Genomic DNA, 113,712 nt, shown 5'->3' with positions numbered 1-113,712 from the left:
GCCGGAGTTACCGGGGTTTATCGAGGCGTCGGTCTGCAGGGCGCTCATGTACGAGGCGCTGGTGCCGCCGCCGTCGCTGGAGGCCACCGGGCGGTCCTTGGCGCTGATGATGCCGGTGGTGACCGTGCCGGACAGACCGAAGGGGGCGCCGATGGCGATCGTGGCGTCGCCGACCTGCACATTGCCGGACTTGCCGAGCGGGAGCGGGTTGAGCGGGGCGCCGGAGGCGTTCTTCAGCTTGATCACGGCGACGTCGTAGCCCTGGGCGTTGCCGACGACCTCGGCGTCGTACTTCTTGCCGTTGGAGAACGTCGCGGTGAGCTTGCCGCCGCCGGCCGCGCTGGCGACCACGTGGTTGTTGGTGAGGATGTGGCCCTGCTTGTCGTAGACGAAGCCGGTGCCGGTGCCGCCCTCGCCGGTGGCACCCTGCGCCTCGATCGTCACGACGCTGGGCAGGGCCTTCTGCGCTATCCCGGAGACGGAGGTCGGCTTGCGGTTCAGCGCCCCGGGGTCGCCGGGCGCGGAGACCGTCGTCGAGGCGCTGTCGTTCTGGCCCGCGGCCCAGAAGCCGATGCCGCCGCCGATACCACCGGCCACCAGCGCGGCCACCAGGACGGCCGCGATCAGGCCGCCGTTGCGCCGCTTGGGCGCGGGGCTGCCGGCCACCGCCCAGGGGTCGCTGCCGTACGGGGGCTGCTGGCCCCAGCCGCCGCCCGCGCCGGGGGCGGCGTGGCCGGTGCCCGGGTACGGCGGGATCTGGGCGGTCTGCTCGGTCGTGGGGGCGTCGCCGGGGTGGCCGTAGCCGGGCTGCGGAGGGTGTCCGGCGGCCGGGGCGAAGCCCGGCGGCGGGGGCGGCGTCTGCGGGGCGTCGGGAGTCCGGTCACCGGAGGCGGACGCGGGGGCGCTGTCCGGCTGCGGCCCGGCCGGCGGCTTGGCCTCCGGCGGGACGGCGGCTCCCTCGTTCTCGGTGCTCACAGCTCTCTCCTCAGCTTCATGACTGTCGGCGCCCACGGTCTGGCAGGCTGCTTCCCTGCCGCCGCGGATCTCATCCATCCCGGGATCCGGGGCGGGCCGTTTCTTCCGGGACTTGCGGTTCGGCCGGACCCTGGGGGTGCGTCCGGGTGATGCGGTTCTTGTCGGGGCCGGCGGGCCTCGCGGTCCGTCGGGTGGTGCGGTCCTTCCGGTCCGGCGGGCGCAGGGCCCTCCGGGTCGTACAGCTCCTCGTGCCGGTGGACGGGGAGCCCGGTCCTCCAGGATCAAGGATCCCGGCGATACGGGCGAGTCCCGGTCCGCCGGTCCGGGGCCGCCGGCCATGGTCCGCAGGTCCTGTCCCGCACACCCCGGCCGCACGTGAGCCCCGTCCGCGGGCCCGTCCGGTGATCCGGGCCGGGCGGTGCGGGCGAGTCTCCCCTCCACCCTTTCCCACCGAGCGTCAGAGCACCGTAAGCCGAGGCTGTGACTGTCCCCTCATCCTTTATCCCGGACAAAAGCGACGCATCCCCTGTTCCTCTCCCCGGACAAACGCCCGGCGGCCCCTCCGTGGCGGATGGCACGATAACGCGGTGACCTATGCACGCCCCGCCCAGGACGCCCGTCCGGACCGTCCGGCCATTTCCGTCATCGCCCATCGCGGTGCCTCCGAGGACGCCCCGGAACACACCCTGGCGGCCTACCGCAAGGCCATCGAGGACGGGGCGGACGCCCTGGAGTGCGATGTCCGGCTGACCGCGGACGGGCATCTGGTCTGCGTGCACGACCGGCGGGTGAACCGCACGTCCAACGGGCGCGGCTCGGTCTCCGCTCTGGAGCTCGCCGACCTGGCCATGCTCGACTTCGGCTCCTGGAAGGAAGAAGGTTTCGGCAACGAGGCACCGGACCGGCAGCACGAGGACCCCGAGCGGACCTCCGTACTGACCCTGGAACGGCTGCTGGAGCTGGTCGCCGACGCGGACCGCCGGGTCGAGCTGGCCATCGAGACCAAGCACCCGACACGCTGGGCCGGACAGGTGGAGGAGCGGCTGGTCGAGCTGCTGACGCGGTTCGGGCACACGAATCCGGCCAGGCACCCCGACCGGCCCCCCGCGGTCCGGGTCATGAGCTTCTCGGCGCGCTCCCTGCATCGCGTACGGGCCGCGGCGCCCTGCATCCCCGGCGTCTACCTGATGCAATTCCTCACGCCACGGCACCGCGACGGCCGGCTCCCGCCCGGCGTCGGCATCGCGGGCCCCGGGATACGCATCCTCCGCTCACACCCCGACTACGTCGCCAAGGCACACCGCGCGGGCCACCGCGTCCACGTCTGGACGGTCAACGACACCGCCGATGTCGAGCTGTGCCAGGAATTGGGGGTGGATGCGGTGATTACGAATCGCCCCAAACAGGTGCGAATCCAACTCGGCCTTGGCTAAAGCCCATCACAGGGTGTGCACCGGCGCATTCGACCCGCATTCCGGAGTGCCCAATGCGTCACCATGTGCCGCTTGGCCGGTTTCCGGTCCAGTCCATTGGGGCATTCATCCCGTGGCGTGGGGCAAAGGAGGTCTCGGGGGTGGCGTTGGTGGTGGCACAAGAGGTGCCGACGTCGTCGATCATGGCCGTACCCCATGGTCCTGTGGGTGTGGGCATGGCCAGGCGGCGCATGCGCGAAGAGCTGTTGGCAAGTGGAGTTCAGGACACAGTCGTCGATGACGCGGTCCTCATCCTTTCGGAGCTGCTGAGTAATTCCTGTCGCCATGCGCGTCCGATATACGAACACCGGTCACCGGGTTCCGCTTCGGCCGCGGCGCAGGACGGCCCGTTGGCATCCGTCCGGGCTTCCTGGCAGATCGACGCACAGGGCCGGCTGACCGTCGCGGTCACGGACGGCGGCGGCCCGACCCGACCGCTTCCGGCCACTCCCTCGGTCACGGCGCGCGGCGGCCGCGGGCTGGCCATCATCCGCTCGCTCGCCAAGGACTGGGGCGTACGCGACTCCGTCGTCGGCGAAGTCACGGTCTGGGCGGCACTCTCGCTGCAGGGCGCGTTCGCTACGCGCGTGGACCTGACACCCGATCTGCCGCCCTCGCTCACCACGGGCCCGGGACCCATCCCGGGCCGGCCGCTCGCCCCGGATTTCCCGGACTTCGACGATCTGCCGTAGCGGCACGGCGGGACACGGCCGGCGCGCGGCCGGGCGCGACGGCGTACGCAATCCTCTAGGCTCGCGCCGAAACGCGTCCGTACGCCCCGGATCGACCAGGAGACACCGTCGTCATGGCCAAGAAGCGCCGTCCCCAGTCCCAGGCCGCAGCACCGCAGATCAAGGACGGCGAGGTGCCGGTCGTCGGCGCCCGTGAGCCCTGCCCGTGCGGCTCCGGCCGCCGGTACAAGGCCTGTCACGGGCGACAGGCGGCGCACGCCGCCACCGAGTTGGTGCAGCGCCCCTTCGAGGGCCTGACCGGTGAGTGCGACTGGGTGGCGCTGCGCGAGCTGGTGCCCGCCGCCACCGCCGAGTTGACGCTGAAGGGCGGACTGCCCGAGGGCGTCCCGTCCGTGACGCTGGCGACCGTGCTGCCGATGGCCTGGCCCGCGCTGCGCCGCGACAACGGCGCGGTCCTGCTCGGCGTGCAGAACGACACCGCCTCCGGTGACCTCAGCCGCGCCCTCGCCGACACCCTCCAGCGCGCGCTGGAGGCCGAGCCCGGCACCCCGGTCGCCGCCGGCCGCCCGTCCCCCGACGGTCCGCGGCTGCAGGATCTGCTCGACCCGGACGCGGCTTTTGAGCCGAACGTCCACACCGGCTTCGAGTTCTGGGTGGAGAACGCCGAGAACGCCACCGGCGAGGTCGCCGCCTCCCTGGAGCGGGCCAACGCGGCGGCCATTCCCACCGAGCGGATCCCCGGCCTGGAGGGCGCGTACTGGTGCGAGGCCCCGGAGAAGAACCACCTGCGCTGGGTCACCGCGCACCCCGAGGAGCAGCTGCTCGACGCGCTCGCCCGGCTGCACGCCGCGGGCGCCTCCTCGCTCGGCGAAGGCACCCGCCTGGTGGGCTCGTTCCGCGCGCACGGCCTGGTCGTGCCGGTCTGGGACCTGCCCTCGTCGATGAGCGCCGAGGACGTCGCCAAGCCTGCCGAGGCGTTCGCCGAGCGGCTGGCGGAGGCGCTCGCGTCGGACGCCCCGCTCACCCCCGAGGAGCGCCGGGCGCGCGGCGGGCTCACCAACCGCCAGGTGACCCTGAGCTGAGCGGACCGCCCGGTCGGGCGGACCGGACGCCCTCGGGGATCTCAGGCGTGACACCTGTCACAACTCCCCGTACCTGCCGGTAAATAGGCGTCCGGAATTCCACGATCGAATTTGCGAACCGCCAATCTCTTGTTACGGTTCTAGAAGCCCGGTCGCTGGTGCATCCCCCGTCGCCAGCGACCGGGCGCTTCCATGCCCGGAGCCCGGCACTCCGCCTGCCCGGCCCCGGCTCCCCGCGCCCCACGGCGTCAGCGGCCCGAACCACCGCTTCCCGCACCGGAATTGCTTCCGGCGCGCAGCAGCAGCCGCTCCCCCGCAGCATCGGAGAACTCCGCCACCGCCCCGTACGGCCCGCCCCGGCGCACGGTCGCCCCGGCCGGCGTCTCGCACAGGCCGGGCGGGCCGTCCGCCGACACCTCACAGTTCACCTGGACGGTCGTGCCGTCCGGCCGCAGCAGCGTGAGCGCGGCGCGCAGCGGGCCGCCGGTGAGATTGCGGTAGTACGTCCGCCCCCAGGTCAGACCGTCCTCGGCGAGCACACAGGTCTGGGCCTGGATCCGCCCGGGAGCGGTGAGTTGGGGGCCGCAGCGGGAGATACGGCCGGAGCGGGGCGGCAGGCCAGGGGCGGCGGACGAGCCGACGGCGGTCCGGGCGTCCGCGACGACGGAACCATTGCCCGCCTTGGTAACGCTTTCCTGGCTGATACCCCTTTTGCCCGTAGAGCGGTTTTCGGACGTGGCGGCCGCCCCGGACGCGACGAGGTCGGCCGGACCGGCCATTGCGGCGCCCAGCGGCACGACGGCGGCGAGCACCGCCGCGCCGGCGAGACCGGTCATGCGGACTTTCCGCGCACGCTGCATGGCCCCCACCTGCGATTGAGATGCCGCGACGGCGGCTTGACGGTGGGCCGAACCTATCGGGCGGCGGGGGTGCGCCCGGACGCCGGACGCCACTTCCCCGTAGCTGTCCGGGCCGGTCACACCCGAACGGGTGATCCGCCCGCGCGTTGATCCCGACCGCCCGACGGGTGGACGGGAGGGACTCCGGGGTGCGGCGCGGGCGTCAGTACGCGAGCCGGCTGCCGCCGTCGGGGGTGCTGGTGCTCGCCGTGACCAGGGCGTCCACGATCGTGGCCACCTTCGGCAGCCAGGGCGCGGACGAGGGTGGGGGTCCCCCCTGCTCGGACGAAGTTGCGAGTTTGGGGGAGGCCGGCGGCCGTTCCCAGCGGACCTGGCCGGTGCCGATCCGGGAGGGCGGGAGCACCACATAGCCGCCCTCGCCGTGGAACCGCAGCGAGCTGGGCACCCAGTCCTGGGAATGCAGCAGCTCGCCCAACTCGGCGAGGTCGTACGGCGCGACGAGCAGCGACCAGCGGGTGGGCGTGGCCACCACGGGGCCGAGGCGTACGCCGAAGTGGTCCAGGGCCGCCAGGGCGCGGGCACCCGCGACGGCGGGCAGGCTCAGCGCGCACGGCGCGCTGCCGCCGGTGGCCAGCACGACCGGGGCATCGGGGCGGTTCGTCCACCACCAACGCACCATCCGGGCATCGGTCGTGGCGGCCAGCAAACCGGGGTCGAAGGGGTGCGCGCCGGGCACCACGCACTCGGGGTCGGGGCAGCTGCACCGGCGGACGGGCCGCTCACCGAGGCCGAGCCGGGCACCGGCCGGCTGACGGCCGGCGGGCCTGATCCCCACACCGGGAAGGACGGGCCACTGCCACTCGGTGGCGCAGTGGAGCGCCGCACCGAGCAGCGCCGACCGTCCGCCGCGCCGGAACAGGAGCTTGCGTCGCCTTCCGAGGATCTCGCGCATGAGCGCTCGTTCCTTTCCGTAAACGCCGAGGGCTTTGTCCATCGCACTACATGGCACTTCTTGCCGGTTCGCCGTCGTTCGTGCCGTGCCGCTTCATGCCGTGGTGTGGCGTTTCCTGCGGCCCGGCGGTGCAACCCGGGGTCGATCGCATCTCGATCACGCCACGTGGATCACAGGTCACCGCGTGTACAAGGCAGCGCATCACGCCGTACGCCGAGCGTGGAACATGGCGGGGGGTGGCGCGCCCATGGCGATTGCGCCTCCGTGGTGCAGTCCCCGCCTCTTGGGGGTGCGTCGCGGTCGTCGCCGTATTAGACGCCGGCGTCCGCCGGAGAGTTCCGGTACGGCCCCAACTGGCCCCGCACCTTTCCGAGTACGTACCCGCCACTGTGGTGATGACGCGCTGCTGATCGCCGTCAGTCGACCTCAAATTGACGCTTGAGGGGCCTTTTTCAGGCCAATCTACAGACCTCGCAGACACCACAAACCCCAAGGGGAGAGTGCTGGACATCACATCGTTGATGCGTGTACATGTGGAGCATTGATAGCGGAGCAGCATGACATGGGGGTTTGCGATGCTATTGAGGAAATTGAGCGGCCAATCGTACCGCGCAACATCACTCAACAAAATGCCGCACTCCCTACCAAATGGCGGCCTGACCTGGGGTATTACCGGGCGCGACGATAGTCGCCGGCCATGACCACCCCTCACGTACCGAAAGTGGCTGGAATCGAACCAGCTCTTCCCGCCCCCACTCACACTGTCGACCCGCATCTGGGGAACACCCCCGCGGGCCCCACCGTCGGCACCCCGTCCGGCGACTCGCCGCACCCCCTTCCGGGCGCCTCTCGGGAGCCCGCACCCGACGCCACGTCAGACACCGCCCCCGGCGACACCCCCGAACTCTCCGTCGTCGATCAACTCACCGCCGCGCAGGACCGGCTGGCCGGGTGGATCTCCGACCTCAGCACCCTGCACGACCTGACCGAACGGCTCGCCCGCACCCGCACGCTGGAGGCCGCCTTCCACGAGCTGCTGCGCGCCGGCGCCTCCCTGGTCGGTGCGCGCCGCGGACTGGTCGTGCTCGCCCCGGCCGACGGCTTCGGCCCGGAGACCACCGTCGGACTCGGCCTCGGCCACGCCGAGATCGGCTCCATCGAGACCATCCCGCGCCGCGCCCTGTCGTACGCGCGGATACTGGACGGCCTCCCGGCGCCGGGCACCACCGACGACACCCGGAGCGGACCGCTCGACGGACTCCGGCACGAGAGCGACGCGGGCCGTCCCCCGGGCCCCCGCGGCGCGGCGGCGGCCGGGCCGTGCACCGAGATCTCCGAACCCGACATCCCCGGCGAGAAGGATCTCGACCCGCGGCTGCGCGAGGTCGCGGCCCGGCTCGGCTACGCCGCCAGTTACGCGGTCCCGCTCACCGCCGACCCCATCGGCCGGACCGGCGCCGCGGTCTGGCTCTACGACGAACCGGCCGAGCCCACCGAACGGCAGCGCCACCTCATCGGCCGCTACCGGGCGCACGCCGCCGAACACCTCGCCCGCCTCCTCGAACTCCACCGCACCCGGCAGGCCGTCCGCACCCTGCGCGAGGAGCTGCTGCCGCACCGGCTGCCGCGGGTCCCCGGCGTCCGCCTCGCGGTGCGGCACAGCAGCGGGCCGCTCGGCGGCGGCGACTGGTACGACGCGCTGCCGCTGCCCGACGGCGCGCTGGGGCTGGCCATCGGTTCGGTGACCGGCTCCGGCCCGAGCGCGGTGGCGGCCATGGGCCGGCTGCGGGCGTCGCTGCGCGCCTACGCCGTCATGGAGGGCGAGGATCCGGTCGCGGTCCTCTCCGACCTCGAACTGCTGCTGCGGCTGACCGAGCCGGCCCGCAGCGCCACCGCGCTGTTCGCTTTCACCGAGCCGCCGCCCGGCGCGCCCGGCGGACCGCCCGCACCCCCGATGCCGGGCGGGATCACCGACCCGTTCGCCCGCAAGATCGTGCTGGCCGGGGCCGGCCACTGCCCGCCGCTGATCCTCGGCGATCTGCGGACCGAGTACGTGGAGACCTCGCTGTCCGCGCCGCTGGGCATGCTGGCCTGCTGGGAGGCGCCGAGCGTGGAGATCGAACCGGCCGCCGGCGAGACCCTGCTCCTCTACAGCGACGGGCTGCTGCACCGCACCGGCGAGCCCATGGACCGCGCCTTCACCCGGCTGCACGCGGCCGCCGCGGGCGTTCCCCGGGCCGCCCGCCATGATCCGGAGGCGGTCTGCGACCACATCCTGCGCACGATGCTGCCGCAGGGCCTGGACGACCCCTCGTCCGAGGAGGACGTCGTGCTGCTCGCCGCGTACTTCGAGGAGTAGCCCCCGGTCCGGCGACTCGGGGCCGGTCCGGCGGCCCCCGGCCCTGGTCGCGGGGCCGGCCCCGAGCACGCCACCCAGGACGGGCGGACCCGCTGTCGCGGGCCTGCCCCGGCCGCCATGCCTCCTATGGCCGTACTGGCAAAGAGGTCACACCTTCGGCCCCCTGGACCGCTTTCGATCCGCACATACGATGGAATGCGGTTCAGTCTTTAAAGGAGGCATGGTGACCGACGAGCTCACTCCGGAGACCCCGGACGAGGACGAGCAGCCGATCAAGCAGCGCAAGAACGGCCTTTACCCGGGCGTCTCCGACGAGCTCGCGGCGAACATGAAGAGCGGCTGGGCCGACACCGAGCTGCGCGACCTCCAGCCGATCGCGCAGGCCCCGCACGCCGCCCGCCGCCGGGCCGCGCTGTCCGCGCAGTTCCCCGGGGAGCGCCTGGTGATCCCGGCGGGCAATCTGAAGACCCGCTCCAACGACACCGAGTACGCGTTCCGCGCCTCGACGGAGTACGTCTACCTCACCGGCGACCAGACCGACGACAGCGTCCTGGTCATGGAGCCGAACGGGGACGCGCACGAGGCGACGCTCTACCGGCTGCCCCGCTCCAACCGTGAGAACGGCGAGTTCTGGCTCAACGGCATGGGCGAGCTGTGGGTCGGCCGGCGCCACAGCCTCAGCGAGTCCGAGGCGCTGCTCGGCGTCCCCTGCAAGGACGTCCGCGAGCTGCCCGACGCGCTCAAGGAGGCCACCGGCCCGGTCCGCGTGGTGCGCGGCCACGACGCCGGTATCGAGGCCGCGCTGGCCGACAAGGTCACCGCCGAGCGCGACGAGGAGCTGCGTGTCCTGCTCTCCGAAGCCCGCGCGGTCAAGGACGCGTTCGAGATCGGCGAGCTGCAGAAGGCCGTCGACTCGACGGTGCGCGGCTTCGAGGACGTCGTGAAGGTCCTGGACAAGGCCGAGGCGACCAGCGAGCGCTACATCGAAGGAACGTTCTTCCTGCGCGCCCGCGTCGAGGGCAACGACATCGGCTACGGCTCGATCTGCGCCGCCGGACCGCACGCCACCACCCTGCACTGGGTCCGTAACGACGGCGACGTCCGCTCCGGCGACCTGCTCCTGCTGGACGCCGGCGTGGAGACCCACACCCTCTACACCGCGGACGTGACCCGCACCCTGCCGATCAACGGCCGCTACACCGACCTCCAGCGCACGATCTACGACGCGGTGTACGAGGCCCAGGAGGCGGGCATCGCCGCGGTCAAGCCGGGCGCCGCCTACCGCGACTTCCACGACGCGGCGCAGCGGGTGCTGGCCGAGAAGCTGGTCGAGTGGGGCCTGGTCGAGGGCCCGGTCGAGCGGGTCCTGGAACTGGGCCTGCAGCGCCGCTGGACCCTGCACGGCACCGGCCACATGCTCGGCCTCGACGTCCACGACTGCGCCGCGGCCCGCACCGAGCACTACGTCAACGGCACGCTGGAGCCCGGCATGGTGCTGACCGTCGAGCCCGGACTGTACTTCCAGGCGGACGACCTGACGGTCCCGGAGGAGTACCGGGGCATCGGCGTCCGCATCGAGGACGACATCCTCGTCACGGCCGACGGCAACCGGAACCTGTCCGCCGCACTGCCCCGGCGCTCGGAAGAGGTCGAGTCCTGGATGGCCGGGCTGCTCGGCGCGTAGCGGCGGGAGACCTCGCGCAGGCCCCCTGGTGGCGTCAACTGCCGCCGGGGGGCTTGTTGTTGACGGCGGGCGACTCGTCGGCGGGAAGGCCGCCCTCGCCCTTCCTCCGATAGGCGCCCGCGCAGGCCGCCGCCCAGACGGCGGTGGCGGCGGACTCGGCGAGGTCCCGGTCGACCGGTCGACGGGCGATCAGAATCCGGTAGCAGAAGGGCGCGCCGAGCGCCGACAGCACTCCCTCCGGGTCGGTGTCCACGGGCAGTTCGCCACGGTCGACGGCCCGCAGCACCATCCGGGTGGCCAGCGCCATCCGTTCGCTGAAGAAGGACCGCAGCACCGCCGCCGCCTGCGGGTCCCGCGCCGCGGCGGAGACCACCGCCTCGATCAGCGAGCTCATCCGTGCCTCGCCGTAGAAGTCGGCTATCGAACGGGCCAGCGTATGCAGGTCCGTGGGCAGACTGCCGGAGTCCGGCAACGGCACACCGGAACTCAGATCGGCCAGCAACTCGCACACCAGGCCCTCGATGGAGCGCCATCGGCGGTAGAGCGTCGCGACGTGGATTCCGGAGCGCTGCGCGACCTTTTCCATGGTCAGCCCGGCGAAGCCGCCCTCCCCCAACTCCTGGAAGACCGCGGTCAATACGGCCTGACGGGTGCGGGCCGTACGCCCGCCGGGCCGGGTCTCGCCCGGGGCATGGTGCGCTGTCGTCACGACGGCTCCGTATTGCAGTGCGGGTTCACGCCAAGTATTGTCCGAGACGAGTTAACGCGAGCAACTTCGCGTTAACCGTGGTGCGCGCTGGTCTCGCCGGGACAGGGGACGCCGCGGGGGAGGTCCTCCCACCGCGAGACCGCGCTGCCGACTCTCCCCAACGGGCGATTTCCGGTCAATTATCCATCTGCCGACGTTCGCCCGGATTGACACCTCCGCTTCCCGGTGTGCCACGGGTGGACTGCGGGACGGGGACGGGACGTTCGGAGCCCGGTCACCCGCAACCCGCACTCACGAAGCCATCGGAAGCGCCGCTCCCTCGCGCCACTTGAGGATCTTGTCGAAGCTGACCACTGCGCCGGGGCGGCCCGTGCGGTTGCGGTAGCGGACGTGGTCGGTGAGGGCCTCGATCAGAAAGAGCCCCCGGCCGTCCTCGGCAAACTCGGGGGCCTGCGCGGGGGTGGGCACGGGGGCCGGGGGGAGGGCGCGGTCCGTGGCCGTATGGGGCGGGGCGGGGGGTGCGGGGCTGTGGCGGAAGCCGGGGCCCGAGTCGGTGACCTCGATGCGGCAGGTGTCGCCGTCGATGAAGGCCGTGACGCGGTAGTCCTCGGTGGAGTCGCCCCCGTGCTCGACGGCGTTCGCGCAGGCTTCGGAGAGGGCCACCGACAGGTCGTAGCAGATGTCCGGGTCCACGCCCGCGGTCTCCATCGTGCCCAGCAGCAGGCGACGGGCGAGCGGCACGCTCGCAGCCTCGCGCCGCAAATGGAGTGACCACCAGATGCTCATCGCTCCAGCCTCCTGGCCGCGGCTCGACATATCGTTACCTATTGCCGCGCCCCAAGGTCCGTAAGCATGTCCGGGACGTGATACCGCTCATTCGGCGGATGCGGGGAGTGAGCGCACCGGTGTAGGTGCCGCGCCGCCCATGCGCCGTCGCGCGCCCCGCCTGCCTCCCCGGACGCCCCACCGGGCGCCCCTTGGCACCGACCTGCCGTAGGGGGGCTCCGGGACCAGTGGGATGATGGCGCGGCCATGACTCCACCGCCCGCCTCCACAGCGCGCGCAGCCGCCGATCTCCGGCTGTTGAGGGCCGCGGTCTTCACCGCGGTCTGCGTCGCGCTGTCCGCGGCCGGGCACATCCTCGGCTCCTGTGCCACCGTCCCGCTGTGGACGCTGGGCGTGGCCGCCGCCGCGCTGTTCGCGGTCGCGGTGCCGCTGGCCGGGCGGGAGCGCACGCTGCCGGGGATCGCCGTCGGGCTCGCCGTGGGACAGCTCGCGCTGCATGCGCTGTTCTCCTTCGGGCAGCAGCCGGCGCCCGCCGTGGCGCGGAGCGCGTCCGGTGCCGGCGGGCTCTCGGACCAGGCCGCGATCAGCGCGGCCCGGCATCTGACGTGCGGGCTCGGCAGCGGCCGGCTGGACGGCGCGCAGGCCCGCCGGGCGCTCGGCCCGGGTGGCCTCGACGCGGCCTCCGCCGCCGGGGTGGCCGCACCGGCGGGGCACGGTACGGCCGGTGGCCCGGCCGCCGCCGACCCGGTGGTGCACGGCCTGCTGCCGTCGCTGCCCATGCTGCTCGGGCACCTGCTGGCGGCCCTCGCCCTCGGCTGGCTGTTGCGGCGGGGCGAGGCGGCGCTGTGGCGGCTGGTCCGGCTGTCGGCTCCGGCGGCGTACGGGATGACCGTACGGACGCTGGCCGGTGCGCTGCGGGCGGCGCTCGTGCTGGTCCGCGCCCTGCTCACGGGCCTCGGGGCGGCGCACGACAAGGCGCTGCGCGCCCCCGTTTCGTACGGGGATGACAAACCCGGCCCGAAGGACCCGGCACTCCACCACAGTGTCGTGAGGCGAGGGCCACCCACCCTCGCCCTCGCGGCCTGACATCGCGCGAAGCACGCTCCCGCAGGACCGGGTACGGGCTCGCGCGCCGTCGCCGCACGCGCGCCAGCTACACCGTCACCAGCAGTTTTCTCCTTCCTGTGGAGTGTTTTCCCGATGTCGAAGATCTCGAAGATGACGCAGACACCGCAGCAGCAGTCGGACGCCTCGCGGCCGCGGCGGCTCGCGCGGCGGCTGCCGCTCGTGGGCGCCGCCGCCGTCGGCGGTGTGGTGTTGCTCGCCGCCCCGGCCTTCGCGCACGTCAGCGTGCAGCCGTCCGGCGACGCCCCCAAGGGCGGCTATGCGACCGTCAACTTCAAGGTGCCCAATGAGCGGGACGACGCCTCCACGGTGAAGCTCGAGGTCACGCTGCCGGCCGACCACCCGCTGGCGTCCGTCATGCCCCAGCCGGTGCCCGGCTGGAAGGTGGACGTGAAGAAGACCAAGCTGGCCAAGCCGCTCGACATGCACGGCGAGAAGATCAGCGAGGCTCCCTCGAAGATCACCTGGACCGCGGAGGACAAGGGCGTCGAGCCGGGGCAGTTCCAGCAGTTCCCGGTCTCCGTCGGCATGCTGCCCGAGGACGCCGACCAGGTCGTCTTCAAGGCCCTCCAGACGTACGACGACAAGGAGGTCGTGCGCTGGATCGAGCCGACGAAGGAGGGCGCCCCGGAGCCGGAGAACCCGGCGCCGGTCCTCAAGCTCACCGCGGCCGAGGAGGACGGCCACGGCGCCGCCGGTGCGGATGACAAGAGCGGCGGCAAGGGCCACGTCAAGAACGCGGCGGCCGCCGCGGACGCCTCCGGAAGCGACACCACGGCGCGCGTCCTGGGCGCCGTCGGCATCGTCGTCGGCATCACCGGAGTCGGCTTCGGCCTCTTCGCCGGCCGGCGCCGCAGCGCCTGATCACGGACGGGCCGGCGCCCGGCCGGCGCCGGTCCGACGCCCATCCCCGGACAAACGGGATTCAACTCACGGGATTCATCTGCAATGCGTAGAACAACCCTGCTCGCCTCCGCCCTCACGGCGGCCGCGGCCCTCAGCCTGACCGCCTGTGGCGGGGACGACAGCAAGCCCGCCGCGGAAGTGTCCGGCGGTAGCTCCAGCAAGCCGATCGTCACGCTCGACAGTCCGCTGGCGAAGCCGGACCTGGTCCTGACCGACACCAACGGCGACAAGTACGACCTGCTGGAGAAGACCAAGGGCCACCCGACGCTGATCTACTTCGGCTACACCAACTGCCCGGACGTCTGCCCGCTGACCATGGCCAACATCGCGGTCGCGGTGAAGCAGCTGCCCAAGGCCGAGCAGAAGGATCTGCGGGTCGTCTTCGTCACCTCCGACCCGGAGCGCGACACCTCCGCCGCCCTCAAGAAGTGGCTCGGCGGCATCAACAAGGACTTCACCGGCCTGACCGGCAAGTTCGACACCATTCAGGCCGGTGCGCGCAGCGTGAACATCGGCATCGAGAAGCCGGTCAAGAAGAAGAACGGCGATGTCGTCTCCACCCATGGAGCGCAGGTGCTGCTGACCTCCCCCAAGGACGACAAGATCCACTGGATGGGCATGCAGGAAGCCACCTCCGACCACTACACCAAGGCACTTCCGAAGATCGTCAAGGGGCAGAACCCGTGAACCGCCGCACCACCCTCGCCGCCGCCCTCACCCTCACCGCCGGTCTCGCGCTGACGGGCTGCGGCGGGGACAGCGCCCCGAAGATCGCGGTCTCCGACGCGTACCTGCCGCAGCCGGTCACCCAGCAGATGGCCGGTGCGTACTTCACCGTCAAGAACAACAGCGACACCGCCGTCAAGCTCACCTCGGTCACCAGCAACGTGGCCAAGGACATCTCGATCCACAAAACGGTGGGCACCAAGATGGAGCAGGTCACGTCCCTGACCGTCCCGGCCAACGGCACCCTTGAGCTCGGCCACGGCGGCAACCACCTGATGCTCATGGGGCTCAAGGACAAGCCGGCCAAGGGCGACGTCATCACCCTCCGGCTGCACTTCACCGGCGCCGACCCGGTCCGGGTGCAGGTCGAGGTCAAGGCGGCCGACTACCAGCCGAAGCAGCACTAGGGCGGACACGTCCCGGCGGGAGAAGGACGGGTCCCGAGGAGGCCGGCCGGAGGGCCGAAGAGGAACCAGCAGGGCCGGCAGCACCGCACCGGCCGGGAGAGACAACGGGAGTAAGGGGAGCGATCACTATGGTCACCACCGGGCTTCGGCCGCGACGGTCCGCCGTGCTGCGCCTGCTGGTCGTCGCGCTCGCGCTGGCCGGCACGCTGCTCGGCGGTGCCGCACCCGCCTCGGCGCATGCCGCGCTGACCGGCAGCTCCCCTGAGCTGGGTTCGGTGGTGGACCGCGCCCCCGGGCAGGTGACGCTCACCTTCTCCGAGGGCGTCGCGATGGGCGACAACTCGATCCGGGTGCTCGATCCGCAGGGCAAGCGGGTGGACGAGAAGAAGCTGCGCAATCTGAGCAGCGACACCGTCGTCAAATACGGCGCGGGGCTGCCGTCCGGGCTGCGCGACGGTACGTACACCGTGGCCTGGCAGGCGGTCTCCGCCGACAGCCACCCGGTGTCCGGCGCCTTCACCTTCTCGGTCGGCGCGCCTTCCAGGACCACCGCCCCCGTTCCCCAACAGGAGGCCGGCGGCGGCCTGGTGGGCGCGCTCTACGGGATCGCCCGCTATCTGGCCTACGCCGGGTTCGTGCTGCTGGCCGGCGGTGCGGCCTTCGTAGTGGCCTGCCGGCCGGCCGCGGCGCTCGTACGGTCCGTGCAGCGGCTGGTGGTGTACGGCTGGGCGCTGCTGACCGGCACCACCGTGGTGATGCTGCTGCTCCGCAACCCGTACACCGGGTCCGGGAATCTCGCCGATGCCTTCGACCTCGGCGGCCTCCAGCAGGTCCTGATCACCAAGCCGGGCGCGGCGCTGGTCTCCCGGCTGCTGCTGCTCGCCGCGGCGGCGCTGTTCGTGGCGGTGCTCTTCGGGGCGTATGCGCGCGCGTATGAAGCGGTGGGGGCGGAGGACGCTGCTGGGACGGGTGAAGCTGCGGAGGTGGACGGGCCGACGGGGGTGGCCGGTGGGTCGGATGAGGCGGGGGCATCTGAGGTAGCTGAGGCAGCAGCTGCGGCGGGTGCGTCCGGTCGTGGAGCGGCGGACGGTGTGGCGGATGGTGCGGAGCCGGTGGTGGACGCGGCCGAGCAGGCCAGGCGGCGCAAGGACCTCACCTTCGGGCTCTCCCTCGGCGGGGTGATCGTCGCCACCGGTCTCGCGGCGACCTGGGCGATGGCCGAACACGCCTCGACCGGGCTGCAGCCCGCCGTCGCGATGCCGGTCGACGTGCTGCATCTGCTGGCGGTCGCGGGCTGGCTCGGCGGGCTGGCGGCGCTGCTCGTGTCCCTGTATTGGGGCCCGCCCGTCGAGCGGACCGCCGTCCGCCGCTTCTCACGGCTCGCGTTCGGCTCCGTATTGGTGCTGGTGGCCACCGGCCTCTACCAGTCCTGGCGGCAGGTCGGCACCTGGCAAGCGCTGGTCGACACCACGTACGGGCGGCTGCTGCTGGTGAAGGTGGCGCTGGTCGTGGTGCTCGTCGGGATCGCCTGGATGTCGCGGCAGTGGACCGGGCGGCTGGCGGAGGTACCGGCGGCGGAGCTCCGGGCGGTGGAGGAGGACTCTGATTGCGCGGCGGACGCGGAGCAGGGAGCCGGGCAGGAAGCGGAGAAGGTTTCCGTCGGGGCCCCGGCCGCGGCTGTCGCGGCCGGTTCGGGCTCGGAGGGCGGTTCTTCTCGCGCGGCTGATGACGCTGCGGCTGTCGCGGCCGACCCGGGCTCGGGGGGCGGCTCTTCTCCCGCCGCCGATGACGCTGCTGCCGACGATGGCGACTCCGGTGCCGGTGACACCCCCACACCCGGCCCCGCCCGTGCCGCTCAACTCGCCCGGCAGCAGGCCGCGTTGCGTACGGCGCGGACCAAGCGGCGGCGGGACGCCGACCCGGAGCGGCTGGGGTTGCGCCGGTCCGTGCTGGCCGAGGCATCGGTCGCGGTCGTCCTGCTCGTGATCACCACTGCGCTGACCGCCACCGAGCCGGCCCGTACCGAAGCATCGGTCAAGGCCGCCTCGGGCGGGCCGTCCGCCCCCGCGCCCGGCCGTCCGCAGGCGCTGAGCATCCCGTTCGACACCGGCGGCCCGCGCGGCAAGGGCACCGCCCGGGTCGACCTCGCGCCCGGGAGCAGTGGCCGCGCCAACACGGTCCGGCTCCGGATCTCCGACCCCTCGGGCAAGCCCATGGACGTCCCCGAGGTGAAGGTGTCCTTCACGGAGAAGGCCAAGAAGCTCGGACCGCTGTCGGTCACCACCCGGCACACCGGCAAGGGACAGTGGCGGGCGAGCGGGGTCCAGTTGCCGGTCCCCGGAAAGTGGCAGCTGTCGCTGGTCGTACGGACCTCCGACATCGACCAGGTCACCGAGATCAAGAACGTGAAGATCGGCTCATGAGCAAGCAGACCCCCCGCAAGCAGAACGGCCGCAAGCCGACCGGCGCGAAGCAGGCCGACGCGCGGCAGACCGACGGGCAGTCGGCCACTACGGCGAAGCGGGCCAACGCCGGGAAGAACCCCGGCGCGGGCTCGGGCGCGGGCTCCGGCACGGTGACCGAGGGGCGAGCCGGGAAGGCCGCCACAGCGGACAGCACCCGCATCCCCTCCCCCGCCGCCGCCCCGGCCCCGGCCCCGGCCCCGGCCCCGGAGCAGGACGTTCCCCCCGTCGGGGAGTTCTCCCGCCGCCGGCTGCTCGGCACCGTCGGCGCGGCGGGCGCGGCCGGGCTGGTCGTCGGCGGAGCCGGTGGCGCCCTCGGGGTCTCGGCGGCGCGGGACGACGCTCCGGAGGCGCTGACCAGCATCGGTTCGGCACGGGTGCCGTTCCGGCCGACGGGCGGCGGGCACCAGGCGGGGATCACCACCCCGTTGCAGGCCAAGGGGCATCTCGTCGCCTTCGACCTGGCGCCGGGCACCGACCGCAAGGCCGCTGCCGCACTGCTGCGCCGCTGGTCGCGGACGGCCGGCGAGCTGACGGCCGGACGGGCCCCGGACGCCGACACGGGGGTCGCGCTCGACGCGGGCCCGTCCTCGCTGACCGTCACCTTCGGCTTCGGGCACAGCTTCTTCGGGCGTACGGGCCTGACGAAGCGGCGTCCGGTCGCACTCGACCCGCTGCCCGACTTCTCCGCCGACGCGCTGGACGCCGGCCGCAGCAACGGCGATCTGTGGATCCAGATCGGCGCCGATGACGCGCTGGTCGCCTTCCACGCACTGCGCGCGCTCCAGAAGGACGCGGCCGGCCGGGCCCGGCTGCGCTGGCAGATGAACGGCTTCAACCGCACCCCGGGCGCCACCGCACGCCCGATGACCGCCCGCAATCTGATGGGCCAGATCGACGGCACCAACAACCCCAAGCCGTCGGACAAGGACTTCGACGAACGGATCTTCGTCGGGCGGGACGCCGACCAGGCGTGGATGCGCGGCGGCTCGTACGCCGTCGTGCGCCGCATCCGGATGCTGCTGGACGACTGGGAGAAGCACTCCCGGCACGAGCAGGAACGGGTCATCGGGCGCCGCAAGGACAACGGGGCGCCGCTGACCGGCGGTTCCGAGACCACCCCGATGCGGCTGGATGCGAACGGCCCGGACGGGCTGCCGGTGATCCCGGCCAACGCGCACGCGCGGATCGCGGCGCCGGAGTCCAACCAGGGCGCGGCGATGCTGCGCCGCCCCTTCTCGTACCACGACGGGTTCCGGGAGGACGGCGCCCCGGACGCCGGGCTGCTGTTCGTCTGCTGGCAGGCCGATCCGCTGCGTGCCTTCACCCAGGTCCAGCGGAAGCTGGACCGCGGGGACGCGCTGTCGCCGTTCCTGCGGCACGAGGCGAGCGGACTGTTCGCGGTCCCGCCGGCCGCGGAGCCGGACGGCTACGTCGGGCAGGCGCTGCTGGAGGGGTAGCTGCCCTGAGGCCGGGCGGCTGGGCTCGGGGTCTGGGGAGACCCCAGGAGCGCGGGGAGCCGGGCGGGGAAGCGGGGCAGCGGGGTCTCGGGGAGGGGTCGAACGGATGCCGTAGGGGTGGGGAGCGCCCCCTGCGGGGCCACAACGGGGTGGGGGAACGCGGTATTCCCGTGTACCGGCCGGGCGCCGGAGCGGCTGGGTATCGTGGCAGGGCAGGGAGAAGATCGGCGGGGTGCCCCCGCAGTTACGCGAGGGAGTCCTTATCCATGTCGGCCAGCCGCTATACCTATCTGGGCCCCGAGGGCACGTTCACCGAGGCCGCGCTGCGCACCCTGCCCGAGGCGGCGACCCGCGAGCTGACCCCGATGGTGTCGGTGCCCGCGGCGCTGGACGCGGTGCGGGCCGGTGAGGCCGCCGCGGCGCTGGTGCCCATCGAGAACTCCGTCGAGGGCGGGGTGACCACCACCCTCGACGAACTGGCCTCCGGCGAGCCGCTGATGATCTACCGCGAGGTGCTGCTGCCGATCGCCTTCGCGCTGCTGGTGCGCCCCGGTACGGCGCTGGGCGATGTGAAGACCGTGACCGGGCACCCGGTCGCGCAGCCGCAGGTGCGCAAGTGGCTGGCGGCGCAACTCCCGGAAGCCGTGTGGGAGTCGGCGGCCTCGAACGCCGACGGCGCGCGGCTGGTGCAGGAGGGCCGCTACGACGGCGCGTTCGCGGGCGAGTTCGCTGCGGCGACGTACGGCCTCACCCCGCTGGTCACCGACATCCATGACGCCCAGAACGCGGCCACCCGCTTCGTGCTGGTGGGCCGCCCGGCCCGGCCCGCCGCGCCCACCGGCGCGGACAAGACCTCGGTCGTGCTGTGGCTGCGCGAGGACCACCCCGGTGCGCTGCTCGAACTCCTCCAGGAGTACGCGGTGCGCGGGGTGAGCATGATGCGCATCGAGTCCCGGCCGACCGGCGAGGGCATCGGCCGCTACTGCTTCTCGGTGGACTGCGAGGGGCATCTCACCGACCGGCGGGTCAGCGAGGTGCTGATGGGCCTCAAGCGGATCTGCCAAGAGGTGCGGTTCCTCGGCTCGTACCCGCGGGCGGACGAGGTGGCGGCGAGCGTGCGGCCGGAGATGACGGACTCGGCGTTCACCGACGCGTCGGACTGGCTGGCGCGCTGCATGGACGGGCGGGGCTGAGCGGCGCCCGGTGTTCACGGTGGGCCGGGCCTCGCGGGCGGCTGCGCTCCACGGATGGATCGTGCTGCACGGGTGGATCATGCTCCACAGCCGGGCCGTCGGGCCCCCGCGGGGCGGCTCGACCTGCGATTTTGACCGGCCGCCCGGTTATCCACAAAGTTATCCACAGGCGCAGTTCTCGACCTGTGGGTAAGTCGACATGGGAGTCGGACACAGTCGACATATCGCCCTACTGGTCGCACACCACTCCACAGCACCCCACGTCGGGCATCGTCAGCACAATTCGCGTGTTCAATCCTTTAGAGGGAGGCAATCCCACACGAAAGAGTGCGTGAACAGGGTTTGGACAGAGAATCCATAGCCGAGCATTTCGGGAGCGGAATGGCCGGCTCCGACTTCCACAGATCTCACACACAGCCTGTGGATAAGAATCCCGAAACTCCCCGACCCTGTGGACAACCGGCGGGTTCCAGGGGATAACCCTGAGCCCGACCCCCGGTCCGGCACCCCTCCAACTCCCGCTGTCCACACAGTGGATCATCCACCCCGTCCCCGCAAAATCCCACATCGTGGACGCCTCGAAGGCGCCTCCGCCACTCCTCCACCACCGCCCCCGCGCCCGGAAATGCACGGGAATTCCGCACCGCCTTTCCTCCCTCACCCCTAAGGGAATAAACAACCCCAAAACGGACAAAATGCCACGCGGGGGAATATGGCGTCGAAGCGCGGCGGGTGGCCCCGGTAGCCTGGGGGGGTGATTGACCTTCGCCTGCTCCGTGAGGACCCCGACCGTGTGCGCGCGTCCCAGCGCGCCCGTGGAGAGGACGTCGAGCTCGTCGACGCGCTTCTCTCCGCCGACGAGCGGCGCAGGTCGTCCAGCGTCCGCTTCGACGAGCTGCGTGCCGAGCAGAAAGCGCTCGGCAAGCTCATCCCCAAGGCCTCCGGCGACGAGAAGGCCGCGCTGCTGAAGAAGGCCGGTGAGCTGTCCGCCGCCGTCAAGGCCGCCGACGCCGCCCAGGACGAGGCCAAGGAAGAGACGCAAGCGCTGCTGCAGAAGCTCGGCAACCTCGTCCACCCCGATGTCCCCGTCGGCGGCGAGGAGGACTTCCGGGTCCTGGAGACGCACGGCACCATCCGTGACTTCACCGCCGAGGGCTTCGAGCCCAAGGACCACCTGGAGATCGGCGAGCTGCTCGGCGCCATCGACGTCGAGCGCGGCGCCAAGGTCTCCGGCTCCCGCTTCTACTACCTCACCGGCGTCGGCGCGCTCCTGGAACTCGCGCTGGTCAACGCCGCCATCGCGCAGGCCACCGCCGCCGGTTTCACGCCGATGCTGACCCCCGCCCTGGTGCGCCCGCGCGCCATGGAGGGCACCGGCTTCCTCGGCCAGGCCGCGGAGAACGTCTACCACCTGGAGAAGGACGACTACTACCTGGTCGGCACCTCCGAGGTCCCGCTCGCCGCATACCACATGGACGAGATCGTCGACGCGGCCAAGCTGCCCCTGCGCTACGCCGGTTTCTCCCCGTGCTTCCGCCGTGAGGCCGGCACCTACGGCAAGGACACCCGCGGCATCTTCCGGGTCCACCAGTTCGACAAGGTCGAGATGTTCTCGTACGTCGCGCCGGAGGACGCCCAGGCCGAGCACCAGCGGCTGCTGGACTGGGAGAAGCAGTGGCTGACCGGTCTGGAGCTGCCGTTCCAGGTCATCGACGTCGCCACCGGCGACCTCGGCGCGTCCGCGTCCCGCAAGTTCGACTGCGAGGCGTGGATCCCCACCCAGGGCAAGTACCGCGAGCTGACCTCGGCCTCCAACTGCGACGAGTTCCAGGCCCGCCGCCTCTCGGTGCGGATGCGGGAGACCGTCGACGGCAAGCAGAAGGTCCAGCCGCTGGCGACGCTGAACGGCACGCTCTGCGCCATCCCCCGCACCATCGTGGCGCTCTTCGAGAACCACCAGCAGGCGGACGGCTCGGTGCGCGTCCCCGAGGTGCTCCGCCCCTACCTGGGCGGCCGGGAGATCCTGGAGCCCGTCGCCAAGTGAGCCACCCCGCTCCGGCCGCGGGCTCACCGCTGCCCTACAAACTCATCGCGACGGACCTCGACGGGACGCTGCTGCGCGCCGACGAGACCGTCTCCGAGCGCACCCGCCGGGCGCTCGCCGCGGCCACCGCGGCGGGCGCGGCGCACATCGTCGTCACCGGCCGGGCCGTGCCCTGGACCCGGCACATCCTCGACGCCCTCGACTACAAGGGCCTCGCGGTGTGCGGACAGGGCGGTCAGGTCTACCACGCCGGGGAACACCGGCTGCTGACGTCGGTGACGCTCGACCGCCAGCTCGCCGGTCTCGCGCTGGCCAAGATCGAGGCCGAGGTCGGCCCGCTGTATCTGGCCGCGAGCCGGGACGGCCTGGAGGGCGAGGTGCTGGTCGGCCCCGGCTACCGCGTCCAGGAGGGCCCGCTGCCGAACGTCCTGCTGGACGACCCCGCCGAGCTGTGGACCGCCCCGGTCAACAAGGTCTACCTCCAGCACCCGGACCTGGACGACGATGCGCTGGCCCTGGCCGCGCGTCAGGTCGCCGGGGACCTGGTGGGCGTGACGGTGGCCGGTGAGGGCATCGTCGAACTGCTGCCGCTGGGCCTGTCGAAGGCCACCGGCCTGTCGTTGGCCGCCCGCCGGCTGGGCGTCACCGCCAAGGAGACCATCGCGTTCGGCGACATGCCCAACGACATCCCGATGTTCGCCTGGGCCGCGCACGGCGTCGCGATGGCCAACGCCCATGACGAACTGAAGGCCGTCGCCGACGAGTTCACCGCCTCCCACGAGGACGACGGGGTCGCGGTGGTGCTGGAGCGGCTCTACCTCTCCTGAGGGCTTTCCGGCCGACGCTCCCGCTGCGGCCCGCCGGCCTCCTCCCCGGGGCCGGTCCCGTCCTCCGGCGGCGGCTCCTCGACCGCCGCCGGGGTCAGCGGCCAGGCCGCGAACCCCATGAGCAGCGCGATGGCATGGCCGAAGTCGGTGAAGGTCGCCCCGGTCAGCAGCGGAATGCCGAAGAAGACCAGCACCCCGGCGAGCCAGCCGTAGCGCCAGGGCGGCCGCAGCCGGTACGTCAGCACCCCCGCGGCCGCCGCCAGCCCGTACGAGACACCGATGTCCACGACATGGGTCATCGAGCGCGGCAGCCGGTGGCCCTCGATGGCCAGCAGGACGAGTTCCTGGCTGGCGAGGGTGGCGGCGACATGCGCGCCGCCGACGGTCAGCAGCCAGCGCCCGGTCCCCGTCCAGCGCTCCACATTGGCGTGCAGCAGCTCGAACATCACCGCATAGAGCAGGAACGACGAGGGCCGTTCGATCCAGAAACCGCTGATGAGCAGCGACGGCAGCGGATGCTCGTTGAGCTCGTGGATGTTGCTGCTGGTCCGGTGGATCAGAAACTGCCCCAGCCCCTCGGAGGCGGCCGCGACGACCAGGCTGGTGATACCGATGACCAGCAGCCAGATATGGGTCCCGGGACTGCTGCGCACCCAGCCCTTCACCCAGGCCACCGGGGTGCCGAAGGAGGGCCTACGGCCAGCGCGCGGCGGGGTCACGGGCGGCGGCCGGGGGCGGCGGGGCCGGCGGAGAACAGCGGCCCCGGCCCCTTGACGTGCCGGATGCGCGGCGCGCTCTCCATGGACCGTACGCCGGGCAGTGTCGCCACCCGAGTCGTCAGGTACGTGTAAACCGCGGCGACGTTGCGGCAGAGCACCGAGGCGAAGAGGTTGTTGGGTCCCGTGGTGGCGCAGGCGAAGGCGACCTCCGGATGTGCCGCCATCGCCGCGCCGGCGGCGGCGAGGTGGGCGGGTTCGACGGACAGCCAGAGGGCCACCATCACGCCGTACCCGAACTGCTCCATGTCGTAGTCCACGTCGTAAAACAGCGCGCCGCTGGCCCGCAGCTCCGCACAGCGGCGGCGGACGGTGGTCGGTGACCAGCCGGTGGTGGCGGCGAGTTCGGCCAGCGGGGTGCGGCCGTCCCGGGCGAGGGCGTCGAAGAGCCGGTGGTCGGCGTCGGTGAGCGTGACGGGCGCCGCGGCCGGGTCCGGCGGCGGCGGGCTCAGCCGGGCGATCTGCTCGTCGGTCAGCGCACCGGACTTGCTGATCAGGCTCTGGGGGCCACCGAAGAACTCGTGCAGCTGGCAGTGTGCGGTCACCCCGATGACGCTCGGGGTACGGGGCAGCTTCTGCAGCAGCAGCGCCTCGCTGTGGTCACTGCTCGCCGCGCGGCACAGCGCGGTGATCTCGGTGCCGCCGGACATCAGGTTGACCCAGGAGGTGTCCGTACGGCGGGCCAGCGCCTCGGCGACGGCGACCGCGGCGTCCGGGGTGCACTGGACCCGCACCAGCCACTGCACCTCGCCCAGCGCCTGCGCACCGGTCAGCCCCAGCACCTTGAGCGTGCCGTTGGTGCGGTGCCTGGTGTAGCGGCGGGCGACGGTCTGGTCGGAGACCCCGAGCACGGCGGCGATCCGGCTGAACGGCGCCCGCCCGTCGAGCTGCAGCGCATGGACCAGCCGGTGGTCGAGGGCGTCGAAAACGGTGGCGCGGCCGGGCGCCCCGGCGGCGCCCATCCCCCGGTCCGCCACCGCGGGCTTCCCGTCGGATTTCACCGTTCGAGGCTAACGCGTGTCGGATTGCGCCGCCGGGCGCGCGACGGCTGGGAGCGCGGCCCGTGCGCGCCGCACCGTGACGTCGGACAGACGAGTCACCGGCCGCGCACCGGCGGACCGGGCCGGGCCTGCGGGCGACGCCGGGCCCGCCGTTACCGGTCGCTACCGACGGAGGAGAAAAAACATGCGGAGCACACCCGGGAAGGGGACCGCGGCGGGCGGCCGGGCGCCGGGCGCGGGCGGGGAGCCGGGCGGCGGACCGGCCCGGAAATGGTGGCCACTGGCCGCCATCGCTCTCGGCAACGTCCTGCTGCTGGTCGATGTGACGATCGTGAACACCGCACTGCCCCGGATAGCCGACGGCCTGGGCGCCACCCTCACCTCGCTCCAGTGGGTGCTGGACATCTACGCACTGGCGCTGGCCGCGCTCCTGATGGTGGCCGGCTCAGCCGCGGACCTCTACGGGCCGCGCCGGCTGTATGTCGCCGGGCTGGCCCTGTTCGCGCTCGCCTCGCTGGCCTGCGGTCTGGCCCCGGACGCCGGCTTCCTGATCGCGGCCCGCGCGGTACAGGGCGCAGGAGCGGCGGCGATGTTCGCGACCAACACCCCGCTGCTGATGGCCACTTATCAGGGCCGGGACCGGGGCGTGGCGTTCGGCGTCTGGGGCGGCACCAACGGCGCCGCGGCCGCGATCGGGCCCGTACTGGGCGGCTTGCTCACCGAGTACGTGGACTGGCGGGCGATCTTCCTGGTCAATCTGCCGTTGGCCGCAGTCGCGGTGTGGATCACGGTGCGCCGGGTGCCCGAGTCGCACGGCGAACTCCCCTGTCCTCGAACGGGCTCCGTAGAGGACACCCCGGATACGCCCGTGACCCGCCGCATCGACTGGCCCGGTGCCGCGTGCTTCACGGCCTGCGCGGGCGGGCTCACGTACGGGCTGATGCACGGCGGTGAGCAGGGCTGGACGGAGCCCGGTACGGTCACCGCGCTCGGCGGGGCGGCGCTCGCGCTGCTGGTGTTCGTCGCCGTCGAACTGCGGATGCGCCGGCCGCTGCTGGACCTGAGGCTGCTGCGTCGCCCCGCGTTCGCGGCGCTGCTGGCGGCGGCCATGCTGCTGCAGGCCGCGGCGTTCCCGTATCTCACCTTCGCCGGGCTGTGGGTGCAGAACGTCCTCGGCCTGAGCCCGGTGCAGGCAGGGCTCGCGGCGACGCCGATGGCCCTGGTGTCGCTGCTGGTCGGTGCGCTGGGCGGTCGGCTGCTCCAGCGAATGGCGCCCCAACTTCCCGTCGGTGTCGGCATGTTGCTGGTGGGTTCCGGGGTGCTGCTGGAGTACGCGCTGCTGGACGACGACGCCGGCTGGGCGGCGCTGGTCCCCGGCCTCGCGGTGTGCGGGCTCGGTATTGGGGCGGCGATGCCGGTCCTGGTCCCGGCGGCGCTCGGCGTGGCACCCCCGGAGCGGGCGGGGATGGCGAGCGGCGCCGTGAACACCTTCAACCAGCTGGGCTACGCCCTGGGCATCGCGGCCCTCGGCACCGTCTTCACCGCCGCCCTGCACGACGTCCGCCCCGGCGCCTCCCGCACGACCGTCGCCGCCGCCCATGTCACCGGCCTGACCGACATCCTGCTGCTCTCCGGGACGGTGGCACTGGCCGGCGGGCTGCTGGTCCTGGCCGTCGTACGGCGCGGGGCGGGCGGCGACGGCGCGGGGGACCGGGCGAGGGCGCAAGGGGCGGCCGCTCCGGCGGGGGCGGCCGGCAGCGCGTAGCCGGCGGCATCGGCCGGGAAGCGCGGCCGGCTCGGAGCATGCCGGGCATACGGGTCGGCACCCGGAACCCTACGGCCGTATGCGGTTCCGGGTTGCCGCCCTGGGCGGGCGACGGCGGAGCAGGGCGGGCTGTGAGGGCGGTGCCGGCGGGCATGGCGTCACGCCGTGCTGTCGGGCCGGGCGTGATGCACTGGGGCGGGCCCGGTTCCCCGGCCCGGCGTTACACCCTGACCACCGGCTCCTGGAGCTCCGTGATCCACCTCTCCTGGTCCGGTGGGCACTCCAGGTACAGCTCGCGGGCGTACCCGGCGGAGCGATAGCCGTTGGCGTCGATCCAGTGCGCGAGATTCTGGGCGGTCGGCAGAATCCGGCTCATCGGGCCGTGGTGCACCACGGTGGCGGCGCTGTCCAGGCCGGGCAGGGTGACGACGTCGAAGCCGAGGCCGGTGGGGGTGGGGCTGCCCGGCCGCCCGGGGGTGCCGCCAGTCTTGGCGCCGGCCTTGGCCAGGGCCTCTTCGGTGATCACCATCCCCGCGTGCACGACGATGGCGTCCTGGCCGTCGCTCCCTCCGGCCGGCCGCTCGCTCCGCTCCCCCGCCTCCGTCGCGTCCTCGTAGTACGCCAGCCCCGGCCCGACAGGGGACACCCCCGCCGTCTCCAGCAGCCGGCACAGCTCGGCGTAGAGCGGCGTGATCACCGGGCCGATGTCCTCGGGCCCGTAACTGGCGGCGATCCCGCTGAGCTCCGCGAGCAGCACCGTTCCGGTGCGCTTGACCACCACATCGTCGGCAGACATCCGTCCCTCGCTCTCGATCGTCCGGAGCCTCGCCTCGACCTGCGCCAGCCGCGCACCCGCCGCCGTCAGCGCCGCCTCCAGCTCCACCTGCCGCAGCCGCAGCATGCCGCGCAGCTCCGGCACGCTCACCTCCTCGGCCAGGACCGCCCCCACCTGCTGGAGGCTGAACCCGAGGTCCTTGAGCGCGATGATGCGGTTGAGGCGGGCGAGCTGGGCCGCTTCGTAGTAGCGGTAGCCGCTGACGGGGTCGGTACGGGCCGGGCGCAGCAGCCCGATGGCGTCGTAATGGCGCAGCATGCGCGCCGACACCCGGCCGTATTGGGCGAAGTCTCCGATGGTGAACATGACGCCTTCCAGTGGAGTGCTTTCCACAGTGTCAAGGTCAAGCGCGGCGGTCCACGGGGGATGGACCGGGTGGCGGAGGGAGACGCGACGGGCGCCGGGAAGGGGCTCGGCTGCCCGTGCCGAGCGGCAGATGCCGTGGAGTCACCCGCGGCGCACAATCGGCCAGCGGGCGGCAGCATCGCGTCAAGTAGCGTCCGCAACCCGTCAATGACGCGTCAGCGACCCACGGGATGTCCCGTTTGCCGGGCATAGCGTCAGAGCCGGGCCCCGGCGTCGCACTTCCCACCGGTCCGGGGCCGATGTTCTGTCCGAGGAGCAACGCCGTGTCCCACCCTCTGTACGCGGAAGATCCCGAACCTGCCGATGATCGGGTCCCGGCCGGGCCGCTGTTCGTCCCCGTCCGGTCGGGCCCCGCGGGCTGCACGGCCCGCCTGTTCCGCACGCCGCGCGGCGGCCGTACCGCCGTCGCCTTCACCTCCCCGCAGCGGCTGGCCGCGGCCCTGGGCGGCGGCCAGCCCTGGGTCCGGCTCTCCGAACCCGCCCTGCGGGCGCTGGCCGAACCCGTCGGAGCGACGGCCCTGACCATCGATCCCCGGTTCGTCCCGGAGTTCCCCTGTGGTCATCACCTACGGGTCGCCTGAGGGAAGGCCGTCGCGATGAGTCAGCGCACGCTTCCCCTGACCGCCCATGGGGGCGGTGTTCACCGGACCGGAGCCGATGGGGCCGGTGTCCTCGGGGCCGGTACCGAGGGGGCCGGTGTCCAGGGGGCCGGTGCCCTTGGGGCCACTGCCCGTGGGGCCGGTGCCCCGCCGCCGGCCGTGTCGGACAGCCCCGGGGCGCCCCCGCTCGCCACCACCGTGTCGCCCTCGACGGGTGACGGCGTGTCGCCCCCGACGGGTAACACCGTGATGCCCCCGACGGGTAGCCCCGGGACGCCCTCACCAGCAACCGACGCAGTTCCCCCACCCGTTACCCCCGCCCGGACGCCGTCCGGCAGCGGGCCGCGGTCCGTCTGGCCCGCCTCCGCGACGCCGGTCGGCCGGGACGACGTCGCCGTCGGCGGTGTCCCGCTCACCGAGTTGGCCGACCGCTTCGGCACCCCCGCCTACGTCCTGGACGAGGACGAGGTGCGCCGGCGCTGCCGCGCCTACCTAAGGGCCTTCCCTGACACCGAGGTCTACTACGCGGCCAAGGCCTTCCTGTGCCGCGCGATGGTGCACTGGGTGCAGGAGGAGGGCCTGGGGCTGGACGTCTGCTCCGCCGGCGAGCTGGAGTTGGCCGTCACCACCGGCTTTCCGCCCGCGCGGATGGTGCTGCACGGCAACGCCAAGAGCCCGGCCGACCTGCGGGCCGCGCTGCGGCTGGGCGTCGGCCGGATCGTCATCGACAGCACCTCGGAGATCGCCCGGCTGGCCGCCTCGGTCCCGGCGGGCAGCCGCCAGAAGGTGCTGATCCGGGTCGTGCCGGGGATCGCCGCCGGTGGCCACGCCAAGATCCGGACCGGGACCGACGACCAGAAGTTCGGCCTGTCGATCGCCGACGGGTCCGCGCAGCACGCCATCGCCCGGGTACTCAGCCGGCCCCGCCTCGAACTGACCGGACTGCACTGCCACTTGGGTTCGCAGATCACCACCGTCAAGCCGTATCTGTCAGCGGTACGGCGGCTGATCGGACTGCTGGCCCGGGTACGGGAGCACCACGGCGTCACGCTGCCCGAACTGGATCTCGGCGGCGGCCACGGCGTCGCCTACCGCCCGGGCGAACCCGCGCTCGACCTCGCCTCCCTCGGCACCAGGATCCGCGCCGAACTGGCCGGCGGCTGCGCGGCGGCCGGCCTCCCGGTGCCACGGCTCGCCGTCGAACCCGGCCGCGCCATCGCGGGCCCGGCCGGAGTCGTCCTCTACCGGGTGCTGGCCGTCAAACGGACCGGCGACCACACCTTCGTGGCGGTGGACGGCGGAATGAGCGACAACCCGCGCCCCGCGCTTTACGGGGTGCGCTATGCGCCACGGCTGGTCGGCCGCGCCTCGGCGGCCGCGCCGGAGGCGGTCACCGTCGTCGGACGGCACTGCGAGGCCGGCGATGTGCTCGCCGCCGACGCGCAGTTGCCCGGCGACCTCCGCCCCGGCGACCTGCTGGCCGTACCCGTCGCCGGCGCGTACCACCTCTCGATGGCCTCCGGCTACAACCTCGTCGGCCGGCCGCCGGTCATCGCCGTCACCGAAGGCCGTGCCCGCCTTCTCGTACGGCGCGAATCGCTCGCGGACATCCAGGAGCGGGACATCGGGTTGTGAGCGTGATCGTGGAGTGGTGAGCCCGGTCGTCCGGTTGCGGGCGCGACCGGGAGGTGAGCGCCAGTCGAGCGGCCCGCCGCCGCAGAGCCTGGGGGGCGGGCCCCTCGACGTGGGCGCGGCGGTGCGCCCTCGCGCTTCCATGTACGATGAATCCATCAGTTGTAGGATGACTGGGCAACCGGATGGGTCGGGGGTCGCGGGACCGAATGGTCCCTGACCGAGCCGTCCCTGCCGGCCCTGGAGCCCCTACGCCCCTTAGTGGTTCATGGACGCCTCGGGCTCATCGCCCCCTACGGATTCATCGACGCGGACGGAATGGACATGGCACTGCAGGCAGCAGGACGGCAATCCCTGGTGGACACCGTCGTCGAGGCATTGCGGTCCCAGCTGACGGCCGGGGAGTGGAAGGTGGGGTCCCGGATTCCCACCGAGCATGCGCTCGCCGAGCAGCTCCAGGTCGGCCGCAACACCGTGCGCGAGGCGGTACGGGTCCTGGTCCACGCCGGGATGCTGCGCTCACGCCAGGGCGAAGGCACCTTCGTCGTCTCCACCGCGGACCCTGGCGACATCATGCGCGGCATCCAACGGGCGGGCATCCGCGACGTATTGGAGCTGCGGATCGCGCTGGAGGCGGAGGCCGCCCGGCTGGCCGCACAGCGCCACCGGCCCGACGATCTGGAACGGATGCGGACCGCCCTGAACGCCCAGGCCTCGATGGCGGACGCGGAGGGACAGCCCGGCTCGGGCCGCCTGGAGCTCTATGCCGATCATGACGTCGCCTTCCACAAGGCCGTCGTCGAGGCCGCGCACAACGCCGCGCTGACGGCGACCTACGACTGGTTCAGCAGCTCGGTGCGGGAGGCGCTGGTCAGCGCGCTCGACGACCAGGCGATGCCGAGGGTCGCGCACGGCGATCACCGCGCGGTGCTGGACGCGATCGCGGCGGGCGACCCGGAAGCCGCGGAGCGGGCCACCCGGGACCTGCTGGAGAAGCCGAAGCGGGCCGTGGAAGCCCTCCTGGCCGCCCCCACTGAGGGCCGCGGAAGCCCTCCTGGCCCCACCCACTGAGGGTCGTTGCCCCTTACGGCTTTCCCCCACCGGCTCCCCAACTCCCCCGCCCCTTCCCTCCCTTCGGCCCCTTCGGCCCTTCCGTCCCGCCGTCTCCGTCCGCCCCGTACACCACTCATCTCCCCTTCCCCACCCCACCCTTGACTCCTGACGAGGTATGCGCATGGCAGGGCCCAGGTCCGAAGTTCCCTTGATCGATGCCGAGGAGGATCTTCTCGCGGCACCGCCGGTCGCCGCGGCCCGCCGCCGGCTGCGTTCCCACCCCGCGCTGATCATGGCCGGGATCGTGCTGGCCGCGCTCAACATGCGGGCGGCGCTGGCCGGGGTCTCCCCGCTGCTCAGTGAGATCGGCGCACACTTCCGGCTGAACGCGACCGCCAGCAGCCTGGTGACGACGATCCCGCTGATCTTCATGGGCCTCGGTTCGATCGTCGCGCCGAGGCTGGCGCGCCGCTGGGGCACGGAGACGGTGCTCTGCGGGGCGCTGGTGGCGCTGTGCGGCGGCATCGTGCTGCGGATCGCGCCGCCGGTGGTCGCGCTGTTCGCCGGGTGTGCGGTGGTCGGCTCGGCGATAGCCCTGCTGAACGTGCTGATGCCGGGCCTGATCAAGCGGGACTTCCCGGAGCGGGCGGCGGGCATGACCGCGCTGTACTCGACCGCGATGATCCTGGGTGCGAGCGTGTCCGCCGCCTCCGCCGTGCCGATGGAGAAGGCGCTCGGCGGCTGGCAGGGCTCGCTGGTCTCCTGGGCGCTGCTGGCCGCCGTCGCCGCGGCCGTCTGGATTCCGCAGACGCTCATGGCCCGGCGCGGCACTCGCCACGGCGCGGCCGCGGCCACCCCCGCGCACCCCGCCGGGGACGGCCCGCGGCTGAGCCGCTCCCCGCTGGCCTGGCAGGTCACGCTCTTCATGGGTTCGCAGTCGCTGATCGCGTACGTGTCGATCGCCTGGATGCCGACGATCTTCACCGACCACGGCATGGGCAAGGGCGAAGCGGGGCTGGTCTTCGCCTTCAGCACGCTGTTGCAGATGGCCGGTTCGTTCGTGGTGCCGGTGCTGGCGGGACGGATGCGGCGGCAGCGGCTGCTGGGAGTGGCCGTGTCCGCGCTGATGGCCTGCGGCGTCACAGGTCTGCTGGTGGCGCCGGTGGCCGGTGCCTGGCTGTGGGCCGTGCTGCTCGGCATCGGGCAGGGCGGTGCGCTGGGCCTGGCCCTGACGATGATGGTGCTGCGCACGGGCGACGCCCACACCGCCGCCCGCCTGTCCGGTATGGCACAGACCGGCGGTTACCTTCTGGCCGCCGTCGGCCCGCTGGCGCTCGGCGCCGTCCACCAGGCCACCGGCGGCTGGACCGTCCCCCTCGCACTGCTCCTCGCCGTCTGCGCCGGCCTCGCACTGCTGGGCATGGGCGCGGGCCGGGACCGCCGCATCGGGTGACGGGCGGGGTCGGTGGCGGCGGAGCAAAGAGACGGCAACCCTGCGTGAGCGACCGGTCGGTACCGTACTCCGCCTCTGCCGGGCCTCCCCGCAACGTCGCAGGTGGCGGGCGCATGGCGAGCTGGTGAAGGATCTTCGTGGTCGGCAACGATCCGGCGGTGGCCGCCCCGCGCCCCGGCGGTCTCGCCTACCGTGCTCCCCATGAGCGATGCCCCGCACACCGTTCGCCGGCCAGGTCCGCGGTTCTCCCGCACCGGCCGGCTCGTTCTTGTGGCCGTGCTGAGTGTCCTGGTCGTGCTGATCGTCCTGGCCGTTCTGCTGCTGCCGCGGCTGCTGCGCGGCCCCGGGCAGACGCTGACCGTCCCGGAGGGGCAACGGGCCGCCCAGGTCTACGCCGCCGTCGACAAGGCGCTGCACGTACCCGCCGGGTCCACCGCGAAGGCCGCCGAGCGCGCCGACCTCCCGCTGCCGGCCGAGGCGAAGGGCAATCCGGAGGGCTACCTCTTCCCGGCGACCTATCCGATCGACTCGGACACCACCCCGGCGTCGCTGCTCTCCTACATGGTCAAGACCGCCAACGAGCGCCTCGCGGCCGACCACGTCACCTCCTACCGGACGCTCATGATCGCCAGCATCGTGCAGGCCGAGGCGGACCGGCCGGCCGATATGGGCAAGGTCGCCCGGGTCATCGACAACCGGCTCGCCCACCACATGCCGCTGCAGATGGACTCGACGATCAACTACGCGCTGGGCCGCAGCACGCTCCACACCAGCCACGCCGATATCAGGACCAGGAGCCCGTACAACACCTACCGCAATCAGGGTCTGCCGCCGACGCCGATCGACAATCCCGGCGCGGACGCACTGAAGGCGGCCGGTGCGCCGCCCGTCGGCGGCTGGCTCTACTTCGTCACGGTCAAACCGGGCGATACCCGCTTCACCGCCGACTACCAGGAACATCTGCGCAATGTGCGCGAGTTCAACGCGCGGCAGCGCAGCGGCGGGAGCGGGGCTTAGCCGCGGTCCCCTGAGCCGACGGGCCCGGGGCGGCAGGACTCCAGGACGGCAGAACCGCGGCACGACTCCGGGCGGCGGCACTCCGGATGAGGCTGCGCCCCCGTTGCCCCGCCGCCGGGACGTGCCTACTCCTCGCCCGCCAGCGTCAGTCCCTTCAGGCAACGGGCGGCGTACCAGGTGGCGGCGGTCGTGAGCGCCACCAGCAGGCAGACGGCGAGCGGCAGTTCGACAGTGGAGGTGAGCGCACCGTCCGCGGCCGCCTTCTGGCCGACCGCCAGCGCCCACTGCTGGATGCTGAGGGTCTTGGCGCCCGGTATGAGCGTCCCCACGAACGCCTCCCAGATCACGGCGTAGACCAGGCCGAACACGACGGCGTGCCGGCTGATCGTGCCGAAGAGCAGGAAGAGGGCGCTGTAGGCGACCGAGGCGACGGCCGCCGCCACCGCGTATCCCACGGCCATCTGCTGGCTGTTGCCGTTGAGGAGGAAGCCGGCGAGCAGGACGGGGAGGGCGGAGAAGGCGACCGTGATGCCTATCGCGACCAGGAGTTTGGTGACGATGATCGTCGGCCGGGACACCGGCTTGGCCAGCAGATAGACCACCGAGCCGTCGTCGATCTCCGGGCCGATCGCGCCCGTACCGGCGATGACGCCGATCAGCGGCACCATCGTGCCCAGCGCGAAACCGCCCAGGATGCCGCCCGCGGTGGTGTCATCGGCGCCGGCCAGCACCCGGACGGCCACCGCGAGCACCAGCAGCAGCGCGGGCAGCACGAAGAGGATCAGGGCCCGCCGCCGGCCGAGCAGGGCGCGGTAGGTGAGCCGGGCGACGGTCGGGTGGAAGAGCGAGGCCTTGGGCGCGGGGGGCGCGGTCCGGGCCGTCGGAGTGGTCGTGGACATGCGTCAGGGCTCCTTTCAGGCCTCAGGCCGCTACGAGGTAGGAGAAGACGGATTCCAGCGACTCGTCGGAGGGCGAGACCGTCAGAAGGCGGATGCCGTGGTCGCGGGCGACCCGCGGCAGGAGTTCGGTGAAGCGGCCGAAGTCGACCGCCTGGATGCGCAGCGCGCCCTCGGTGAGGTCCACCTCGATACCGGCCGTCGAGGGGTCGGCGATCAGTGCACCGGCCAGCGCCCGGTCGTTGTCGGACCGGACGAGATAGCGGTGCGGGCGGTCCGTCATCAGCCGGCGGATCTTGCGGAAGTCACCGGACGCGGCGTGCCGTCCCGCCACCACCACCTCGATGTGCGTGGCGAGTTGCTCGACCTCTTCGAGGATGTGCGAGGAGAACAGGACCGTACGGCCCTCGTCCCCCATCCGCCGCAGCAGCTCCATCAGCTGCATCCGCTGGCGCGGGTCCATACCGTTGAACGGCTCGTCCAGCAGCAGCACCGACGGGTCGTGGACCAGCGCGGACGCCATCTTCACGCGCTGCCGCATGCCCTTGCTGTACGTCGCGATCTTGCGGTCCTGGGCGTACTCCATCTCGACGGTGGCCAGTGCCCTGGCCGCCTCGGCCCGGCCGAGGCCGTGCAACTCGGCGTTGGCGAGCACGAATTCACGCCCCGTGAGGAAGTCGTACATCGCCTCGCGCTCCGGGACGAGGCCGAGGTGGCGGTAGATGCCGGCGTTGCGCCAGATCGTCGTCCCGTCGAGGGTGACGGAGCCGTTGGAGGGGGCGAGGAAGCCGCCCATCATATTGATGAGGGTGGACTTTCCGGCGCCGTTGGGGCCGAGCAGGCCGGTCACGCCGGGGCCGATGGTCATCGTGATGTCGTTGACGGCAACGACATTGCCGAACCAGCGTGAGACATGGTCGATGTGCAGAGTCGTCATGGGCGCGGCCCATTCCTTCGGAGGGTGGTGGCGGGCGACGGGCAGGAGGCGCAGCGGCGCAGCCCGTCCCCGGGAAGGGCGGTGGTGGGTGACGGGTGGGAGGTCACAGGCCGGCCTTTCGGTAGCGGCGCATCAGGAGCGCATAGCAGCCGACGATGACGGCCAGCGTCACCAGGAGATAGACGACTCCGGCGCCGTTGGTCGGGGCCAGGCCGTTGGGGAACGAGCTGCTGCCGCCGAGGAAGGTCGACTGCACTCCGTCGATCAGCGTGACGGGGGAGAACAGCCCCAGCCAGCCGACGGCGGCCTCGTTGCCCTGGACGAAGGCGATGCCCTGGACCGCGCTCACCGCGGCGTACGGAATGGCGAGGACGGCGATCACGGCGGCGACGCCGAAGCCGCGACGCGGGGTGACCGCGGAGACGACCAGGCCTATTCCGGCGAACAGCAGCGAGAGCAGTGCCACGGAGACCAGTCCTTGCCCCAGACCCTTGGTCTGGTCGAGGAAGTCCAGCTTCGCCAGCAGCGCGCCGATGTAGAGGATCAGCAGCGGTACGCCGGTGAGGATGAACAGGGCGGCGGCCATGGCCGCGAACTTCGAGAGCACGTAGTCGACCCGCTCGATGGGCCGGGAGAAATACAGCGGTATGGACTTGAACCGCAGGTCGCGGGAGACCGACTGCGGGGCCTGGGAGGCCAGATACAGGCCGATGACGGCCTGGAGGTAGATGGCGAAGCGGGAGTAGCCGACCGGGAGGGCCCCGGCCTTGGTGACCACCGTCACCGCCACCATGATCGCGGCGGTCAGGCACATCGTGGCGAAGAGCAGCAGCGGCAGCACCTTGCTCTTGGGCGAGCGGCCCAGACCGTAGGCACCGCGCAGGCTCTGCGAGAACAGCGACCGGCGGGCGTAGGCGCGGCCCAGCCGGGGGCCGTCGTAGTGGCGGTAGCCGATGTTGTGGATGTAGGCGTCGGCGGGCGCGCCGGAGGGGGACGCCGGGTGCGCGGACGTCATGGGCTCAGGCGACATCGTGGGCGCCTCCGTCCTGGGTGGCATACGGGGCGCCCGGGGCGCCTGCGGTGGCGGCGGCTTGCGCGGCGTCCGCGTCGCGGAAGACCTCGGCGATCTTGTGGCGGCGCTGTTCCATCCGGATCAGCCCGAGCCCGAGTCCGGCGACGGTGTCCCGCACCAGGTCGTACGTCTCCTCGCCGGCCGCCTCGACATACAGGAGGTGGCCGGAGGCGGCGAGGCCCTCGGAGCCGGGGGCGTGGGTGGTCACCGCGGCACCGGCCGCGGTCAGGGCCGCACGGAGCGCCTCGGTGCCGTCCGGATGGGCGTCGGTGTCCGTGACCTCGACCGCCAGCGAGGCCGTGACCTGCGTGAACTCGTCGGTGGCAGAGGACCGCAGCAGCTTGCCGCCGTCGATGACGACGACATGGTCACAGGTGCGCTCCAGCTCACCGAGGAGGTGGGAGGTCACCAGGACGGAGATCCCGAAGTCGGTGTGGACGCGGCGGATCAGGCCGAGCATCTCGTCCCGCCCGGCGGGGTCGAGGCCGTTGGTGGGCTCGTCGAGGAGCACCAACTGCGGGTCGTGGACCAGCGCCTGGGCCAGCTTCACCCGCTGCTTCATGCCGGTGGAGTAGCCGCCGATGGGGCGGTAGCGCTCCTCGTAGAGGCCGACATGGCGCAGGGTGTCGGCGGTGCGCTCGCGGGCGGCGGTCGGCGGCAGGCCGGACATCCGGGCCATGTGCACGACGAACTCGGTGGCCGAGACGTCCGGCGGCAGGCAGTCGTGCTCGGGCATGTAGCCGACCCGCTCACGGATGGCGGCGCCGTCCGTGGTCACGTCCAGGCCGAGGACGTGGGCGGTTCCTTCGGTAGCCGGGGACAACCCGAGAAGGATCTTGATCAGAGTGGACTTTCCGGCGCCGTTGGCACCCACCAGGCCCGTTACGCCGGGGGCGATGTCAACGGAGAGCCGGTCCAAGGCGGTCACCCGCGGGAACCGCTTGCTCAGGCTTTCGGTCACGATCACAGTCACGTCATCGACGGTAGTGGCGCCGGCCACACCGGTCGTCAACCCAAACGATGGGATGCGCATCCCCCTGCGGTATTACGTGCCCGTAGGGGTCTCCTGCTGTGAGCTACTCCGGCGTAGGGGGTGCCGGTGCGTACAGCGGATCTTCGGGTGTGGAGGTCCGGACCGCTGTGCGGAGGTGCGGCCCCCTTGACGCAGCCGCCGGTCATTGTCACATTCATCGGTGTCAAGTTACGGGTACGTATGGCGATGCGCGTCTCACGGACGGACGGTTGGCGATGGCCTCAGTCACCTCAGCCACTTCGGTGCCCCCACGAGCCGGAGAACTCACCAGCGGGCTAAGGGGGTTCAGAGAGGTCCAGCGGCTCGCCTATGCCTGCGCGGAGGCGGTGGCCGCCCAGCTGCGGCCCGGAGTGACCGAGCGCGCGGCGGCGCGGATGCAGCGCGAGTGGCTGCGCGAGCGCGGGGTGCGGGACTGGTTCCATCTCCCGTTCGCGTGGTTCGGCGACCGCACCGCCTTCACCAGCTTCCGGGTGCCGCTGCAGTTCTTCCCCACCGGTCGTGAGCTGGCGCCCGGGATGGCGTTCATCCTGGATATGGCCCCCGTCCACAACGGCTACACGGCCGATATCGGCTACTCCGGCTGTCTGGGCCTCAACCCCGTGCACGACCGGCTGCTCGCCGACCTGGAGGCGCACCGGGAGCTGATCCTGCGCGAGGTGCGCGAACGGAGGCCGCTGCGGGAGATCTACGCGGACGTGGACCGGCTGATGGTGCGGCAGGGCTATGCCAACCGCCACCGCGCCCACCCCTTCGGTGTCATCGCGCACAAGATCGACCGGGTCCGGCAGCGCCGCTGGTCCCCCACGCTCTTCGGGTTCGGCACCCAGTCCCTCAAGGGCCTGGCCTCCGACGCCCTGCACGGCCACCGCGACGGCTGGTCCCCGCTGTGGAGCCCGTACCGCTTCTCCGGCCATCCGCCGCAGCCCGGTCTGTGGGCGGTCGAACCCCACCTCGGATTCCGGGGAACGGGCGCGAAGTTCGAGGAGATCCTGGTCGTCACGGACTCCAAGGACCCGCAGGAAAGTGCCTTCTGGCTGGACGACGATCTGCCGCATGTACGGCGCCGGCAAGAGGAGAAAGCCGCGTGAACACGGGGCGGGGCCGGGGAACGGGACGGGGAGGGGGTACGGGAAGCGGCCGGCGCATGGGAAGAGGTCGGGGAACGGGAAACGGACGAGGTTCGGGAAGCGGACGGGGAATGGGAAAGGTGCCGGGAATGGGAAGCGGAGTGGGATCGGGGCGCGGGAAGGGACAGCCGTACGGGTCCGGGGGCCGGTCCGGGGGCGGGGCTGCCGGTGAGGCCGGGACCGGGACCGGGGCGGGGCTCGCCGGGGCGCGGGAACGCTGGGTGCGGACCGGCGGCATCGAGCTGTGCGTCGCCGAACTGGGCGATCCGGCCCGGCCCACGGTGCTGCTGGTGCACGGCTACCCGGACAGCAAGGAAGTGTGGTCCGAGGTCGCCCGTGGCCTGGCCGACCGGTTCCATGTGGTGCTCTACGACGTCCGGGGCTGCGGCCGGTCCACCGCCCCGCAGCCGTTGCGGGGCGGCTTCACCCTCGAGAAGCTCACGGACGACTTCCTGGCCGTCGCCGATGCCGTCAGCCCCGACCGCCCGGTCCATCTGGTCGGTCATGACTGGGGCTCCGTGCAGGGCTGGGAGTTCACCACGGCGCGGCGTACGGAGGGCCGGATCGCCTCCTTCACCTCCATGTCGGGCCCGTCCCTGGACCACTTCGGCCACTGGCTCAAGAAGCGGACGGCGCGCCCCACTCCCCGCCGGGCCGCCCAGCTCCTCAACCAGAGCGCCAAGTCCTGGTACATCTACATGCTGCACACCCCCGTACTGCCCGAGCTGGTGTGGAAGGGACCACTCGGCAAGCGCTGGCCGAAGATCCTGCAACGGGCGGAGAAGCTGCCGGCCGGCGACTACCCGACCGCTTCACTGCCGACCGACGCGGCCCATGGCGCCTGGCTCTACCGCGACAATGTGCTCCCCCGGCTGCGCCGCCCGCGCGCCGACGCTTATGCGCACTGCCCGGTCCAGCTCATCACCCCCACCGGGGACGCCTTCCTCTCACCGCGGCTGTACGACGACCTGGAGCAATGGGCGCCGCAGCTGATACGCCGCACCCTCCCGGCCAAACACTGGGTGCCCCGCACCCGCCCCGACCAACTCGTGTTCTGGATCGGCGAGTTCATCACCGCCAAGGAGGAGAGGGACCCGGCGCGGCGCGCCGTGGCGACCGGCGCCCACGCCGACCGGTTCGGCGGGCAGCTGGTGCTGGTGACCGGCGCGGCGAGCGGCATCGGCCGGGCGACGGCGTTCGCCTTCGCGGAGGCCGGCGCGCGGATCGTCGCCGTCGACCGGGACGCCGAGGGCGCCGCACGGACCGCCGATATGTCCCGTCTGATCGGTGCGGCACAAGCCTGGGCCGAGGCCGTCGACGTCTCGGACGAGACGGCGATGGAGAAGCTCGCCGAAAAGGTCCACGCGGAGTACGGCACCGTCGACGTCCTGGTGAACAACGCCGGTATCGGCCTGTCCGGTTCCCTCCTCCAGACCGGCACCGAGGACTGGAAGGCGGTCCTGGACGTCAATCTGTGGGGTGTCATCCACGGCTGCCGGATCTTCGGCAAGCGGATGACGGACCGCGGCCAGGGCGGCCATATCGTCAACATCGCCTCGGCGGCCGCCTTCCTGCCGTCGAAGGTGCTGCCCGCGTACAGCACGTCCAAGGCGGCCGTCCTGATGCTCAGCGAGTGTCTGCGCGCCGAGCTGGCCGGTCAGGGCATCGGCGTCTCGGCCATCTGCCCCGGCCTGATCAACACCGGTATCACCAGCACCGCCCGCTTCACCGGCGTCCCGGCCGAAGAGGAGAAGCGCCGCCAGGCCAAGGCCGCGCGGATGTACGGGCTGCGCAACTACCCGCCGGAGAAGGTCGCCGACGCCATCCTGCGCGCGGTGGTCCGCAACCAGGCGGTGGTACCGGTCACCCCGGAAGCCCGCGGCGCCCTGCTCCTCTCCCGCTTCGCCCCACGCGCACTACGAGCCCTCGCCCGCTTGGGGCCACGGCCGTAGGGGAACGCGAGACCACGGCCGTCAGGGAGCGAGGTCGCGGGGGAGCCCGGGTCATGGCCGTAGGGGAGCGCGGCCGCGGGAGAGCAAGCCCGTGGGAGAACACCAAGTCCCGGCTGAGCACCTCCCGCCGTGCCGCGGGGCCCGGCTGGGCCAGGTGCTGGTCAGGCCCCGGCGGTCCGGCCGTTGCCCGTCGGGCCGGCGGTCCGGCCGCTCCCCGCTGGGCGGGTGCCACCGTGCCGCCGTTGGCGGCGCACTGCTCCCCAGCCCGCCTGGTGCAGGGGAGCTGGGTGCGGCGAATTCTTGGCATCGAGGGCCGCCGTACCATCCCTCGCAGGAAGGGTCGTTGCGCACGGCCGTCGCCCGCCTGACGTCGTTCCGGCCGAACGGGCCGCGGCGCCGACGCGGTGGGCCACACGGCCGTCTCGAAGCGCGCGGCCATCTCGTAAGGAGCACCACAGTGACCGAGCAGCCGCCGACGGCCGCGTCGCGCACCCCCGACCACCGCACCCCCGACCACCGCACCGCTGAATACCGCATCGAGGATCTGGCACACCTCAGCGGCGCCACGGTCCGCACGATTCGCGCCTATCAGGACCGTGGGCTGCTTCCCCGCCCGGAACGCCGCGGCCGGGCCAATGTCTATGGCGACGCCCATCTGGCCCGGCTGCGCCAGATCGCCGATCTGCTGGACCGCGGCTACACCCTTGCCAGCATCAAGGAACTCCTCGCGGCCTGGGACGCCGGCCGCGACCTCGGCGGGGTGCTGGGCCTGGTCGCCGAGATCGACGGGCCGTGGACCGACGAAGAGGCGTCCCGCATCAGCCGCACGGACCTGGACGACGCCTTCGGGGGCAGCCCCGATGAGACGGCGCTCGCCGAGGCCGTCGAACTCGGTGTCCTGGAACGCGTCCCGGGCCAAAGCGACGAGTTTCTCGTCCCCAGCCCGCAGGAACTCGCCGTCGCCGCCGAACTGCACTCCGCCGGTGTCCCGCTGACGGCGATCACCGGTCATCTACGGGAGCTGCGCGGCCAGGTCGAGCACATCGCGGCCCGCTTCCTGGACTTCACCACCGAGCATGTCTTCCAGCAGTACCTGGACCACCCGCCCACCGAAGCCGAGGCCGCGGAGGCCGCCACCCTCGTACGCCGGCTCCGCCCTCTGGCCCAGCAGACCATCGACGCCGAACTCGCCCGTGCCATGCGCACCCTGGCCACCCGCTATCTGCGCCAGCACCTCAGCGAGGCGCTGCCGGGCGAGGCGCGGGGACTCTCCGGAGGGGTGGCCGGCGCCGGGACCTCGGCCGAGGCGGAGGTCCGGAGCGTCCCCGGGCCGCGGTCCGCTTCCGTCCCACGGCCCCCGTCGCAGACCCCGTCGCTGCCGACGCCCGGACCGGCCGCGTCGCCCCGTGCCGCGACCGTCCCCGCAGGTGACTCGGCAGCTGACCCGGTTGGCCCGGCGGCTGATCCGGAGACGGTACTGCTCCCCGCCGAGGCCGTGCAGGCCGTGCGGGAACTGGTCGGCGCGGAGCACACGGCCGCCTTCATCACCGCCGCCGCACACCGTGAGGTGCAGGCCCGCACGATGGACGCCCTGGTGGCGGGCGCCACAGCCAACGGCCCGGACAGCGGCAGTGCCGACGGCAGCGGCCACGGCCCCGACGGCGATCCGGAGGCCGAAGTCCCGGCAGGAGAACGAGCCGGAGATCAGACCTGACGCCCCCCGGTCCACGGCTCGAGCCCAAGCCCCAGCCCAAGCCCAAGCCCAAGCCCCGGCGAAGCCTCAGCGCGGTCCCCGTACCGACCGTACGGAGCCGTTCCCCACCCCCTACACACTCTTCAGCTATCAAGGATCAGACGGTGCGCGGCCTCCTGCCGCGCCCTGCCACGTCCCGTCGCCCCCTTCCACTGCCTCAACGGGCGTGATCCGGCAGCCAGTTGCCGTGGAATCCGTACGGCACACGCTGCGGAAGACGGACCGTGGCGATCGGGTCGGCGGATATGTCCTCCGCGTCGAGTACGACGAGATCGCTGGTGTCGGTCGAGGCGTCGTAGACATAGGTGATCAGCCAGCCAGGGCCTCCCGGGCGGTCGTCCGCCGGGGCGAAGACCGCCTCGCCCGGAGTGCGGCCCGGACCGAAGTCATGCCGGACGGACGTGCCGGTCTGCAGGTCGTAACGGATCAGGGCGCCGGGTATCGGGCCGGTGCCCGGCAGCTCTCCGGCGGTGGCATGGCCGAAGCGGGCCGACTGCCCGGCAAGGCGGTCATCGACTCTGGGGAACTCGCAGAACATGTCGTCGAGTTGCTCTTCGGCGACCGTGCCCGTCACCAGGTCGATCGTCCAGCGCCAGAGGTGGCCCGGTGACATGCCGCCATAGTCGGCGTAGCGGGAGACATGGAGCACGATCCGCTGGTCGCCGTCGTCGTGGGCGTTCAGGGCGTGGAAGACATAGCAGGGGTGGATGGGCAGCCAGCGCACCTCGCCGTAGGGGTCGTCGCGACGCAGCACGCCGAGCCGGGCGCCGTACTCCGGATTCCACTGATACGGCATACCGGGGTGGCTGCGGTCGAAGACGACCGGGAGGTCCATGAAGATGACATGGCGGGCCGTCAGATGGAAGTCATGCATCATCGTGCGCCCGGGAACATCGATGGGGCGGCTGATCACCAACTCCCCGGCGGCGTCGGCGCGGTGGTAGGTCAGATAGGGCGGGGTGGGTCCGCCGTACCCGAAGAAGTGCAGTTCACCGGTGGTGGGGCAGGTCTTGGGGTGGGCGGTCATGGCGGTGGTGAGCCGGCCGCCGAAGTCATGGGCGCCAACGGTCTCCAGCTCATGGCCGGGGCGGCAGTCGATCTCGTAGGGGAACGACGTCTCGGCCAGCGCGAGAGTACGGCCGGCGTGCCGGACGACATGGGTGTTGGCCACGCTCGCCACCAGATTGCGGTGGCCTTGTGCGTCCACCGCGGGCACGCCGTCGGTGAAGGAGGCGGTGCGGACCCAGCGGTTGCGGTAGGAGACGGCCCGGCCGCCCTCCAGGCGCAGGCCGTGGACCATGCCGTCGCCGAAGAACCAGTGGGGCGTCGCGGCGTCCTGCGGGTTGGGGCCGTTGCGCAGGAACCAGCCGGTGAGTTCAGGCGGGATCGCGCCCGTGACCGGCAGGTCGTAGGCGGTCAGCTCGTCCGTCACCGGGGCGAAGTTGCCGGCCATGTGCGGTGCGGGGGCTTCGGATGCGGATGCGGTGGCCGGGGATGTGGTGGTCATGAGGCCAGGCCTCCCTGGAGGTCGGACCGCGCGCCGGAGGCGTTCATGTAGCGGGCCCGGACCCGCTCCGGGTAGGCGGCGGTGAAGCGGGCGGGAAGGACGAATCCGGCGAGCTGGATGAGGATCGAGAAGGCGGCGTTCCACCCGTAGGCGGAGGCGGCTGCCTGGGCGAGTGCGCAGAGGGTGAAGGAGAGCGCCCACACGGCCGTGAGCACGACGTTGATGTGACGGAAGACGCGGGTGTGCCAGACCTCCGGCGGGGCCACCCGCCGCGCCATCCCCATCGTGAAGGGCCGTCGCACGGCGATCGACACCCAGGCGATGAGCGCCAGCCAGCCCATCGACAGGGCGCTGCCGTACAGCTTGAGAGCGCTGTCGGGGCGGGCGAAGGCCAGCACGGCGAGGGCCGTGAAGAACACGAGCGTGCCGTACTCCAGCAGGCGCAGGTCCAGCGAGAGGCCGGCGGCACGGTCGACGATGAGCAGCACGACGGCCGTTGCGAGACCGGCGAGTGCACCCCACTGCCAGCCGGCCGTGGACACCCCCGCAAAGACCAGCCACGGGATGAAGCCCCGCAGATAGTTCATGTTTCCCCCCTCTTCGCTTACGGCCCGCGCGACTCAGCGCCTGGACGCCGGACGAGTCGTCTCCGACCGCACTACATTCCAACGTTGACATGTCGAACATAGAATCTCCACCTTTGACATGTCAACAGTGGAAGGTAAAGTGCGGGCCATGAGCCTGAGACATGCCGTGCTGGGTCTGCTGGCCGAATCCCCCGCGAGCGGCTACGACCTGATGAAGCTGTTCAACGCCTCGCTCGCCAACGTCTGGCCGGCCACACAGAGCCAGGTCTACGGCGAGCTCACCAAACTCACCACCGCCGGCCTGGTCGAGGTCGCCGCCCACGGCGCCCGCGGCCGCAAGGAATACGCGATCACCGAGGACGGCCTGACGGAGCTGCGCCACTGGCTGACCGATGTCGAACCGAGCGGCCCCCAGCGCCACGACGGCCTGCTGCGCGTCTTCTTCCTCGGCATCGTCACCCCGCTCGAGGCACAGACGTATCTCCTGCATCAGGCCGAGCGCGCCGCGCGGAACCACGCCGCCCTCGAACACCTCGAGAAAACCGCCACATGGGACGAGGAAATGATCTCGGTCTATGGGCGCCTCACGATGGAGTACGGCCTGCGGTTGTCGGCGGCCGAGGAGGAATGGGCGCGTTGGGCGGCCGAGGAAGTGACCAGCGCGAAGGCGCGAAAGGCGAGCGCCCTCGCACAGGAGCAGCACAAGGGACTGACCAAGGGGCAGGACAAGAAGCAGGGCAAGGAGCAGGACAACACGGAGTGACGGACGGGGCGGCCGTCACTCCGGGCCGCCGACAACGGGCCCCAGCCCCCGGCCCAAGCCCCGGCCGTCGCAGCCGTCGCCCTCGCCCACCCAGGAATTCGGATGCCGCCCCACCCCTCACGCGGCACTCTGAAGTCATGAACCATCAGCGCTCCGTGCGCCTCTCGAAGTATCTGGCGAAGCATCTGCGCCATGAGCCGGACCGGATCGGCATCACCCTCGACGCCCAGGGCTGGGTGCCCGTGGCCGAGCTCATGGCGGCGGCCGCGCGGCACGGATTCCCGTTCACCCGGGCCGAGTTGGCGGCCGTGGTCGCCGACAACGACAAACAGCGCTACGTCATCGACGGCGACCGCATCCGCGCCAACCAGGGCCATTCGGTACCGGTCGACCTCGATCTGCCACCGGCCGTACCACCCCCCGTCCTCTTCCACGGCACCGTGGCCCGCAATGTGGCCGCCATACGGGACGAGGGGCTGCGGCCGATGGCGCGGCACGCCGTCCATCTCTCCCCCGACCGCGAGACCGCGACCCGGGTGGGCGGGCGACGCGGCAAGCCCGTGGTGCTGACCGTCGACGCGGCGGCCATGCACCGCGCCGGCCATGTCTTCCGGGTCAGCGCCAACGGGGTCTGGCTCACCGACCGCGTACCGCCGCGGTTCCTGTGCTTCCCGGGCTGAGACCGGCCCGCCCATAGGACCGCACCCGGCTCAGAGCCCCGGCGCACCCCACACCGGGAACCACCGCCCCAGGTCCGTCTCGATCGTCAGATCGTCCCCGAGCATCGCCCGCACCTGGAGTTCGAGCGGGTTGTCGCGCTTCTCGCCGCCGTCCGGCTTGGGCGCGAAGGGGTAGAACGTCCCCCGCTTGTAGAGGTAGACCAGCGCCAGCGGCCGGCGCTCCTCCGTACGGAACCCGATCAGCGAACACAGCAACTGCGGTCCGAAACCGCCCTCCTCCAGTGACGTGTTGACCGCATGCAGGTCGTTGACCAGGCCCGCCACGTCCTCCGGCGGATGCCGTACGAGCAGCCAGGTATAGCCGTAGGTGTCCCGGGTGAACTCCACCGAGCCGTCCAGCAGGGACCGTGCCTCCTCCTGGATGCGGGCGAACGCACCGCCCTCGACGCTCGCGAAGCACACCGAGCCCAGCCCGGTGGGCAGGAAACCGGATGCGGCCTCCAGCGTCACCGCGGCGGACGGCAACGCGAAGAGCTGGTCGAGATCGGGGCGGACCGGCTTGCTGCGGCCGAGGATGGCGTCCAGAAATCCCATCTGCTGCTTACTCCTTGATCGTCACGGCCGGCCGGGCCGGCCGCGGCTCCCACGCGCACCGCGCCTCACGCCCGCCCCAGCTCCGTCGAGATCCGGGCCAGCTGGTCCAGCCGCTGCTCCAGCGTCGGGTGCGAGGACAGCAGCTTGCTGAAGGTCTCCTTGTTGAAGGCGGGGGCGAAGAAGAAGGCGTTGTAGGCCTGCTCCTTGCGCAGATCCTCGGTGGGAATCCGCGCGATCTGGCCGGTGACCTTGGTCAGCGCGGCGGCCAGTGCCGACGGCCGGCCGGTCAGCAGGGCGGCCGCCCGGTCCGCGGACAGCTCGCGGTAACGGGACAGCAGCCGGGTCAGCAGAAAGCTCAGCGCATAGACGACCGCGCTGACGGCGGTGACGATGAGCACGGCGATGGCCGCGTTCTGGTCGCGCTGGCGGCCGATACCGCTCCACAGGGCGGCCCGGGTGATGATCCCGGCCAGTACGCCGAGGAACGAGGCGATGGTCATCACGGCGACATCGCGGTGCGCGACATGCGAGAGCTCGTGGGCCAGCACGCCCTCCAGCTCCTCCGGCTCCAGCCGCCGGAGGAGCCCCGTGGTGGCGCACACCAGCGAGTTCTTCTGGCCGCGGCCGGTGGCGAACGCGTTCGGCACATCCGATTCGGCGATCGCGACCCGCGGCTTGGGCATGTCGGCCAGCGCGCACAGCCGGTCGACGGCGCCGTGCAGTTCGGGCGCCTGCTCAGGGGTGACCTCACGCGCACCCATGCTGTAGGCCGCGATCCGGTCGCTGAACCAGAACTGCGCGATGAAGAGGGCACCGGCGATCACCAGCACCACCGCCCAGGCGCCCTTGAGCAGCACCACCAGCACGCCGACGACCACGACGTACAGCAGTCCGATGAAGAACATCGTCGTGACCATGCGCGAGGTCAGCCCGCGGTCCGGGGCGAATCGGGTCCGTGCCATGGCTCCTCCACAAACGCCGCACTTCGCGCAGTGCGACGGCCCGCTCGCGCGCCGTCCTCCTACCGCGCGCCGCGTACCGCACACTGCGCCGCTGCCCCAATTCTCCCTCTTCAGAGCTATATGCGGGGTAAAGCCCAGGCCAGGGGACGGCCCGGCGCGTCGGGCGCACGGGAGCAGGGTGCGCCCGGCCCCGTAGGGAGCGCCGGGCCGGGCCCCGCCTACCGGGAGGCCAGCTGCGCCAGGCCCTCCGTGGCGATCCGCTCGAAGACCGCGAGATCGGCCTCGAAAAGCGAGTCGGCGATCGGCCAGTGGAGGACGAGCTCGTCGATGCCCAGCTCGGCGTGGTGCCCCGCGAAGTCGACGAAGGCGTCCACGGAGTCCAGCGGACGGTCCGGGGTGAAGCCGGTCAGCATGGTCTTCTGCAGGTCGGCGGCCTGGCGGCCCTGGTCTGCGCAGGCCTTCCCCAGCCGTTCGAGCTGCCCGCGGATCGCCTCGTGCGACTCGGCCGGGGTGCCGCCCCCGTTGGAGACCTTGGGATCGCCGGTCGTCACCCAGGCCTGGCCGTACCGGGCGGCCAGCTCCAGTCCGCGCGGGCCGGTGGCCGCCACCGCGAACGGCAGCCGAGGCCGCTGCACACAGCCGGGGATGTTGCGCACCTCGTGCGCGGAGTAGTGGACGCCCTCATGGGAGACGACGTCATGGGTCAGCAGGCGGTCCAGCAGCGAGACGAACTCGGCGAAGTGGTCGGCCCGTTCCCGTGGCGCCCAGGGTTCCTGGCCGAGCGCGGTGGCGTCGAAGCCGTTGCCGCCGGCGCCGACGCCGAGGGTGATCCGGCCGTCGCTGATGTCGTCGAGCGAGATCAGTTCCTTGGCGAGGGTGACCGGGTGCCGGAAGTTCGGCGAGGTGACGAGGGTGCCCAGCCGCATCCGGGAGGTCACGGAGGCGGCCGCGGTCAGCGTCGGCAGCGCGCCGAACCAGGTGGTGTCGCGGAAGCTCCGCCACGAGAGGTGGTCATAGGTGTACGCGGCGTGGAAGCCCAGCTCCTCGGCGCGCTGCCACACCTCCCGTCCGCCTTCGGACCAGCGGCGGACCGGGAGTATCAGAGTGCTCAGTCGCATACTCCGAGCGTACGGCCGCCCCGTTGGCGCGGACGATTCTCCACGGTGCTCCAGGCGGCCGCGTACACCTGCCGCGACGCGCCCGGCCCGGCGGCGCGCGGGCTCATGCGCGCAACCCACCGCACGCCTGTGCACGGCGATACGGGAAGATGGCCCCGTGACTGATGCCTCCGCCCCACCGTTCCGGGCCCCCGAAACGGCCGTTGCGCCCCGGCTGATCGCCACCGATCTCGACGGCACGCTGCTGCACGACGACAAGACGGTCTCCGACCGCACGATCGCCGCGCTCGCCGCCGCGGAGCGAGCGGGCCTCGAGGTGTTCTTCGTCACCGGCCGCCCGGCCCGCTGGATGGGCGTGGTCAGCGACCATGTGCACGGTCACGGCCTGGCGATCTGCGCCAACGGCGCGGCCGTCGTCGATCTGCACCGCGGCGGCCGGATCGTCGATGTCAGCCCCCTGGAGCGGACCGCCGCACGCCAGGTCGTGGACGCGCTGCGCAGCGCCGCCCCCGGCACCTCGTTCGCGGTCGAGCGCACCGGCGGCATCCACTACGAGCCGCAGTACCCGCCGCTGCTCCTCGATCCGGCCGCCGTCGTGGCACCGGCGGAGAAGCTGCTCGCCGACGACTTCGTCCCGCCGCTGCGCCCCGAGGACACCGACCCGGACGGCCCGGACGGCGGCACCGACGGCCCCGCCTTCCCCGACCAGCCCGTGATCAAGCTGCTCGCGCACCACCCCGAGATGGACCCCGATGCCTTCCTCGCCCTGGCCCGTACGGCGGCCGGGGAGCTGGCGACCTTCACCCGGTCAAGCCCCACCGCCCTCCTGGAGATCAGCGGCCCCGGCGTGAGCAAGGCCGGTACGCTCGCCCGCTGCTGTGCGGAGCGCGGTATCGCGCCGGAAGAGGTCGTCGCCTTCGGGGACATGCCGAACGACATAGCGATGCTGTCCTGGGCCGGCACCGCCTACGCCATGTCCAACGCTCACCCGGATGTGCTGGCCGCCACCACGCGCCGTACCGCGTCCAACAACGACGACGGTGTCGCGGCCGTCATCGAGCGGATTCTGCAGGACGGCCAGATCTAGCGCGCCGCCGCGCTGCCGGGAAAGACGGCGCACGACGCCGCCCGCCTCACAGCGGCGCCTCCCACCGCACCCTCGTGCCCGTGCCGCCCTCGCCCAGCCCCGGGCCGTACGTACTGGCGCCGCCCAGCGACTCCGCCCTGTTGGCGAGGTTCCTGAGGCCGCTGCGGCGGCCGCCGTCCGGGATGCCGATGCCGTCGTCGGCGACGGTGAGACGGACGCCGTCGGTGCCGTCCGGGAGCCGGACCGTCGCGTCGACGACGACCTCGATCCGGGTGGCCTGGGCGTGCCGGAAGGCGTTGGACAGCGCCTCCCGCAGCGCGGCGATCAGGTTCTTGCCGGTCAGCTCGCCGACCCGGGAGTCGACCGGGCCGACGAAACTGGCTGACGGCTGGAAGCCGAGCGGTACCGCGGCGGTGCCGATCTCGCGCAGGACCCGGGTCCGCAGCCCGGACGGCGCCTCGGCCGGACCCTGTTGGAGGGCGAAGATCGCGGTCCGGATCTCCTGGATGGTCACGTCCAGCTCGTCGACGGCCTTGCCGACGCCCTGGGCCACCTCCGGCACGATGGTCCGGCGCTGTGCGCTCTCCAGCATCATGCCGGTCGCGAACAGCCGCTGGATGACGAGATCGTGCAGGTCACGGGCGATCCGGTCGCGGTCCTCGTAAACCGCGAGCCGCTCCCGGTCGCGCTGGGCGTCGGCCAGCACCAGCGCCAGTGCGGCCTGCGCCGCGAACTGGGTGGCCAGCGTCCGCTCGGCGCCGGTGAACGGGCGGGCACCCCGGGACCGCGGGGTCGCGAGGGTGCCCAGCACCCGGCCGCCGCTCTTGAGCGGCAGCATCATGCTGGGGCCGAAGCGCTGCGCGATGTCGGTGACCATGCGTGGATCGCTGGCCGAGTCGTCCACGAACACCGGCTCACCGGCGAGGAGTTGTTCGACCACGGGGCTGTCGGTGGGAATCTGCGTCCCCATGATCCCGGCCGGCTCGTCCGCCGACACCGCGACGATCTCCAGACCGCCCTCCTCATCGGGCAGCAGCACGATCCCGGCCGCCGAGTCCGCCAGCTTCCTGGCCTGCTCGGCGACCACCGCGAGCGCATCGTCGACATCGCTGCCGGCGAGGAGTTCGGTCGTCACCGCCACGGAGCCGTCGATCCACCTCTCCCGCTGCCGGGTCGCCGCATGCAGCCGGGCGTTGCCGATCGCGATCCCGGCCTCGGTGGCCAGCACCCGCACCATGTGCAGGTCCTCCTCGCTGAACGCCCCGCCGTCGCGCTTCTCCGTCAGATAGAGGTTTCCGAAGATGTCGCCCTGGACGCGGATCGGCACCCCGAGGAAGGTCCGCATCGGCGGATGCCCCGGTGGGAAGCCGGCCGACCGGGCGTCCTTCGTGAGGTCGTCGAGGCGCAGCGGCTTGGGATCGTGGATGAGCGCGCCGAGCAGCCCCTTGTGGCCGTCGGGCAGCGCGCCGATCCGCTCGTGCTGCTGCGGGGTCACGCCGTACGTCACGAAGTCCGTCAGCCCCTCGCGGGCGTCGTCGATGATCCCGATCGCCGCATAGCGGGCGTCGGCGAGCTCGGCGGCGGTCTCCACGATCCGGTCGAGGGTGACGTGCAGATCGAGCCCCGCGCCGACGGTGCGCATCGCTTCCAGCAGCTGCGGCACCCGGGCGGTCAGCTCGGACGACAGCCCGCGCAGGCTGCGGGTCGCCTCGGTGGCGGCATCCATGGGGTCGGGGCCACCGCTCCCGAGGTCCCCGGGGCCGGAGGGCGGTGGTCCTGCCGTGGCTGCCATGCCACGAGCCTAATAAGGGCTGTTTTCCGGGGAAAGTCCAGTTTTGCGAGCACGGGGCCGTCGGGCGCCGCGGCCCGGCCGGTACCGGCCGGGCTTCCTGGTGCGTACGGCGGTGGTGCTCCCGGCCCACCGCCCGTTGCGCTACGCCACCGGCTGGGCCACGCCGTACGCCGCGTCCACCGCCCGCTCCCGCTCCAGCATCCGCCGGAACGGGCCGTCGGCCGCCGCCAGCTCCGCGTAGCTCCCGCGCTGGACGGCCCGCCCGCGGTCCAGGACCAGCACCTCGTCGACCGCGTCGAGACCGGTCAGCCGGTGGGTGATCAGGACCGTCGTACGGCCCTCGGTCGCGGTCAGCAGATCGGTGGTCAACGCATCGGCGGTGGCCAGGTCGAGATGCTCGGCGGGCTCGTCCAGGACGAGCACCGGGAAGTCCGCGAGCAGCGCACGGGCCAGGGCCAGCCGCTGCCGCTGGCCCCCGGACAGCCGGGCACCGCGCTCGCCGACCATGGTGTCCAGACCATCGGGCAGCCCCCGCACCCAGTCCGCCAGCCGCGCCCGGCCCAGCGCGTCCCACAGATCCCGGTCGCCGTCCACACCCCGTCGCTCCGGGCGGGCGAGCCGGAGGTTCTCCCGCAGCGAGCTGTCGAAGAGGTGCGCGTCCTGAGCACACAGTCCCACCAGCCGCCGCACCGCGTCACCGGCCATCTCCCCGGCAGCCGTGCCGCCCAGCGTGTAGGTGCCCGACTGCACGTCCAGGAAGCGCAGCAGGACCTGCGCCAGCGTGGTCTTCCCGGAGCCGGACGCGCCGACGACGGCGAGCCGGTGCCCGGCGGTCAGGGTGAAGCCGACGCCGTCCAGCGCCGGCCGGTCCTGCCCCGCGTGACGCGCGGTCAACTCCCGTACGGCCAGCGGGAACGGCGTCCCGGGCGCGGCGGCCGGGGTGGCCGGCTCGGACACCGGCGCGGGTGCGTCCAGCACCTCGAAGACCCGCTCGGCGGCGTGCCGGGTGCGCCGCCGGTACTGCACGGCGAGCGGCAGCCCCGCCACCACCTCGAACGCGGCCAGCGGAGTCAGTACGACGACGGCCAGCGCCACCCCCGTCAGCCGGCCCGCCTGCACGGCCTGGACCCCGGCCGCCGCCGACGCCACGACGGTCAGCCCGCACAGCAGCGCCGACAGCCCCGCGCCGGTCCCGGCCACGGCGGCCGAGCGGGAGGCGATCCGGGTCAGCTCCCGGTCCGCACGCCGCACCGCGTCCGTACGGGATTCCAGGGCTCCGGCCACCGTCAGCTCGGCGGTACCGGTGAGCACATCGACGACCCGGGTGGCGAGCCGCCCGCGGGCCGGCGCCAGCCGCTGCTCCGCACGGCGGGCCAGCACACCGGAGAGCAGCGGCACCCCCACCCCCGTCAGCAGCAGTCCCACGGCGAGGACGGCACCGGCCTCCGGCAGCAGCCAGCCGGTGAAGCCGACCGTGCCGGCGCCGACCAGCAACGCCGCGCCGACCGGCAGCAGCCAGCGCAGAAAGTAGTCCTGTCCCGCGTCGACGTCGGCCACCAGCCGCGACAGCAGGTCGCCGCGGCTGCGGTCCCGGAGACCGGCCGGCGCCAGCCGCTCCAGCCTCCGGAAGACGGCGACGCGCACCTCGGCGAGCATCCGGAACACCGCGTCATGGGCGACCAGCCGCTCGGCGTACCGGAACACCGCGCGCCCGATGCCGAACGCCCTGGTCGCGGTCACCGCCACCATCAGATACAGCACCGGCGGCTGCTGCGACGCCCGCGAGATCAGCCAGCCGGAGGTCGCCATCAGGCCCACCGCACAGCCCAGCGCAAGGCTCCCGAGCAGCAACGCCAACGCGAACTGCCCCCGGTGGGCACGGGCCGGCCGCCGCAGCCGGGTGAGCGCGGCACCGCGGTCGCGGTCGGACGCGGCAGCGGTGTCGGGCGCCGCCTCGGAGGCGCCGTCCGCGGCCGCGTCGTCCGTGACGGAGGCACCGGCGAAGCCCCCGTCCCCGGAATCCGGCTCCCCGGCCGTCTCCGGGAGCACGGCCACCGAGGCGTCCGCCCCGGCCGCCGGCACCGTCGGGTCCGGCAGCCGCACCACCCGGTCCGCCACCGCCAGCAGCGCCGGCCGGTGGACGACGAGCAGCACCGTACGGCCGACCGCGAGCCGGCGGACCGCGGCCACGATCGCTTCCTCGCTCTCGCCGTCCAGGTTCGCGGTGGGCTCGTCCAGGAGCAGGACCGGACGGTCGGCGAGGAAGGCGCGGGCGAGCGCGAGGCGCTGCCGCTGGCCGGCGGAGAGCCCGGCACCGGACTCGCCGAGCCGGGTCGCCGTCCCGTCCGGGAGCGCGTCGACGAAGTCCAGTGCGCCCGCGTCGCGCAGGGCGGTGCGCACCGCGGCGTCGTCCGCGTCCGGCCGTGCCAGCCGTACGTTCTCGGCGATGGTGCCGGCGAACAGATGCGGGTGCTGCGGCACCCAGGCGATCCGCCGCCGCCAGCTCTCGGGGGAGAGGGACGCGAGATCGTGGCCGTCGGCCAGGGCGCGGCCCGCGGACGGTGCGGTGAAGCCGAGCAGCACGCTCAGCAGGGTGGACTTGCCGGCGCCGGAGGGCCCGACCAGCGCGACGGTCTCGCCGGGCCGGACCTCGAACGAGGTCGCCGGGAGCGAGTCGGTGCTCCGCCCGGGGTGGCGGACGACCAGCTCCTCGACGGCCAGCGCGGTGCCCTGCGGCGCGGGGGCGGTGCCGGGCGCGGGCAGCGGGGTCTCCAGCACCGCGAAGATCTCCTCCGCGGCCGAGAGTCCCTCGGCCGCGGCGTGGTACTGCGCACCGACCTGCCGCAGCGGCAGATACGCCTCGGGTGCCAGCACCAGCACCATCAGGCCGGTGTAGAGGTCGAGTTCGCCGTGCACCAGCCGCATGCCGATGCCCACCGCGACCAGCGCGACGGAGATGGTGGCGAGGAGTTCGAGCGCGAAGGAGGAGAGAAAGGCGATCCGCAGGGTCCGCAGCGTCGCCCGGCGGTATTCCCCGGTGATGGACCGGATCGCGGCGGCCTGGGCCTTGGCCCGGCCGAAGACCTTGAGGGTGGGCAGCCCCTCGACGACATCGAGGAAGTGGCCCGACAGCCGGGCGAGCAGCCGCCATTGACGGTCCATCCGCGCTTGTGTGGTCCAGCCGATAAGGATCATGAACAGCGGGATCAGCGGCAGCGTGAGCACGATGGTGAGCGCCGAGAGCCAGTCGCCGGTGACGATCCGCGCCAGCACCGCCAGGGGCACGACGACTGCCAGCCCCAGCTGCGGCAGATAGCGGGCGAAGTAGTCGTCCAGCGCGTCGATACCCCGGGTGGCGAGGGCGGTCAGCTCCCCGGTACGCATTTCCAGGGTGCCCGCCTCGGCCGCCTCGGCTCCGTGCGCGTCCCGTCCCTCCGCGCCGCCGTCCGCGCGCCCGATCACCGCGCCGGGGCCCAGCCGCGCCGCCCGCTCGATCAGCCGCATCCGCAGCTCGGACTTGGCCGCGGCACCGGCCTGGTGCGCGGCCAGCTCGGTGAGCCAGGAGACCAGGCCGCGGCCGACGGAGACCGCGGCGAGCAGCACCAGCGGCGTGGTCAGGGCACCGACACCGAGGTCGTGCTGGAACGCACCCACCACGACCTCGGCGATCAGCATCGCCTGACCGACGACCAGGCCCGCTCCGGCAAGCCCGAGCACCACCACCGCGATCAGGAAGCCTCGGGTGGCATGGGCGTAGCGGAGCAGACGCGGGTCGACGGGTTTCACGTGAAACATTCCCTCCTGCTGAGGCCGCCCGAGGGGCGGTGGCTCAACTAGTGGGTCTCGGCAAGGTGTTGGGTACCGATGCGCTTGCGGAACACCCAGTACGTCCACGCTTGGTAGAGCATCACGAGCGGGGTGGCGAAGGCCGCACCCCACGTCATGATCTTCAGGGTGTAGGGGCTGGAAGAGGCGTTGCTGACCGTGAGGTTCCAGCTCTCGTTCAGCGTGGACGGCATGACGTTCGGGAAGAGCGTCAGGAAGAGCATCACGACCGCGGCCACCACGGTGATGCCGGAGAACGTGAACGCCCAGCCCTCGCGCCCCAGTCGGTTGGCCCCGAGCGCCGCGACCAGCGCGACCACCGCCACGATCATGGCGACCAGGCTCGTGCCGTCACCCTTATCGGCCTGGGTCCAGCCCAGGAAGCCGGCCACGAGCACCGCGGCGACCGGACCGAGGACGGCCGCCATCCTGCGCGCCCGCGCCCGGATGTCGCCCACCGTCTTGAGCGAGGCGAACACCGCGCCGTGGAAGGTGAACAGCACCAGCGTGACCAAGCCGCCCAGGAGCGCGTACGGGTTCAGCAGATCGAGAAGGCTGCCGGCATATTCCTTGTGGGCATCGATCTTGACCCCGTGCACGAGGTTGGCGAACACCACGCCCCACAGCACCGCGGGCAGCAGCGAGGACCAGAAGATGGTGTGTTCCCAGTTCCGCTGCCAGCGCTCCCCGCTCCGCTTCACGCGGTACTCAAAGGCGACACCGCGCAGGATCAGACAGATGAGGATCAGCAGCAGCGGCAGATAGAAGCCGGAGAAGAGGGTGGCGTACCACTCGGGGAAGGCGGCGAAGGTCGCCCCCGCCGCGCTGATCAGCCAGACCTCGTTGCCGTCCCAGACCGGCCCGATGGTGTTGATCAGTACCCGCTTCTCGCTCCGGTCCCGGGCGAGGAGCTTGGTGAGCACGCCGATTCCGAAGTCGAAGCCTTCGAGGAAGAAGTACCCGGTCCAGAGAACGGCGATGAGGACGAACCAGACGTCGTGGAGTTGCACAGTCGCCTCCTAGTACGAGAAGGCCATCGGCCGGTCGGCGTCCGTGTTGTCGCCGCCGATCCTGGTGGGCGGGTTGAGGTCGGAGTCGGTGAGTTCCGGCGGTCCGGCCTTGACGTACTTCACCAGCAGCTTGACCTCGACCACGGCGAGGACCGCGTAGAGCGTGGTGAAGACGATCATCGAGGTGAGCACCTCGCCCTGCGAGACGCCCGGGGACACCGCGTCCGAGGTGCGCAGCACGCCGTAGACGACCCAGGGCTGGCGGCCCATCTCGGTGAATATCCAGCCCCAGGAGTTCGCCAGGAGCGGGAAGCCGAGGGTGACGAAGGCGAGCGACCAGTACCACTTGCTCAGACGGGCACCGAGTTCCTTGTTCTTGGTGACCACGAGCCGGGGTGGTTCCTCGTCCCCCGTACGCAGCCCCGGCGCAAGCCAGAACTTCTTACGGGTCAGCCACAGCCCGGCGAGTCCGATGGCGAACGACGACATCCCGAAGCCGATCATCCAGCGGAAGCCCCAGTAGGCGACCGGGATGTTGGGCCGGTAGTCACCGGGCCCGAACTTCTGCTGTTCGGACCGGTTGACGTCGTTGATGCCGGGGACCGGCGAGCTGAAGTCGTTGTGCGCGAGGAAGGAGAGCAGACCGGGCACCTCGATGGCGACCTTGTTGTGCCCCTTGTCGACGTCCCCGTAGGCGAAGACCGAGAACGGCGCCGGCTTCTCCGTCTCCCACAGCGCCTCGGCGGCGGCCATCTTCATCGGCTGCTGCTTGAACATCACCTTGCCGAGCTCGTCGCCGCTCACCGCGGTGAGGATGCCGGCGATCACCATCGTGATCAGCCCGAGCCGCAGCGAGGTCCGCATGACCTTGATGTGCTTCTTGCGCATCAGATGGAACGCGGATATGCCGACCATGAACGCGGCACCGGTCAGGAAGGCCGCGGTGAGCGTGTGGAAGACGACGACCAGGGTGGTGTCCTGGGTGAGCACCTCCCAGAAGTCGGTCAGCTCGGCACGGCCGTTCGCGGCGTTGTACTTGTAGCCGACCGGGTGCTGCATCCAGGAGTTCGCCGCCAGGATGAAGTACGACGAGAGGATCGTGCCGATCGAGACCATCCACATGCAGCAGCAGTGGATCTTCTTCGGCAGCTTGTCCCAGCCGAAGATCCACAGCCCGATGAAGGTGGACTCGAAGAAGAACGCGATCAGCGCCTCAAGGGCCAGCGGAGCACCGAAGACGTCGCCGACGAACCGCGAGTAGTCGGACCAGTTCATCCCGAACTGGAACTCCTGGACGATGCCGGTGACGACACCCATCGCGATATTGATCAGAAACAGCTTGCCCCAGAACTTGGTGGCCTTGAGGTACTTCTCCTTGCCCGTGCGTACCCATGCGGTCTCGAGTCCGGCCACCAGAGCGGCGAGGGAGATCGTCAGAGGGACGAACAGGAAGTGGTAGACGGTCGTGATGCCGAATTGCCATCGCGCCAGAGTCTCTGGCGCCAACGCCAGTTCCATGTCGTGCTCCTTACGTCGCCGTGCTCCAGCACGGCAGTGCCCGTTATGCGGCCTATAAAAGCCACATAATGGACGCGCTTGTGAACGCGTTCACATTCACAAGCAATTATCTCCTACCGCTTTCGGCCAATCCCGGGCGGGGGTACGTGACTGCGGTCACGTACCCCCCACACATGCTTCGAGGCCGCGGTCAGCGGACCCACGGCCTCGGAACAGCGCCCTCACAACGGCTTACAGCACCTTGCGGAACTCCTCCGCGGCCTGCAGGAACAGATCCATGGCCGGGCTCTCGCCGATCGTCACCCGCACCCCCTCGCCGGGGAACGGCCGCACGACCACCCCGGCCCGCTCACAGGCCGCCGCGAAGTCGACGGTACGGTCCCCCAGCCGCAGCCAGACGAAGTTGGCCTGCGTCTCCGCGACCGTCCAGCCCTGCCCGAGCAGCCCGTCCACCACCCGCGCCCGCTCCGCCACCAGCGCGTCCACCCGCTCCAGCAGCGCCGCCTCACTGCGCAGCGAGGCCACCGCCGCCTCCTGCGCGAGCTGGCTGACCCCGAACGGCACCGCCGTCTTGCGCAGCGCCGCGGCCACCGGCTCATGGGCCACCGCGAAACCGACCCGCAGCCCCGCCAGCCCGTACGCCTTGGAGAAGGTCCGCAGCACACACACGTTGGGACGGTCACGGTAGAGATCGATGCCGTCCGGCACCTCGGCGTCCCGGATGAACTCGCGATAGGCCTCGTCCAGCACCACCAGCACATCGCCCGGCACCCGGTCCAGGAAGGACTCCAGCTCCGCACGGCGTACGACGGTGCCGGTGGGGTTGTTGGGGTTGCAGACGAAGATCAGCCGGGTGCGTTCGGTGACCGCGGCCAGCATCGCGTCCAGGTCGTGCACCTCGTCGGAGGTCAGCGGGACCTGCACCGGCGTGGCACCGGAGACCTGGGTGATGATCGGGTACGCCTCGAACGAGCGCCAGGCATAGATCACTTCATCGCCGGGCCCGGCCGTCGCCTGGACCAGCTGCTGCGCCACCCCGACCGATCCGGTGCCGGTCGCCAGGTGCTCCAGCGGCACCGAGAACCGCTCGGACAGCTCCGCCATCAGGCCCGTGCAAGCCATGTCCGGGTACCGGTTGAAGGACCCGGCAGCGGTCACCGCGCTCTCCAGTACGCCCGGCAGCGGCGGATACGGGTTCTCATTGGAGGACAGCTTGTACGTGACGGGGCCGCCGGCCGCCGCCGGCCGGCCCGGCTTGTAGGTGGGGACGCCGTCCAGCGCAGCACGCAGCTTCGGGGTCTTCTCGCTCACCGCAGGTCCTCCTCGACCGTCCGCTCATCTCCAATACTGCACACCTTATGAGGATTGACCCGTTCGGCGGCAGCCCCGGCCCGGCGGCGGCAGCTCTCCGCCCTCCGGACGGCCGTCCGGAGCGGCCCGCGCAAAGCCTCCTGGGAGCGCTCCCCGGACCGGTGCACGCCGGTGGCTTGCGCCGTGGCGCGCATCCCCCGTCAAGGTGACTTGAGAGCGGTTCCGGACCGGAACCGATCGACAGGTGAAGGCGGAAAATCTCCCCCAGAATGATCACCATACGCTTCAACTCCCTTTATTTTCCAGGGAATTGTGGATTGATCACCGTGCAGAAACGTGCCTTTCCAGAGCCGTTGGGAGACCCCCGTGAATGCCTCTAACGAGCCCTACTATCGGCTCGCCATGACAGCAGCAGGGAAGCACCAGGTGAGCCGGTCGACCGGTCGCCGGCTGGGGCGGGCGGGCATCCGGGACGTGGCCGCCGCAGCCGGTGTGTCGATCACGACCGTCTCCGACGCGCTCAACGGCAAGGGCCGGCTTCCGGATGCCACCCGTAGCCATGTCCGCGAAGTGGCCGACCGGCTGGGCTACCGCCCGTCCGCGGCCGCCCGCACCCTCCGTACCGGCAAGTCAGGGCTCCTCGGCCTGACCGTGACCACATACGGGGACGAACCCTTCACCTTCACCGAATTCGCCTACTTCGCGGAGATGGCCAGAGCCGCCACCTCCGCGGCACTGGCCCGCGGCTATGCGCTGGTCATCCTCCCGGCGACGTCCCGCCACGACGTGTGGTCCAACGTCGCCCTCGACGGCACCGTCGTCATCGACCCCGCCGACGGCGACCCCGTCGTCACCGAACTCGTCCGGCACGGCATCCCCGTCGTCTCCGACGGCCGCCCCGGCGGCGCACTGCCCGTCACCGGCTGGGTCGACAACGATCACGAGGCGGCCGTCCTCGGGCTGCTCGACCATCTCGCCGACGCCGGCGCCCGCCGCATCGGACTCCTCACGGGCAACACCACCGACACCTACACCCGGCTGTCGACCACCGCCTATCTGCACTGGTGCGAGCGGGTCGGCCAGGATCCGGTGTACGAGTCCTACCCGGCACACGACCCGTGTGCCGGCGCCGTGGCCGCCGACCGGCTGCTGGCCCGCCCGGACCGCCCGGACGCCGTCTACGGGCTCTTCGACCCCAACGGCACGGACCTGCTCGCCGCCGCCCGGCGCTACGGACTGCGGGTGCCGGAGGACCTGCTGCTGGTCTGCTGCAGCGAGTCCACCCTGTATGCCGCCACCGAACCGCCGGTCACCACACTGTCCCTGAAACCGCGCCGCATCGGCACCGCCGTCATCCAGATCCTCATCGACGCGATCGAAGGGCTGGACACCGGCCGGCCCATCGAACAGGTGATACCCACTGATCTCATCGTCCGTGCCTCGTCCCAGCGAAGGTCACCGCGAACGACCGTCAGCCCGCCACGGGGACCGGCCGGCGACTGAGGGTGCTCCCACTTACGGACGACCGGGCGTTCCCAGCTCGGAGGAAAAAACGTGGCGAACACGGGATAAATCAGCCCCGAATGCCGGGCTCCGGTGGATTGACCACCCCCGGGTGCGTCACAACCCGCGACCAGCATTCCTATGATGGGCGGACGACACCGCGGACCGCCGTCGACCAGGCAAAGGTCCGAGAGGTGCACGGCGGCGCAACGGTGGAGGGGTCGATGACTCAGGGGGCCAGTCTGGGACCCATGGTGCGGACCATGGCGGGAGAAACTCCGGCGTCGGCTCCGCCGCCCGGAGTGCCTTCCGGCACGCCCGCCGGGTCCCCCGCGCCGCCCGTCGGTCCGCCGCTCCACATGCCCGCCGGTGCCCCTCCCGCACCTCCCGCCGCGCCCCCCACGGCACCGCCGGCCGAGATGCCCGAGGAGTACACCCCGACCGCGCGGGACCTCCCGGTCATCACCCCCGGCCGTACGGACACCCTCATCGACCACGCGGCGGTCGTCCCGGTGCCCGAGCCCGCCACGGACCCCGACGCGCCCGAGGGCATGGGCCCGTTGTACGTCGTCGGCGATGTGCACGGCTACTACGACGAGCTGCGCGAGGCACTGGCCGCCGAGGGCCTGATCGACGCCGACGGCAACTGGGCGGCGGGCAACGCCCGGCTCTGGTTCCTCGGCGACTTCACCGACCGCGGCCCCGACGGGATCGGCGTCATCGACCTCGTCATGCAGCTCTCCGCGGAGGCCGCGGCGGCCGGCGGCTACTGCAAGGCCCTGATGGGCAATCACGAACTCCTGCTGCTGGGCGCCAAGCGGTTCGGCGACACCCCCGTGCAGTCCGGCGCCGGCACCGCATCCTTCCAGGCCGCCTGGCTCCTCAACGGCGGCCAGAAGAGCGACATGGACCGCCTGGAGGACCACCACCTCCAGTGGATGGCCCGGCTGGACGCCGTGATGGAGGAGGACGGGCATCTGCTCGTGCACTCCGACACCACCGCCTACCTCGAATACGGCGACTCCATCGAGGCCGTCAACGACACCGTCCACGACGTGCTCACCCGCAGCGAAGCGGATGAAGTCTGGGATCTGTTCCGGAAGTTCACCAAGCGCTTCGCCTTCCGCGACGAGGCCGGCTCGGACGCCGTCCGGGAACTCCTCGATGCCTACGGCGGCGACCGCGTGGTCCACGGCCACAGCCCGATCCCGTATCTGCTGGGCGAGGTCGGCGCGGAGGACGGCGAGAGCGAGAGCGTTGCGGTCGACGGTCCGCATGTCTACGCCGACGGGCTGGCAATCGCCATGGACGGCGGCATCACGATGGCCGGAAAGCTGTTGGTCGTTCAACTGCCGCTGGCCGGCTGAGGGTTGCGGGCATCGCCGGGCGCCGGGTCGGCCGGCGTACGGTCAGGACGAAAACGGCGGGCGACACCGGCGGAAACCGGTCGGGGCATTACTCAATTTCCGCAAACTCTCTGTCACGCCGTGCCGGAGTCGCTCTACCATCGGTCTATCCGTAGCAGGCTCTCCTCCGTTTCCGCCCACTGCCCGGCCAACGCCGGCCGTACGGCCCTACGGAGCATCGGGGGATCCACATGAACAGCGCTCCGCACCTGCTGAACGAGGATCGCGAGGAATTCACGCGGCTCCTCGATGAGGCGCTGCGTACCGCCCCATACCGCCCGGACGACCTGACCGACACCACGGGATACCGTCTCGACACCGAGCAGTTGCGCACGATGGCGCTCAGCGCGACCACCGCCATCGCCGCCTGCGCCACGGCCGAATACCAACGCTATGTGCAGCTCCGCACCGCATTGCGGACACCGGCACCGGTCGCGTCCGTCGCCGATACGGGCGACGCGGAGCAGCACGGGGCCGACGGCGGGAGTCCGGCCCCGGACAGCGCCACGGTCATGGACGCGGCCGAAACCACCGGTGCCGGGCTGACCGCCATGATCGCCGTGCTGGCCCCCGTGCTCGCCGGTATCGCCGCCGTCCTCTTCCTCCTCATCGGATATGTGCTGCGCGCCGTCAGCTCCGACAAGTCGCTGGCCCAGCCGCTGATCAGCGTCGGCTGGATCTTCGCGGCGCTGACCGCGGCGGGCACCCTGGTCGCGATGGCCGGCCTTCTCGTCACGGCGCTGCGCAACGGCGCGTCCGCCCAGGTCGCCAGAGCCGGGGAGCGGGACGAGGCACTGGACCGGGCCCGTGAGGACTGGCGCCGCGCCCTCCTGGAGCGCGGCCTGCTGCCCTTTCTCCGTGCGGCCCTCAGCGACCCCGCCGCCACCCCGGACGACGTCCCGGACCGTTACGTCCCGCGCCGCACCACGTCCCCGGAGAGCCGGATTCCCACCCTCGGCTACACCCGCCCCGAGTTCTCCAGCCCCGACAGCGGCTCCTCGGGCGCCCGCCCGCGCTACTCCAGCCCGGACTTCACCAGCCCGGATTACGGCGGACCGGATCACCAGGCGGATTAGGGGTGCCGCCGCCGGCTCCGCCAACGGGGAGGCCCCCGCCCATCGGGCAGGGGCCTTCGCCGTGGGGGTCCGGACGGGCCGGCTAGTCCGCGATCGGCAGATAGACGCGGTTGCCCGCCGCGGCGAACTCCTTCGACTTCTCGGCCATTCCGGCCTCGGGGTCGAGGGCCAGGTCGCCACCGTGCTCGCGGCGGATGTCCTGACTGATCTTCATCGAGCAGAACTTCGGGCCGCACATCGAGCAGAAGTGGGCCGTCTTCGCCGGTTCGGCGGGCAGCGTCGCGTCGTGGAAGGCACGCGCCGTGTCCGGGTCGAGGGCCAGGTTGAACTGGTCCTCCCAGCGGAACTCGAAACGGGCGTCGGAGAGCGCGTCGTCCCACTCCTGGGCGCCCGGGTGCCCCTTGGCCAGGTCCGCCGCATGGGCCGCGATCTTGTAAGTGATCACGCCGGTCTTGACGTCGTCGCGGTCCGGCAGGCCCAGGTGCTCCTTGGGCGTGACGTAGCAGAGCATCGCGGTGCCCCACCAGGCGATCATCGCCGCGCCGATACCGGAGGTGATGTGGTCGTAGGCGGGCGCGATGTCGGTGGTCAGCGGGCCGAGCGTGTAGAACGGCGCCTCTTCGCAGATCTCCTGCTGGAGGTCGATGTTCTCCTTGATCTTGTGCATCGGGACATGCCCGGGGCCCTCGATCATGGTCTGTACGCCGTGCCGCTTGGCGATGGTGTTCAGCTCGCCGAGCGTCTTCAGCTCCGCGAACTGCGCCTCGTCGTTGGCGTCCGCGATCGAGCCGGGACGCAGACCGTCACCGAGTGAGTAGGTCACGTCGTAGGAGGCGAGGATCTCGCAGAGCTCCTCGAAGTGCGTGTAGAGGAACGACTCCTGGTGGTGCGCCAGGCACCAGGCCGCCATGATCGAACCACCGCGGGAGACGATGCCGGTCTTGCGGCGGGCCGTGAGAGGCACATAGCGGAGCAGCACACCGGCGTGCACCGTCATGTAGTCGACGCCCTGTTCGGCCTGCTCGATGACGGTGTCCTTGTAGATCTCCCAGGTCAGCTCCTCGGCCTTGCCGTCGACCTTCTCCAGCGCCTGGTAGAGGGGGACGGTGCCGATGGGGACGGGGGAGTTGCGCAGCACCCACTCGCGTGTGGTGTGGATGTTGCGGCCGGTGGAGAGGTCCATGACGGTGTCGGCGCCCCAGCGGGTCGCCCAGGTCATCTTCTCCACCTCCTCCTCGATGGAGGAGGTGACCGCGGAATTACCGATGTTGGCGTTCACCTTCACCAGGAAGTTCTTGCCGATGATCATCGGCTCGATCTCCGGGTGGTTGATGTTGGCGGGCAGCACCGCGCGGCCGGCCGCGATCTCGTCGCGGACGAACTCGGGCGACACCTTCTCGCGGAGGGCGACGTACTCCATCTCCGCGGTGATCTCGCCGCGCTGGGCGTAGGCGAGCTGGGTGACCGGGGTGCCCGTGCGGCCGCGCCGCGGCTGGCGGGGTCGGCCCGGGAAGACCGCGTCGAGGTTCTTCAGTCCGCCGCGCGGTGAGGTGTGCTTGAGGCCGTCGTCCTCCGGCCGCATGGGACGGCCCGCGTATTCCTCGGTGTCGCCGCGGCCGATGATCCAGTTCTCCCGCAGCGGTGCCAGACCGCGGCGGACATCGGTTTCGATATTGGGATCGGTGTACGGCCCTGACGTGTCGTAGAGCGTCACGTCCTTGCCGTTGGTGAGGTGCACCCGCCGGACCGGCACCCGAAGGTCCGGGCGCGCTCCGGAGACATAGCCCTTGTGCCAGCCGATCTGCGGCTTTTCGCCGTCGTTCGCACCGTTTTCGGGCGTGCGTGCATCCTGCAGAGTCATGAGACCCAACTCCCTACGCCGGCATTACCCGGTACCAGGTTCGGCGGTCGACGCAGCGGCTTCCGTCCGTCGGCGTTTCACGTGAAACGCCGCGGGGACGAAGGTCAGCGCCCTCTCAGCCCGGTGCTCCGAGCTCCCGCGATTGCAAAGGTGCCACCACGGTAGCGGCCGTTGTGGCGCGGTGAACAGTGGGCCCCTGGAGTTCTTGCGATGATCGGGCGGTGTCGCCTTACGAGACCCACCACCATTCCGCCCCGCACTCCCATGGGCACGGCCATGGCCCTGCCGCGCCCGTCTCCCGGCATCTGCGCAAGGTCATCGCGGCGGTGCTGATCCCGTTCGCGGCCGCGGTAGCGGTCGGTCTGGTCGTGCTCTGGCCGGGCGGTGCACCGCCCCACAAACCGTCCGGGGTCGGCTTCGACCAGCCCACGGAGACGGCCCGAGTGATCAAAGTGGCGGAGGTGAACTGCGCGGACGTCCATGCCGAACAGCAGCCTCAGCCACCGTCGCCGACGGGGCAGCCGCCGACCGGGGGAGCGGAGACGGGCAAGCACTGCCAGCAGGCAACGATCGAAGTCACCACCGGGGAGAACAAGGGGCGCACCTTCCGGACGGTGGTGACCCCGGACGCGCTGCGCCACTACACCACCGGTCAGGAGGTGGTGGTGACGTACTCCCCCAAGGCGCCGAAGGACCTGCAGTACTCGGTCAGCGATGTGGACCGGACGCTCCCGATGTGGCTGCTGGCAGCGATCTTTGCCTTCGCGGTGGTGATCGTCGGCCGGCTGCGGGGTGTGCTCGCACTGGTGGCGCTGGCGGCCAGCTTTGTGGTCCTGACGCTGTTCATCCTCCCGGCGATCCTCCAGGGCTCCAATCCGCTGGTGGTGGCGGTGGTCGGCGGCAGCGCGATCATGCTGATCGCGCTCTACCTGTGCCACGGGCTGACGGCCCGTACCTCCGTGGCCGTGCTCGGCACCCTCGCGTCACTGCTGCTGATCGGGCTGCTCGGATCGGTGTTCATCGGCTGGGCACTGCTGACCGGCAATACGGATGACACCACCGGGCTGGTGCACGGTCTGTACCCCGACATCGAGATCCGCGGTCTGCTGCTGGCGGGGATCATCATCGGTTCGCTGGGGGTGCTCGACGATGTGACGGTGACCCAGACCGCCGCGGTCTGGGAGCTCAAGGAGGCGGATCCGTCGGCAGGGTGGCGCAAGCTGTACGGGGCCGCGATGCGGATCGGCCGGGATCACATCGCGTCCGTGGTCAACACCCTTGTGCTGGCCTACGCGGGTGCCGCACTGCCGCTGCTGCTGTTGTTCTCGATCGCACAGAGCAGCGTCGGCACGGTCGCTTCGAGCGAGGTGGTCGCGGAGGAGATCGTCCGCACGCTCGTGGGCAGCATCGGACTGGTCGCCGCGGTGCCGCTGACCACACTGCTGGCCGCGCTGGTCGTCTCGGCGGACCGGAAGGGATCACCGGACCGGACGGGACTGGCCGCACCGGCGAGCGACGACACGGGAGCCGGGCCGGCAGCCGTCGTCGGGGCCGGCATCGGGGCGGCGAGCCCCGCGGGTGGCCGACCGGGACGACGCGGGGGACGCGGCAAGCGGCGCAAGCAGTGACGACGGGAGGCGGGAGCAGGGGGCGGCCCGGGGGCCGTGTCAGCCGGCCGGGGCCTCCGTGAGGATCCGGTCCAGCACGGCCTCCAGGGTGTCGCAGACCTCTTCCTTGCCCAGCGGCACCAGCCGGTCCGTGCGGTCCAGGAAGGCCACCAGCGGCGCCGCGCTCACCCGGAACAGCGCGCACTCGGTGCCGACTTGAAGGCTGATGAGGACATCGCTGAGGTGCTCGGGGGAGGTCGGCTCGATCCGTACATCACCCTCGCCGGACGGCCGGCTCAACCCGTCCAGCAGCAGTTCCCGGCCGAACACCCAGGTCACCGGCGCATCGCCGGGCAGGTCGAAGGTGAGGCGGACGGCATACGGATCGGCGGTGGCGAAGTCCAGCTCCACCGGGATCCGGAACGCAAGCTCCTCCGAGACGACGAAGCTCATGATCACTTCTGCCTGAACTGTGTCGGTCATCAACCACTGCCCCGCACTTGATCGGAGATGGCGGGGAAACAACCCCCGTAGCCCTAGTGGCGCCATCGTCTGCCACGCGCCAGCAGATCACAAGGAGTGAGTTTTCAGATACTGATAGAGAAGGCGAGTGTCGTTAGTGTCGCCTCCGCCATTTTCCGTAGTCGCTCTGTGACGGACCGCAATCGACGCAGTTCGTCCATGGGCAGCGAAACCGCCAAAGTCGCCGTGGCCGCCCCGACTTGGACAGGGATAGCGGCACACACCGTGCCCAGGGCATATTCCTGGCGCTCATACGCAACATGATCGCGACGCACCGTATCCAAACGGTGCAGCAAATCGTCCTCAGTTCGCACGGAAAAGGGCGTTATCGGCTGGACGGGATGGCGCGCGAGATGCTCCTTCCTCGTTGCGTCGTCGAGTTGCGCGAGCAGGCATTGCCCGACCGCATGGGCGTGCGCGGTGGCGCGGAAGTCGACCCACTCCGCAACCGGCGGCCGCGCCGGGTCGTCGGTCACCGCGACCACCTCGACTTCACCCTCCCGGTAGACGGCGAAGTAGACGGCGGCGCCCAGCTCCCGGCCCGCCACGGCGAGTGCTTCGGAGAGATGGGCCCGCTGCCGGCGCCTGGCCCCGGCCCGGCCGATGCCGTCGACCGCCGCACCGAGGACGAAGACACCGTGCTGCCGCTGGAGATAGCCCTCGTGCGCCAGGGTCCGCAGCAGGTGGTAAGCCGTCGGCAGCGGCAGCCCGGCCTCTCTGGCCAGCTGCTTGGCGGGCGCGCCGTCCGCATGCGCACCCACTGCCTCCAGCAACCGGAGCGCCCGCCGCACCGATGCGATCAAGGTGGGGTGGGAGTCGGATTCGCCGTTCACGATCGCCAACGCCAACCCCCAGGTCCGCTCGCAGAGGGGCACGGGGCCCCGGCCACGGGAACACCTCCCATGACCACGCGCGTCTCCCCGGCGCCACGAGGACCCCCGGACCGGGCTCGTCTCACCCGGATTTTCCGGAACGCCACAGTCCGGAAGACGTCTGCGCCCGGCACTCTAACGCGGCCTATCGGGCTCACAGGGCGAAAGCCGGAGGAGTTACCCCACCCGCGCACCGCCGAGCGGAACTGTGCGGGCCGGGTTCGACATCGGGCTCAACTGCGTCGCGACGAGGCAGGTTTGACGGGTTTGGCGCGTTTGGCGAGCTTTGTGGAGTGGCCGTCCGGTGACCACCGCCGAGCGGGGCCGCGGACGGCGACCGCCGGCGGTCAAGCACCGGCGGCCGGTGGCCTCCGCCGTGGCTTACCAGTCGCTCTTCGACGAGGAAGACGACGAGCCGCTGGCCCTGCGGACGAGGTAGATGACCCCGGCGACCAGAGCCGCCGCTATGAGGACCTTGAACAGCAAGCCGATCAGAAGGCCGAGTGCGGTGGTGATCAGTCCGCCGAAGACGACGATCAGGATGACGGGCACCACGACCCAGGTGACCCACCACGGAAGCCCTGCGAATATCCCCTTACCGGCCACTGCTCTCCCCTGCTTTCTGTCTGTCGCGCTGTCGTTGTCCGTACCGCGCTATCCGTCCGCTGCGCACTGGTCGCGCAGATGGCACCGTCCGCGTGCTGCGGGTCTGCCGCCTCACGCCTCAGGTTTCCCTTCACCAACGATGCTAGGACGCCGGCCACGGCCGCGGGGGCTGCGCAGCCCCGGTCCTTCCCTGACCCGTCCCCTACGGGTATGGGGGGCCGGCCCCTAGCTTTCAGGAGGAGAGAAGACCACCATCACCCGGAGGTCCTCGCTGATGTGGTGGAACTTGTGGGGCACCCCCGCCGGCACATAGACCACACTGCCCCGCGCGACCGACTGCGTCTCCTGCCCGACGGTGATCGCCGCCCGGCCGCTGACCACGAGGTACACCTCGTCCTGCCCGTGCGGCTGCTGTGGATCGACGCTGCCGGCGTCGAGCGCGTACAGGCCGACCGACATGTTGCGTTCCCGGAGGAACTGCAGATACGCACCGTCGTTGGCGGCCCGCTCCGCTTCCAGCTCTTCCAGTCTGAAGGCCTTCATGCCGTTCGCACCCCTCGATGATTCAGACTCGTCTGCGACGATCTCACCATGAAGCATTTTCTGGTCAAGACGATCGCCAATGCCGCGGCGCTTGCCGTGGCCATCTGGCTGCTCAAGGACATCACGCTCACCGGTGAGAACACCGGCCGCCAAATACTCACCCTGATCCTCGTCGCGCTGATCTTCGGCCTGGTCAATTTCCTGGTCAAGCCCGTGGTGAAGCTGCTCTCGTTCCCCCTGTTCATCCTCACGCTCGGCCTGATCACCCTGGTCGTGAACGCGCTGATGCTGATGCTGACCTCCTGGCTCGCCGGCAAGGCCGATCTGGCCTTCCATGTGGACGGCTTCTGGACGGCCATGCTCGGCGGCGTGATCATCTCCATCGTGGCCTGGGCGATGCATGTGATCCTTCCCGACGAGGACTGACCCGTGTCCGCTCCCTTCCGCATCTGCTTCGTCTGCACCGGAAACATCTGCCGGTCGCCGATGGCGGAGTCCGTCTTCCGCGCCCGCCTGGCGGAAGACGGGCTCGACGGCCTGGTCGAGGTCGACAGCGCGGGGACCGGCGGCTGGCACGAGGGCGATGGAGCCGACCCGCGCACGGTCGCCGTACTGCGCGCGGGCGGCTATGAACACACGCATACCGCCCGGCAGTTCCATGTCTCCTGGTTCGACCGCCTCGACCTGGTCATCGCGCTCGACTCCGGCCATCTGCGCGAGCTGCGCCGGCTGGCCCCCACCACCGAGGACGCCGCCAAGGTCCGCTTGCTGCGTTCCTACGGGACGGGCGCGGTGCCGGACCGCAATGCGGACCCGGGCTTCCATGCCGCTCGCTCCGGCGCACTCGACGTACCCGATCCGTACTACGGCGGCTTCGAGGGCTTCGAGGAGTGCCTGGAGATGGTCGAGACGGCGAGCGAGGGCCTCCTGGCCGCGGTCCGCGCCGCGCTCCCGGCCGGCGTCGCCCCGGTCCGCCCCGCCGACCACGACAGCCGGCGTGCTGAACCCCCTCGGCCGCCGGAGAAGGAGTGCGCATGACGGGCGACGGCACCCGCGCCGTACGAGCCGGGCTCCCGGAGCCCGGTGCCTATGAGCCGGCCCTCCCCGGGCCGGTGTTCGCGGCCCACTACCACCTCCCCGGCGACGCCGTCGGCCCCTACACCTACGGCCGCGACGGCAACCCGACATGGACCCTGCTGGAACAGGCGATCGGTGAGCTGGAGTCGCCGGACGAGAGCGCGCACACCGTCGCCTTCGCCTCCGGTATGGCGGCGATCAGCGCGGTGCTCTTCTCCCAGCTGCGCTCCGGCGACGCGGTGGTGCTCCCCAGCGACGGCTATCAGCTGCTGCCGGCCGCGCGCACGCGTCTGGAGAGCTATGGCATCGAGGTCCGTACGGCGCCGACCGCGCACGACGCACAGCTCGACGCCCTGGACGGCGCCCGGCTGCTGTGGATCGAGACGCCCTCCAACCCCGGCCTCGATGTCTGCGACATCCAGCGGCTGGCCGACGCGGCGCACCGCCGGGGCGCGTTGGTCGCCGTCGACAACACCCTCGCCACCCCGCTCGGTCAGCGCCCCCTCGACCTGGGGGCGGACTTCTCGGTGGCCAGCGGCACCAAGGCGCTGACCGGTCATGGCGACGTCCTGCTGGGCTATGCCTGCACCCGCGATGCCGCCCTCGCCGATTCCGTACGGCTGTGGCGCAAGACCGTGGGTGCGATCCCCGGCCCCATGGAGAGCTGGCTCGCCCATCGCTCACTCGCCACCCTCGCGCTGCGCGTCCGGCAGCAGTCGGCCGGTGCGCTGGCGCTGGCCGCGGCGCTGGCCGACCGCCCGGAGGTCACCGGGCTCCGCCACCCCGGGCTGCCGTCCGACCCGTCGCACGAGCTCGCCGCCCGCCAGATGCGCCCGGGACGCTTCGGCTCCGTGGTGTCCTTCGTGCTGCCCGACGTGTCCTTCGCGGAGCGGTTCCTTACCGCGCTGACCTTGGTGGACGAGGCGACGAGCTTCGGGGGCGTACGGTCCAGCGCGGAGCGACGGGCGCGTTGGGGCGGCGACGCGGTGCCGGAGGGCTTCATCCGCTTCTCGGTCGGCGTCGAGGAGCCGGAGGATCTGATCGCGGATGTCCTGCGGGCGCTGGACGTGGCCGCACCGCACTGACCGCACAGATCACGCTGGACCGCATGGCCGGAACGGATCGAACAGACCGAGTGCCGCCGGGGTCGGCGCCTCTGGAGGAAAGGCCGGCAGGGTATCCCCCCTCGTCACCCTGCCGGCCTGCGGTTCTCCATGGCCCCGAGTCCACGCGTTTCACGTGAAACCAGTTGTTCCACGTGAAACCAACCGCTCGAACAAGGCTAGTTGACTGAGCGTCAGTGTCCAATCACGCTAGCGACACATCCCTATCGACAAATTTATAGTTGGCCCGCGACCAGGCTTCCGAGGGGCGCAGGAGGTACGCGATGGATCTGGCTCTGCTGCGCACCTTCGTCACGGTGCACCGGGCCGGCTCCTTCACCCGCGCCGCGGGATTACTCGGCCTCTCCCAACCCGCGGTGACCAGCCAGATCCGGGCACTGGAACGCCAGTTGGGCCGCCCGCTCTTCGTCCGCTGCGCCCGCGGTGTCACCCCGACCACGATCGGCGACGAACTCGCGCACAAGGTGGCGCCGCATCTGGACGCGCTCACCGAGATCACCGAAGCGGGCCTGGACCGGGAGTCCGTCACCCGCACCCTCCATCTCGCCGGGCCACCGGAATTCCTCACCGAGCGCGCACTCCCGGCGCTCACCCCGCTGATATCCCAGGGCCTGTCCATCCGTACCGCCTTCGGGTCCGCGGAGGAGATGCTGAGCGGTCTGGCGGCCGGTCACCACGATCTGACCGTCACCACGACCCGGCCGCGCGGCGGGCTGCTGAGTGCCACCCCGCTGTGCGACGAGGAGCATGTACTGATCGCCGCACCTCACTGGGCGGACCGGCTGGGCGGCCCCGGGGCGTTGCAGGCCGGCGGCGTCCGCCTGCTGGACCCCGTGCCGATCGTGGAGGTCCACGAGAGCCTGCCGCTGATCGCCCGCTACTGGTCCGCGGTCTTCGACGCCAAGCCCACGGCCTCCGCTGCTGTGATCGCCGGTGATCTGCGGGCGGTGCTGTCCTGCGTCACGGCCGGCGCGGGGCTCGCCGTTCTGCCCCGCTATCTGTGCGCCGACGCGCTGGCCGACGGCGAGGTCATCACCCTGCTCGACCCGACGGTGCCCCCGCTGCGGACCTACTTCCTGGCCGTACGCAACGGCACGCTCGGCCTGCCGCACATCGCGCGAGCGCATGAATCGCTGCTGCGCACCGCGGTCGGCTGGTGACCGAGGGGCGTGGGTTTCACCAGGCCGTGACTGCGGCATCTGTCCCCTATGAACGAACGGCCAGTCGTCAAACGCACCGCCCGCGCGATTCTGCTGGACGGCGCGGACCTCGTTCTGATCAAACGCACCAAGCCGGGCCGGGCCCCGTACTGGATCACTCCCGGCGGCGGTGTCGAGCCCGAGGACGCCACCGTGATCGACGCCCTCCACCGTGAGCTGGACGAAGAGCTGGGGGCGAAGATCAAGGACGTGGTGCCGGTGTTCGTGGACACCGTCGAGCACTTCAGCGACGGCGGGGTGGACGGGGTGAAGGTCCAGCACTTCTTCGTCTGCCGGCTCGACTCGATGGACCTCACCCGCCGGCACGGCCCCGAGGTCGAGGAGCCCTGCGGGGACTACGACATCGTGCGGGTGCCCTTCACCCGCGTCGGCATCGCCTCGGTCGAGGTGGTCCCGCTGTCGCTGCGGCACTACCTCGACGGCAACATCGAGGGCGTACGCGCCATGCACGCCCCCGACCTGGGCTGAGCGGACCGCCCACCAGCTGCGGCAGGCGCCGGGTCAGCCCTCGCTCCGGTCGAACCAGCCGCGGAATTCCGCCTCGTCCTCCGTGGCACGACGGGGCTGGGCGCGGGCGAGCACCCGCTCGACCCGGTCGAGGAACTCGGCGTTCAGCTCCTCCACGAAGTCGTCCCGGCCGGAAGCCGCAGGTCCGGGCTCGGTTCCTGCCGCCGGGGGCGGACCGGCCTCCGCGGGCTCGCCCCCGTACACCGGGGCCGTGACCGGGCAGGCGGTGTCGTCGGTGTCCTCGTGGAGTCCGCCCCGCAGGTGCTCGTTCCTGCGCTCCGTGCGCCGGAACGGCGGCCGCTCGCCCGCCTCGGCCGCCGTGCCGAAGAAGTCGCCGCCCTTGCGCTTGCTGTCGTCGGTGCCCCATGCCCGCGCCCCGCGCTCCTGCACCGGGACCTTCTGCAGATACGGAATGTGCTTGGCGCAGTGGATGTACGCCTCTTCGACCTCGACCGTGACCCACAGCTGGGGGCGCCGCCCGGGAACCGGGTCGACCGGCAGCCCGGCGAACTGCGCCCGCATCTCGTCGTCCATGACCACCCGCGCACGGCCGTTGATGTGCAGCCCGATGCGGTCCCGGGTGAAGTCGATCATCAGGAGGCCCAGGCGCGGATTCTCCGAGATGTTGCCGATCGAGGCCATGACACCGTTGCCACGGTATTCGGGATACGCCAGCGTCCGGTCGTCGAGCACCTGGATGAATCCCGGCGGACCGGCCCGGAAGGTCGAGTCGCAGTCGCCGTGCCGGTCGGCCGTGGCCAGGAAGAACATCTCCTGCCGGGCCACGAACTCGCGCATCCGGGCGTTGAGATGGTCCAGGACCTGTTCCCGGTAAAAGCGGTCGGCGCGCTCGGTGCTACCGAGTCGCTGCTGCACCAGGTGCTCACCGTCGCTCCCGGGGCGCTCCTGCGGCATGCCCCACCCCTCCCCTGTCGGACCGGATTCGCCCTGCACTGCCGAGATCTCAATCCGCCGCCGAGACCAGCTCTTCGATGGAGTCGTGCCGGATACGGTCAGTCGGGATGCCGACTCCCACCAAAGCGTCCACGCCGCTGCGGATCAACCCTGGCGGCCCGGAAAGGTAGGCGTCGTACTCGCGGAATGGCCCGTATTGCCGTACTGCGTCCGGAAGTTGCCCGGTTTCGCTGCTGGTCCCGCCGCGCGCCGCCGGTCCGGTGGCGACGACCGGGCGGACGGAGAGCCACGGATGGGCCTGCTCCAGGCGCAGCATCGTGTCGAGGTCGTAGAGGTCCTGATCGCTGCGGGCGCCGTAGAAGACCTCGACGGGACGCCGGACGCCGTGCTCCGCGACATCCTCGATCAGCGCCTTGAGGGGCGCGATGCCGGTGCCGCCGCCGACGCACAGCAGACCGCTGCGCGTCGTGTGGTCGACGGTCATCGAGCCGCCGGGCGCCCCGAGCCGGATCACATCGCCGGGGCGGGCGCGGTGCACCATGGCGTTGGAGACCCAGCCGGCCGGGACCGCCTTGACGTGGAAGGACAGCAGACCGTCGGAGCGCGGCGCGGAGGCGAAGGAGTAGTGCCGCCAGATCCGCGGCCACCAGGGGGTTTCCACGCTGGTGTACTGCCCGGCGAGGAACGGGTACGGCTGGTCGGGGCGGACCGTGACCACCGCGATGTCGGGCGTGCGCAGTTCGTGCGAGACGACCTCGGCCTGCCACCAGGCGGGGGCCACCGCCTCGTTCTCGGCGGCCGCGTCGATCATGATCTGCGAGATGGCCGTGTAGGCGCGCACCCAGGCGGCCTGGGTCTCCGGCCCCCAACTGGACGTGGCATAGCGCGCGAGCGCGCTGAGCAGGCATTCGCCGACCGCCGGGTAGTGGTCGGGCTGGGTGCCGTATTTGCGGTGCCCGCGGCCGAGGTTCGCGAGGTACGCGGTGAGCACATCGGCGTCGTCGACGTGCTGGGCCGCGGTGAGCAGCGCTTTGAAGAGCCGGTCGCGCTGGGTGTCCATCGAGGCGGGGAACAGCGCCCGGAGGTCGGGGTACTGGACGAAGAGCAGCGCGTAGAAGTACGAGGTGACCTTGTCGGCCACGGGCTCGATCTCCGCCATGGTGCGGCGGATGAGAACCGCGTCGGGAGAGGCGGGGGTGGCGGAGGAGGCCGAGGCGGTCACGTCGCCGAGGGAGGGCTCCGGTGCGGGAGCGGCGGAAGGGACCTTGGGGGTGAAGGCCGGGGGCGCGGCCGCCGCGGTCGGGGCGGGCGGCGCCGGAGCCGCGGTCGGGGCAGGCGGTGCCGGGGCCGCGCTCCCCGTGGGCGCTCCCGTGGCGCGCGCCGATTCGTGTACGGGCTCGGGCTCGCGGACCGGCTCGGGTTGCCAGGACGGCAGACCGTCCTGGAACGGATTGTGCTCCCAGCTGGGGCCGGGCGCGCGGCGCGGCGGTGCGGAGGACGCGGCGGCGTAGCCGGGGGAGGCCGCGGACCGCTCCGTGGGGGCGGGTGCGGTGGGCGCTCCACCGGTCTCGTGCCGTGCCTGCGCAGTCTGCGACGGCTCCGTCCGCTCACGCGCGGCGGAGGTGCCTACCGGCCGGATCGGATTGACCGGCCGACTGGGTATCCGTTCCCGGTCGTTGCGGTCATCTCTCTCGTACCGCTCATTCCGGTCTCTGGGGTCGACGCGGTCGGGGTGTGCACCCCGGTCGTCCGCTTCGGCCCGGCCGTCCTCGGCTTGTTGCCGGTCCTGACTGCTTTGCCGCTCCTGCTGTTCTCCGGAGGACTTCTTCGCCGGCGGAGTGAACCAACCCCAATCGCCACTGCTCCCGCCGGAAGATCCGTTATCGGCCGACGTAGTGGTCGGAGCGTCCATGGTCTGCCTCGCCTCGAACGTCATTCGGTCGTCTTCGCAGTTCCATGGAACGGAACTGCCCGGAATTCCCCCGCCCTGCCCCGGAATTCTTCATCGGCTAAGTGATCCCGGCAACATCCCCCAAAGCGGACAAATCTCACTTCCTTGCGACAATGTGGAACAGATGCCGTGTCAGCAGCATGCCACTCCCGCTCATCGCACTGGACAAATAGTCGGAAGTCCGGGTGACGCGGGCCGCTTCGCCGCTAGGCTGACGAGCTTTGCCCGCCCTTCACGCTTCCCGCGGAAGCCCTCACTCCGCAAAGCCGGACTCGACCATACCGGCAGTACTTCAAACCACAAGTCCTGATCTTGGAACACTCCTGGCGGCCTTCCGATAACAGTGATCCTCCCCACAGACTGCGTTTTCAGCGCCCACAGCGGACGAATCCGCCGCGGAAAGCGCGGAATTACCGGCCAGTACGCGCCAGCTCGTATGCCTCGCGCAGATCAACACCCGCATACGCAAATGAGGCCAGGCCACTGACATGGTGATCCGCATTCACGGCCACGGACCGCGGAACCACGCCGAACAGTTCGGCATCCGACTGCGAGTCGCCATACGCCACGCAGTCGGCGCGGGTCAGCCCGTACTCCACGCAGAGTTCATCCGCGATACGCACCTTCGCCGCCGAGGTGAGGATGCCGCTCGGCTCCACCGTCTGCCGGATCGGCACATCCGGCCAGCGGGAACCGTGCGCCGCGTCGGCCCCCCAGGCCAGCAGCCGCTCGACAAAGAAGGCCGGGGACAGGGAAATCACCGCGCACCGTTCGCCGCGTGCCCGGATATCGGCCCAGACCTCTCGGATTCCGGACAGCCATGGCGCACCCTCGAAGGCCGCGGCCACCTGGGCTTCGGTCAGCTCGGCGGCCCACAGCTCGCATGCCCGTTCCGCGAACTGCACGGGCGTCAGCTCACCCGCCGCGAATCCGCGTTCCAGCTCGCCGATCTCCCGGTCCAGCCCGAGCTGCCGGGAGATCTCGATTGCCGCTGCGGACCCGTGGAGCAGGGTCCCGTCCATGTCGAACAGATGCAGCTTGCTCATGGCCCGGAGCCTAGAGCGCCCTCCGGCGGGATGCACGGGCGGGAGGGGTTATGGGTGCAACTGGGTTCGTACGCCATGAAATCCGCCGAGACGATGCTTATCGGCGCCGGTCGCAGGTGCGTACTCAAGACTGCGTACGCGCGGATACTCCCGGCGGCAGATGTACCGCGCGCCCCGGGGCGGGACCGTGGCGGTATGCAGCAGCTCAGCCGCCCGGTCCGCCGGGCCGTCCTGGTCCTTCATGTCGCCGTGTCCGTCAGCTGGCTCGGTCTCACCCTCGGGCTACTCGCGCTCGGCATCACCGGCTACCGCACCGGCTCCCCCGGGACGGCGGCGGTCGCCTACCTGGCGATGAAGATCTTCGGTGACTGGCTGGTCCTCCCGCTCGCCTTCGCCTCGCTGGTCAGCGGGCTGGTGCTGTCGCTGGGCACCGCCTGGGGACTGGCCCGGCACCGCTGGGTCGTGGTGAAGTTCTGGCTGACGCTCGTTACCGTGCTGCTGTCGGTGTTCTCGCTCCGGCCCGGCATCAACCACCTCGCCGCCGAGGCCGCCGCCGGCACCCCGGCCCACGACGTCAGCCTCGTCGTCGCGCCGTCGGTCGCGACGGCCACCTATCTCTTCCTCACCGCGATCTCCGTCCTCAAGCCCTGGGGGCCGACCGCCCGCGGCAGCCGACTGCGCGCGACGCAGTCGGCCGAGGCCCGCGCCGGCCGGGCTCGACGGGGCGGCATCAAGGGCGCGGGCCTCCGCTGGTGGGGCGGGAAGCCGGGGTTGAGCCGGGCCGGGTCGAGGCGGGTCGGATGAGGCCGCGGGCAGGAGAGGTCAGGGTCAGGCGAGGCCGGGGGCGGGTCAGACGAGGCCCCTCTCCGCTGTCGCCGCGGTGACGATCCGGTGGTCCTGCTCGGGGGCGCCGCCGCCGAAGCCGAGCGCGCCGATCGGCCGCCCGTCCCGGTGGAGCGGCACCCCGCCCGCGAGGAAGAGCAGCGGCCGGTCCAGCGCCGTGGGCAGGGTGTGGAAGAGCCCGTCGGGGCGTACGTGGTCGACGAGTTCGGCGGTCGGCGCCTCCAACTGGAGGGCGGTGTAGGCCTTGCGGGTGCTGGTCTCCCCGGAGATCAGCACGGCCGTGTCGTCCCGCCGGAAGCCGAGCAGCTGGCCGCCCGCGTCCAGAACGGTGACGCTGCCCCGCACCCCGAGGCCATCGGCGGCACGGACGGCGGCCTCGATCAGGGCATCGGCCTCGCGGGTGGTGAGGGGGCGGACGGTGGGGGTGGCGGTGGTGGTGCTCATGAGGTGGTCCTTGGGGAGTGGTGGTGCCCACCGCCCAAAGGGCGCAAGGGCGATTCGAGTAGAAGGACGACGGTGGTTCGGGGGCGACGATTCGGGAGGGGCGACGGTGATTCGGGACGGAACGGATGCGGTGGTCAGCCGTGTGCCGCCACGACGGGCTCTCCGGCGGCCACGGGTCCGCCGGAGGCCACCACCTGGTCCCGGCCCGGCCGGCGCCGCTCCAGGGCGGAGGCGAATATGGCTACGCCGAGCGCCGCGACCGTCATCAGGGCGCCGACCCAGTTGGGCGCGGTGTAACCCAGACCGGCTGAGATGACGATCCCGCCGAGCCAGGCGGCCAGTGCGTTGCCGAAGTTGAAGGCCGCGATGTTGCCCGCCGAGGCCAGGGTGGGCGCCGAGGCGGCCTGGTCCATCACCCGCTTCTGCAGCGGCGGCACGGTGGCGAAACCGAAGATGCCGATCAGCGCGAGGGTGAGGGTGGCGGCGATCTTGTCGTGCGCGGTGAAGGTGAACGCCGCCAGCGAGAGCGCCAGTCCGGTCAGCGCCACATACAGCATCGGCATCATGGCGCGGTCGGTGAAGCGGCCGGAGACCAGGTTTCCGCCGACCATGCCGAGGCCGAAGACGGCCGTCAGCCAGATCACCGAGGACGGTGCGAAGCCGGTCACCTCGGTCATCATCGAGGCGAGGTAGGTGACGGCCGCGAAGACGCCGCCGAAGCCCAGGATCGTCATCAGCATCGCGAGGCCGACCTGGGGGTTGCGGAACACCGCCAGTTCGCTGCCTAGGGAAGAGGCCGCCTTGGCCCGCTGTGCGGGGATCAGCCGGACGATCCCCAGCAGGCCGATCACACCGAGCGCAGTGATGGCGTAGAAGGTGGTGCGCCAGTCGAAGTGCTGACTGAGCATGGTGCCGGCCGGTACGCCCACGACGTTGGCGACGGTCAGGCCGCTGAACATGAGCGAGAGGGCGGTGGCCCGCTTCTGGGGTGCGACGAGGTCGGCGGCCACCAGCGCGCCGATTCCGAAGAACGCGCCGTGCGTGAACGCGGCCACGATCCGCCCGGTCAGCATGATCCAGAAGTTGGGCGCCGTGGCCGTGAGCAGATTGCCCACGATGAACAGGCCCATCAGCAGCGTCAGCATCTGCTTGCGGGTGAAGCGCGTACCGAGAGCCGTCATCAGCGGCGCTCCGACGACCACACCGAGCGCATAGAGAGTGGTCGCGTATCCGGCGAGCGGGATGGAGACACCGAAGCCGGCCGCCATGTCGGGCAGCAGGCCCATGACCGCGAACTCAGTCGTCCCTATCCCGAAGGCGCCGATGGCGAGCGCCAGGAGCGCGAGAGGCATGACGGATCCCTTCACATCATTGCGTCCGTCCCTTACGGGCGTCCACAATAATTGCAGACGCAGGTTAATTGCAAGCGCCGTATATTTCGGAGGTGGCCTATCCTGGTTCCTGCGCCCCATGAGGAGGTCTTCGATGACGCAGCAGACACGGGAATCGCAGCGGACGGCGGCCCCGCAGCCGGCAGCGGCCACCCCCGGCTGCCCCCCGGCGGAGCCCCCGGGGCCGGCGCAGGGCTGGTGCGCACTTTCCGCGCTGCACGGCCGGATCGAGTCGCACATCGAGCGCGCGCTGCAGACCGCTCATGACCTCAGCGTCCGGGAGTTCTCGGTCCTCAATGTGCTCAGCGAGCAGCACGACGGGCCGGGCGGTCATTTGCGGATGCACCAGGTCGCGGACTCCGTGATCCTCAGCCAGAGCGCCACGACCCGCCTGGTCACCCGGCTCGAGGAGCGCGGGCTGCTCTCGCGCTACCTGTGCCCCGACGACCGGCGCGGCATCTACACCGACGTGACCTCCGACGGACTCGCACTCCTGGTCGAGGCCCGGCCCACCCATGACGGCGCGCTGCGCGCGGCCCTCAAGGAGGCCGCGCAGCGCCCCGAGCTGGCACCACTGGTCACCGCCGTCGAGACGCTCGCGCCGCCGACGAGCGGTTGAGGGACGGGCGAGCGGGGAGCAGGGGGCCGGACCGCCTGCCCACCGGCCCCGTGACCGCACGGCATAAGGTCGCGCGCATGAGCGATATCGAGATACGCCGCGCGACCGAATCCGATCTCCCCGCGATCATCGGGATGCTCGCCGACGACCCCCTGGGCGCCATCCGCGAGGCGCCGGACGATCTGGCTCCGTACCGCGCCGCGTTCGAAGCGCTGGCCTCCGATCCGCAGCAGCACCTGGTCGTGGCGGTCCGCGCCGGGCAGCCGGTCGGCACCCTCCAACTCACCGTCGTCCCCGGCCTGTCCCGGCGCGGCGCCACCCGCTCGATCATCGAGGGCGTACGGATCCACCGTGACGAGCGTGGCGGGGGCCTCGGCACCCGGCTCATCGAGTGGGCGGTCGAGGAGTCCCGCACGCTCGGCTGCCAGGTGGTGCAGCTCACCTCGGACGCTACCCGGATCGACGCACACCGCTTCTACGAGCGCCTCGGGTTCGAGGCCTCGCACCTGGGGTTCAAGCTCCCGCTCTGAGGAACAGGCGGCCGGCCCGCACCCCGCCGGGGCCGGTCACGTCCGGCGCGTACGTCCCCGTGCTCGGTGCGCCTTCTGCCGGCAGGCACCACCGCAGTAGCGTGCGGGCCGGCCCGTGCGCGACGCCGCGAGCGCCGCACCGCACACCCCACACCGCGATTCGTTACGTTTCACCGGCACAGCTTCGAGTTCCGTTACGGCGCGTTCCGGCCGCAGCGCATCGCACATCAGCGCCGTCATCCGGCCCGCCGCCTCGCCCCCGGGACCCGTTCCCGGCGCGGCCCGCTCCATCGAAAGACAGCCGACCAGCAGCGCGCGGAGATCCGTTATCCCGACGTCCTGACGTACGGCGCCCGCCTCTTGGGCCCTTCTGAGCAGCACTTCCAGCGCCTCGTCGAAGCTCCGCCCGACCCCCGGCGACGGCTCGAAGCGACCCGCGCCGGCCGCCTCCAGCGCGTCACACAGCGCCTTGTTCCGGGACGCGAGCCGGACCACCGAGGACAGAAAGCGAAAGAAGACCGGACCGGGATCCGGGACATCGGCCAAGTCCCTGGCGGTGTCGGTGAACAGCTCGACCCGGTCCACGATCGTCGCCCTGAACAGGGCTTCCTTCGAGGGGAAATGGCGATAGACGGTCCCGGCACCGACCCCCGCACGGCGCGCGATCTCTCCGAGCGGAACCCCCAACCCCCGCTCCTCGAAAGCGAATCGGGCCGCCTGGAGCACCAGCGCCCTGTTCCTCCGCGCATCCGCACGGGAGCGCGACACACCGCCGTCCGCCATCGCCGGACCTCCTGAGAATGACTGACACCGGGTCACGCAATCCGCGTTTTTCTAACCGGGTCGCTCATTCCGATTCTATGGGAAGGTCTAAGCAAGATCGTTAAGCGCGTTTCACCGTCGCGCCGGCGACTGGATCCAGCGGCCGAGAGGCAGCTGGTGCGTGACGGACCGCCCTCGCTGCGGCGAGGCTCACGATCGACGGCGCAACGGGCGGCCTCAGCGTCCAGCCTGACCCCGGAGCCCCGGGGTGCGCCACCGGACGACTCCTGACGGGGACGAGATCACCACCGGGCGCGAAGCGGTCGATAAAGCCCCCTCCACGGACGTACGACAGCCCGCCCACTTCTCCCCAACTGCCCCTGCCTACAAGCAGTTTCACGTGAAACCGTGCCGTGGCCCGACATACGTGCGGGGTCGTGTTTCACGTGAAACACGACCCCACATCGACAACGCGCCCGCGGTCAGGCGCCCCCTCGGCTCAGCCGGCGACCACCGCGTCCCACGCCGCGCCCGCCGCCCGCTCCGCATCGTCGGCGTCCACGGACACGCCCAGCGCCCGCAGTCCGCCCGCCAGTGCCCGCAGCGAGGCCGTGACCACCGCCCGGTCGGCGGCGCGGCCATAGTGGTTCACCCGGATCATCTCCTTGGCCAGCGCACCGGCCGCGGCCTGCACCGGCACCGCTGCGTCCAGCCCGGCCGCTGCCGTCACGATCTCCCGGGCGTCCACTCCCTCCGGCGCACGGAGCGTCGTGGCGACCGGCGCCGCGTCCTCGTCACGCACGACATACGGAGCGAGCCCGCCCAGCGCCCGCACACCGGCCCTGGTCGCCGCGGCCGCAGCCCGGTGCCGGGTGAGGACCGCCGGCGGCCCTTCGGCCTCCAGACGGTCCGCTGCCTGCTCCAGCGCGAGCATCTCCAGCTGCGCCGGAGCGTGCGGAAGTGCGGTCCGGCCACCGTCGATCCAGCGCTCCTTCCAGTCCAGCAGCGAGAGGTACGAGCGCCGCGGAGCCTGCTCGTTGGCGGCGATCCGCTCCCAGGCACCGGCGCTGACCGATGCCACCGACACCCCGGCGGGCCCGGCCATCGCCTTCTGCCCGCCGATCACACAGAGATCCACGCCCCACTCGTCGGTGAGCAGCGGCTCGGCGCCCACCGAGGCGACCGCGTCCAGCATCAGCAGCGCGCCGTGCTCCCGCACCACCGCGCCGATCTCGGCGACGGGGTTGGTGTTGCCGGTGGCCGCCTCGGCGTGCACCAGGCTCACAAAGTCGATCTCGGGGTGCTCGCGCAGCGCCTCCGCCACCTGCTGCGGGGCGACCGCTCCTGTGAACGGCGCGGTGAGCGTGACCACGTCGGCGCCGCAGGAGCGCAGCCAGCCGCCGAAGGTCTCACCGTACGGACCGGTGATGATGTTGAGGGCGGTGCTGCCCGGCCGCACCGCCGAGCGGATGCAGGCCTCCAGGGGCAGCAGCGCCTCGCCCTGCATCGCCACGACATCGCAACGGGTACCCATCAGGGCCGCGACCTTGTCCTCGATCCGCGCGAAGTGCGCCGCGGTGAGCGGTGGCAGATCGAGCAGGTCCGGGGCGGTGGAGTTCGCGGTCGGGTCAGACACAGCAGTCACAGGGCCTTCCAGCGGTAGCGAGCCAGCTCGGCGCGGCTCCTGACATCTGGATCGACTGTACGTCCGGGCGCCGGGCCCGCCGTACGGGCCTCAGACCCGCCAGCCCTCCGGATCCACCCCGCCGGGCACCGGCGCCGACGGCTCGTACGGGCCACGGGTGAACACAAAGGTGCCGAGGTCGAGATGGCTGACCGCACCGTCCTCGTCCCGCCTCACCCGCAGCGTCTCGCCCGCGTAATAGCCGTCCAGTCCGGTCCATGTGCCGTCGTTCTCGGCCCGGAACCGCGAGGCGCGTCCCGTCCCGGACAGCGGGGTGAGCTCCAGCCCGCGGTCGGCCCGCAGCCGCAGGGCATGGGGGTTGGCGCCCCAGTACCAGGGCCCGGTCAGCGCCAGGAGCTCCGGATCCAGCGGGCCGGGCAGCGGACGCCAGGGCGCGGGGATGCGGGGCTCCTGCGCGCGGACGATCCCGGTGAGATCGGCGGCGACGGCCCCGGCCGCCGGGCCCGAGGTGCAGTTGGTGAGGACGACCGCGGCCACGTCCTCCTCGACATCGGCCCACAGCGCCGCCAGGAACCCGGGCATCGAGCCCTGGTGCCCGACCAGCAGCCGCCCCTCCCGCCGCAGCAGCTGCACTCCCAGCCCATATCCCGCATCCCAGCCGTCGCTCTCCGGCGGCACGGCCGGGGTCCGCAGCTCCGCCAGACTCGCCGCGTCCAGCACCCGCGCATCGCCGCGCAGCAGGAACGCCGCCCAGCGGCACAGGTCCTGGAGCGTCGACCAGAGCTGCCCCGCCGGGCCCATCAGGCCGGTGTCCTCGGCCGGCTCCGGCAGCAGCGCGTCGGCCCACGGGTGCACGGCCCAGCCACCCGCGTACGGCGCCTCCGGCCGCAGTGTCGTACGGCCCATGCCCAGCGGTTCCAGCACCTCGCGGCGCAGCACCTGGTCCCACGGGGCACCGTCCCTCAGCCGCTCGACCAGCGCGCCGAGCAGGGCGTAGCCGAGGTTGGAGTAGTGGTGCCGCCGGCCGGCCGGAAGCCGCTGCGGGCGCTCGTCGAAGAGGTCGGCCGGCTCGGGCCGCAGCGCGCCGGTGGTCCGCTCCCACCACGGCCCCCGTGGCTCGGCCGGCAAGCCCGCGCTGTGGGAGAGCAGTTGCGCGATCGTCGCGTCCGGCACCGGGGTGCCCTCCAGATGCCTGCCGACCGGGTCCGCCAGCCGCAGCAGGCCCTCGTCGCGCAGCCGCAGCACCAGCACGGCGACAAAGGTCTTGGTGAGCGAGCCGATCCGGTACTGAACATCGCCGTGCGGCAGCTCCCCCTCCACCGTGCCCCGGGCCCCGGTCCACACCGTCCATCCGTCGCGGACGACCGCCCCCGTCATCGACGGTGCGCGCCCCTCGGCCTGCCCGACCGCCAGCCGGCGCAGCAGCGCCCGCCGGGTCTGCGGCAGCAGTTCCGTGAACTCGTCGGGTGTACCGGCCGCACCGGGCCCCTGGCCGACGGGCGCGGGGCGGGGGATGTCGGTGGACTGTGCGGTGGTCATGGCGCTCCTCAACAGCGATGCGGCTCGGCCGGGCCCCATCCTCGCGCGCGCAGAACCAGCCGTCCCTTCCCCCTCGGCCTGCCTCCCCTGCGACGGCGCCTGCATGCTCCCGAAAACGATCGCCGCCGTTGCGCCGCTCACTCCCCAGCGGGTAAGAGCGCGCACGAGAAGGGGACTTGCTCGGCCACGGCCCGCGGTGCAGGGCCGACGGCGCAGCAGCCTGGCTGCCTTCTTCGAAAGTTTTTCCGCCGCGCGTTATATCCGTGGTCCCCCGCTGCATAGCAACGGCTGAGAGCCGCCGCTAAAACCAGGCCACGAGCTTCGTTGCGGGTGGGCGCCACTGGCCCGCTCGGGGTGGTCCGCAACCGAGATCCGAGGGGGTTTTATGTTTTCACAGGATGACACAGGAGAAGAGGGCACCGCCGGGACTGAATCGGGGGGCCACGGGGAGCGGATTCGCAGCGATGTGGAGCGAGTGGCTGACCTCGCGTACCACGGCTTCGCCGGCCCCACCTACCGCGTCTTCGAGGACGACCTGTGCCGTACGAGCCTGCCGGTGCTGCGCGGCATGCTGCGCAGCGGAAAGCTGCCCCGGCTGTCCCAACGCAAGCACCAGCGGTGCGGTATCGCGCTGTACGTCCATGACGAGGATCTCCGGCTGCTGCACAACAGCGCCGAGGCACGCGACGAGATCGCGGTGGAGATATTGCTTCGGGCGCTGAAGTCCTTCCGTGACAACGCGCTCGTGGGCGGCGGGTGGAACCCCCGGCATGCCGGGCGTCACGGCCCTTGCTCCCTGACGACCTACTTCATCGGACAGTGCGTCTGGGAGTTCCGCCGCGTCTACCTGCGATGGCGCCGCGCTCGACTCCGCCTGGCGGAACATGAGGTGGCGGTGCGCGGCAGCGACGCGCTACTCCAGCTGCTGCAGACTCCCAGCAGCCTCCCCGGCCCCGACGCCCGGGCTACCGGCGGCCCGCTGACCGAACTGATCAGCAGGCGCTCGGCCGAGTCCCGGGCGGTCGTGTTGCTCGCCCACGAGGGCTACGACGACTCCCAGATCGCCGAGCGGCTCAAGACCACCGCCGCCGCGGTGCGCCAGCACCGATACCGATTGCGGCAGGACATCAAGCGGGCACAGAAGGCCGGCCGTGTGTGGCTGCCCCGCCAGCTGCGCAGCGAGTGCGGGGAGGCACGGTGACCCGGCCCGAGAACACACGCGGCCGCACCGCGATAGCACTGACTGCGGTGCCTGCGGGCACCGCAGCTCTGGCGGGCGCCCCCTGGCAGGTGGTGGTCGCAATCAGCACGGCGAGCATGCTGGTGGGGGTGCTGAGCGCTGTTTTCCCGCAGAACTCCCGGGACCGGCTGATGTGGTGGCGGGACCGGCGCCGCTACCAGGAGAAAGCCCGCCAGCACCGGGACCGCGCGCCCAGCACCCCGGCGGTGCACCAAAGGCAGGGACCGATCCCCTGACCGGTCAAGACGGTGGGCCTGCCCCGCCCGATGACAACGGCGCGGCGCGGGCCGAACGCGCCGCGCCGTTACGCGGCTTGCCCGACGTGACGCGGGCCGGGAAGGCGGGCGGACCGACAGCCCGGGTACCCCTGGTGATGGGCGCTCACCGTCTCTCCTTCTCATGGAGAGGAGAGGCCGCGCTCGGTGCAGTCGCCTCCGTGTCCGGGGGCGCCACCGGACATGACCTGGGACTTGCGCGGCTAACTCCCTGACGGTTGAAGGTCTGTTCGTCCCTTCACCGCGTGCTGCCGCACACGAGAAGCAAAGGTTTGCCATGTCCACCACAAACGACCGGACGACCCGCAGCCGCACGGACGGCCGCCGACGCAGCCGCCCACGCCGGCCCCGGCACCTGCGGACCGCCCCCGCTCCCAGGACGCCCTCGGCTGGACCACACTCGGGCTGTCCGCAGCGTGCTGCACCACCGGCGTGGTCCTCACCCTGACCGGCTACAAGGAAGCGGGCCTCACCCTCCTCCAGGGCGGAATTCTGCTGGGAGGTATCCGCCCCCAGAAGTAGGGCACGGTCGCGGGCCCCTGTCGCCGTCCGGCGGCGGGGGCGGCGCCCACCCCGCGCCGGCCGCAGCACCCCGCAGTCGTCGCAGAACCGCAGGGCGCTCGGCGCGAGCGACACCGCCGGACTCCCGGCCGCCGCGGAAAGCTGGCAGCACTCCGGGAAACGCAGCTGCCAGGCGGCGCGTGCACCCGGTCCCAGCCCCAGGCGCCTACGAAGGAGACACCCATGTCCGAGACCGGGACCCCGCAGATGCGGGCCGTCAGCCAGGACGCCGCCGGAGGCCCTGAGGTCCTCAAGGTGATCACGACCGGCCGGCCGGTGCCCGGTCCCACGGAGATCCTGGTCCGGGTGCACGCCGCAGGCGTCAACCCGACCGACTGGAAGACGCGGGACAGCGGCCGGTTCCTCACCGGCAGCAGCGCGCAGCCGTTCATCCTGGGCTTCGATGTCTCCGGTGTGGTCGAGGCGGTCGGCCTCGGCGTCACCCTCTTCGAACCGGGCGACACGGTCTTCGGCATGCCGCGCTTCCCGCACCCCGCCGGGGCCTACGCCGAGTACGTCACCGCCCCGGCCCGCCACTTCGCCCGCCTTCCCGCGGACCTGGACCACGTCCGGGGCGCCGCGCTCCCGCTGGCGGCGCTGACCGCCTGGCAGGCCCTGGTCGACACCGCGCAGGTGCAGCCCGGCGCGCGGGTGCTGATCCATGCCGCGGCGGGCGGCGTCGGTCATCTCGCGGTGCAGATCGCCAAGGCCCGCGGCGCGTATGTGATCGGCACCGCCCGGCGGGCCAAGCACGACTTCCTGCGCGGTCTGGGCGCCGACGAACTCATCGACTACACGGAGCAGGACTTCGCGACCGCCGTACAGGACGTCGACATCGTGCTCGACACCATCGGCGGCGACTACGGCGCCCGCTCCCTGCGCACCCTGCGTCCCGGCGGCTCCCTGGTCTCGATCCTGCCTCCGGACGACAGCCTTCCCGCCGACCAGGCGCGTGCGGCGGGCGTGCGCGCGCAGTTCGTCCTCGTCGAGCCCGACCGGGCCGGCCTCCAGGCCGTCGCCGACCTGGTGAACACGGGAAAACTGCGGGTCAACATCGACTCGGTGCTCCCGCTCGAGGACGCCGCCAAGGCGCACGCCCTCGGTGAGACCGGCCGCACCACCGGCAAGATCGTCCTGACCGTCGCGCCCTGACGACGGCCACCGCGCCGAGGCCCCGGGACATCGCGTATCCGGCAACCACCGGGGGCGCTACGGGTGCGGGTGCGGTGCCGTCTGCCGCCGGGTGGCGCCGAGGGTGCCGAGCAGGGCCAGTGCCTCGGCGCTGGGGCTGCCGGGTTCGGCGTGGTAGATGACGAGTTGCTGGCCGGGTGCCTCGCGGACGTCGAAGGCCTGGTAGGTGAGGGTGAGCGGCCCGACATCCGGGTGGTGGAGGAGTTTCGCCTCCTGCGTCTTACCGCGCACGGTGTGCGCCTGCCACAACGCCGAGAAGGCGCGGCTCCGTTCGGTCAGCGTGCCGATGAGCGCGTTGAGCCGCGGGTTGTCGGGATCGCAGCCGGCCGACTGCCGGAGGTTGGCCACGGTGGCCTGCGCGGTCCGGTCCCAGCGGGTGTAGAAGTCCCGGCCGGCCGGGTCGAGGAAGGCCATCCGGGCGAGGTTGTCCGCGGGGCTGAACGGTGCGTACAGGGCGTCGGTCAGGGCGTTGGCGGCCAGGATGTCCAGGGCGCGGTTGACGACGAAGGCCGGGGTGTGGGCGTAGCCGTCCATGAGCTGGCGCAACGCCGGGCTGACCGCGTTCCGCTCGGGCACCGGGCGGTCGTCAGGGGCGATGCCGGCCAGCCGGTAGAGGTGGGCGCGGGCGTCGGTGTCGAGGTGGAGGGCCCGGCTGAGGGCATCGAGGACCTGGCCCGAGGGGTGGCGTTCCCGGCCCTGTTCGAGGCGGGTGTAGTAGTCGGCGTTCACACCGGCCAGCACCGCGACCTCCTCACGGCGCAGCCCGGCGACCCTCCGTACGCCGTAGCTCGCCATACCGACGTCTTCGGGCCGCAGGCCGGAGCGCCGGGCGCGCAGGAAGTCTCCCAGGTGGTTGTCGGGCATGCCCCGAGGTTAGGCGGACGGCCGGCGCGCTGCCTGGGTGTACGGCACCCAGGCAGCGCGCATTCCGGCCGGCGAGAGGTCCTCCGGCATCGCCGGAATCAAGCTGGTGGCCGACGGCGGCCTGACTGCACACGGACCGGCCCCGCGCGGGGAGGGTGCTCGACCGTCCTTGTGGCCGGCGGGTTACGGAGCCTCAGATCCGTGTAGGTTCTCGCTTCCGGTGTCATGTGCCGACGCCGGGAGCTGGACATCGCTCTTCAGCCTCACGACATGTCGGCCGGCGGCTGTCTCCGATCGGTGTCATTTCCTCAGGCTGTCCAGCAGGCTGCACCGCTGCCCAGGGGCGTCACGAACCTGCTTCGGCACCCATCCGTTCCCTCCACTCGCGCACGGTTACTGCTCGCTCGATGCGGCTGACGATGTCCTTCTTGGAGGCCGTGTCCAGGGTCTCCGGGATCTTGTCGAAGGTGTCGGGAAGGACGTCGAGGAGACCCCAGATCTGTTCGCCGGTGTTGACGGTCAGCAGTTGCTGGCACCTCCACTGCAGCGCCCTCTCGGGGTGGTGCGTGAGCCGTTGCACGAGCGTAGGGAACAGGTAGTGCGTCCCCTCTGCGGCGAGGTGCTCTCGGAGCCAGTCGACCGGGAGCCGCTGGCTGAAGCTGTGTATGGCGGCCTCCTGGGCAAGGGCCAGGAGATGAGCTGTGTCGACGACTCGGACGGTGCGGGGGAGGGTCGGGGTCATGTCGGGATGATGCCAAGAAGTCTCGGCGGGCCGAGATGTCAGCGGGGCCGGGATGCGATCCGGCGACGGGCCGCCCCCAGACTTCCTCGAACTCCTCGGAGGTGAGTTGTTCGGGGCGTGCCCTTCCCATTCCGAGACGGGCAGCTTGGCTGTGGTCCCGAACCTGCTGTCGTACTCATCGAGGCCTGCGTCGTAGGCCCGCTGCCACTCGGCGAGGGAGGCAGCTGCGATCGGGGTCAGCTCAGGCCCTTCGAGTTCGACCTGCCGGATCACTCAGCCTTCGGCGTCGACCTCAAAGTAGAACCAGACATCGTCCTCGTCCCAGTAGCAGCGCATCCATGTCTTCACGAGCCCATGATGGCGGCGGTCTGCACGCCGGCCGCTGCGGTGTCCCATACCTGTGGATGGTCACCTGGACCACTGGGATGCTCCTGCTGTGACCACCACTACGAGCAAACTGCAGACCGACGCCGGATGGGACGGCCCCTATTACCGTGTCCTCGCCGGAGGATTCGAGGCACTGTTCCTCCCGAGCCCTGACGAGGTGCTCGATGAGGTCTGCAATGTGGATGTCGAGGTGCACCTCCCCGATGGCTCTCGCTGGAGTGCGACGGTCTTCACCCTCGCCGAGGTGGACCGGCTGATGAGGAGGTGGGAGGGGACCGGAGAAGCGGCAGGGGGCCAGTGCTTCAGGTGCTCGGACGGGCTGATCGTTCGAGACCCTGGCATCCACGGCATGGTGGACGTGATCGCCAAGCTGCTTGCGTCGGGAGAGTTCGACGGGGCCTTTCATCGCCTTTCCGACCCGGAGTGAACTTCGGGTTACGGGTCTTGGCCCAGCGGGCCATGTTCGCGGTGCTCATGCCGGCTTCTCGGGCGGGGTCCGGCAGCGTCCGGCGGCGGTGGACGACTGGTCGATGAGCCAGTCCCGTTCGACGGTGCCGCGGCGCTTGCAGTCCTGTGGCCCCTCCCGGAGCGGGATGCCGTATTCGTTGGCGAGATCGGTCAGCACCCTGCGAGAGCTCCGCCAGTTGTGATGTTTTGACCGGGCGCCGGGGACATCCGCGCTGACATCCACTGCCTTGGTCGAGACCGGCGTCAGCCGGATCCCCGTGCTGCAGCGGGTGTACCAGTCCATCCCGACACTCAATTCGGCCTGCACCCAATTGAGCGTCAGCGGGTCGAACGCAAAGACGTCCCAGCGGGTGGAGTCCATCAGCAGGTACTCGCCCCGCCGTGTCGGCCGCTACGGCAGCGACCTGCGCATCTCAGCTCGGTGTCGGATCCGGCTTCCATCCGACACGGACCGGGAGATTCCGACCCGAAATCCGAGACCCCGCAATCCGTCCGCTCACGTCTGCGCCATGTCCACGAACCGCGAGTAGTGGCCCTGGAACGCCACCGTGATCGTGGCCGTGGGGCCGTTACGGTGCTTGGCGACGATCAGGTCGGCCTCACCGGCGCGCGGGGACTCCTTCTCGTAGGCGTCCTCGCGGTGCAGCAGGATGACCATGTCCGCGTCCTGCTCGATCGAACCGGACTCACGGAGGTCGGAGACCATCGGCTTCTTGTCCGTACGCTGCTCGGGACCACGGTTCAGCTGGGAGAGCGCGATGACCGGGAGCTCCAGCTCCTTCGCCAGCAGCTTGAGGTTTCGGGACATGTCCGAGACCTCCTGCTGACGGCTCTCGGCGCGCTTCGAGCCGCCGGACTGCATCAGCTGGAGATAGTCGATGACGACCAGCTTGAGTTCATTGCGCTGCTTGAGACGGCGGCACTTCGCGCGGATCTCCATCATCGACAGGTTCGGCGAATCGTCGATGTACAACGGCGCGGCCGAGACATCCGGCATCCGTCGCGCCAGCCGGGTCCAGTCCTCGTCCGTCATGCTGCCGGACCGCATGTGATGCAGCGCGACCCGGGCCTCGGCGGAGAGCAGACGCATCGCGATCTCGTTGCGCCCCATTTCCAGCGAGAAGATCACGCTCGGCAGATTGCTCTTGATCGAGCAGGCCCGCGCGAAGTCCAGCGCCAGGGTCGACTTACCCATGGCGGGACGGGCCGCGATCACGATCATCTGGCCCGGGTGCAGCCCGTTGGTCAGGGAGTCCAGGTCGGTGAAGCCGGTCGGCACACCCGTCATCTGGCCCTGGCGGGAGCCGATCGCCTCGATCTCGTCGAGGGCGCCTTCCATGATGTCGCCGAGCGGGAGGTAGTCCTCGCTGGTCCGCTGCTCCGTGACGGCGTAGATCTCCGCCTGGGCGCTGTTGACGATCTCGTCGACATCGCCGTCCGCCGCGTATCCCATCTGCGTGATGCGGGTACCGGCCTCGACCAGGCGGCGCAGCACGGCCCGCTCATGGACGATCTCGGCGTAGTACTCGGCGTTCGCGGCGGTCGGTACGGACTGGACGAGGGTGTGCAGATACGAGGCGCCGCCGACCCGGGCGATCTCGCCGCGCTTGGTGAGCTCCGCGGCGATGGTGATCGGGTCGGCCGGCTCGCCCTTGGCGTAGAGGTCGAGGATGGCCTGGTAGACCAGCTCATGGGCGGGGCGGTAGAAGTCTTCGCCCTTGAGGACCTCGACGACGTCCGCGATGGCGTCCTTGGACAGCAGCATGCCGCCGAGCACGGACTGCTCGGCGTCCAGATCCTGCGGAGGGACCCGCTCGAAGCCGCCGGTCCAGGAGCCGCCGCCGTCGTCGTCCCGTTCCTGCCGGTCGCCACGGCCGCGGCCCTTGCCCTCGCCCCGTCGGGAGCGGGCGGCCGGCAGCAGGTCGCTGGGACCGGAGTCCGCCCAGGGGTCTTCCATGGGCTCGGGAATACTCACCCCGGCACCTCCTCCCGTCCGCGGCGCGGACCTTGCTGTGCGGTTCTTTCTTACGGCACAGCTCTGACAATCGAGACGCCCGACTCCGGTTACGGCGCGTCGAGTTCGGACGATGTCTCAAGCCGGAACAGGCGGCGGGTGCCGGACCACGGTAGGCCCGTGGGCACCGTCCGCCAATCTGGTTATCCACAGGCCGTGTGGATGACCGCCCTACAGCTGTGGAGAACTCCCCGGATCCTGTGCACAGCCCGGGGGAAACTTCTGTGGACAAGCACACAATCACCCCACCCTCAAGCCCCTGACCTGCACTTTCGTCATCCATAGGCTGTGGGGGAGAAAAACTTTTGCCACCGGTTCAAGATCACGACAAAGGGTGCGGGGGAGACGGCTCCACACAACGGAAAGTAAGGAGTGCACAGGGTTTGCATCTCTTACCTGTGGAAGATTAGATTGCGCGCATGACCCAGGCTCCCGCGACAGCACGCCGCACCGGCCGCCGCCATGACCGCGAGATCATCGCCCTCGCGCTGCCCGCCTTCGGCTCACTGGTCGCGGAACCTCTCTTCGTCATGGTCGACAGCGCCGTCATCGGCCACCTCGGCACGCCCCAGCTGGCCGGCCTCGGTGTCGCGGCCGCCCTGCTGACCACCGCCGTCTCCGTTTTCGTCTTCCTCGCCTACGCCACCACCGCCGCGGTCGCCCGCCGGGTCGGCGCCGGCGACCTGCCCGCCGCCATCCGCCAGGGCATGGACGGCATCTGGCTCGCCCTGCTGCTCGGCGCCGCCGTCATCGCCGCAGTGCTGCCCGCCGCTCCCTGGCTCGTCGAGGCCTTCGGCGCCTCCGGCACCGCCGCCCCGTACGCCACGGCCTACCTCCGCATCAGCGCCCTGGGCATCCCCGCGATGCTCGTCGTGCTGGCCGCCACCGGCGTGCTCCGCGGCCTCCAGGACACCCGGACCCCGCTCTACGTCGCCGTCGGCGGCTTCTCCGTCAATGCCGCGCTCAACATCGGCCTGGTCTACGGCGCCGGCCTCGGCATCGCCGGCTCGGCCTGGGGCACGGTCCTCGCCCAGTGCGGTATGGCCGCGGTCTACCTCGCCGTCGTCGTCCGGGGCGCGCGACGGCACGGTGCCACGCTGCGTCCCGACGCCGCGGGAATCCGCGCCTCGGCCCAGGCCGGGGTGCCGCTGCTGGTCCGTACGCTCTCGCTGCGCGCGGTGCTGATGATCGCCACCGCGGTCGCCGCCCGGCTCGGCGACGCCGAGGTCGCCGCCCACCAGATCGTGCTCACGCTGTGGTCCCTGCTGGCCTTCGCGCTGGACGCGATAGCCATCGCCGGGCAGGCCATCATAGGCCGCTATCTCGGGGCCGGGGACCGCGACGGTGCCCGGGCCGCCTGCCGCCGCATGGTCCAGTGGGGCATCGCCGCGGGCCTGGTCCTCGGTGTGCTGGTCGCGCTGGCCCGCCCGCTGTTCATCCCGCTCTTCACCGCCGACCCGGCCGTGCAGGACCCGCTGCTCAGCACGCTCCTGGTCGTGGCCGTGACCCAGCCGGTCTCCGGCATCGTCTTCATCCTCGACGGTGTGCTGATGGGGGCGGGGGACGGTCCGTATCTCGCCTGGGCCATGGTCGTGACGCTGGCCCTGTTCGCGCCGGTGGCGCTGACCGTTCCGCTCTTCGGGGGCGGACTGGTCGCCCTGTGGTGGGCGATGGCCCTGATGATGACCGTGCGGATGCTGACCCTCTGGCTACGGACCCGGTCGGGCCGGTGGATTGTGACCGGAGCCTCGCGTTGAAGCATCTCCCCGTAACACGCAGCGCGTGTCAATAATGACCCTGTGCGCTCGCTTGCCAGGAATTCCGTGCTGCCCCTGACGTTTGTCGTCATCGTGGCAGCTGCTGTGGTGGGGTACGCCACGGAGAACACCGCGACGAACAGCAGCGGCGGCGGTGACCACAGCAGCTTCGGCAAATCCGGCGAGGCGGGCCAGGACCCCCAGGACCAGGACCCCGCCGCGACCGCCCCGGCCGGCGACGGCAATGCCTACACCCCGCGCCGCACCGAACAGAACGCCCGGGTCGGTGCGGTCTTCGAGAAGGACGACTCCGGCGACCATTTCTGCACCGCGAGCGTGGTGCAGAGTCCGGGCCGGAACATGCTCATCACCGCGGCACACTGCGCCTTCGACAGCGACGGCAAGACCCCGGTGGACGACCTGGTCTTCGCCCCCGACTACCGCGACCACGACGAGCCCACCGGCCTGTGGAAGGTCAGGAAGGTGGTCCTCGACGACCGCTGGACCAAGTCCAACGACGAGGATCTCGATGTCGCCTTCCTCATCCTCGACAAGAAGAAGGGCAAGCAGATCCAGGACGTCCTCGGCGGAAACACCCTCGGGATAGACCGCGGCTTCCACAACCAGGTCAAGATCACCGGCTACCCGACCAGCCGCGACACCCCGATCTCCTGCCAGAACCGCACCACGAAGTTCAGCAACACCCAGCTGCGCATCCACTGCACCCACTTCGAGGGCGGTACCAGCGGCAGCCCCTGGCTCGCCGACTACGACCCCAGGAGCCACACCGGCACGGTCATCGGCGTCCTGGGCGGCCACGAAGGCGGCGGCGACGAGGACGATGTCTCCTACGCCGCGTACTTCGACGACGACATCGCCGCGCTCTACAAGCGCGCCCAGGAAGCGGACTGACACCGCCGGTTCCGCACTCCGCACACGGCAAAGGGCCGCACCCCGGTGACGGGATGCGGCCCTTCGGCGTGGAACTGCGATTACGCGGCGACGACCTCGACGCCGAGCTTCGCGACGACCTCGGCGTGCAGACGCACGGAGATCTGGTGCGCGCCCAGGGTCTTGATCGGCGAACCGAGCTCGACACGACGCTTGTCGACGTCCGGACCACCGGCAGCCTTGATCGCCGAGGCGACGTCGGCCGGGGTGACGGAGCCGAACAGGCGGCCCGCGTCACCGGCGCGGACGGCCAGCTTCACGTTGACGCCCTCGAGCCGGCCCTTGATCTCGGTGGCCTGCTCGATCGTGGCGATCTCGCGGATCTTGCGACCGCGACGGATCTGCTCGACGTCCTTCTCGCCACCCTTGGTCCAACGGATCGCGAAACCACGCGGGACCAGGTAGTTGCGGGCGTACCCGTCCTTGACGTCAACGACGTCGCCGGCGGTGCCGAGGCCGGAGACCTCGTGGGTGAGGATGATCTTCATGATTCGGTCACCCTTCCCTTATCGCGCGGTGGACGTGTAGGGCAGCAGCGCCATCTCACGGCTGTTCTTCACGGCCGTGGCGACGTCACGCTGGTGCTGAGTGCAGTTGCCGGTGACCCGGCGGGCACGGATCTTGCCGCGGTCGGAGATGAACTTCCGCAGCAGGTTCGTGTCCTTGTAGTCGACGTAGGAGATCTTCTCCTTGCAGAACACGCAAACCTTCTTCTTAGGCTTGCGAGCAGGCGGCTTCGCCATTATCTCTCTCCAATGAGTTCAAGAAGTTTGTGCTGACGCCCTCAAGGCCACCGGCCGCTTCACGGCGTCGTTTCACGTGAAACGACGCGGAGTCGGGCCGGCTGAAGGACCTAGAAGGGCGGCTCGTCCGAGTAGCCACCGCCGGAGCTACCGCCCCAGCCACCGCCGCCGCCACCCTGCTGGCCACCGCCGGCCGGACCGCCGGTCGCCCACGGGTCATCGGCAGGAGCTCCGCCGCCCTGCTGACCGCCGCCGGGACCGCCGCCCCAACCGCCGCCACCCTGGCCGCCACCCTGCTGACCGCCGCCGAAGCCGCCGCCCTGGCCACCACGACCGCTGGTCTTGGTGATCTTGGCTGTGGCGTTCTTGAGGCTCGCGCCCACTTCCTCGACGTCGAGCTCGTAGACCGTGCGCTTCACGCCCTCGCGGTCCTCGTACGACCGCTGCTTGAGGCGGCCCTGGACGACCACGCGGGTACCCCGCGTCAGGGACTCGGCGACGTTCTCCGCCGCCTGGCGCCACACCGAGCAGGTCAGGAACAGGCTCTCGCCGTCCTTCCACTCATTGGTCTGGCGGTCGAAAGTGCGGGGAGTGGACGCGACGCGGAACTTCGCGACCGCCGCACCGGACGGGGTGAAGCGCAGCTCGGGGTCGTCGACAAGATTGCCGACAACCGTGATGACGGTCTCGCCTGCCATTAGGGGAACCTCTCGGCGGGTGTGCTGCTGGCTGCTGGTGTTGCTGCTACTCGAACCCGGTTACCGCTGGACGCTGTCGCGTTCAGTGGGTCTCGGGACGGAGGACCTTGGTCCGGAGGACCGACTCGTTCAGGTTCATCTGACGGTCGAGCTCCTTGACGACCGCAGGCTCGGCCTGCAGGTCGATGACCGAGTAGATGCCCTCGGGCTTCTTCTTGATCTCGTAAGAGAGACGACGACGGCCCCAGGTGTCGACCTTCTCGACCTTTCCGTTGCCCTCACGGACGACGGAGAGGAAGTTCTCGATCAGCGGGGAGACAGCGCGCTCCTCGAGATCGGGGTCGAGGATGACCATCACCTCGTAGTGACGCATGTAGAACCCACCTCCTTTGGACTCAGCGGCCACGGTCGTTCCGTGGCAGGAGGGTCGTATGCGTTCCGCGCCCGGCCCGTCCGGTGCTCCGGGCAGACATGGGCGCAGACCGTACAGAGTACCTGCCTGAAGCCTTCCGGTTGAAATCCGCCCACCGCACCCCGCAATCTGGAACACAACGGGTGTGAGCGGCGTTACAGTGCGCCGCCCTGTCATCGGAGGTGCCGCATGGCACAGGCACGGACCCAGCGCAGTCTGCTGTCGCTGCTCAACAGTGACGGCAAGGACCATCCCGTCGAGAACACCTTCGCCATCGTGACCATGGTGCTCGGCGCGATCGCCATCTTCACCACGCTCTCTCCCAGCCTGCACCTGGTCAGTTCCTGGGTCGGCCTGATCGGCATCGGCACCGGCCTGTGGGGACAGTTCATCTCGTCGACGACCGGCGAGCGCTTTCTGTTGATCATCGGGCTCGGGGCGGCGTCCGTCGGCTTCTACCTCGGCCTGGCACACGGCGGCCTTTTCGGCGGCGTCTTCGGCTGACCGGCAGGCCATCCGGGGCTGCGGCCCGTACGGCCCAGACGGGGCGCTCCGTGGTCACAGTAGGCTTCGGCGCGAGAGCCGGAGCCCCGACCATGGGGACACACCTGCCCGAGGAGCGCCCCGCATGAGCCTGACCCTGAGGACCATCAGTCGAGAGCAGCATCTGGCATATATCCAGAGCCTGCCCGCGGCGAGCCACATGCAGGTTCCTGCCTGGGCAGACGTCAAGGCGGAATGGCGCGCGGAGAGCCTCGGCTGGTTCGACGCGAGCGGCGAGATGGTCGGCGCCGGCCTGGTCCTTTACCGCCAGGTGCCCAAGGTCAAGCGCTACCTCGCGTACCTGCCCGAGGGCCCGGTCATCAACTGGTACGCGCCGAACCTGGAGGACTGGCTGCAGCCGATGCTCGCGCATCTCAAGCAGCAGGGCGCCTTCACCGTGAAGATGGGCCCGCCGGTCATCATCCGCCGCTGGGACGCCCCGGCGATCAAGGCCGGTATCCAGAACCCGGACGTCAAGCGGCTGCGGGACGTCGAGGCGACCCACATCGAGCCGCGCGCCTTCGAGGTGGCCGACAAGCTGCGCCGCATGGGCTGGCAGCAGGGCGAGGACGGCGGCGCGGGCTTCGCCGACGTGCAGCCGCGTTATGTCTTCCAGGTGCCGCTGGCCGACCGTTCGCTGGAAGAGGTCCACAAGAACTTCAACCAGCTGTGGCGCCGCAACATCAAGAAGGCCGAGAAGGCCGGTGTCGAGGTGGTCCAGGGCGGCTACGACGACCTCGCCGAGTGGCAGCGTCTCTACGAGATCACCGCGGTGCGCGACCAGTTCCGGCCGCGTCCGCTCAGCTACTTCCAGCGCATGTGGACGGCCCTCAACGCCGAGGACCCCAACCGCATGCGGCTGTACTTCGCCCGCCACAACGGCGTGAACCTGTCGGCCGCGACGATGCTCGTCGTCGGCGGCCACGTCTGGTACTCCTACGGAGCCTCGGACAACATCGGCCGTGAGGTCCGGCCCTCCAACGCGATGCAGTGGAAGATGCTGCAGGACTCCTACGCGCTCGGCGCCAGCGTCTACGACCTCCGCGGCATCAGCGACTCCCTCGACGAGAACGACCACCTCTTCGGCCTGATCCAGTTCAAGGTCGGCACGGGTGGGCAGGCGGCGGAGTACCTCGGTGAGTGGGACTTCCCGCTCAACAAGCTCCTGCACAAGGCGTTCGACCTCTACATGGCGCGCCGCTGACCCTCCACCGCACCGTTCGTCACCTGAGACACCCCCCACGAGAAAGGTTCCGGGCCCGGCCATGGCGCTCACCCTCTACGTCGACACCGCGCGCTGGCGGGCGCATCAGCAGAGCGTTCTCCAGCAGTTCCCCGGGTTGGTCCCGGTCTGCAAAGGCAATGGTTACGGCTTCGGCCATGAGCGCCTCGCCGACGAGGCGACCCGCCTCGGTGCCGACATCCTCGCGGTCGGGACGACCTACGAAGCGGCGCGCATCAAGGACTTCTTCAGCGGTGATCTGCTCGTCCTGACGCCGTTCCGCCACGGCGAGGAGCCGGTGCCGCTGCCCGACCGGGCGATCCGCTCGGTGTCGTCGGTGGAGGGTGTCGGCGGCCTGGTCGGTGCCCGGGTCGTCATCGAGGTCATGAGCAGCATGAAGCGCCATGGCGTCAAGGTGGAGGACCTGCCGAAGCTGGCCGCGGCCATCGAGGACATCCGGCTCGAGGGCTTCGCGATCCACCTGCCGCTGGACCGCACCGACGGGTCCGACGCGGTCGAAGAGGTCATCGGCTGGATGGACCAGCTCCGCGCCGCGCGTCTCCCGCTGCACACCATGTTCGTCAGCCACCTCAAGGCCGATGAACTCGCCCGTCTCCAGCAGCAGTTCCCGCAGACGCGCTTTCGCGCGAGGATCGGTACCCGGCTGTGGCTCGGCGACCACGAGGCCACCGAGTACCGCGGTTCGGTGCTGGATGTCACCCGCGTCGCCAAGGGCGAACGTTTCGGCTACCGCCAGCAGAAGGCGGCCTCCGACGGTTACCTGGTCGTGGTGGCGGGCGGCACCTCGCACGGGGTCGGGCTGGAGTCGCCCAAGGCGCTGCACGGTGTGATGCCGCGCGCCAAGGGCGTGGCCCGGGCGGGGCTGGCGACCGTGAACCGCAATCTTGCGCCGTACGTGTGGGCCGGGAAGCAGCGCTGGTTCGCGGAGCCCCCGCACATGCAGGTGTCGATCCTGTTCGTGCCGGGGGACGCCCCGCAGCCGCAGGTCGGCGAGGAGCTGGTGGCCCATCTGCGGCACACCACCACGCAGTTCGACCGCCTCGTGGACCGCTGAGCCGTCCGGGGCGTCGTCACACACCACGGGCCCGGTGCCGCAGAACTCCTCTGCGGCACCGGGCCCGGTGCGTTCCGCCGTGTCCGGCTCATTCCCGCAGGGTGCCCCAGCTGACCTGGTGGGCCGCCTGGAACTGCACCGCGTGCCGGGGCCGGTGGTAGGCCCGTCCGAGCACGAAGACATCGGGGCTACGGTCCAGGACTCCGCCCGAGGGGTCGTCGTCCCCGTCCCTGCGCACCACATCGCGCTCCGGCATCAGGATGTCCCGTACGACCAGGGCACAGAGGTAGAGCGTGCCCAACAGGTGCAGCGCGATGGCCAGTTGGTAGCCCTCGGTCGGCAGTCCTTGGTGCTTGTCGCCGCTCCCCGTGTAGGCGAGATATGTCCAGATCCCCAGGAAGTACATGACCTCGCAGGCCTGCCAGATCAGGAAGTCCCGCCACCGCGGCCGGGCCAGCGCGGCGAGCGGGGTCAGCCACAGGACGTACTGCGGTGAGTAGACCTTGTTGGTGAGGATGAACAGCGCGACGACGAGGAACGCCAGCTGCGCGAAGCGCGGCCGACGCGGTGCGTAGAGCGTCAGCAGGCCGATGAGGCCGCAGCCGACGATCATCAGCAGCGTGGCGTAGGTGTTGGCGTCCTCCAGGGGGTTCCCGGTGCGCTGCGAGATCAGGAGCCAGATCGAACCGAAGTCGATGGGCCGTTCCTGGCTGAACGTGTAGAACTTCGCCCAGCCCTCCCGGATGTGGAAGCCCGCGGCATCATGCGTGATCATCACCGGCAGGTTCACCACCAGCCAGGACACGACGGCGCCCAGCAGCGCCTTCCGGAACGCGCGCCAGGCCCCGGCGCGCCAGCACAGCACCAGCAGCGGGCCCAGCAGCAGCACCGGGTACAGCTTCGCCGCGGTGGCCAGCCCGATGAGGACGCCGGCGGCCAGCGGACGGCTGCGTGACCACATCAGCATCCCGGCGGCCGTCAGCGCGATCGCCAGCAGATCCCAGTTGATGGTGGCGGTGAGGGCGAAGGCGGGAGCCAGGGCGACGAGGAGACCGTCCCAGGGGCGGCGGCGGTGGGTACGGGTCACGCACACCGCGATGACAGCGGCGCAGATCATCAGCATGCCGGCATTGACCAGCCAGTAGATCTGTTCGCGCTGCTGGATTCCCCCGCTGTGCGGGGTCATCCAGGAGGCGATCTCCATGAAGGCCCCGGTGAGCACGGGGTACTCGAGGTACTCCATATCGCCGGGCAGCCGGTCGAAGTACGGAAGCAGGCCATCGGCGAAGCCCCGCCCCGCGTAGAGATGGGGGATGTCGGAGTAGCAGGCGTGGGTGTACTGGCTCGTGGCGCCGAAGAACCAGCCGCCGTTGTAGCAGGGCAGCTTCTGCACCATGCCGAGCGCGAACATCCCGATGGCGACCAGCGCGATGATCCGTACCGGTGTCAGCCAATGCGTGCCGAGCAGTGCACGTCGGCCGATCGGCCCCCCGATCAGCTCGCTGCCGGCCGCCGCCACCTCATCCCGCTTGGTCGGCCGTACCGGATCGTCCCGTCGCACGCTCGTCATGGCCCCATCCTGCCGTACGGCCGACGGCAGAAGACGGCGAAGCCCCCGCCCGGTCAAACCGGGCGGGGGCTTCGTTGCTCCGCGTTTCACGTGAAACATTCAGCGTTTCACGTGAAACGGTCAGCCGTTCGGGCCGCCGAGCCAGCCGCCATCTGTCGGGGCCGTCGGCTCAGGCGTCGGGCTCGTGTCTCCGGAGCCTCCACCGGGACCACCCCCGCCGTTTCCATTACCTCCACCGTTGCCGCCCCCACCGCTTTCCCGGCACTTCAGGTCCCAGGGGGAACAGCTGTCCGTCGGGGTCGGGCTCGGCGAGTTCGTCGGGGAAGCGGACTCGCTGGGCGACTCGGACGGCGAGCTGGACGGAGTGTCCGACGGCGTGGGGCTCGGCGTCGGCGTCGGCACGCCTTCCTGGTCGAACCGCTGCCCGATGGGCGTGGCCGGCGGGAAGGACTCCGGGGTGACGCCCTTCATCGCCTGCAGCATGTACTCGGTCCACACCTCGGTGGGCAGCGCACCACCGTGGATCGAGTCGAAGCCACCGACACCGTTCATGGACAGCTGGCGCGGATTCCCCGCGTCCTCACGGAACATCGTGATGGCCGTCGACAGCTGCTTCGTGTAGCCGACGAACCAGGCCGACTTGTTCTCGTCGGTGGTGCCGGTCTTGCCCGCAGCCGGCATGTTCAGCCTCTTGGCTTCCGTCGCCGTGCCGTTGTCGATGACGTTCTCGAGCACCTTGGTCACGTTGTTGGCGATGTTGGGATCCATCGCCGTCTCGCTCCTGGGCTTGTCGAAGCCGTCCAGGTCCTGTCCCTTGTACGTCACCTGGGTCACGGAGTACGGCTCCACCTTCGTCCCGGACTGGGCGAACGTGGCGTAGGCATCGGCCATACGGATCGCGCTCGGGGTGGAGGTGCCCAGCGCGAAGGACGGATTCAGGTTCTTGTCGAAGCTGGCCTTCGAGATACCCGCGGCCTCCGCCATGTCCCGGACCTTGTCCATCCCGACGTCCATACCGAGCTGCACGAACGGGGTGTTGACGGACTGCTCCATCGCCTTGGTCAGGGGAATGTAGCCCCAGGGGTGATTGCTCTCGTTCTCCTGGAAGAAGAACGAGCCGTCCCGTCGCCGGACGTAGTCCCCGGTGGCGTCCTTCACCTTGAGATGGTCATTGCCGTTGTACCGGCTGTCCTGCCTGATCGGCAGGTGATGACTCTTGACCGTTCCGTACTTCATCGCCGCCGCCATCACGAACGGCTTCCAGGTCGAGCCGACCGGGACGCCGAAGGTGTCCGCGTTGTTGCTGAAGTGACCCTTGTCGTAGCCCTCACCGCCGTACAGGGCGACGATCTTGCCGTCTCCCGGCACCACGGAGGCGCCGCCGAACTGGACGAACCTGTCCTTCGCGCGCTTCTTGGGGTCGATGTACCGCTTGTTGACCTTCTTGACCGCGTTCTCGAGCTGGCTGGTCTTCTTCGAGCTGAAGGTCGTGTGGATCGTGTAGCCGCCCTTGTCGAACTGCGGCTCGCTGAGATTCGAATTCTTCAGCACGTACTTCTTCGCGGTGTCCATCATGTAGCCGATCTGGCCGCCCTTGCCGGCCACCGGCTTCGGCGCAATCGGCTTCGGGAAGTCCCCCCGGTACTTCGCCCGCTGCGCCTTGGACAGGAGATTGTTCTCCACCTCGCGGTCGAGAATCCAGGACCACCGTGCCTTGGCACGCTTGGTGTTCGCCGCCCGCGTGGCCCCGGGGCTGGTACCGCCCGCCGGGTCGTACAGGTCGGCGCCCTTGAGCACGGTGGCCAGGAAGGCGCTCTCGTTCGCGTCCAGCTTTTCGGCGTCCTTGCCGTAGTACGCCTGAGCTGCCGCCTGGATCCCGTACGCCCCGCGACCGTAGTAACTGGTGTTGAGGTAACCCTGAAGAATCTGGTCCTTGCTCTTCGACCAGCCGACCTTGATCGCGATGAACAGCTCCTTGAACTTGCGGTCAAGGGTCTGTTCCTGGGACAGCATCGCGTTCTTCACATACTGCTGCGTGATGGTCGAACCACCCTGGGTCTCGCCGCCCTTGGCCATGTTGACCAAGGCACGGGCGATGCCCATCGGGTCCACGCCCGCGTCCGTCTTGAACGACGCGTTCTCCGCGGCGATCGCGGCGTTCTGCATCTCGACCGGAATCTCGTTGATCGTGACGTTCTGCCGGTTCGTCTCACCGTCCCGCGCCATGACCTTGCCGTCCGACCAGAGGTAGACGTTGTTCTGCGACTTGGCCGCGTCACTCTCGCTGGGCACGTGCACCAGAGCCAGCGCGACGCCGGAGGCACCCACGATCAACCCTATGAATCCCACGCACAGGGTCGTGACCTGCTTCCACGACGGCACAAAGCGCCGCCAGCCGTCGCGGCCCGCTCGCGGGTAATCGATCAAACGCTTCTTGGCCGGCTGACCGCCGCCACGGCCACGGCCGCGGCCGCCCTCGGAGCCACCGCCGCCACCGCCTCTACGGCCACCGCCGCCACGTCCTCCGGCGCCGTCGCCGGCAGCCATCGCAGCGGCGTCGGACCGCCGGCGACCACCACGCTGGGCGGCTCTACGGGCATCGGCCCGCCCACCCTGTCGCGGCTCATGACCGGACGACTCGGAGTGAGAGGCAGGGCCGGCAGCGGAACCACGGGACGCGGCACGGCGCCCCGGTGGCTGCTGCGCGGCGCGTCGGGCCGCGGCACGACCGCCACTCTGCGGCTGTGGCGGTTTGCGACGGTGCTCGCTCATGGAACGAATACTCCTCGGGCAGGCGCGCTTTCTCGTCGCCTGAAGGCGGCAGTTGTCTTCAGGTCCCCCCGATGCACGGCCCGCTCCAGAGGAGCGGGCCGCATTACACCGAGGACGAGGACGCGAGATATCGGCCAACGGTTCCCGGCGGTCTGCATGCCGCACAGACTACGCACGGCCAAAACCTGCCCAGTGTTGAAATTCACTCCAAATCAGTCAGGTTGATGAGAACGATTCGGTGATGTGATGCCGTTCACCGTGCCCCCACTTGTTCCGCCCAGGTGGCCGCTCTATCGTCTGGATGTATCGAGTCGATACATCAGCACGACATAAAGAACGCACCGGACCAAGGAGGCGGAGGATGAGCAGACGCTCCGGCATCCTCGAGTTCGCCGTCCTCGGCCTGCTCCGCGAGTCCCCGATGCACGGCTATGAGCTGCGAAAACGGCTCAACACCTCGCTCGGGGTCTTCCGTGCGTTCAGCTACGGCACCCTCTACCCCTGTCTTAAGGCACTGGTCGCGAGCGGCTGGCTGATCGAGGAGACGGACGGCGCCCCGGAGGGCGTACCCACCGCGGCTCTGACAGGGCGCCGGGCCAAGATCGTCTACCGATTGACCTCTGCGGGCAAAGAACACTTCGAGGAGCTGCTCACGCACTCCGGGCCGGACGCCTGGGAGGACGAGCACTTCGGGGTCCGATTCGCGTTTTTCGGCCAGACCTCGCGGGACGTACGGATGCGCGTGCTGGAAGGCCGCCGCAGCCGGCTGGAGGAGCGCCTGGAGAGAATGCGTACCTCCCTGGCCAGGTCCAGGGAGCGGCTGGACGATTACACCCTCGAACTTCAGCGGCACGGCATGGAATCCGTGGAGCGCGAAGTCCGTTGGCTGAACGAGCTCATCGAGAGTGAGCGCGCCGGGCGTGACCGGAACCCCACGGGTTCCGCAGCACAGGACAAGAAGAACCAGTCAGGAGACACGGGCGGCCTGCCCCGGCACCGGGGTGGATCCCGGCCGGATCCGTCCGATGACACCACCACATGAGGGACTGCCGCGCAGTCCTCATCGAGAACACAGGGAGCAACCGGAATGGGTTCGGTTCGCGTAGCCATCGTCGGCGTGGGCAACTGCGCCGCCTCGCTGGTACAGGGCGTCGAGTACTACAAGGACGCCGACCCGAAGAGCCGCGTGCCCGGCCTCATGCACGTGCAGTTCGGCGACTACCACGTGCGTGACATCGAGTTCGTGGCCGCCTTCGATGTCGACGCCAAGAAGGTCGGGCTCGACCTCGCGGACGCCATCGGCGCCAGCGAGAACAACACCATCAAGATCTGCGACGTGCCGAACGCCGGCGTGCAGGTCCAGCGCGGTCACACCCTCGACGGCCTGGGCAAGTACTACCGCCAGACGATCGAGGAGTCCGCCGAGGCCCCCGTCGACGTCGTCCAGGTCCTCAAGGACACCCGGGCCGATGTGCTGGTCTGCTACCTCCCGGTCGGGTCCGAGGACGCCGCGAAGTACTACGCCCAGTGCGCCATCGACGCCAAGGTCGCGTTCGTCAACGCCCTCCCGGTCTTCATCGCCGGCACCAAGGAGTGGGCGGACAAGTTCACCGAGGCCGGTGTCCCGATCGTCGGTGACGACATCAAGTCGCAGGTCGGCGCCACCATCACGCACCGTGTGATGGCCAAGCTCTTCGAGGACCGGGGCGTCATCCTGGACCGCACGATGCAGCTGAACGTCGGCGGCAACATGGACTTCAAGAACATGCTCGAGCGCGAGCGCCTGGAGTCCAAGAAGATCTCCAAGACGCAGGCCGTCACCTCCCAGATCCGCGACCGCGAGCTGGGCGAGGACAACGTCCACATCGGCCCCTCGGACTTCGTGGCCTGGCTGGACGACCGCAAGTGGGCGTACGTCCGCCTTGAGGGCCGCGCCTTCGGTGACGTCCCGCTGAACCTGGAGTACAAGCTCGAGGTCTGGGACTCCCCGAACTCCGCGGGTGTCATCATCGACGCCCTGCGCGCCGCCAAGATCGCCAAGGACCGCGGTGTCGGCGGTCCGATCCTCTCCGCGTCCTCGTACTTCATGAAGTCGCCGCCGGTGCAGTACTTCGACGACGAGGCCCGGGAGAACGTCGAGAAGTTCATCAACGGCGACGTCGAGCGCTGAGCCCCCGACGCACCTCCCTCCGCAGGCCCCCAGGGATTCCACCCGGGGGCCTGCGGGCTGTGTGAGGCTGTGCCTCATGCATGCTGTGCGCGCCCTTCGCGTATTACTCCGGCTACGCGACTTCCGTTCGCTCCTTGCCGCACGGCTCCTGTCCCAGGCGGCCGACGGCGTCTTCCAGGTCGCGCTCGCCGCCTTCGTCGTCTTCTCGCCCGAGAAGCAGACGTCGCCCGCGGCCATCGCCTCCGCCATGGCGATCCTGCTGCTTCCGTACTCCCTCCTCGGACCGTTCACCGGCGTGCTGCTCGACCGCTGGCGGCGGCGTCAGGTCCTGCTGTACGGAAATCTGCTGCGCACCCTGCTGGCCATGGCCACCGCGACGCTGATCGCGTCGGAGGCCCCGGACTGGCTCTTCTATGCCTCGGCCCTCGCCGTGACCGCCGTCAACCGGTTCGTCCTGGCCGGGCTCTCGGCCGCGCTGCCGCGCGTGGTCGACGGTGCGGAACTGCTGGTCATGGCCAACTCCCTCACCCCCACGGCCGGCACGCTCGCCGCGACGGCGGGCGGCGGGCTCGCCTTCGCGGTCCGGCTGGCCGGCTCGGACGTGGACGCCTTCGTCGTGCTGCTCGCCGCGGCCCTCTACTTCTCCTCGGCCCTGACCTCTCTGCGGATGGCTCCCGCACTGCTCGGCCCCGACCCGGCACGCCTCCAACGTGACCTGGGGAAAGCCCTGTTGAGCACCGCGCGCGGGCTGAGGGAGGGCCTGCGTCATCTCGCCGAGCGGCGCACCCCGGCACGCGCCCTGATCGCGATGGCCTTGATGCGTTTCTGCTACGGGGCGCTGACGGTCATGGTGCTGATGCTGTGCCGGTACTCCTGGGCCGGGACCGAGTCCGAAGGGCTGGCGCTGCTGGGGATCACCGTCGGGGTGTCCGGAGCGGGTTTCTTCGCGGCTGCCCTCGTCACGCCCTGGGCCGTCGGGCGGCTCACCGCGTTCGGCTGGATCGCGGCCTGCGCGGCGCTGGGCGCGGTGCTGCTGCCGTCGCTCGGGCTGTTCTTCACCCCGGGCCCGATGCTGGCTGCCGCGTTCGTGCTCGGCCTGAGCACCCAGGGAACGAAGATCTCCACGGACACGATCGTCCAGTCGACGGTCGATGACGCCTTCCGCGGTCGGTCGTTCGCCATCTACGACGTGCTCTTCAACGTCGCCTTCGTCGGAGCCGCCGCCGTCGCGGCGCTCATGCTGCCTCCGGACGGACGGTCCGCCGCCCTGCTCGGCATGGTGACCGTGCTCTATGCGCTGATCGCCGCGGCGACGGTCCGCTATAGGCGCGGCTGGCCCTCGTCCCGCACCGCGTAACCCCTCGGGCCCCGCAACAGGGGGCCACCCGGACCAGATACCTTACGGGCGTCCTTCAACACGAGCTTGTACACATCAATATCGGGGGAGTTCCATGACCACGCCGCCTCAGGGCCCGAATCCATACGGTCAGGCGCCGTACGGGCAGCCGCCGTACGGACAGCCGGCATATGGCCAGAGCCCGTACCCGCAGGCGCCGCAAGCACCGCAGGCCCCCTATGGCCAGCCCCAGGGCTATGCCTATCCCCCGCAGCCGCAGGCTCCGTACGGACAGCAGCCGCCGCCGGGATACGCCGCGGCTCCCCAGCCACAGCAGCCCCATATGCAGGGCGGAGCGCCCGTGCCGCCGCCGCAGCCGGCCAAGCGCCGGTCCCCCAAGGCGATCCTGAAGGCCATCGGGCTCGTCATCGCGGTGATCGTCTTCGCGGTCTTCTGGATCGCCAGCCTGGACGACGCGGAGAGCGCTGAGGCCGGCGACTGCGTGCAGAAGTCCAGCAGCTCACTCGACGACGGTCTCAAGGTGGTGGACTGCAGCAGCTCGGAAGCCGAGTACAAGGTGAGCAGCGTGCACAACAACTCCACGGACTCGTCGCTGTGCAAGGAGGGCGAGACGGCCTACGTCAAGGACGTGCGTCGCCGGCGCTCCAGCACCCAGATGGTGCTCTGCATGAACCCGGTGAAGTAGCGCACGCCGAACGGGCCGGAAGACGGAGGAGCGGTGTTTCACGTGGAACACCGCTCCTTGTTTCACGTGAAACACCGCCCGTTTCACGCTCAGCTCTGTGCGGCCCACCACTCCTTCAACGCGGCGACCGCCGCTTCCCGGTCCATGGGCCCGTGCTCCAGCCGGAACTCCAGCATCTGCTTGTACGCCTTGCCGACCTCGGGCCCGGGGCGGATGCCCAGAATTTCCATGATCTCGTTGCCGTCGAGGTCAGGACGGATCGCATCCAGCTCTTCCTGCTCCTGGAGCCGTGCGATGCGCTCCTCGAGCCCGTCGTAGGCGCGCGACAGGGCACCGGCCTTGCGCTTGTTGCGGGTGGTGCAGTCGGAACGCGTCAGCTTGTGCAGCCGCTCCAGCTGCGGACCGGCGTCCCGCACATACCGGCGGACCGCCGAGTCCGTCCACTCGCCCGTCCCGTAGCCGTGGAAGCGCAGATGCAGCTCGACCAGCCGCGAGACGTCCTTGACCAGGTCGTTGGAGTACTTCAGAGCGGTCATCCGCTTCTTGGTCATCTTCGCGCCCACCACCTCGTGGTGGTGGAAGGAGACCCGGCCGTCCTTCTCGAAGCGCCGCGTCCGGGGCTTGCCGATGTCGTGGAGGAGTGCGGCCAGTCGCAGCACGAGATCGGGCCCGTTCTCCTCGAGGTCGATCGCCTGCTCCAGCACCGTCAGCGAGTGCTCGTAGACATCCTTGTGACGGTGATGCTCGTCACTTTCCAGTCGCAGCGCGGGCAGCTCGGGCAGGACGTGGCCGGCCAGGCCCGACTCGACGAGCAACCGCAGCCCCTCGCGCGGGTGCGGCGCCAGGATCAGCTTGTTCAGCTCGTCCCGTACCCGCTCCGCGGAAACGATCTCGATACGGTCCGACATCGCCTTCATCGCGGCGAAGACCCCGGGGTCCACCACGAAGTCCAGTTGGGCCGCGAAGCGCGCTGCGCGCATCATCCGCAGCGGGTCATCGGAGAACGATTCCTCCGGCGTCCCCGGCGTCCGCAGCACCCGCGCCGCCAGGTCCTCCAGACCGTTGTGCGGGTCGACGAACTCCTTCTGCGGCAGCAGCACCGCCATGGCGTTCACCGTGAAGTCCCGGCGCACCAGATCCTGCTCGATGGAGTCGCCGTACGACACCTCGGGCTTGCGGGAGGTGCGGTCGTACGCCTCCGACCGGTAGGTCGTGACCTCGATGTCGAAGGAGTCCTTCTTGCAGCCGACCGTACCGAAGGCGATGCCGACCTCCCAGACCGCGTCCGCCCACGGCCGGACGATCTTCAGCACGTCCTCGGGCCGGGCGTCGGTGGTGAAATCCAGGTCATTGCCGAGCCTGCCCAGCAGCGCGTCCCGCACCGAGCCGCCGACCAGGGCAAGTGTGAACCCGGCCTCCTGGAATCGACGGGCCAGGTCATCCGCGACGGGGGACACCCGCAGCAGCTCGCTCACGGCACGGCGCTGCACATGGTTCAGCGCGTTCGTCGACTGCGCGGTCCGCTCGGCGATCGGGGCGGGGAGGTCATTGTTGGCGTTCGGCACAACAAAACAGGGTACGTGGCCGCGCAGCGCGAGGCGCCACGTAATAAGGGGACGGGCCGGGCGCAAGGGTCCCCACTCCGCGATCATGTGGAGCAGTCCGCGGCACTCCGGCGCGCCGGGCCTCGTTACCATTCGTGGACGCACATTCCGACGACCACTGACGACGACGAGGGACGGACGAGCGCGTGGCCGAGGCGGCAGGCTTCCAGGGGACTGAACGGCCGCGTGGTCGATGGCTGCGACGGACCGTGACACTGCTCACTGGAGTGCTCCTGCTCGTAGGACTGCTCCAGGTTCCGCAGACGCCCTCCGCCCAGGCGGCCCCCGCCGGCTCCCGCACGGTCGATGTGACGATCGACTCGATGTCCCCGCCCGCTCCCGCCAAGGGCGACAAGGTCAGCGTCTCCGGGACACTGACCAACGACGGCCGCAGCACGATCACCGACGCCCATGTCGGCATGCACCGCGGGGAGGCGCTCGGCGGCCGCAGCTCCATCGACAACGTGTCCCGGCGCACGGGATATCTGCCCGGCGTGGACGGCAAGGAGATCAACGGAAGCGAGGAGAAGATCGGCAAGCTGGAGCCCGGGGTCAGCCGCCCCTTCAGCCTCAGCGTGCCGGTGAAGGACCTCCGTCTCGACAAGAGCGGTGTGTACCAGCTCGGCGTCTCCGTGTCAGGACGTACCCAGGCCGCGCCCCACGGCGAGGTTCTCGGTTTCGACCGGACGCTGCTGCCCTGGCAGGAGTCCGATGCCGCGAAGAAGACTCAGTTCACGTACATGTGGCCGCTGATCTCCTCCACCCATCTCACCGCCGAGACCGACGCCGACGCCCAGCAGACGCCGGTCTTCCGCAACGACGACCTCGCCGCCGAGCTCGCGCCGGGAGGCCGGCTCCAGCAGATGGTCGCGCTCGGCAAGAACCTGCCGGTGACCTTCGTCATCGACCCCGACCTCCTCGCGACCGTCGACGCGATGACGAAGTCGTACCGGGTGAACGGCCCGGACGGCCGCATGGGCAAGAACCAGGCGGTCGCCAAGCAGTGGCTGCACGAGCTCGAAGAAGCGGTCAAGACGCACGAGGTCGTCGCGCTGCCCTTCGCCGACCCCGACCTCGCCTCGCTCGCCCATCACGGCAAGAGCGTGCCCAGTGCGCTCAGCCACCTCGGCCCGGCCACGGACCTCGCCGAGAAGACCGTGGACACCATCCTCGACGTGAAACCGCGCACGGACTTCGCCTGGCCCGTCGACGGTGCGATCGACTCCTCCGTCGTCGACGTCGCGACCTCGGCCGGTGCGCACAACGTGATCACCCGCAGCGACAGCCTGCGGGAGACCGGGGGACTGTCCTACACCCCGACGGCGGCCCGCCCCATCGGCGGCGGCAACACGGCCGTCGTCGCGGATGCCCAGCTCTCGCGGGCCTTCGAAGGCGATATGTCGAAGACCGGCAAGGCCGCCCACGCGGTCCAGGACTTCCTCGCCCAGACCCAGATGATCAACCTGGAGGACCCGGGCCGGCAGCGCAGCATCGTCGTCGCGCCACAGCGCATGCCGTCGGTCAGCCAGGCCCACGCCATGGCCACCGCGCTGCGGACCCTGGAGGACTCCGGGAGCTGGGCCCAGCCGCTGAGCCTCGGCAAGGCGGCCAAGGCCAAGCCCGACCGCGCGGCCACCCGCCGGGTGCCGAGCGGCGCCGCCTACCCCTCCTCGCTGCGCCGGCAGGAACTCCCCACCTCTGCCTTCCGGCAGATCCAGGGCACCCAGTCCGCACTGGACGACTACCAGGTGATCCTGGCCCAGCCGCAGCGTGTGGTGACCCCCTTCGGCAGCGCCATAATGCGGGAGATGTCGACGGAGTGGCGCGGCGACGCCTCCGGTGCCGCGAGCTTCCGGCACTCCGTGCGCAGCTATCTCGACGGTCTGACCAGGAAGGTGCACCTGATCCAGAAGTCGGGCGCAACGCTCTCCGGGCGCAGCGCCACGATCCCGGTGACGGTCCAGAACAACCTGGTCCAGGGCGTCAAGGGCATGACGCTGAAGCTGACCTCGTCCCAGCCCAACCGCCTGGACACGGGCAAGGCCCAGCAGATCACGGTGGACGGCGGCCACAGCCAGTCGTTCAAGTTCGCCACCACGGCGAACGCCAACGGCCGGGCCTGGGTGACCGCCCAGCTCTACACGGCGGACGGAAAGCCCTACGGTAAGCGCATGACGTTCCAGGTGAACGTCACGGAGATCACCGCCACGGTGATGCTCGTCATCGCCGGCGGCGTCCTGCTGCTCGTCCTGGCCGGGGTGCGGATCTACCTCCAGCGCAAGCGGGCGGCCGCCCAGCGCGCCAAGGACGACTCCGACGGCGAGGGCCCCGAGGACGACACAGACACGGATGGCGACAACGGCGACACGGATGGCGACGAGCCCGAGCAGCCGAGTGACCCCACGCCGGACACCGGATCGGAAAACTCCGACCCGTCCGGCTCAGGTGAGAAAGTGGACCGTTGATAGGTAGCGGGGCCGGACGGCCGGCGACGGATGAGGTGGGGCAGCGATGAATGCGCCGTATGACGGTGACCGGGGCCGGGGCGCCAATGGCGACCCCACGGGCCCGGTGCCTCCGACGCCCCCGTTGCCCGCGGACCAGGACCCGTTCGTCCAGGACCCCTACCGCAACGATCCGCACCGCGCCCAGGACCCGACGGCTCAGGGCCCGGTGACCGAGGCGCGCTACGACCAAGCCGCCCAGTCGCCGGACCTGGGACACCCCACACTTCCGCTCCACCGGCAGCCCGCCGCGGGCCGGCCCACTCCCGACCCCCAGATGTGGGCGTCGCCCCCGCCGCCCACCCACGGCCTCCCGTACGGCGCGGCCGACGCAACGATCCAGTTCCAGGGTGTCGACGGCCTGATGACCCAGGGCTCCGGTGAGCACCCTGAGCGCGACGCCTTCGCGCATCTCTACCGGGACCAGCGCTACGAGCCGCAGCAGCCCGCTCCGGTGCCTCCGGGCCCGGCGGCCGGTGCGGCGCCCGGCGCGGAGGCAGTGCCCCAGCAGCCCGCGCCGACGCCGGAGCCCGCTCCCGTGGCGGCGGCCGGCAAGCCCTCCGGTGGCCGGGGCGGCGGTCTGTTCAAGTCCAGTGCGGTGATGGCCGCCGGCACGATGGTGTCGCGTCTCACCGGCTTCGTCCGCTCGGCACTGATCGTCGCGGCGCTCGGCGGCGCGGTGCTCGGTGACTCCTGGCAGGTCGCCTACCAGCTTCCGACGATGATCTTCATCCTGACCATCGGCGGCGGTCTGAACTCCGTCTTCGTCCCGCAGCTGGTGCGCGCGATGAAGGAGGACGACGACGGCGGCGAGGCCTACGCCAACCGGCTGCTGACGCTGGTCATGGTGGTCCTCGGCGTACTGACGGTGCTGTCGGTGGTCGCGGCGCCGCTGCTGGTGAAGATGGTCTCGCTCGACATCTCCCGCGACCCGGCGGCCAACGAAGTCGCCGTCGCGTTCACCCGCTACTGCGTACCCACGATCTTCTTCATGGGTCTGCACGTGGTCATGGGGCAGATCCTCAACGCCCGCGGCCGCTTCGGCGCGATGATGTGGACCCCGGTCCTCAACAACATCGTCATGATCGCCACCTTCGGCCTGTTCATCTGGGTCTACGGCTCGGCGAAGACCTCGCACATCGGCGTCACCACCATCCCCGACGAGGGCATCCGGCTCCTGGGCATCGGCACCCTCCTCGGACTCGTCGTCCAGGCACTGGCGATGATCCCGTACCTGCGCGACGCCGACTTCAAGCTCCGGCTCCGTTTCGACTGGCGCGGCCACGGCCTGGGCAAGGCCGCCAAGCTCGCCAAGTGGACGGTCCTGTTCGTGCTCGCCAACCAGGCGGGCGTCCTCGTCGTCACCCAGCTCTCCACCTGGGCCGGAAACACCGCCAACGACCAGGGACACCCCGGCACCGGCTTCATCTCGTACGCCAGCGCCCAGCTGATCTGGAACATGCCGCAGGCGATCATCACCGTCTCCGTGATGGCGGCGCTGCTGCCGCGGCTGGCCCGGTCCGCACACGACGGCGACACCGGAGCGGTCCGCGACG

98 protein-coding genes, 1 tRNA gene, 2 pseudogenes and 1 riboswitch (2 of these 102 running past the window's edge) are annotated in these 113,712 nt (G+C 70.9%); of the genes and pseudogenes, 53 read left to right on the top strand and 48 right to left on the bottom strand.

Annotated elements, in window-relative coordinates:
• On the bottom strand, positions 1-975 hold the 5' portion of the coding sequence (locus ACFW5B_RS01015; RefSeq protein WP_386431181.1) for a S1C family serine protease. 480 nt of this gene lie to the left of the window's left edge; the window shows 975 of its 1,455 coding nt (coding positions 1-975); the start codon lies at positions 973-975; its stop codon lies beyond the left edge, outside the window.
• A 587-nt stretch (positions 976-1,562) separates the two neighbouring features.
• Between ACFW5B_RS01015 and ACFW5B_RS01010 the strand changes: the two genes are divergently transcribed.
• The 3 genes from ACFW5B_RS01010 to ACFW5B_RS01000 all read left to right on the top strand — a co-directional run bounded on the left by ACFW5B_RS01010 (position 1,563) and on the right by ACFW5B_RS01000 (position 4,221).
• Positions 1,563-2,408: a glycerophosphodiester phosphodiesterase gene (locus ACFW5B_RS01010; RefSeq protein ID WP_386431179.1), complete on the top strand. Its 846-nt coding sequence runs from the start codon at positions 1,563-1,565 to the stop codon at positions 2,406-2,408.
• A 53-nt stretch (positions 2,409-2,461) separates the two neighbouring features.
• Positions 2,462-3,139, top strand: coding sequence for an ATP-binding protein (locus ACFW5B_RS01005; RefSeq protein WP_386431177.1), 678 nt, complete (start codon positions 2,462-2,464; stop codon positions 3,137-3,139).
• Positions 3,140-3,252: 113 nt separating this feature from the next.
• The gene (locus tag ACFW5B_RS01000; protein WP_386431175.1) at positions 3,253-4,221 is read left to right on the top strand and encodes a DUF5926 family protein; all 969 of its coding nucleotides are present in this window, start codon (positions 3,253-3,255) and stop codon (positions 4,219-4,221) included.
• Between the two features lie 248 nt (positions 4,222-4,469).
• Here ACFW5B_RS01000 and ACFW5B_RS00995 read toward each other — a convergent pair whose 3' ends face one another.
• Together ACFW5B_RS00995 and ACFW5B_RS00990 are read right to left on the bottom strand one after the other, a co-directional pair.
• Positions 4,470-5,057 (bottom strand): hypothetical protein, encoded by a 588-nt coding sequence (locus ACFW5B_RS00995; protein ID WP_386431173.1) that lies wholly within the window; start codon positions 5,055-5,057, stop codon positions 4,470-4,472.
• A 226-nt stretch (positions 5,058-5,283) separates the two neighbouring features.
• A complete protein-coding gene (locus ACFW5B_RS00990) occupies positions 5,284-6,033 on the bottom strand; it encodes a bifunctional DNA primase/polymerase (RefSeq protein WP_386431171.1) in 750 nt (249 codons plus the stop codon).
• 697 nt (positions 6,034-6,730) lie between these two features.
• Between ACFW5B_RS00990 and ACFW5B_RS00985 the strand changes: the two genes are divergently transcribed.
• Both ACFW5B_RS00985 and ACFW5B_RS00980 read left to right on the top strand, forming a co-directional pair.
• Positions 6,731-8,392: a PP2C family protein-serine/threonine phosphatase gene (locus tag ACFW5B_RS00985; RefSeq protein WP_386431169.1), complete on the top strand. Its 1,662-nt coding sequence runs from the start codon at positions 6,731-6,733 to the stop codon at positions 8,390-8,392.
• Positions 8,393-8,615: 223 nt separating this feature from the next.
• Entirely contained in the window at positions 8,616-10,076 is a 1,461-nt protein-coding gene (locus ACFW5B_RS00980; protein WP_386431672.1) for an aminopeptidase P family protein, read from the top strand.
• Positions 10,077-10,110: 34 nt separating this feature from the next.
• On the opposite strand, the gene ACFW5B_RS00975 is transcribed toward ACFW5B_RS00980, so the two are convergent.
• Together ACFW5B_RS00975 and ACFW5B_RS00970 are read right to left on the bottom strand one after the other, a co-directional pair.
• Positions 10,111-10,785 carry a TetR/AcrR family transcriptional regulator gene (locus ACFW5B_RS00975; protein WP_386431167.1) on the bottom strand — a complete coding sequence of 225 codons (675 nt, stop codon included), beginning with the start codon at positions 10,783-10,785 and terminating at the stop codon, positions 10,111-10,113.
• Between the two features lie 291 nt (positions 10,786-11,076).
• Positions 11,077-11,571 carry an ATP-binding protein gene (locus tag ACFW5B_RS00970; RefSeq protein ID WP_386431165.1) on the bottom strand — a complete coding sequence of 165 codons (495 nt, stop codon included), beginning with the start codon at positions 11,569-11,571 and terminating at the stop codon, positions 11,077-11,079.
• Between the two features lie 246 nt (positions 11,572-11,817).
• Between ACFW5B_RS00970 and ACFW5B_RS00965 the strand changes: the two genes are divergently transcribed.
• The 9 genes from ACFW5B_RS00965 to ACFW5B_RS00925 all read left to right on the top strand — a co-directional run bounded on the left by ACFW5B_RS00965 (position 11,818) and on the right by ACFW5B_RS00925 (position 22,721).
• Positions 11,818-12,657, top strand: a complete 840-nt coding sequence (locus ACFW5B_RS00965; protein WP_386431163.1) for a hypothetical protein — start codon at positions 11,818-11,820, stop codon at positions 12,655-12,657.
• A gap of 132 nt (positions 12,658-12,789) precedes the next feature.
• Entirely contained in the window at positions 12,790-13,560 is a 771-nt protein-coding gene (locus ACFW5B_RS00960; RefSeq protein WP_386431669.1) for a YcnI family protein, read from the top strand.
• 84 nt (positions 13,561-13,644) lie between these two features.
• On the top strand, positions 13,645-14,289 hold the full coding sequence (locus ACFW5B_RS00955) for an SCO family protein (protein ID WP_386431161.1): 645 nt from the start codon (positions 13,645-13,647) through the stop codon (positions 14,287-14,289).
• The gene (locus ACFW5B_RS00950; protein WP_386431159.1) at positions 14,286-14,735 is read left to right on the top strand and encodes a copper chaperone PCu(A)C; all 450 of its coding nucleotides are present in this window, start codon (positions 14,286-14,288) and stop codon (positions 14,733-14,735) included. The genes ACFW5B_RS00955 and ACFW5B_RS00950 overlap by 4 nt, the downstream gene beginning before the upstream one ends.
• A 128-nt stretch (positions 14,736-14,863) precedes the next feature.
• Positions 14,864-17,158: a FixH family protein gene (locus ACFW5B_RS00945; RefSeq protein WP_386431157.1), complete on the top strand. Its 2,295-nt coding sequence runs from the start codon at positions 14,864-14,866 to the stop codon at positions 17,156-17,158.
• Entirely contained in the window at positions 17,155-18,657 is a 1,503-nt protein-coding gene (gene efeB / locus ACFW5B_RS00940; protein ID WP_386431155.1) for an iron uptake transporter deferrochelatase/peroxidase subunit, read from the top strand. The genes ACFW5B_RS00945 and efeB overlap by 4 nt, the downstream gene beginning before the upstream one ends.
• A 266-nt stretch (positions 18,658-18,923) precedes the next feature.
• On the top strand, positions 18,924-19,850 hold the full coding sequence (gene pheA, locus ACFW5B_RS00935) for a prephenate dehydratase (protein WP_386431153.1): 927 nt from the start codon (positions 18,924-18,926) through the stop codon (positions 19,848-19,850).
• Between the two features lie 754 nt (positions 19,851-20,604).
• Complete coding sequence (serS, locus tag ACFW5B_RS00930) at positions 20,605-21,894, top strand: serine--tRNA ligase (RefSeq protein WP_386431151.1); 1,290 nt, start codon at positions 20,605-20,607, stop codon at positions 21,892-21,894.
• The gene (locus tag ACFW5B_RS00925; RefSeq protein WP_386431149.1) at positions 21,891-22,721 is read left to right on the top strand and encodes an HAD family hydrolase; all 831 of its coding nucleotides are present in this window, start codon (positions 21,891-21,893) and stop codon (positions 22,719-22,721) included. The genes serS and ACFW5B_RS00925 overlap by 4 nt, the downstream gene beginning before the upstream one ends.
• Here the strand turns inward: ACFW5B_RS00925 and ACFW5B_RS00920 are convergent.
• Together ACFW5B_RS00920 and ACFW5B_RS00915 are read right to left on the bottom strand one after the other, a co-directional pair.
• Positions 22,709-23,440 carry a rhomboid-like protein gene (locus ACFW5B_RS00920; protein ID WP_386431147.1) on the bottom strand — a complete coding sequence of 244 codons (732 nt, stop codon included), beginning with the start codon at positions 23,438-23,440 and terminating at the stop codon, positions 22,709-22,711. The genes ACFW5B_RS00925 and ACFW5B_RS00920 overlap by 13 nt on opposite strands.
• Complete coding sequence (locus ACFW5B_RS00915) at positions 23,437-24,459, bottom strand: Lrp/AsnC family transcriptional regulator (protein ID WP_386431667.1); 1,023 nt, start codon at positions 24,457-24,459, stop codon at positions 23,437-23,439. The genes ACFW5B_RS00920 and ACFW5B_RS00915 overlap by 4 nt, the downstream gene beginning before the upstream one ends.
• Before the next feature lie 223 nt (positions 24,460-24,682).
• Here ACFW5B_RS00915 and ACFW5B_RS00910 point away from each other — a divergent pair, with 223 nt between their 5' ends.
• Positions 24,683-26,263: an MFS transporter gene (locus tag ACFW5B_RS00910; RefSeq protein WP_386431145.1), complete on the top strand. Its 1,581-nt coding sequence runs from the start codon at positions 24,683-24,685 to the stop codon at positions 26,261-26,263.
• A gap of 220 nt (positions 26,264-26,483) precedes the next feature.
• Here ACFW5B_RS00910 and ACFW5B_RS00905 read toward each other — a convergent pair whose 3' ends face one another.
• Positions 26,484-27,404 carry a MerR family transcriptional regulator gene (locus tag ACFW5B_RS00905; protein ID WP_386431143.1) on the bottom strand — a complete coding sequence of 307 codons (921 nt, stop codon included), beginning with the start codon at positions 27,402-27,404 and terminating at the stop codon, positions 26,484-26,486.
• A gap of 323 nt (positions 27,405-27,727) precedes the next feature.
• On the opposite strand from ACFW5B_RS00905, the gene ACFW5B_RS00900 reads away from it, so the two are divergent.
• The 5 genes from ACFW5B_RS00900 (at position 27,728) to mltG (ending at position 33,218) form a co-directional block, all read left to right on the top strand.
• Entirely contained in the window at positions 27,728-28,045 is a 318-nt protein-coding gene (locus tag ACFW5B_RS00900; protein WP_386431141.1) for an SAV_915 family protein, read from the top strand.
• 267 nt (positions 28,046-28,312) lie between these two features.
• Positions 28,313-29,698: a diaminopimelate decarboxylase gene (gene lysA, locus ACFW5B_RS00895; protein ID WP_386431139.1), complete on the top strand. Its 1,386-nt coding sequence runs from the start codon at positions 28,313-28,315 to the stop codon at positions 29,696-29,698.
• A 321-nt stretch (positions 29,699-30,019) separates the two neighbouring features.
• Complete coding sequence (locus tag ACFW5B_RS00890; RefSeq protein ID WP_386431137.1) at positions 30,020-30,766, top strand: FadR/GntR family transcriptional regulator; 747 nt, start codon at positions 30,020-30,022, stop codon at positions 30,764-30,766.
• Between the two features lie 163 nt (positions 30,767-30,929).
• Positions 30,930-32,201, top strand: coding sequence for a CynX/NimT family MFS transporter (locus ACFW5B_RS00885; RefSeq protein ID WP_386431135.1), 1,272 nt, complete (start codon positions 30,930-30,932; stop codon positions 32,199-32,201).
• Positions 32,202-32,402: 201 nt separating this feature from the next.
• Positions 32,403-33,218, top strand: coding sequence for an endolytic transglycosylase MltG (gene mltG, locus ACFW5B_RS00880; RefSeq protein WP_386431133.1), 816 nt, complete (start codon positions 32,403-32,405; stop codon positions 33,216-33,218).
• Between the two features lie 125 nt (positions 33,219-33,343).
• Here mltG and ACFW5B_RS00875 read toward each other — a convergent pair whose 3' ends face one another.
• From ACFW5B_RS00875 to ACFW5B_RS00860, 4 genes are all read right to left on the bottom strand, one after another.
• Positions 33,344-34,117, bottom strand: coding sequence for an ABC transporter permease subunit (locus ACFW5B_RS00875; protein ID WP_386431131.1), 774 nt, complete (start codon positions 34,115-34,117; stop codon positions 33,344-33,346).
• A gap of 22 nt (positions 34,118-34,139) precedes the next feature.
• Entirely contained in the window at positions 34,140-35,051 is a 912-nt protein-coding gene (locus ACFW5B_RS00870) for an ABC transporter ATP-binding protein (RefSeq protein ID WP_386431129.1), read from the bottom strand.
• A gap of 103 nt (positions 35,052-35,154) precedes the next feature.
• The gene (locus tag ACFW5B_RS00865) at positions 35,155-36,066 is read right to left on the bottom strand and encodes an ABC transporter permease (RefSeq protein ID WP_386431127.1); all 912 of its coding nucleotides are present in this window, start codon (positions 36,064-36,066) and stop codon (positions 35,155-35,157) included.
• Between the two features lie 4 nt (positions 36,067-36,070).
• Positions 36,071-37,123: an ABC transporter ATP-binding protein gene (locus ACFW5B_RS00860; RefSeq protein WP_386431125.1), complete on the bottom strand. Its 1,053-nt coding sequence runs from the start codon at positions 37,121-37,123 to the stop codon at positions 36,071-36,073.
• A gap of 248 nt (positions 37,124-37,371) precedes the next feature.
• Between ACFW5B_RS00860 and ACFW5B_RS00855 the strand changes: the two genes are divergently transcribed.
• From ACFW5B_RS00855 to ACFW5B_RS00845, 3 genes are all read left to right on the top strand, one after another.
• Entirely contained in the window at positions 37,372-38,244 is an 873-nt protein-coding gene (locus ACFW5B_RS00855; RefSeq protein ID WP_386431123.1) for a M24 family metallopeptidase, read from the top strand.
• 128 nt (positions 38,245-38,372) lie between these two features.
• Positions 38,373-40,235, top strand: a complete 1,863-nt coding sequence (locus ACFW5B_RS00850; RefSeq protein ID WP_386431121.1) for an SDR family oxidoreductase — start codon at positions 38,373-38,375, stop codon at positions 40,233-40,235.
• Positions 40,236-40,692: 457 nt separating this feature from the next.
• A complete protein-coding gene (locus ACFW5B_RS00845) occupies positions 40,693-41,949 on the top strand; it encodes a MerR family transcriptional regulator (protein ID WP_386431119.1) in 1,257 nt (418 codons plus the stop codon).
• A gap of 196 nt (positions 41,950-42,145) precedes the next feature.
• Here ACFW5B_RS00845 and ACFW5B_RS00840 read toward each other — a convergent pair whose 3' ends face one another.
• Both ACFW5B_RS00840 and ACFW5B_RS00835 read right to left on the bottom strand, forming a co-directional pair.
• A complete protein-coding gene (locus ACFW5B_RS00840) occupies positions 42,146-43,495 on the bottom strand; it encodes a carotenoid oxygenase family protein (protein ID WP_386431117.1) in 1,350 nt (449 codons plus the stop codon).
• Positions 43,492-44,082 carry a hypothetical protein gene (locus ACFW5B_RS00835; RefSeq protein ID WP_386431115.1) on the bottom strand — a complete coding sequence of 197 codons (591 nt, stop codon included), beginning with the start codon at positions 44,080-44,082 and terminating at the stop codon, positions 43,492-43,494. The genes ACFW5B_RS00840 and ACFW5B_RS00835 overlap by 4 nt, the downstream gene beginning before the upstream one ends.
• A gap of 148 nt (positions 44,083-44,230) precedes the next feature.
• Here ACFW5B_RS00835 and ACFW5B_RS00830 point away from each other — a divergent pair, with 148 nt between their 5' ends.
• Both ACFW5B_RS00830 and ACFW5B_RS00825 read left to right on the top strand, forming a co-directional pair.
• Positions 44,231-44,845 (top strand): PadR family transcriptional regulator, encoded by a 615-nt coding sequence (locus tag ACFW5B_RS00830; protein WP_386431113.1) that lies wholly within the window; start codon positions 44,231-44,233, stop codon positions 44,843-44,845.
• Between the two features lie 137 nt (positions 44,846-44,982).
• Entirely contained in the window at positions 44,983-45,525 is a 543-nt protein-coding gene (locus tag ACFW5B_RS00825) for an RNA 2'-phosphotransferase (protein ID WP_386431111.1), read from the top strand.
• 30 nt (positions 45,526-45,555) lie between these two features.
• Here ACFW5B_RS00825 and ACFW5B_RS00820 read toward each other — a convergent pair whose 3' ends face one another.
• From ACFW5B_RS00820 to ACFW5B_RS00810, 3 genes are all read right to left on the bottom strand, one after another.
• Positions 45,556-46,119: a hypothetical protein gene (locus ACFW5B_RS00820; protein WP_386431109.1), complete on the bottom strand. Its 564-nt coding sequence runs from the start codon at positions 46,117-46,119 to the stop codon at positions 45,556-45,558.
• Between the two features lie 65 nt (positions 46,120-46,184).
• On the bottom strand, positions 46,185-47,081 hold the full coding sequence (gene htpX, locus ACFW5B_RS00815) for a zinc metalloprotease HtpX (protein ID WP_386431107.1): 897 nt from the start codon (positions 47,079-47,081) through the stop codon (positions 46,185-46,187).
• Positions 47,082-47,299: 218 nt separating this feature from the next.
• Positions 47,300-48,199 (bottom strand): LLM class flavin-dependent oxidoreductase, encoded by a 900-nt coding sequence (locus ACFW5B_RS00810; RefSeq protein ID WP_386431105.1) that lies wholly within the window; start codon positions 48,197-48,199, stop codon positions 47,300-47,302.
• A 157-nt stretch (positions 48,200-48,356) separates the two neighbouring features.
• Between ACFW5B_RS00810 and ACFW5B_RS00805 the strand changes: the two genes are divergently transcribed.
• Positions 48,357-49,286: a Cof-type HAD-IIB family hydrolase gene (locus ACFW5B_RS00805; RefSeq protein WP_386431103.1), complete on the top strand. Its 930-nt coding sequence runs from the start codon at positions 48,357-48,359 to the stop codon at positions 49,284-49,286.
• A gap of 46 nt (positions 49,287-49,332) precedes the next feature.
• Here ACFW5B_RS00805 and ACFW5B_RS00800 read toward each other — a convergent pair whose 3' ends face one another.
• From ACFW5B_RS00800 to hisC, 5 genes are all read right to left on the bottom strand, one after another.
• Entirely contained in the window at positions 49,333-51,012 is a 1,680-nt protein-coding gene (locus tag ACFW5B_RS00800; RefSeq protein WP_386431664.1) for a GAF domain-containing sensor histidine kinase, read from the bottom strand.
• Between the two features lie 207 nt (positions 51,013-51,219).
• Positions 51,220-54,864, bottom strand: coding sequence for a thiol reductant ABC exporter subunit CydD (gene cydD, locus ACFW5B_RS00795; RefSeq protein ID WP_386431101.1), 3,645 nt, complete (start codon positions 54,862-54,864; stop codon positions 51,220-51,222).
• A 47-nt stretch (positions 54,865-54,911) separates the two neighbouring features.
• The gene (gene cydB, locus ACFW5B_RS00790; RefSeq protein ID WP_386431099.1) at positions 54,912-55,913 is read right to left on the bottom strand and encodes a cytochrome d ubiquinol oxidase subunit II; all 1,002 of its coding nucleotides are present in this window, start codon (positions 55,911-55,913) and stop codon (positions 54,912-54,914) included.
• A 9-nt stretch (positions 55,914-55,922) separates the two neighbouring features.
• Positions 55,923-57,431 carry a cytochrome ubiquinol oxidase subunit I gene (locus tag ACFW5B_RS00785; protein ID WP_386431097.1) on the bottom strand — a complete coding sequence of 503 codons (1,509 nt, stop codon included), beginning with the start codon at positions 57,429-57,431 and terminating at the stop codon, positions 55,923-55,925.
• 231 nt (positions 57,432-57,662) lie between these two features.
• Positions 57,663-58,742: a histidinol-phosphate transaminase gene (gene hisC, locus ACFW5B_RS00780; RefSeq protein ID WP_386431095.1), complete on the bottom strand. Its 1,080-nt coding sequence runs from the start codon at positions 58,740-58,742 to the stop codon at positions 57,663-57,665.
• A 402-nt stretch (positions 58,743-59,144) separates the two neighbouring features.
• On the opposite strand from hisC, the gene ACFW5B_RS00775 reads away from it, so the two are divergent.
• The 3 genes from ACFW5B_RS00775 (at position 59,145) to ACFW5B_RS00765 (ending at position 62,727) form a co-directional block, all read left to right on the top strand.
• Complete coding sequence (locus tag ACFW5B_RS00775; protein WP_386431093.1) at positions 59,145-60,245, top strand: LacI family DNA-binding transcriptional regulator; 1,101 nt, start codon at positions 59,145-59,147, stop codon at positions 60,243-60,245.
• Positions 60,246-60,496: 251 nt separating this feature from the next.
• Complete coding sequence (locus ACFW5B_RS00770) at positions 60,497-61,612, top strand: metallophosphoesterase (protein ID WP_386431091.1); 1,116 nt, start codon at positions 60,497-60,499, stop codon at positions 61,610-61,612.
• Between the two features lie 230 nt (positions 61,613-61,842).
• Positions 61,843-62,727: a hypothetical protein gene (locus tag ACFW5B_RS00765; protein ID WP_386431089.1), complete on the top strand. Its 885-nt coding sequence runs from the start codon at positions 61,843-61,845 to the stop codon at positions 62,725-62,727.
• Between the two features lie 82 nt (positions 62,728-62,809).
• On the opposite strand, the gene thiC is transcribed toward ACFW5B_RS00765, so the two are convergent.
• Complete coding sequence (thiC, locus tag ACFW5B_RS00760; protein ID WP_386431087.1) at positions 62,810-64,588, bottom strand: phosphomethylpyrimidine synthase ThiC; 1,779 nt, start codon at positions 64,586-64,588, stop codon at positions 62,810-62,812.
• A riboswitch (TPP riboswitch) is annotated at positions 64,582-64,738 on the bottom strand. It overlaps the preceding gene by 7 nt.
• Before the next feature lie 71 nt (positions 64,739-64,809).
• Between thiC and ACFW5B_RS00755 the strand changes: the two genes are divergently transcribed.
• Entirely contained in the window at positions 64,810-66,216 is a 1,407-nt protein-coding gene (locus ACFW5B_RS00755; protein ID WP_386431085.1) for a YibE/F family protein, read from the top strand.
• A gap of 39 nt (positions 66,217-66,255) precedes the next feature.
• Here ACFW5B_RS00755 and ACFW5B_RS00750 read toward each other — a convergent pair whose 3' ends face one another.
• The 4 genes from ACFW5B_RS00750 to ACFW5B_RS00735 all read right to left on the bottom strand — a co-directional run bounded on the left by ACFW5B_RS00750 (position 66,256) and on the right by ACFW5B_RS00735 (position 68,738).
• Entirely contained in the window at positions 66,256-66,678 is a 423-nt protein-coding gene (locus ACFW5B_RS00750) for an SsgA family sporulation/cell division regulator (protein ID WP_386431083.1), read from the bottom strand.
• 104 nt (positions 66,679-66,782) lie between these two features.
• Entirely contained in the window at positions 66,783-67,553 is a 771-nt protein-coding gene (locus tag ACFW5B_RS00745) for an IclR family transcriptional regulator (protein ID WP_386431661.1), read from the bottom strand.
• A gap of 417 nt (positions 67,554-67,970) precedes the next feature.
• Positions 67,971-68,195, bottom strand: coding sequence for a DUF5326 family protein (locus tag ACFW5B_RS00740; protein WP_386431081.1), 225 nt, complete (start codon positions 68,193-68,195; stop codon positions 67,971-67,973).
• Between the two features lie 225 nt (positions 68,196-68,420).
• Positions 68,421-68,738, bottom strand: coding sequence for a cupin domain-containing protein (locus ACFW5B_RS00735; RefSeq protein ID WP_386431079.1), 318 nt, complete (start codon positions 68,736-68,738; stop codon positions 68,421-68,423).
• Positions 68,739-68,786: 48 nt separating this feature from the next.
• Here ACFW5B_RS00735 and ACFW5B_RS00730 point away from each other — a divergent pair, with 48 nt between their 5' ends.
• Positions 68,787-69,164, top strand: coding sequence for a phage holin family protein (locus ACFW5B_RS00730; protein WP_386431077.1), 378 nt, complete (start codon positions 68,787-68,789; stop codon positions 69,162-69,164).
• Between the two features lie 3 nt (positions 69,165-69,167).
• Complete coding sequence (locus tag ACFW5B_RS00725; protein WP_386431075.1) at positions 69,168-69,776, top strand: low molecular weight protein-tyrosine-phosphatase; 609 nt, start codon at positions 69,168-69,170, stop codon at positions 69,774-69,776.
• Between the two features lie 180 nt (positions 69,777-69,956).
• On the opposite strand, the gene ACFW5B_RS00720 is transcribed toward ACFW5B_RS00725, so the two are convergent.
• Positions 69,957-70,051: transfer RNA gene (locus ACFW5B_RS00720), tRNA-OTHER, on the bottom strand.
• Between ACFW5B_RS00720 and ACFW5B_RS00715 the strand changes: the two genes are divergently transcribed.
• The 3 genes from ACFW5B_RS00715 to ACFW5B_RS00705 all read left to right on the top strand — a co-directional run bounded on the left by ACFW5B_RS00715 (position 70,022) and on the right by ACFW5B_RS00705 (position 72,627).
• The gene (locus ACFW5B_RS00715) at positions 70,022-70,900 is read left to right on the top strand and encodes a PLP-dependent transferase (protein WP_386431073.1); all 879 of its coding nucleotides are present in this window, start codon (positions 70,022-70,024) and stop codon (positions 70,898-70,900) included. The genes ACFW5B_RS00720 and ACFW5B_RS00715 overlap by 30 nt on opposite strands.
• A 302-nt stretch (positions 70,901-71,202) precedes the next feature.
• Positions 71,203-72,099: a LysR family transcriptional regulator gene (locus ACFW5B_RS00710; protein ID WP_386431071.1), complete on the top strand. Its 897-nt coding sequence runs from the start codon at positions 71,203-71,205 to the stop codon at positions 72,097-72,099.
• 48 nt (positions 72,100-72,147) lie between these two features.
• Positions 72,148-72,627 (top strand): NUDIX domain-containing protein, encoded by a 480-nt coding sequence (locus ACFW5B_RS00705; RefSeq protein ID WP_018092145.1) that lies wholly within the window; start codon positions 72,148-72,150, stop codon positions 72,625-72,627.
• Positions 72,628-72,660: 33 nt separating this feature from the next.
• Here the strand turns inward: ACFW5B_RS00705 and ACFW5B_RS00700 are convergent, their stop codons facing one another.
• From ACFW5B_RS00700 to ACFW5B_RS00690, 3 genes are all read right to left on the bottom strand, one after another.
• Complete coding sequence (locus ACFW5B_RS00700) at positions 72,661-73,581, bottom strand: pyridoxamine 5'-phosphate oxidase family protein (RefSeq protein ID WP_386431070.1); 921 nt, start codon at positions 73,579-73,581, stop codon at positions 72,661-72,663.
• A 49-nt stretch (positions 73,582-73,630) separates the two neighbouring features.
• Positions 73,631-75,493 (bottom strand): globin domain-containing protein, encoded by a 1,863-nt coding sequence (locus ACFW5B_RS00695; protein WP_386431068.1) that lies wholly within the window; start codon positions 75,491-75,493, stop codon positions 73,631-73,633.
• Positions 75,494-75,942: 449 nt separating this feature from the next.
• Entirely contained in the window at positions 75,943-76,578 is a 636-nt protein-coding gene (locus ACFW5B_RS00690) for an HAD family hydrolase (RefSeq protein ID WP_386431066.1), read from the bottom strand.
• 195 nt (positions 76,579-76,773) lie between these two features.
• Here ACFW5B_RS00690 and ACFW5B_RS00685 point away from each other — a divergent pair, with 195 nt between their 5' ends.
• On the top strand, positions 76,774-77,382 hold the full coding sequence (locus ACFW5B_RS00685) for a DUF2269 domain-containing protein (RefSeq protein WP_386431064.1): 609 nt from the start codon (positions 76,774-76,776) through the stop codon (positions 77,380-77,382).
• A gap of 45 nt (positions 77,383-77,427) precedes the next feature.
• On the opposite strand, the gene ACFW5B_RS00680 is transcribed toward ACFW5B_RS00685, so the two are convergent.
• Both ACFW5B_RS00680 and ACFW5B_RS00675 read right to left on the bottom strand, forming a co-directional pair.
• On the bottom strand, positions 77,428-77,865 hold the full coding sequence (locus tag ACFW5B_RS00680) for a heme-binding protein (protein ID WP_386431062.1): 438 nt from the start codon (positions 77,863-77,865) through the stop codon (positions 77,428-77,430).
• A gap of 134 nt (positions 77,866-77,999) precedes the next feature.
• Positions 78,000-79,217, bottom strand: coding sequence for an MFS transporter (locus ACFW5B_RS00675; RefSeq protein WP_386431060.1), 1,218 nt, complete (start codon positions 79,215-79,217; stop codon positions 78,000-78,002).
• A gap of 133 nt (positions 79,218-79,350) precedes the next feature.
• Between ACFW5B_RS00675 and ACFW5B_RS00670 the strand changes: the two genes are divergently transcribed.
• Both ACFW5B_RS00670 and ACFW5B_RS00665 read left to right on the top strand, forming a co-directional pair.
• A complete protein-coding gene (locus ACFW5B_RS00670) occupies positions 79,351-79,875 on the top strand; it encodes a MarR family winged helix-turn-helix transcriptional regulator (RefSeq protein WP_386431058.1) in 525 nt (174 codons plus the stop codon).
• A gap of 77 nt (positions 79,876-79,952) precedes the next feature.
• Positions 79,953-80,405 carry a GNAT family N-acetyltransferase gene (locus ACFW5B_RS00665; protein WP_386431056.1) on the top strand — a complete coding sequence of 151 codons (453 nt, stop codon included), beginning with the start codon at positions 79,953-79,955 and terminating at the stop codon, positions 80,403-80,405.
• A 36-nt stretch (positions 80,406-80,441) separates the two neighbouring features.
• Here ACFW5B_RS00665 and ACFW5B_RS00660 read toward each other — a convergent pair whose 3' ends face one another.
• From ACFW5B_RS00660 to ACFW5B_RS00650, 3 genes are all read right to left on the bottom strand, one after another.
• A complete protein-coding gene (locus ACFW5B_RS00660) occupies positions 80,442-81,188 on the bottom strand; it encodes a TetR/AcrR family transcriptional regulator (protein WP_386431054.1) in 747 nt (248 codons plus the stop codon).
• Between the two features lie 478 nt (positions 81,189-81,666).
• Positions 81,667-82,803: a pyridoxal-phosphate-dependent aminotransferase family protein gene (locus ACFW5B_RS00655; protein WP_386431659.1), complete on the bottom strand. Its 1,137-nt coding sequence runs from the start codon at positions 82,801-82,803 to the stop codon at positions 81,667-81,669.
• Between the two features lie 99 nt (positions 82,804-82,902).
• On the bottom strand, positions 82,903-84,351 hold the full coding sequence (locus ACFW5B_RS00650) for a serine hydrolase domain-containing protein (protein ID WP_386431052.1): 1,449 nt from the start codon (positions 84,349-84,351) through the stop codon (positions 82,903-82,905).
• 475 nt (positions 84,352-84,826) lie between these two features.
• On the opposite strand from ACFW5B_RS00650, the gene ACFW5B_RS00645 reads away from it, so the two are divergent.
• The 3 genes from ACFW5B_RS00645 to ACFW5B_RS00635 all read left to right on the top strand — a co-directional run bounded on the left by ACFW5B_RS00645 (position 84,827) and on the right by ACFW5B_RS00635 (position 87,579).
• Positions 84,827-85,552 carry a hypothetical protein gene (locus ACFW5B_RS00645; RefSeq protein WP_386431050.1) on the top strand — a complete coding sequence of 242 codons (726 nt, stop codon included), beginning with the start codon at positions 84,827-84,829 and terminating at the stop codon, positions 85,550-85,552.
• Positions 85,553-85,599: 47 nt separating this feature from the next.
• Positions 85,600-85,827 carry a hypothetical protein gene (locus ACFW5B_RS00640; RefSeq protein WP_386431048.1) on the top strand — a complete coding sequence of 76 codons (228 nt, stop codon included), beginning with the start codon at positions 85,600-85,602 and terminating at the stop codon, positions 85,825-85,827.
• 783 nt (positions 85,828-86,610) lie between these two features.
• A complete protein-coding gene (locus ACFW5B_RS00635; RefSeq protein ID WP_386431046.1) occupies positions 86,611-87,579 on the top strand; it encodes an NADP-dependent oxidoreductase in 969 nt (322 codons plus the stop codon).
• 57 nt (positions 87,580-87,636) lie between these two features.
• On the opposite strand, the gene ACFW5B_RS00630 is transcribed toward ACFW5B_RS00635, so the two are convergent.
• The 3 genes and pseudogenes from ACFW5B_RS00630 to ACFW5B_RS00620 all read right to left on the bottom strand — a co-directional run bounded on the left by ACFW5B_RS00630 (position 87,637) and on the right by ACFW5B_RS00620 (position 89,560).
• On the bottom strand, positions 87,637-88,482 hold the full coding sequence (locus ACFW5B_RS00630; RefSeq protein WP_386431044.1) for a helix-turn-helix transcriptional regulator: 846 nt from the start codon (positions 88,480-88,482) through the stop codon (positions 87,637-87,639).
• A gap of 346 nt (positions 88,483-88,828) precedes the next feature.
• On the bottom strand, positions 88,829-89,224 hold the full coding sequence (locus ACFW5B_RS00625) for a hypothetical protein (RefSeq protein WP_386431042.1): 396 nt from the start codon (positions 89,222-89,224) through the stop codon (positions 88,829-88,831).
• A gap of 38 nt (positions 89,225-89,262) precedes the next feature.
• Positions 89,263-89,560 (bottom strand): annotated as a pseudogene (locus tag ACFW5B_RS00620) (hypothetical protein).
• Between the two features lie 100 nt (positions 89,561-89,660).
• Here ACFW5B_RS00620 and ACFW5B_RS00615 point away from each other — a divergent pair.
• Entirely contained in the window at positions 89,661-90,038 is a 378-nt protein-coding gene (locus ACFW5B_RS00615) for a hypothetical protein (RefSeq protein ID WP_386431040.1), read from the top strand.
• Positions 90,039-90,287: 249 nt separating this feature from the next.
• Here the strand turns inward: ACFW5B_RS00615 and ACFW5B_RS00610 are convergent.
• Together ACFW5B_RS00610 and dnaB are read right to left on the bottom strand one after the other, a co-directional pair.
• Positions 90,288-90,470, bottom strand: a pseudogene (locus tag ACFW5B_RS00610) (hypothetical protein); the annotation flags it as partial.
• A gap of 105 nt (positions 90,471-90,575) precedes the next feature.
• Positions 90,576-92,054, bottom strand: a complete 1,479-nt coding sequence (dnaB, locus tag ACFW5B_RS00605; RefSeq protein ID WP_386431038.1) for a replicative DNA helicase — start codon at positions 92,052-92,054, stop codon at positions 90,576-90,578.
• A gap of 458 nt (positions 92,055-92,512) precedes the next feature.
• Here dnaB and ACFW5B_RS00600 point away from each other — a divergent pair, with 458 nt between their 5' ends.
• Together ACFW5B_RS00600 and ACFW5B_RS00595 are read left to right on the top strand one after the other, a co-directional pair.
• Complete coding sequence (locus ACFW5B_RS00600) at positions 92,513-93,850, top strand: MATE family efflux transporter (protein ID WP_386431036.1); 1,338 nt, start codon at positions 92,513-92,515, stop codon at positions 93,848-93,850.
• A gap of 66 nt (positions 93,851-93,916) precedes the next feature.
• Positions 93,917-94,762, top strand: coding sequence for a trypsin-like serine peptidase (locus ACFW5B_RS00595; protein WP_386431034.1), 846 nt, complete (start codon positions 93,917-93,919; stop codon positions 94,760-94,762).
• Between the two features lie 80 nt (positions 94,763-94,842).
• Here the strand turns inward: ACFW5B_RS00595 and rplI are convergent, their stop codons facing one another.
• From rplI to rpsF, 4 genes are all read right to left on the bottom strand, one after another.
• Positions 94,843-95,289: a 50S ribosomal protein L9 gene (gene rplI / locus ACFW5B_RS00590; protein WP_386431032.1), complete on the bottom strand. Its 447-nt coding sequence runs from the start codon at positions 95,287-95,289 to the stop codon at positions 94,843-94,845.
• Between the two features lie 18 nt (positions 95,290-95,307).
• Positions 95,308-95,544: a 30S ribosomal protein S18 gene (gene rpsR, locus ACFW5B_RS00585; protein ID WP_003978893.1), complete on the bottom strand. Its 237-nt coding sequence runs from the start codon at positions 95,542-95,544 to the stop codon at positions 95,308-95,310.
• A 110-nt stretch (positions 95,545-95,654) separates the two neighbouring features.
• On the bottom strand, positions 95,655-96,242 hold the full coding sequence (locus tag ACFW5B_RS00580; RefSeq protein ID WP_042150951.1) for a single-stranded DNA-binding protein: 588 nt from the start codon (positions 96,240-96,242) through the stop codon (positions 95,655-95,657).
• 82 nt (positions 96,243-96,324) lie between these two features.
• Complete coding sequence (gene rpsF, locus ACFW5B_RS00575; RefSeq protein WP_006604399.1) at positions 96,325-96,615, bottom strand: 30S ribosomal protein S6; 291 nt, start codon at positions 96,613-96,615, stop codon at positions 96,325-96,327.
• A gap of 228 nt (positions 96,616-96,843) precedes the next feature.
• Between rpsF and ACFW5B_RS00570 the strand changes: the two genes are divergently transcribed.
• The 3 genes from ACFW5B_RS00570 to ACFW5B_RS00560 all read left to right on the top strand — a co-directional run bounded on the left by ACFW5B_RS00570 (position 96,844) and on the right by ACFW5B_RS00560 (position 99,494).
• Positions 96,844-97,158 (top strand): hypothetical protein, encoded by a 315-nt coding sequence (locus tag ACFW5B_RS00570; protein ID WP_386431028.1) that lies wholly within the window; start codon positions 96,844-96,846, stop codon positions 97,156-97,158.
• A gap of 124 nt (positions 97,159-97,282) precedes the next feature.
• Positions 97,283-98,401 (top strand): lipid II:glycine glycyltransferase FemX, encoded by a 1,119-nt coding sequence (locus tag ACFW5B_RS00565; protein WP_386431026.1) that lies wholly within the window; start codon positions 97,283-97,285, stop codon positions 98,399-98,401.
• 61 nt (positions 98,402-98,462) lie between these two features.
• The gene (locus ACFW5B_RS00560; protein ID WP_386431024.1) at positions 98,463-99,494 is read left to right on the top strand and encodes an alanine racemase; all 1,032 of its coding nucleotides are present in this window, start codon (positions 98,463-98,465) and stop codon (positions 99,492-99,494) included.
• Between the two features lie 88 nt (positions 99,495-99,582).
• Here ACFW5B_RS00560 and ACFW5B_RS00555 read toward each other — a convergent pair whose 3' ends face one another.
• Together ACFW5B_RS00555 and ACFW5B_RS00550 are read right to left on the bottom strand one after the other, a co-directional pair.
• Positions 99,583-101,064, bottom strand: coding sequence for a glycosyltransferase family 87 protein (locus ACFW5B_RS00555; protein ID WP_386431022.1), 1,482 nt, complete (start codon positions 101,062-101,064; stop codon positions 99,583-99,585).
• A 120-nt stretch (positions 101,065-101,184) separates the two neighbouring features.
• The gene (locus tag ACFW5B_RS00550; protein WP_386431020.1) at positions 101,185-103,836 is read right to left on the bottom strand and encodes a transglycosylase domain-containing protein; all 2,652 of its coding nucleotides are present in this window, start codon (positions 103,834-103,836) and stop codon (positions 101,185-101,187) included.
• A 361-nt stretch (positions 103,837-104,197) separates the two neighbouring features.
• Between ACFW5B_RS00550 and ACFW5B_RS00545 the strand changes: the two genes are divergently transcribed.
• From ACFW5B_RS00545 to ACFW5B_RS00530, 4 genes are all read left to right on the top strand, one after another.
• Positions 104,198-104,878, top strand: coding sequence for a PadR family transcriptional regulator (locus tag ACFW5B_RS00545; RefSeq protein WP_386431018.1), 681 nt, complete (start codon positions 104,198-104,200; stop codon positions 104,876-104,878).
• Between the two features lie 45 nt (positions 104,879-104,923).
• Positions 104,924-106,006, top strand: a complete 1,083-nt coding sequence (locus ACFW5B_RS00540) for an inositol-3-phosphate synthase (RefSeq protein ID WP_386431016.1) — start codon at positions 104,924-104,926, stop codon at positions 106,004-106,006.
• Positions 106,007-106,082: 76 nt separating this feature from the next.
• Positions 106,083-107,363, top strand: a complete 1,281-nt coding sequence (locus ACFW5B_RS00535; protein ID WP_386431014.1) for an MFS transporter — start codon at positions 106,083-106,085, stop codon at positions 107,361-107,363.
• 94 nt (positions 107,364-107,457) lie between these two features.
• The gene (locus ACFW5B_RS00530; protein ID WP_386431012.1) at positions 107,458-108,048 is read left to right on the top strand and encodes a hypothetical protein; all 591 of its coding nucleotides are present in this window, start codon (positions 107,458-107,460) and stop codon (positions 108,046-108,048) included.
• Positions 108,049-108,137: 89 nt separating this feature from the next.
• Here ACFW5B_RS00530 and ACFW5B_RS00525 read toward each other — a convergent pair whose 3' ends face one another.
• On the bottom strand, positions 108,138-109,613 hold the full coding sequence (locus ACFW5B_RS00525) for a CCA tRNA nucleotidyltransferase (protein ID WP_386431010.1): 1,476 nt from the start codon (positions 109,611-109,613) through the stop codon (positions 108,138-108,140).
• 248 nt (positions 109,614-109,861) lie between these two features.
• Between ACFW5B_RS00525 and ACFW5B_RS00520 the strand changes: the two genes are divergently transcribed.
• The gene (locus ACFW5B_RS00520) at positions 109,862-112,117 is read left to right on the top strand and encodes a DUF6049 family protein (RefSeq protein ID WP_386431008.1); all 2,256 of its coding nucleotides are present in this window, start codon (positions 109,862-109,864) and stop codon (positions 112,115-112,117) included.
• 46 nt (positions 112,118-112,163) lie between these two features.
• Positions 112,164-113,712: the 5' portion of a murein biosynthesis integral membrane protein MurJ gene (gene murJ / locus ACFW5B_RS00515; RefSeq protein ID WP_386431006.1), read on the top strand. 641 nt of this gene lie beyond the right edge of the window; the window shows 1,549 of its 2,190 coding nt (coding positions 1-1,549); it begins with the start codon at positions 112,164-112,166; its stop codon lies off the right edge, out of view.

Origin of the sequence: Streptomyces sp. NPDC058773, from assembly GCF_042746015.1 — a bacterium.
Taxonomy (GTDB): domain Bacteria; phylum Actinomycetota; class Actinomycetes; order Streptomycetales; family Streptomycetaceae; genus Streptomyces.
Note: the sequence above shows the minus strand (reverse complement) of the source record. Positions and strands in the feature narration are given on the sequence as shown.

Bases quoted from the DNA above. Each gene is read 5' to 3' on its own strand.
- ACFW5B_RS00580 (WP_042150951.1), bottom strand. From the start codon at position 96,242: ATGGCAGGCGAGACCGTCATCACGGTTGTCGGCAATCTTGTCGACGAC.
- ACFW5B_RS00775 (WP_386431093.1), top strand. From the start codon at position 59,145: ATGACAGCAGCAGGGAAGCACCAGGTGAGCCGGTCGACCGGTCGCCGG.
- ACFW5B_RS00555 (WP_386431022.1), bottom strand. From the start codon at position 101,064: ATGACGAGCGTGCGACGGGACGATCCGGTACGGCCGACCAAGCGGGAT.
- lysA (WP_386431139.1), top strand. From the start codon at position 28,313: ATGCCCCCGACGGGTAGCCCCGGGACGCCCTCACCAGCAACCGACGCA.
- ACFW5B_RS00825 (WP_386431111.1), top strand. From the start codon at position 44,983: ATGAACCATCAGCGCTCCGTGCGCCTCTCGAAGTATCTGGCGAAGCAT.
- ACFW5B_RS00985 (WP_386431169.1), top strand. From the start codon at position 6,731: ATGACCACCCCTCACGTACCGAAAGTGGCTGGAATCGAACCAGCTCTT.
- ACFW5B_RS00970 (WP_386431165.1), bottom strand. From the start codon at position 11,571: ATGAGCATCTGGTGGTCACTCCATTTGCGGCGCGAGGCTGCGAGCGTG.
- ACFW5B_RS00535 (WP_386431014.1), top strand. From the start codon at position 106,083: ATGCATGCTGTGCGCGCCCTTCGCGTATTACTCCGGCTACGCGACTTC.
- ACFW5B_RS00870 (WP_386431129.1), bottom strand. From the start codon at position 35,051: ATGACGACTCTGCACATCGACCATGTCTCACGCTGGTTCGGCAATGTC.
- ACFW5B_RS00885 (WP_386431135.1), top strand. From the start codon at position 30,930: ATGGCAGGGCCCAGGTCCGAAGTTCCCTTGATCGATGCCGAGGAGGAT.
- ACFW5B_RS00830 (WP_386431113.1), top strand. From the start codon at position 44,231: ATGAGCCTGAGACATGCCGTGCTGGGTCTGCTGGCCGAATCCCCCGCG.
- ACFW5B_RS00665 (WP_386431056.1), top strand. From the start codon at position 79,953: ATGAGCGATATCGAGATACGCCGCGCGACCGAATCCGATCTCCCCGCG.
- ACFW5B_RS00910 (WP_386431145.1), top strand. From the start codon at position 24,683: ATGCGGAGCACACCCGGGAAGGGGACCGCGGCGGGCGGCCGGGCGCCG.
- rpsF (WP_006604399.1), bottom strand. From the start codon at position 96,615: ATGCGTCACTACGAGGTGATGGTCATCCTCGACCCCGATCTCGAGGAG.
- ACFW5B_RS00540 (WP_386431016.1), top strand. From the start codon at position 104,924: ATGGGTTCGGTTCGCGTAGCCATCGTCGGCGTGGGCAACTGCGCCGCC.
- ACFW5B_RS00765 (WP_386431089.1), top strand. From the start codon at position 61,843: ATGAACAGCGCTCCGCACCTGCTGAACGAGGATCGCGAGGAATTCACG.
- rplI (WP_386431032.1), bottom strand. From the start codon at position 95,289: ATGAAGATCATCCTCACCCACGAGGTCTCCGGCCTCGGCACCGCCGGC.
- ACFW5B_RS00750 (WP_386431083.1), bottom strand. From the start codon at position 66,678: ATGACCGACACAGTTCAGGCAGAAGTGATCATGAGCTTCGTCGTCTCG.
- ACFW5B_RS00635 (WP_386431046.1), top strand. From the start codon at position 86,611: ATGTCCGAGACCGGGACCCCGCAGATGCGGGCCGTCAGCCAGGACGCC.
- ACFW5B_RS00850 (WP_386431121.1), top strand. From the start codon at position 38,373: ATGGGAAGCGGAGTGGGATCGGGGCGCGGGAAGGGACAGCCGTACGGG.
- ACFW5B_RS00785 (WP_386431097.1), bottom strand. From the start codon at position 57,431: ATGGAACTGGCGTTGGCGCCAGAGACTCTGGCGCGATGGCAATTCGGC.
- ACFW5B_RS00565 (WP_386431026.1), top strand. From the start codon at position 97,283: ATGAGCCTGACCCTGAGGACCATCAGTCGAGAGCAGCATCTGGCATAT.
- ACFW5B_RS00840 (WP_386431117.1), bottom strand. From the start codon at position 43,495: ATGACCACCACATCCCCGGCCACCGCATCCGCATCCGAAGCCCCCGCA.
- ACFW5B_RS00770 (WP_386431091.1), top strand. From the start codon at position 60,497: ATGGTGCGGACCATGGCGGGAGAAACTCCGGCGTCGGCTCCGCCGCCC.
- ACFW5B_RS00800 (WP_386431664.1), bottom strand. From the start codon at position 51,012: ATGGATGCCGCCACCGAGGCGACCCGCAGCCTGCGCGGGCTGTCGTCC.
- ACFW5B_RS00820 (WP_386431109.1), bottom strand. From the start codon at position 46,119: ATGGGATTTCTGGACGCCATCCTCGGCCGCAGCAAGCCGGTCCGCCCC.
- ACFW5B_RS00945 (WP_386431157.1), top strand. From the start codon at position 14,864: ATGGTCACCACCGGGCTTCGGCCGCGACGGTCCGCCGTGCTGCGCCTG.
- ACFW5B_RS00560 (WP_386431024.1), top strand. From the start codon at position 98,463: ATGGCGCTCACCCTCTACGTCGACACCGCGCGCTGGCGGGCGCATCAG.
- pheA (WP_386431153.1), top strand. From the start codon at position 18,924: ATGTCGGCCAGCCGCTATACCTATCTGGGCCCCGAGGGCACGTTCACC.
- ACFW5B_RS00865 (WP_386431127.1), bottom strand. From the start codon at position 36,066: ATGACGTCCGCGCACCCGGCGTCCCCCTCCGGCGCGCCCGCCGACGCC.
- ACFW5B_RS00730 (WP_386431077.1), top strand. From the start codon at position 68,787: ATGAAGCATTTTCTGGTCAAGACGATCGCCAATGCCGCGGCGCTTGCC.
- ACFW5B_RS00685 (WP_386431064.1), top strand. From the start codon at position 76,774: ATGCAGCAGCTCAGCCGCCCGGTCCGCCGGGCCGTCCTGGTCCTTCAT.
- ACFW5B_RS00650 (WP_386431052.1), bottom strand. From the start codon at position 84,351: ATGACCACCGCACAGTCCACCGACATCCCCCGCCCCGCGCCCGTCGGC.
- ACFW5B_RS00570 (WP_386431028.1), top strand. From the start codon at position 96,844: ATGGCACAGGCACGGACCCAGCGCAGTCTGCTGTCGCTGCTCAACAGT.
- ACFW5B_RS00710 (WP_386431071.1), top strand. From the start codon at position 71,203: ATGGATCTGGCTCTGCTGCGCACCTTCGTCACGGTGCACCGGGCCGGC.
- ACFW5B_RS00995 (WP_386431173.1), bottom strand. From the start codon at position 5,057: ATGACCGGTCTCGCCGGCGCGGCGGTGCTCGCCGCCGTCGTGCCGCTG.
- ACFW5B_RS00855 (WP_386431123.1), top strand. From the start codon at position 37,372: ATGGCCTCAGTCACCTCAGCCACTTCGGTGCCCCCACGAGCCGGAGAA.
- htpX (WP_386431107.1), bottom strand. From the start codon at position 47,081: ATGGCACGGACCCGATTCGCCCCGGACCGCGGGCTGACCTCGCGCATG.
- ACFW5B_RS00810 (WP_386431105.1), bottom strand. From the start codon at position 48,199: ATGCGACTGAGCACTCTGATACTCCCGGTCCGCCGCTGGTCCGAAGGC.
- ACFW5B_RS00630 (WP_386431044.1), bottom strand. From the start codon at position 88,482: ATGCCCGACAACCACCTGGGAGACTTCCTGCGCGCCCGGCGCTCCGGC.
- rpsR (WP_003978893.1), bottom strand. From the start codon at position 95,544: ATGGCGAAGCCGCCTGCTCGCAAGCCTAAGAAGAAGGTTTGCGTGTTC.
- ACFW5B_RS00905 (WP_386431143.1), bottom strand. From the start codon at position 27,404: ATGTTCACCATCGGAGACTTCGCCCAATACGGCCGGGTGTCGGCGCGC.
- mltG (WP_386431133.1), top strand. From the start codon at position 32,403: ATGAGCGATGCCCCGCACACCGTTCGCCGGCCAGGTCCGCGGTTCTCC.
- ACFW5B_RS00705 (WP_018092145.1), top strand. From the start codon at position 72,148: ATGAACGAACGGCCAGTCGTCAAACGCACCGCCCGCGCGATTCTGCTG.
- ACFW5B_RS00550 (WP_386431020.1), bottom strand. From the start codon at position 103,836: ATGAGCGAGCACCGTCGCAAACCGCCACAGCCGCAGAGTGGCGGTCGT.
- ACFW5B_RS00695 (WP_386431068.1), bottom strand. From the start codon at position 75,493: ATGGACGCTCCGACCACTACGTCGGCCGATAACGGATCTTCCGGCGGG.
- ACFW5B_RS01000 (WP_386431175.1), top strand. From the start codon at position 3,253: ATGGCCAAGAAGCGCCGTCCCCAGTCCCAGGCCGCAGCACCGCAGATC.
- ACFW5B_RS00890 (WP_386431137.1), top strand. From the start codon at position 30,020: ATGGCACTGCAGGCAGCAGGACGGCAATCCCTGGTGGACACCGTCGTC.
- ACFW5B_RS00670 (WP_386431058.1), top strand. From the start codon at position 79,351: ATGACGCAGCAGACACGGGAATCGCAGCGGACGGCGGCCCCGCAGCCG.
- ACFW5B_RS00680 (WP_386431062.1), bottom strand. From the start codon at position 77,865: ATGAGCACCACCACCGCCACCCCCACCGTCCGCCCCCTCACCACCCGC.
- ACFW5B_RS00600 (WP_386431036.1), top strand. From the start codon at position 92,513: ATGACCCAGGCTCCCGCGACAGCACGCCGCACCGGCCGCCGCCATGAC.
- ACFW5B_RS00530 (WP_386431012.1), top strand. From the start codon at position 107,458: ATGACCACGCCGCCTCAGGGCCCGAATCCATACGGTCAGGCGCCGTAC.
- ACFW5B_RS00960 (WP_386431669.1), top strand. From the start codon at position 12,790: ATGACGCAGACACCGCAGCAGCAGTCGGACGCCTCGCGGCCGCGGCGG.
- ACFW5B_RS00965 (WP_386431163.1), top strand. From the start codon at position 11,818: ATGACTCCACCGCCCGCCTCCACAGCGCGCGCAGCCGCCGATCTCCGG.
- ACFW5B_RS00915 (WP_386431667.1), bottom strand. From the start codon at position 24,459: ATGGGCGCCGCCGGGGCGCCCGGCCGCGCCACCGTTTTCGACGCCCTC.
- ACFW5B_RS00690 (WP_386431066.1), bottom strand. From the start codon at position 76,578: ATGAGCAAGCTGCATCTGTTCGACATGGACGGGACCCTGCTCCACGGG.
- thiC (WP_386431087.1), bottom strand. From the start codon at position 64,588: ATGACTCTGCAGGATGCACGCACGCCCGAAAACGGTGCGAACGACGGC.
- ACFW5B_RS00545 (WP_386431018.1), top strand. From the start codon at position 104,198: ATGAGCAGACGCTCCGGCATCCTCGAGTTCGCCGTCCTCGGCCTGCTC.
- ACFW5B_RS00625 (WP_386431042.1), bottom strand. From the start codon at position 89,224: ATGACCCCGACCCTCCCCCGCACCGTCCGAGTCGTCGACACAGCTCAT.
- ACFW5B_RS00835 (WP_386431115.1), bottom strand. From the start codon at position 44,082: ATGAACTATCTGCGGGGCTTCATCCCGTGGCTGGTCTTTGCGGGGGTG.
- ACFW5B_RS00700 (WP_386431070.1), bottom strand. From the start codon at position 73,581: ATGCCGCAGGAGCGCCCCGGGAGCGACGGTGAGCACCTGGTGCAGCAG.
- ACFW5B_RS00660 (WP_386431054.1), bottom strand. From the start codon at position 81,188: ATGGCGGACGGCGGTGTGTCGCGCTCCCGTGCGGATGCGCGGAGGAAC.
- ACFW5B_RS00875 (WP_386431131.1), bottom strand. From the start codon at position 34,117: ATGTCCACGACCACTCCGACGGCCCGGACCGCGCCCCCCGCGCCCAAG.
- ACFW5B_RS01005 (WP_386431177.1), top strand. From the start codon at position 2,462: ATGCGTCACCATGTGCCGCTTGGCCGGTTTCCGGTCCAGTCCATTGGG.
- ACFW5B_RS00675 (WP_386431060.1), bottom strand. From the start codon at position 79,217: ATGCCTCTCGCGCTCCTGGCGCTCGCCATCGGCGCCTTCGGGATAGGG.
- ACFW5B_RS00990 (WP_386431171.1), bottom strand. From the start codon at position 6,033: ATGCGCGAGATCCTCGGAAGGCGACGCAAGCTCCTGTTCCGGCGCGGC.
- efeB (WP_386431155.1), top strand. From the start codon at position 17,155: ATGAGCAAGCAGACCCCCCGCAAGCAGAACGGCCGCAAGCCGACCGGC.
- ACFW5B_RS00735 (WP_386431079.1), bottom strand. From the start codon at position 68,738: ATGAAGGCCTTCAGACTGGAAGAGCTGGAAGCGGAGCGGGCCGCCAAC.
- ACFW5B_RS00955 (WP_386431161.1), top strand. From the start codon at position 13,645: ATGCGTAGAACAACCCTGCTCGCCTCCGCCCTCACGGCGGCCGCGGCC.